Raw genomic sequence first — 109,856 nt, 5'->3', positions numbered from 1 at the left:
CAGCAAAGCTGGCGTCGTCCCAGCCTTCCAAGGCAAACAATCCACCTGCGGCTTGCTGGGCCGAGATGCCGGCCGCAGCGAAGACGGCCTTTGCCGCCTCGACGCCGCGCTCCTGCTCCTCAGGTGAAGCGCCTTTGATCTCTAAGCGAAGCTGCATGTTCGCCTCCTGTGGTTATCCTGTCGCCAGTGAACAAAATGAGAACGGTTGAGTCAAGAGCCTCTTGACCTGCGAGGAATATGTTCCTTTTCTAGAGGGATGGCACACGATCCGATCGACACGCTGGGCAAGGCGACGCGGCACAACATGCTTGTGAAGGCCGAATGCAGTTGCGGCAATGTCCGCTACTGCAGATCAGCCGATCTCATGATGGTCTACGGCGGCGGCGTCGATCCTCTGAAGCTGAAATTCGACTGCAACCGGTGCAAGCCATCGATCAAGATCACGCTGCTTGAGGTCCACCCCGAGCACCTTCCCAAGCGCCTGATGATTCACAAACCGATGAAGGTCGACGGCAAGATCCATTGGCACACCGAGCGGTTTAGGGGATAGCCTGGCCAGGTCGAAACCCTCAAAGCGTTGTCTCAGGCTGAAATCAAGCGCTTTCTGGTGGCAGCGGAAGCGCTGCACCTCAGCGTGTCTGAATGACCGTTTGCAGAACTAAGTCCGAACGCATGCTCTCCATGTTGTCGGCGATCTCAGCCAAAATCTTCCCTGCGTCCTCGTCCATTCCGAATCGCTCCTTTTTGCGTTACCCGAATTCATGCCGACAGAACCGGCATATGCGCGCGTCCGCCTTCACCATCTCTGCACAATCCGGGCATTGCTTTTCGATGATCGGCCCAAAGGTCTTTGAGGGTGGCCCTGCGTCGACCACTTGCACCCTCTGGTACTGAGCCGGTGGCCTTCCGTTCCCAAGAGCGATCATCAAGAGGCCGGCAAGTATTGGCGAAATGAGAAGCGATAGAAAGAACCAACCGGTGCCGTTGCGATCTCGTCTATTGGCCGCAATGCCGACGATCATCGACAGACCGAACCAAAATAGCAGAATCCCCATGGTGCGTACCCCAGCAGAAAAAGAACAATCGCGCAGACAACAGGGACACGCAAGCGGGCTCTTTCGAAGGGGAACGCCAGCCACTTACTTTATTAATGAGAGAAACGTCACGCCACCTATAGCAAGACAAACGATAGATCCGACCACGGCGCCGATTGAGCCCCAGCGAATTATTTCACCGAGGAGTTTCAGACGCTTTGACTCAGGTGTGTCGCGTATGAACGGCGCTTCCCATACAGAATCCTCTTCGGCGATCGACAGCGAGAAATAGATTTGGCTGAAATAGGCCAACCCAGGGGCAATCACAGTCAATAGCAGGCTTGCGAAAAGCCAGTAGAGAATCGAGTTAAATGTCGTCAAGTGTTCCGGTTGTTCGGCCAATCGGGTGTAATTAGCGCTGTAAAAGCCCAAAGCAGCGGCCACGCCACCAGCTGCCACAAGAGCTGGTGCCCTCATAGCACTGTTAGAAAAGGACAGAACCTGGGAGGTTGTATTTTCAAGAGCCGTGCGCCTAGCGTCGTGGGCCCGTTCAGCCGCACGGATTCGAAGATCGTAGCTTTTTTCAGTCTCAGGTGTTTCGGCCACTTTATTTCCTCAACCTCACGCCAGCTCCGCCACCATTTTCAGCTATGAACTCGACGCCGGCGGACTCGAGGGCGCGGCAGACAGCATCGACGTTGTTTGCCATTCCAACCGCCGGCCCGTCGCTGCCTTCCATGCGCTTGACGGTCGGAACCGACACCTTCGATTGCTCGGCTAACTGTGGTTGCGTCATGCCGACGAGAGTCCGCGCAGCAGCGATTTGTCGGCCTGTAGGCTTATCCATCCGGATCAACTTTATCTAAAAGTGTTGACGTTTGTATAACGGTGATCTATTCGTATCACCGCAATACGAAAACATCAACTGGAGCAAACACCATGCCGAACACCCATGTTCCGGCGGCCGGCGAAGCCATGCCCGCTGTCGAGGGAATGCACATCTTCACCGGACGGTTTTCCCGCCGCGCCATGCTCATCGGCGCGATTGCCTCCATTCCGGCTATGGCGGGCGCTTTAGCGGCTGAAGCGCCAGCGGACGATATGCCCGACGCTGAATTCGCCGCGCTCGACTGGAAGCCTTGGGAACATTACGAGGGCGAATTCGTGCCGCCGACCAATGACGAATGGATCGAGGCGATAAATCCCACGCTCGTCGCAATCCGCTTAGCGTGGGCTGTTATGTACAAAACCAAGCCCGAATTGATCACGATGCTCAACGAGATGGATAAGGAGCCGACCGGCGAAGGGGAAACGCTTGCCGCGATGATGGTGGGGCAGATCGAAGATGCGAGAATACGCATCGAAGCGCTCCACGACACACTTTGCGGTGCTTTCGCCCGTTGCGCCGTCGCTGTAAAATCCACAGGTGCAGCATGAACGCCCTCGGCACGTTGAAGCCCTACGGCATGCCAGCCGGTATGGACCCGCGCACGTGGCGCCAGGAAGTCGGCAAGCGCATCAACGAACTTCTAGACCAGTCTATGGCGCTGATCACCGCGCTCGACCTCATGGAAGCAGATTGCGACCTGGAAGACACCGCCGACGACGAACCATCGCTCGGCTGGACGGCGCGCGGCGGGCCCGGCGACACATGCGATCTGGAGCTAGACAACGCCGACGATGAGGACGGCCACGACGCCGAGCCATCGGAAGACGGCGAAACCGTCCAGTGGGCTCTCAATCCGCTGGTCTCGCAGGACTGCCCGGCGTTCCACGGGAATTAACCACTAACTGGTTGATGAGATCAGGCCCGGCGGCTTCGGCTTCCGGGCCTTTTTGTGCCCGGTGCCTGCTTACAATGATGCTTACACGAACGATTTCTGAGGCGCCCCCTTGCAGTAGGCCGGGCGGCTTCTGCGATGCGTCTTATATTAGCAAGAAACGATATATTAACGGCTGTGACGCACCCTTCCACATCACGGGGACGCGAAAACCACCTCCCTCATCGACGTTACAACGCGCGCCCTTGGAGCGTCGGAAAGCGCTCGACCAATGCGGAGCAAACGCATGAGTGTCGTCGGAGCAGCTCTCGAACAATTGCTGCGGTTGATTCATCGCCGAACTCTTAAAATAGCAGCGTTGCCGGAGGATGAAAGGGATTCACACTACGATCTCATCCGCCTGTCATGTTGCGCAGCCGCCGAGTACATTGGGCAAAGTCCCGACGAGGCAGCCATCACGGCAAACGATATGGTTCAGTTTGTTCGCGCACTGGTCGGAATCATTGAGGTGGGCGGCGGATCAGACCAAGAGCGAAGCGCCGATCGGCCGGCGCCGACGCGACATTTTGGTAGCCGGGAGAATAGCACTACTGGAATGTAGGATTGCGATGCAAAGCGGCAGGCCCCGGCGGCCGGTATTCTTCACATGCGTTCCGGATTATTCGGGAATTCGACCGGCGGCGGAAAAGGCAGAGCGGTCTGACCTGGCTCGGCAACTCAGGTGGCCGGGCTTTTCACAGCCTGTTCGGCCGCCTTGATACCTCGGTCAATTCTAGCCGTCAGAACGAAAAGGAAGTTCCCTAGTGCCTCAGCAAACTCAACAGCCTGCTTTGCTTCCTCAGGCGAAACGTGGGGTCTGGTGTCGTCGGCGTGCCTCGGGCGATTAGAGCCGAGCCTGACCGAATGCGCCCACTTAGCCATTCCCTCGGTTAGAAGGTTTTTCTTTAGGGCTTCGTCGATACGCGCATACAGACTGCCTTCGGTAAGCTCATGTTTTTTCAGCATGGCGTCCACAGCGCTACCGGCCATTACCGCTGCTGCATCTGGGGCACGAAGCGTCTCGAACGCTTGTTGAAGGAATGTCCTTGCGGGCTCTGGGATATCTGCGTGCGCAATTTTTGCATCGGGGAAGATAGCCGTGGCTTGCATTCGTCCATCTTTTTCATAGCGCATTCGCATCGAGATAATCCCTGAACAGGAATTGCAGCGATAGGCTGCCCAGCGCTCTTCTGCGACGCTCTTCCAGTGGTCCGACCAAGTTCGATTTACATCCGGGCTTGCGATGTCACAGTGAGGGCAGCGACCAAGGTCGAGGAGCTTGTCACCTGGAACTTTTCCCCCGGCCGTCGTCGCCACTGTTGAATACGCCAAAATCCCCCTCCTGTGTCGCGTCCATGTCGCGTGGACCTGCCGATAGTCGCAGGAAACCGTTGGAAATCAACGGTAGCCAGTTGCAACATGATGCGACATCCCAAGCAAGTAATGCGACCACTTGGACCGCATGCAAGTTGTTGAAATGGCGTCGAAAAGTAATGGTAGCGGGAGAGGGACTTGAACCCCCGACCCCAGGATTATGATTCCCGTGCTCTAACCAACTGAGCTACCCCGCCAGGGCGGCGAAAGGCCCGAAATCCGCCTCAAATCGAAAGGCATGTCGGGGGCGTTCGCCAAGGTCGCGCGGATATAAGGTTGGGAGGGTGAGCCTGTCAAGCTTCGAAGCAACCGGCTTGCCGGCTTATCGTCATTATCGAAAAGCTTTGCCGTGCGGACATTTGGTTGCCGCCGCCGGGGTTGAGTTCGAAGGGGCACGTCGCTATGTCTCGGCCACGAGTTTTTAGAGTTTGAAACAGATGAAGCCGCGCATAGCAGTCCTCGGTTGCGGATACTGGGGCAGCAACCACATCCGCACTCTCAAGGCGCTCGGCGCGCTGCACGCGGTCTCCGATACCAACCGGGCCCGCGCAGAAGGCTTCGCCAGCGAGCAGGACTGCCTGGCGATCGAGCCGGACCAGTTGTTCGTCCGTGACGATATCGACGCCATCGTCATGGCACTGCCGCCGCAATTCCATGCCGACCTTGCCGTGCGTGCCGTCGAGAGCGGCAAGGACGTGCTGGTGGAAAAGCCGATCGCGCTGACGGTGGCGGATGCCGAGCGTGCGGTGCAGGCGGCCAAGGACAATGGCCGCGTCTTCATGGTCGGCCATGTGTTGCGGTTCCATCCCGCCTTCGAGACGCTGAAAGGGCTGATCGACAAGGGCGAACTCGGCGAAGTCCGCTACATCCACTCGCACCGGCTCGGCCTCGGCAAGTTCCACACCGAGAACGACGCGCTGTGGGACCTGGCGCCGCACGATCTGTCGATGATCCTGGCGATCACCGGCACAGAGCCGATCGAGGTGCGCGGCGAGGGCGCGGCGCTCCTCGACAATCTCAGCGACTTCGCGCATCTGCACATGCGCTTTCCCAACGGCCTGCGCAGCCATCTCTTCACCTCGCGTCTCAATCCCTATCGCGAGCGGCGGCTGACCGTGGTCGGCACCAAGGCGATGGCGGTGTTCGACGATGTCGAGCCATGGGAACGCAAGCTAGCCGTCTACCGCCACGCGGTGTGGCAGGACAGCGGCCAATGGGCCTTCACCACCAATGAGCCGTCCTATGTGGCGGTTGCCCAGGGCATGCCGCTGACACGCGAGCTTGAGCATTTCATCCAGTGCATCGAGACGCGTGCCGAACCGCGCACCAGCGGCGAGGAAGCCATCAGGGTGCTGCGCATCCTGACCGCCGGCACGGTCACCCACACCAAGTCGAATTCCTGAAGCGCGGATTTATTCGGCGGGTATCTTATTCGGCAGGTATCTGGGCCGGCCTGGCGGCCAGCCGGGTCAGCATGGCCTCGGCCTCGGGGCCACGCTCCGAACGCTCGATGAAGCCGCCGCCGAACACGCGGGCCTCGTTGCCGTCATCGGAGTAGAGCACGCAGGCCTGGCCCGGCGCGATGCCGGACTCGCCGTCGACCAGTTCCACCCATGTGGCACCGGCACGATGATGCAGCACGGCCGAACGCGGCGGCCGCGTCGAGCGGACCTTGGCGAACAGTTCCAGGCCGCCAGCGGGGACGTCTGTGAGCGGTCCGTCGCCCAGCCAGTTCATATTGCGCAGATAGATCTTGTGCGTCTCCAGCGCCTCGCGCGGGCCAACCACGACGCGAGCGCGGTCGGCGTCGAGATGGACGACGTAAAGCGGCTCGCCGGAAGCGATGCCGATGCCGCGGCGCTGGCCGATCGTGTAGCGCAGGATGCCCTCATGGCGGCCGAGCACGCGGCCGTCGATGTGGACGATGTCGCCCGGATTGGCTGCGGTTGGCTTCAGCTTGGCGATGATGTCGGAATACTTGCCCTGCGGCACGAAGCATATGTCCTGGCTGTCCTGCTTGGCGGCAACCGCCAGCCCCATCTCCTCGGCGATGGCGCGAACCTGAGGCTTCGACAGGCCGCCGAGGGGAAAGCGCAGATAATCGATCTGCGCCTGCGTGGTGGCGAACAGGAAATAGCTCTGGTCGCGGTCGGCGTCGACCGGACGGTAGAGAGCGCGGTGGGCGCCATTGGCGCCGGAACGGATGTAGTGGCCGGTGGCCAGCGCGTCGGCGCCGAGCTCCTTGGCGGTGGCCAAGAGGTCGGCGAACTTCACCGTCTGATTGCAGGAAACGCACGGGATCGGCGTCTCGCCGGCGACGTAGCTCTCGGCGAAGGGATCGATGACCGCCTTGCGGAAGCGTTCCTCGTAGTCGAGCACATAATGCGGGATGCCGAGCGTCTCGGAGACACGGCGGGCATCGTCGATGTCCTGCCCGGCGCAGCATGAGCCGGCCCGGTGCGTCGCCGCGCCATGGTCGTAGAGCTGCAAGGTGACGCCGACGACGTCGTAGCCCTCGCGTTTCAGCAGGCCGGCTACGACCGAGGAATCGACACCGCCCGACATGGCGACGACGATGCGGGTGTTTTCGGGACGTCCGGGAAGATCGAGACTGTTCATGATGCTTTCGTTCTGCGCGGCGCCTCAATGCCAATGTCGAGAATATAGGTCAAGCTTTACCGGCGCGCCAGCGTGCAGGGCGATTCACCGGTCGCGGCCGATCTTCGGCAAGGGATGCATTTTCCCCGGCAAATCAGGGTGTGCGGGCAGATGTTTCAAATGCCGGCGAAAAGACTAACGCGGCGTTCATGATCCTTACCTAGTCATTAGGGTCTGCTTAGGCAATTTTTAAAGCTGTGGCGGTAACGTGGCGGGGATTGGGTCTTTGAGTTTTTTGTAGAGAGTACGATGACCGATCTGGTTAGACCGAGAGTCAAATATGTTATCGGGCCTGACGGCAGCCCTCTTACGATTGCCGATCTGCCGCCGACCAATACACGTCGCTGGGTTATCCGGCGTAAGGCGGAAGTGGTTGCGGCCGTGCGCGGCGGGCTTTTGAGCCTGGACGAGGCATGCCAACGCTACAAGCTCACCACCGAGGAATTCCTGTCCTGGCAGGCGTCGATCGACGAATATGGCCTTGCCGGGCTGCGCACGACGCGCATCCAGCAATACCGGCACTAACCATTGCGAATTTAGACGAAGGGCGCGGCTAACCCCCGCGCCCTTCGTGTTTTCCAAAACGCTTTTCGTTGGAAGCGAGCCTTCTGGCGCTCAGACGGTCAGTGCAACCTTGCCGATCGGCTTGGTGGCGAGGAAGGCGTGAGCCGCCCCCGCCTGGTCCAGCGGGAAGCTCTTCGCCACATGGACGGCGAGCTTGTTGGCATCGATCAACCGAGCCAGTTCCAGCAGGCCCTCCCTGTCGGGCACGACGGACATACGCTCGACCCGGGTATCGCGCGCATTGGCCTGCGCCCTGGTGTCGTCGCTGACATCGAGCAATGACACCAGCACGCCGCCACGCTTGAGCACCTTCAGCGAGCGTTGGGCGTGGTCGCCGCCCATTGGATCCAGCACCAGGTCGATGTCGCGAACCCGGTCTGTGAAATCGCCCTTGGTGTAGTCGATGACCTCGTCGGCGCCAAGTTTGCGGACGAAATCGAGCTTGGCCGGGCTGGCCGTGGCGACAACGTAGGCGCCGTGCGCCTTGGCGACCTGCACCGCCAGATGACCGACGCCGCCGGCTCCCGCATGCACCAATACGCGCTGATCCGGTTTCAGTCGGCCGTGGCGAACAAGCCCTTGCCAGGCGGTGAGGCCGGCCAGCGGCAAGGCGCCCGCCTCGAGGTGGCCCGCGCCCCTCGGCTTCAGTGCGATTTGATCGGCAGGTACGGCTGCCAGCTCGGCATAGGCCGCCGCCTGCTTGGGAAAGCGCGGCATGCCGAACACCTCGTCGCCGATCTTGAAGCCGGTGACGCCGGCGCCGAGTGCTTCGACAGTTCCCGAGATATCCCAACCCAGGATGAAGGGCGGCTCGCCGAGCAAGGGGTAGTAGCCGGCACGGACGGCGCCATCGACCGGATTGATGCCTGCGGCCTTGACACGGACCAGCACTTCGCCGGCCTCTGGCGTGGGGTCCGGCTGATCGGCGATGACAAGGACGTCGGGTCCGCCGACGGAATTCTGGATAACGGCATGCATTGAAATGTCTCCTGCTCGGTTGATGCCGCTATCATTTGGATAGTAACAGTCCCTTGTCCAGTATGTACCTTCCTGATATATACGCACCTCATGGATAGTGAAGATGATTGCGGTTTCGGCTATGATGCGTTCCGGCGAACGTGTCCTTCGCACACCGTGCTGGAGATGCTGGCCAGCAAGTGGGTCTATCTGGTGGTTTGCGCGCTGCGCAAAGGCCGGCTGCGCAATGGCGAGCTTGCCCGGAAACTTGAGGGCATCACGCCGAAGATGCTGACGCAGACGCTGCGCGTGCTCGAGCGCGACGGACTGGTACGGCGCGAGATCTTCCCGGTCATTCCGCCGCGCGTCGAATATGAATTGACCGAGCTCGGTCAGAACCTGGCGGGACTGCTTACCCAGATCAGGTCATGGGCGGAGCAGCATGCGCCGGATATCAAGGATGCCCGTGCAAGGGCAATTGCCGAGAATGAAGGGGATTGGGCCGCGTAGGGCGGGTTTTATTTTTCTTCGCGTATTCCCGCCGGGGCGGCAAGCCACGGCAATTGCGCCGGCCTGATGGCGAGCGCTGACGCCGCCAACGGCAGGGTTTTAGCCGATCATGGCGCTGCGGCCACCGACTTCGGTTTCGCGGATCTTCGTGTCGCGCGATTCCAGCATTTCCGCCTTGGAAAGCTCCGCTTCAGCTTCGCCGAGTAATGATTCGGCGGCGCTTCGCTGCTGGGCGAGGTCGCTTTGAGAATTCCTGAGGTTGTCGCGGCGCAGGCGAGCCGCCTTGGCGAAGGTCGGATAGGCGAAATGGTTGATGTCGGTGATGCCGGCCTTCTTTTCCTCGGCGGTGATCTGAAGCTCCAGCTCGACGGCCATGCGTTCGAACTCGGCGATCATCATGTCGAGCTGCAGCAGCTGCCGCCGCTTCTCATTCACCTGAAACTGTTTCAGCCGAACGAGGTTTTCACGTGACTTCATGATTCGGTACTCCCGGAAACGCACACCCGCACTTATCGTCCAAACCACCTGGAAACGCCCAGGCCGCACCCGTGTCCACCGGCTTTCCCCGAACTATAGGAAACAAAACCCTAAAGTTTTTTGCCGGCGGTAACCATTCGTTTACGGGCATTGTTAATCATACGGGTCAGGACTTAAGGCCGGGTAAAAATTCCGGCCACCGATGCGGAAGCGACGTCGATGAGTCCCTGGAGTCGCTTAGTCCAGGTTGTTAATGTGTTGCATTAGGAATTTGGTTCTGAGATTCGTTATTAGATTCAAGAGGGTGTAGAAAGAGGTTAAAAAATCTGGTACCGTCATGGACGGGAAATTAGGATTTGTTAACCATTCAATGGCAGCCTCTGCACAAGGCAACCACTGCTCCGGGTCCGGACGGGTCGTGAAATGGTCCGGCAGCAGAAAAGGGGAATGAAATGCGTGTTCTGCTGATAGAAGATGACAGTGCAACCGCACAAAGCATCGAACTGATGCTGAAATCGGAAAGTTTCAACGTCTACACGACCGATCTCGGTGAAGAGGGCGTCGATCTAGGCAAGCTCTACGACTACGATATCATTCTTCTCGATCTCAACCTGCCTGACATGTCGGGCTACGAGGTCTTGAGAACGCTTCGCCTTTCCAAGGTCAAAACACCTATTCTCATCCTCTCCGGCATGGCCGGCATCGAGGACAAGGTGCGCGGCCTCGGCTTCGGCGCGGACGACTACATGACCAAGCCGTTCCACAAAGATGAGCTGGTTGCCCGCATTCATGCCATCGTGCGGCGCTCCAAGGGCCACGCCCAGTCGGTCATCACCACCGGGGACCTGGTGGTCAACCTCGATGCTAAGACAGTCGAAGTCGGCGGCCAGCGCGTGCACCTGACCGGCAAGGAATACCAGATGCTGGAGTTGCTTTCGCTGCGCAAAGGCACCACGCTGACCAAGGAAATGTTCCTCAACCACCTCTATGGCGGCATGGATGAGCCCGAGCTGAAAATCATCGACGTCTTCATCTGCAAGCTTCGCAAAAAGCTCGACGCGGCATCGGGCGGCCAGAACTACATCGAAACGGTCTGGGGGCGCGGCTATGTGCTGCGCGAACCGGAAGACATTCGCGTCAGCGCCTGAGCGACGAATCGTTCGAATCTTTTCAATAAAAAACCCGGCTTCGGCCGGGTTTTTGCATGATGGGCTGGTAACGGTCTGTTTTTGGGCTTCCGGGCAGAAAACCGTCACGCACTTTTTCTGGAATTGCTCAAGGATGCCGAATCAGGTGCGCTCTTCAAGGTGCGAAAGCGCTCGAGCAGCTGCGGGCGGTTGAACGGCTTCAAGAGATAGCCCTGGGCGCCGGCCCGCTTGGCCCGCATGATCGAAGCAATATCGAGCTCGACCAGCGAAATCAGGATTTGCGGCCTTATCGGGCTCTCCATGGCGCGGACGCGACGGATGAGATCGACCGCCGGTACGTCGGGCAAGGCGCCATCGACGACGATGATGTCGGGCATGTCGGCGGCGCACATCTCCAGCGCGTCAAGTCCGCTGGCGGCCTCGATGACAATCATTTCGGAGCCGCCCAGGATGCGTTTTGCAACCTTCCTGATGACGCTTGAATCGTCGACGAACATGCAGCGTTTCATTTCCGGGTCCTCTTTGCCTTCTGGCAGTCCGGTAGCGTCGGGGCATCCAGGACGCACCATAGGCCAATCTGGTAAAGAAGCCGAAAAGGCGTTAGGTAAAATTTTTGCAAAGATGGGCAGCTGCCTGCTTTTATTCACGAATGCTTTGGTACTGCCTGGACGATCAGGCGCATCTCAAGTCGATGAGCTGGAATTGCAGATTTCAATGTAGAAATACTTCGCTTTACCGGCTGAGCAATCAGGCCGCCGAAAGCACGATTTCTTCCGGCGTCGCGTGGATCGATATCGTATGCCGTCTTCTGCTTGACAAAAACAGCGTGTAATAGGGCTGCACGGAATGCGCGTCGATCGGTTCCTCCGGCTTGTGGCCGGAATGCAGTTCGAGGAATTTCGGCGGCACACGCAGCATCGGGCCAGCCGCCGCAAGCGCGAAGCGCGGCTCGGTCTCGAGATTTTCCAGCGTCACCGAAAGCTTGCCGCCGCGCGGAATGGCGGCATTGGCGACGAGGATCAGGTTGAGCAGCAGCTTGACCTTGTTCTTGGGCAGCAACGCGCGGGGCCCGTTCCAGGTCAGTTCCGGCTTTTCGTTCTTGAGGAAGGCGATGGCGACCGCTTCGGCATCGCCGGTGTCGATCAACATGCCGGCCGAGCCGGCGGCACCGAAGGCGATGCGGGCGAACTGCAGGCGGGCCGATGCGTTGCGGGCGCTCTGACGGATCAGCTTCATGGCGTCCTCATCGGCGCCGCCTTCATCAAGCAATTCGAGCCCGTTGTTGATCGCGCCGACCGGCGAGATGATATCGTGGCAGACCCGGCTGCACAAAAGCGCTGCCAGATCGGGTGCGGAAAGGGTGAACAGATCGGCCATCGGCGAAAAATCCCTGCAAAATCTCACAACTCATGGCCGGGCGATCGATCGTCACCTGCCACACGAATCACGCACTCTCTCCTCGAGCTTTCTGAATACACAGCGCCCGTGCGTGCAGCAACAAATCCAGATTGTGGTTATGGCAAATGGCGTGTTCACGCAGGCCGCCGATCCCACTTGAGCGACCCCAAACAGCCTTCGAACCGCCATGTTCATGTGTGAGATTAATGGTTGAAAAAGGATTACGGCATAGTTTGCCCCTAACAGTTACCCTTAACGGCCGGCTAAAAGAGCCGTACGGGGTACGAGGCGTCGGCGAAGGTGCTCCCTGACGGAGATTGGAAGCATGTTTTCCCGATACTACGACCGGAGCTTTCTCCGTGTCTTCTCAATGGCGGTCACGCTCCTGGGCGTTCTCGTCTTCTCGACTTCAGCCCTGCGGGCCCAGGAATACACCGCTCAGGAGATTGTCGATTCCGGTCACAAATTTTTTGGCGCGACATCGGGCGGACTCGCCACGGTGATCGAGAAGATTTTTGCCTCCTACGGCCTGCCCAACGGCTATCTGCTCGGCGAAGAGGGCTCGGGCGCGCTGATCGGCGGCCTGACCTATGGCGAAGGCACGCTCTACACCAAGAATGCCGGCGATCACAAAGTGTTCTGGCAAGGTCCGTCGCTCGGCTGGGATTTTGGCGGCGAGGGTTCGCGGGTGATGATGCTGGTCTACAATCTCGACGATGTGGGCAGCCTCTACAACCGCTATGGCGGCGTCGCCGGTTCAGCCTATGTGGTGGCGGGCGTCGGCTTCAACGTGCTGAAGAACAACAATGTGCTCTTGGTGCCGATTCGCACCGGCGTCGGTGCCCGGCTCGGCGTCAATCTCGGCTATCTGAAGCTTACCGAGCGGGCCACGTGGAACCCGTTCTAAGCTGAAGTCCTTGGCTGTCGTTGCCCAAAACCGGGACCGCTTTTGGTTCGACATGCGTTAAACTCGTAGCGTTGCGGCAAACCCTTGCCGCAACGCTGGATTTCCGCCATGTCAACGTGGCACAGTCAAAGCGCTCTATGCGCTTTTGGTTTATCTTGTTGCATGTCGTTGTCCCAAAACCGGTTCCCACTTCGGCGACATGTATTGGTTTGATGCTTACCGGCCACAACGGGTAGTCACTTGGTCCAGTCGGTCCTATTCTTCGTTCTCGGCTTTCTCTGCGCTGGCTTTCTGGCGCTCATGGTGGCTCCGGCCATATGGCGTCGTGCGGTCGCGCTTACACGCAAACGCGTCGAATCCTCGATCCCCCTGACACAGACCGAGATCCAGGCGGACAAGGATCGCATCCGCGCCGAATACGCGATGACGACGCGCCGCCTGGAAATCAGCGTCAAGGCGTTGCGTGAAAAGGCGGCCGAACAACTGGTCGAGATCAATCGCGGTCGCGAGGCCATGAAGGGCCTGGCGGTCGAGCGGACGGACAAGAACCAGGCGCTGACCGAGCTGGGCGCGAAGAACGAAGCGCTGCGTCAACGAGAGGGCGAGTTGCAGCAGCTTTCGGAGCGTCTGAAGGAAACCGAACGCAAGCTGGAAAAGCGCGCACTTGAGCTGGAAAAGCTGGAGCGCATGTATGACGACGCCAGTTTTTCCTCGAGCAGCCGACAGATCGAGCTCGTGGCGCGAGAGTCTGAAATGCAGAAACTCGCCAGTGACATTGCGATGCTGCGCGGCCAGCGCAAGGAAGCCGACAGGCGCGGCCAGGAAATCGCGGCCGAAAGCAAGGCCGCGCGGGACGCCCTGAAAGCCGAGAAGAAAAAAACCGCCGAACTCGACAAGAAGGTCGAACGGCTGCTGGCCACACTTGCCGATCGCGAAGACAAACTCGACCGCCGCGAAAAGGAACTGGCACGCATGCGCGAAAGATCGAAATCCGAGGACAGCGCACCAGCCTTGCGGCTGGTCGGCAAGGGCGGCGATGTCGCCAGGAGCGATGATTTCGACAAGGCAATCGCCAAGCTCGACAGCGACCGTGAGCAGCTCGAGGCGAGGCTGACGGCGCTGGCGCGCGAGAACAGGCGGCTGAAGGCGGATCTCACCGCACTGGCAGCGTCCAAGGCCACGGACAGCAGCTCCGCCTTGCGCGAGCAGATGAACGAACTGGCGGCGGAGGTCGTCCATCTGACGGCCAAGCTCGAGGGGCCTGGTTCGCCGATCGCCAAGGCATTGGCGGTACCGTCGGACGCACGCTCCGGCAATGGTGACCGCAGTCTTGCCGACCGTGTGCGCGCGCTGCAGAAGGCTGACGCGACAAGCTGAAGTCAGGCTTCCTTAGAGCATTTCACCGTTTCACGGAAACGGCGAAATGCCCTAACGCTTTGCTTGGACGCAATTCTGGACGGAGAACCGCTTCACACTTTTCCTAGAATTGCTCTGGCCGAAAAATGATGCAGCGCGATGGCTGAAGCCGCGGCGACATTCAGGCTGTCGAAGCCTTCCGCCATGGTGATCCGCACATTGTGCAGGCTTGCGAGCAGCTTGCCCGGCAAGCCTTCGCCCTCGGTGCCGAGATAGAGCGCCAGGCGCTCGCTGCGCTGCGCATGGCGGATGTCGGTCTTCCCGCGTGGCGACAGCGCGAATTGTTCGAAGCCACGTCGGGCGAGCATCGTTGTGAAGCCGGCGGTGTCGGTGAACGATGCAAAAGGGATCTGAGCGCGGCGCCGACCGAAACGCGGATCGCCTTGCGATAGAGCGGATCGCAGCATGTCGCATCCAGCAGAACCGCGTCAGCGCCAAAGGCGGCGGCGTTGCGGAAGATCGAGCCCACATTGTCATGGTTGGCGATGCCGACGAGCACTACGACCAGCGCACGAGGCGGCAAGCCATCGAGCAAGGCTTCGGCCGGCAGCGGCTCTCCCTTGCGGCCCATGGCCAGGATGCCGCGATGCATGTGAAATCCGGCGATAGCGTCCATCACCGCGCTGGTGGCGACATAGACCGGGAGGTCGGTGGGCGCCTTGCTCAGGATGTTGTCGAGACCTGCCAGCCGGTTTTCCAGGACCAGGACCGATTCGGCGGCAAAGCGCCCGGTCGAGAGCAGCAGGTCGAGCACCACCTTGCCTTCGGCGACAAAGCGGCCTTGCCGGCCGGCGAGGTCACGCTCGCGAATGTCGAGATAGGCAGCGACGCGTGGATCTTGCGGGTCGTCGATGCGAATGGGATCCATGCATTCCTCGCGACCATCGCATCGGTCCTAAAATCCGGACCGCTTCCCGGCGCTCAGCTTGTTTGGAAAGCACGATGCGACAATTCGGGACAATCAGCCAGCTTGTGCGCCCCCGGATGGGCGCATGTCGCTCTGAATCCCCGGCGAGATCGGTGGCTATGTGGTCAGGTTCCAGCACGGCGCAAACGGTGCGCCATCTGGGACAGGTCATCCTTGCCGCTGCCGAAAATGCCATCCAGCATGACAAGCAATTCGCGCACGGCGTCGGATTTGCAGGAGTAGTAAATCATCTGCCGGTCGCGACGGGTGTCGACAAGGTCGAGCGCCCGCAACTTGGCCAGGTGCTGGGACAGGGCGGATTGGCTGAGCATCACCTTTTCGGCGATGGCTCCAACCGACATTTCACCTTCGGCGAGATAGCTCATGATCAACAGTCGCTTCTCATTGCCCATCAGCATGAGAAACTCTGCCGCCGATTCGGCGTTCACGATTAGCTTTGTCGAGACCATCGATCCCCCATGCTTCTTGTTCATCCCGACGCCATGGGGGCAATGGCGTCTGATTCCATAAATTCACTTATCGATCGGCGCTGGCGATTCAGCGTCACCAAAAGGTAGAGCATTTCACTTAAATCTCAAGTGTTGCTTTTGATCCAGCATAATTAAGTCTCAGTCCCGGTGTCGACAATGGCTCGACCGGCCTTGGCCATATCGACCAGAACGTGCCGCAATCCGCCTGCCGCCGCCAAAGGTTGTGGGTAAAAGGCCCGGCAAACATCGTCGCCCGACACCAGATCAATGCCATCGGCATCGAACCCGGCAACACGCCAGCCGTTTCCGGATACTTTCGCGAAATGCTGTGCGTAAACGGTGATCGCGTCGAGATGGTCGGCGTTCATGTGGTCGATGGCCGATTGTTCGCGCGCCGCGAGTTCCTCGACGATCGGTCCGCTGGTGAGCAGATCCGATTGATCGAGCTGATAGGCCTTGCCGAAGCCGCCGTTGAGGCTGGCGCGTTGCGGACCGAGGCGAAAGATCGAAAAGTCGCCGAGACCGGCGTAAAGTTTCGCCTTGGGATTGTGATTGAGATAGCGGCGCTGGGCGCGGGCGTGTTCGCCTGATCCGCGCTCAAGCCGTGCCGCCTGGCAGATCAATGTCAGGCGCGGGTGCGCCAGCGGGTCGCCCTTGCCCGGTTCGCCGAGCAACAGGGAACAGCGCGGATCGGCAAGCAGGGCGCCGGTGTGCGCCGAAAGCATCGACACCAGGATCAGCGGCGCGCCGTCGATGTCGGTGGCCACGCCAACTCTGCTGGCCAGCGGCGAGCCGGTTTGCGGTTCGACCACCGCCAGGGCGCCAAAGCGCGCGCTGCGCAGAAGCGCCTTCGCCAGCCGGATCGCTTCGTCGTCCGTCTCGCGGATCACCCCCTTCATCGGCTCGTCCAAGGCATCACCGCAGTAAGTTGATTTTTCTTCTCTAGTTATCGGTCAGCAAGCCGGATTTGACAAGGTCGTCAATCTCGGCTCTCGCAAAGCCGAAACGCGCCAGCATTGCCGACGGCAACAAATCCTTGGCGTCGGGCATTGTGGCCAGTGCCGGCTGCGAATTCGAGAAACGCGGCGCGGGGGCGGGGCGCTCAAATGCGCCTGTCGTCACAGAGGCGTTGCGTGCCCGATTGTGCGGGTGGTGCTTCGCCTCTCGCAGCGACAGAACGGGTGCGACGCAGGCATCGGTTTGCGCGAACAGCCGGTCCCAGTCGTCGCGTGGCTTCTGCCGGATCCGGTCGGCAATGGCGGTGCGCATCGGCGGCCACAGGGCCTTGTCGTACTGGCCGGATGCAAAGCGCTCGTCGAGCGGCAGCAGCCTGGCGAATTCGGCGAAGAATTTCGGCTCGAGGCAGCCGATGGCGATATGCCGCCCGTCCGACGTCTCATAGGTGTCGTAGAACGGGGCGCCGGAATCGAGCAGGTTCGCGCCGCGCTTGTCGTTCCACAAGCCGGCCGCCATCAAGGCGTGCAGGGGCACCGCCAGCATCGACGCACCGTCGACCATCGCGGCGTCGATGACTTCACCCTTGCCCGTGCGCGAACGTTGGAACAGGGCGGCCAGCACGCCAGCAATCAGCATCATGGCGCCACCGCCATAGTCGGCGACAAGGTTGAGCGGCGGGACGGGACGGCCCTCAGCATGGCCGATGGCGTGCAGCACGCCGCTATAAGCGAGATAGGTGATGTCGTGGCCGGCGCGGCCGGCGAGCGGGCCGTCTTGGCCGAAACCGGTCATACGGCCGTAGATCAGCGCCGGATTCCGCGCCAGCACCGCTTCCGGGCCGAGGCCGAGTCGCTCCATGACGCCCGGGCGAAAGCCTTCGAGCAGCATGTCCGCCTTTTCGGCAAGGCGCAGCAACAGATCGGTGCCTTCACGGCGCTTCAGGTCGAGGCGCAGGTGGGCGCGGCCATGGCGGTCGATGTTGTACTCATCCGGCAGCGACAGAAATTGGCTCGTCCCCGCCCGTTCGATGCGCAACACTTCGGCGCCCATCTCCGACAGCATCAGGCCGGCCAGCGGCACGGGGCCGAGCCCGGCCATCTCGATCACCTTCAGCCCGGCCAGCGGACCGGTTTTAGCGGCAGCGGACAGGCCGGCGCTCATGACCTTCTATTTCGGTGCCATGCGAATGGCGCCGTCGAGGCGAATGGTCTCGCCGTTCAGCATCTGGTTCTCGATGATGTGCAGGGCGAGAGCGGCATATTCGGACGGTTCGCCCAGGCGCGACGGGAAGGGCACGGCGGCGCCCAGCGAATCCTGCACCTCTTGCGGCATGCCGGCCATCATCGGTGTCTTGAAGATGCCGGGAGCGATGGTGCAGACGCGGATGCCGGAACGGGCAAGGTCGCGCGCCACCGGCAGTGTCATGCCGACGACGCCGCCCTTGGACGCGGCATAGGCGGCCTGGCCGATCTGGCCATCATAGGCGGCAACCGAAGCGGTGTTGACGATGACGCCGCGCTCGCCGCCCTGCAGCGGCTCAAGCTTCGACGCGCGCTCGGCGACGAGGCGGATCATGTTGAACGTGCCGATCAGATTGACCTCGATCACCTTGCGGTACTGATCGAGGGGATGGGGACCATCCTTGCCGATGGTCTTCACGCCGATGGCGATGCCGGCACAATTGACCAGGATCCGCGGCTCGCCAAGCTTGGCGGCGACGTCGGCGAGTGCAGTGGTCCCGCTGTCGGCGCTGCTGACGTCGCATTGGACGGCAATACCACCGATCTCGGCCGCGACCTTGGCCGCGCGATCAATATCGACATCGAAGATGGCGACGCGGGCGCCCTTGGCGGCCAGCGCGCGCGCCGTTGCCTCGCCAAGGCCGGAGCCGCCGCCGGTGACGATCGCGATCTGGCCGTTCGGGTTCATGGCGTCATCCTTTGATCTCAGGAACAGTGGGACCGATCAGGCGCCAGATCGAAGGGAAAGGTCAAGCCATCGCCGCGGTAGGATCGGCCACCCTGGCCTGATCGGCGTGGCAGACCTCGCCCAACAGCCTGGCTACCGCGCCCGGCGCGATCTCGTGCGACAGCAGCCGGTCGAGATCGACGGGGCGCGGCATCGAAATCTGGCCGCGCGGAATCCGCTTGAAACCGAGCGGCCCGTAATAGGGCTCGTCACCGACCAGCATGACGGCAGGTGCGCCGGCCCGGGCGGCGGCCTCCAGCGCGATTGCCACCAGCCGGCGGCCGATGCCGAGATTCTTGAAGGCCGGCCGCACCGCGAGCGGCCCGAGCATCAATGCGCGGCCGGCACCGGCGGCGATACGGGTCATGCGCACCGAGGCAACGACAAGTTCGCCGTCGACGGCGACGAAGGACAGCGAGCGTTCATGCCCTCCGGCTTCACGAATCTTGTAAGCAGCCAGCACAAAGCGGCCGGGCCCGAAGGCTTCGTCGTTGATGGCTTCGATCTCGGGGTCGTGCGCCGGGGCTTCCGGCAGGTATTTCACGTCGGCAAGGCTCATGGTCTTTGCGGTCCGGTACAAGGAGGAAAGGTTTGCTGCAAACGGCAGCATTCGCCAGTCAGCGCTTCATCAAGCGCGGGCGCCCTTTCGTCGTCGGTCAAACCGGATCAAAGCAAAGTCGAACATGCGGATTGTCCGCTAGCATCAATTTCCCGCCGCTGCAATCGGCCGTTTCTGTCCGTCATTTCTGCCAAGTGACGGTCTGTTCAGCACCTGACGTCTTCGACAGGGCAGCCTTGCGCCTACATCAATCAACAGAACGCTAGGAGATTTGCATGGGATTGCTGGTCGAAGGAAGATGGCAGGACCGCTGGTACGATACAGCGGACAATGGTGGCAGGTTCGTGCGGACGCAGTCGCAATGGCGCGACTGGATCACCGTCGATGGGGCGCCTGCCGAAGGCCGGACGCGCGGTTTCAAGGCCGAGCCCGGCCGCTATCATCTCTATGTCTCGCTTGCCTGTCCGTGGGCCCACCGGACGTTGATCTTTCGCGCGCTGAAGAAGCTGGAAGGCGTCATATCGGTGTCGGTGGTGCATCATTTCATGGGCGCTAACGGCTGGACGTTCGTGGCTGAGGACGGCGCCACGGGCGATACGCTCTACGGCCTCGACTTCCTGCACCAGATCTATGCCAAGGCCGATCCCGACTATTCGGGCAGGGTGACGGTGCCGGTGCTGTGGGACAAAAAGGAGCAGACCATCGTCTCCAATTAGTCTTCCGAAATCATCCGCATGCTGAATTCAGACTTCGACGAATGGGGCGACGCAAGCCTCGATTTCTATCCGAAGGCGTTGCGCGGCGAGATCGACCGCATCAATGCGCTGGTCTATCCCGCCATCAACAACGGCGTCTATCGCGCCGGCTTCGCTACCACGCAACGCGCCTATGAAGAGGCGTTCGGTGAATTGTTCGCAGCGCTGGATGCGCTGGAGGAGCGGCTGTCGAAGCAGCGCTATCTGGTCGGCAGCCGCATCACCGAGGCCGACTGGCGGCTGTTCACCACGCTGGTGCGCTTCGATCCGGTGTATGTCGGCCATTTCAAATGCAATCTGCGCCGTATCGCCGACTACCCGAACCTGTCCAACTATCTGCGCGATCTCTACCAGGTGCCTGATGTGGCCGGGACGGTGAACCTGCATCATATCAAGGCGCATTATTACGGCAGCCACCAGACGATCAATCCGACGCGGATCGTGCCTGTCGGGCCGGATCTGGATTATGCCGCACGGCATGACCGGGCGCGCTTCGAGAAAGCGGCAACCTGATCTACCAGTAGGGCGAGGGCTGCTCGCCGTCAAAAACCTCGGCGATCCGGCGCAGCGTCGCCGGCGTCGTGCCCACGGGCAAGCCGTCGAGCGGGAAGAAGCCGGCTTCGGCGATCTCGTGGTCCGGCAGCTTCGGCGCCGTCTGGCTGAAATGCTCGAGCAAATAAAAGCCGACATGGTCGCGGCGGCTGGAGCGGCGGTTGAAATGCATCGATTTGAGCACCGGCGGAGCGGTGAGAGCGATGTTGCCTTCCTCGGCCAGTTCACGGGCCAGTGCCTCGTTCATCGTCTCGCCGACTTCGACGCCGCCGCCGGGAAGCTGCCAGCCCGGTACATAGGTATGGCGAATAAGGAAGACGGACCTCGACGCCCTGTCGTGGATCAAGCCGCGCACGCCAAGCGTCATCGGCCTCCGCAGCACGAAATAGAGATGGAACAGCCTGGCCCTCAAACCTGGCCAGCCGGTCTGGCGGAAGGCATCTTCAGGGCTCGTCATTGATAGCGAAACCGTGGGTGGAAAGCCGCGCGCGGGTCGCCTATGAAGGTTGTATGTTCAGGCTCGCGCATATTTCCGATGTCCATCTGGGGCCGCTCCCCGATGTATCTTATCGCGATCTCGCCTCCAAGCGCGTGCTCGGCTATGTCAACTGGCAGCGCAACCGCCGCCGCCATATGCATGATGCGGTCATTGACACGATCGTCGCCGACATCAAGGCGAACACGCCTGACCACCTCGCCGTCACCGGCGACCTGGTCAATCTGGCGCTCGACGGCGAGATCGAGATGGCCAGGCACTGGCTGGAGACGCTGGGACCGCCGCATGATGTTTCAGTCGTTCCGGGCAATCACGACGCCTATGTGCCAGGCGCCTTCGACAAGGTCTGCCGGTCCTGGGCGGCGTGGATGAGCGGCGACGGCGTCAACACGCCGGTCGACCGCAACGCATTCCCCTACCTGCGTGTGCGCGGCAATGTCGCGCTGATCGGCGTCTCGACGGCACGCGCCACGGCACCCTTCATGGCCAATGGTTTCTTCATGGAAGGCCAGGCGGATAGGCTCGGCAAAATCCTCCAGAACACCGCCGGACAGGGATTGTTCCGTGCCATCATGATCCACCATCCGCCGGTGCGCGGCGCGGTCCCGCAGCACAAGCGGCTGTTCGGCATCGCCCGCTTCAACAAGATCATTCGCCGCCACGGCGCCGACCTTGTGCTGCACGGCCATTCGCATCTGCCGTCGCTGTTCTTCATCGGCGGTCGAGGCGTCAGGATCCCGGCGGTCGGTGTCGCTGCCGCCGGCCAGGCGCCGGGCGGCAAGCACCCGGCGGCGCAGTATAATCTGTTCGACATCGACGGTGAAAAGGGAAATTGGCGAATCCGGCTGACACGGCGCGGCCTGACCGGGCCGTCCATACCGCCATCCGATCTGCAGACGGTGGAGCTTGGCACCGAGGCCGCTATGGCCGCAAATTGACAACCATGGCCACGATGCGGTCCCAGAACAGGACGACCGACACCACAAGGCCGACCAGTGCGCCGGCAGCGACCAGGCCAAGCCCGGACAGAAGGGCCGACCAGCGTTTGCCACGCTCCGTCGCGTGCAGCGGCGGTTCGGCTTCTGGCACATACGCACGTTTCAGGCCGGCGACGGCGGGTTCGACGCCGCCTTCCAGCATCCTCTGACGCTCGACGATGCGCTCGGCGACATAGCGCGTCACGGAATCGGCAACCGGTTTCATCTCGGTGGATTCGGCAAGCACCACCCGGCCGATGCGGGTGTCCTTGAGGAAGCGATAGGTGCGGCGGTCGCGCCCCATGGCGACATGGCTGATGGCGTCGATCCACAGGCGCGGCTGCAAGCCGGACGAGACGACAAAGTCGAAATTGTCCATGTCGGCCGGAACATCGGCAAAAACCGGCGCCAGCTCGGCGGCAAGCAGATCGAGACGCATGCGATGCGCTTCGCGCATGTCGACGACGACGTCGTCGCGGTCGGCGAAGGCATTTTTGACGTCACGGATGGCATCGGACAGTTTCTTCGACTGGTCGATGGTCTTCTCGCCTGCTTCCTTCATCGGCGTCTGCCTCGTGGGTTTGGTTAACACCGGGTTAACACAGCCGCCGGCAAAATGCACTGGCGAGATCGACGGCATCGGGGTGCTCAGGAGGGTTGTCGTGCGCGAAAAAGGTCAGCTGGCTGCTGCTGCGAATTTCTGGCGATGCGGCCTGGCGCGGCGGTTGGTGTTGCGGCGAATGATCTCGGCAACGAGGTCGGGGGCTTCCTCCGGCAGCATATGGCCGGCCTCCAGCACGTGGTGCACGTGAAAATGCGCCGGCAGGTCATCCGCCTGGGTAAAGGGCAGCACCGCATCGTTGGTTCCCCATGCCACCATCACCGGCATGTTCAGCCCATCAAGGCGATCGTGCGGGATGACGCCTTGCCGATCGTCCACGGTCATGGCGGCTGCGATCTCGACGAGCTTTTCGAGTTGGCCGGATCGCTTGCGCATTTCCCAAAGGGTGTCCACGGTATGTTCGAGCGGCAGGGCTGAAGGTCCCGACATGACGGCGAGGCAGGAGCGGATCTCGGACCGATCCGCGGCTTCGGCATAGCGGCGCAACAGCGCTCCATTGATTTCGGGGCCAAGGCCCCCCGGCGCCAGAAGCGTCAGCGAGGCTATCTTTTCGGGCTCGGCCAGCGCCATCAGCGCCGCCACGACACCGCCCATCGAGTGGCCCACGAGATGAACGCGCTTCAGGCGACGCTCCGAGAGATCGGCCAGAACGGCCTTGGCCGCCACCCTGGCCGGACCGGCGGCAGGAAAATCGAGGGACATCCCATGCCCGGGCAGATCATAGGCCAGCGTATGCGTGGGAGGTGTCAGGGCGGAAATCACCTCGCGCCATACATCGTGGCAGCCGCCGAAACCATGCAGCAGGACGATGGCCTTCGAGCCAACACCCTCTTCGGCGGCAAAAAGTGATGCGGTCATGAAAGCTGATTTTTGTTATTGCAGTTTGTTATTGCAGAATGCGCGACACCAATCGTGGCTGAATTGCGCCTAGTCCAACGTGATGACCAGTAAAATTTTCGCGATTTGTACGGTTGTGTACAGAACTTGGCGACCAATCGGCATTCGGCGATCGGAGCGCAGGAAATCCATCGGGACGTGGCGCAGCCAGTGCGCGGACGTCGATGGTGTCAGCTTGGGCTGCCGAGCCCGGCAGCGCGGAGTGCCTGGACCAGACGGTCGGTCAGGTCGGCCGGATATTTCCGCTCGACGAAAGTCGCCCGCGGATCGGCAGCAAATTTGGGGAACTCGGTGGCCAGCTGTTTCAGCAGAGTGCTCACCAGATGGTCCTGTCCGGCAGCCTTGGCGCCGACCAGCCGTGCCGCCAGGTAGTGTGATTTCGTTGCCGTCGTTCTCAGTGCCATGCTGGCCGCGACTGCCTTGTTCATGTCGCCGAGCATGAGCTCACCGACGAACAGCCCATAATCCCACCATGTCGGGTGCCCGCTGAAGGTCTCCGCCGCATGATCGAGGATCGGCGTTCCCTCAGCATATCGTCCGGCGAAGATCAGCCCGTAGCCGTAAGCGGCGGCCATGCCGAGATCGTAGGGGTTGAGTTCATAGGCCTTGCGCATCCAGCGGATCGCTTCGTCCGTATTGCCCAGGCGCGAACTGACATAGCCGTAGGAGCGATGCGCATAAGGGCTGGTCGGACCCATCTGCACGCCGCGATGGGCAAACTCGACGGCTGTTTCAATCGTCGCATTGGGCGGATAGGCGTAATGATCGGACACCGCCTCGAGATGCAGGGAAGCAAGTTCCGAATAGACGAGCGACGACTTGGTTCCGCCATTGGCCAGCTTCTCGAGGCAACGATAGGCTGCCTCATGGGTCCTGGCGTTCTGGTCGAGATAATATTTGCCGTTGAGCAGCAGGCATTGCGTCAGACCGTTTGGTGTGCCGGTCTGCTCGATATAGTTGTAGATGGTGCCGGAGGCGGGGAGTGCCGAGCTCAGCATGTCGGCGATACGGTCTTCGACCGCGGCAGGTGCGCTGTCGGCGGGGGTGAGATTGCGCGATAGAAGCACCCGTCCAGACGCCATGCTTTGCAGTTCGATCGTGATATCGCCCGCGTCCGGTCCGGGCAGGACGTCGAATATGAAGCTCTCAGCGTCGTCGGCCGGACCGCTGGCGGCGTCGCGGCCGATGAAGTCGATCGTATCGAAGCCACTCAGGCCGGCGCGCAGCGATGCGGCGACACGGCTGGCGTCGGGGCCGTCAGCCTTGAGTCCGATATAAACTTGCGGCAGGGCGTCAGCCCTTGCCGACGATGTGATGCTTGCGGTTGCGCCAGCGGTCTCCGGCGCTGCCGAGATGTCGCCGCCTGCCAGCAAGGCAGTGCTGCCCTGGCGAAGGATCAGTACGCCCAGCATGGCGATGACCAAGGCGATCGCCATCCAGAAAAAGCGGAGATGGCGCGCCACCGAGGGGGCAGGCGAAGACGGTACGGAAGCCAGAGACGTCGCGTCCAGCATGCCCGTGCCGGCTTCGTTTGACCGATCGGCGGATGTGGCGCCGTCCAGCCTGAGTTCGGGAACAGCCTCGGCAATATCCGGCAGGCGGATCGCGTTCAATTCATAGGCAGGGACATAGCCGCCGCGCGGAATGGCGATGCGGACCGGCTCGGCAATTCCCTCATTGGCAAAATAATGTTGCAGAAGCTCGCGCAGCCTGCCTGCCTGCACCCGCACCACGGCATCGGTGGACGGATCGAAATCACCGTCCTTGCCGAAAACATCCATGGCAATGGAAAAGCCCTTGAGTCTGTCGGCTTCGCCGGCCTGTTCACGTTCGACAAGATAACGCAGCAGCTTGCGCGCGCGTTCGGATCGGCCGAACGTTTGGCTGGCAAGCAGTCGCTCCAGTGTCTCGCGCACTGCGGGGGCGGCAGGCGTGGCATGCTGCAAGTGTCGATCCTCTCGAAGTCGGCACAGGTTGAGGCGCGATCATATAGCTCCCGCCCCGCCACACAAGTATACACCCCATTATGCGATCACGTACCCACTGGATAATCCCGCGGTGGTTAATGGCCCGAAAGATCGGAACCGATCACGAGACTGAGCCGGTTCCGATCTTTGTTCCCGTCGGGCGTCAGCCGGCTTTTTTACCGACGATACGGTTGGCGGCGGACATCACCGCTTCCAGTGAGGCAGCGACGATGTTGGTGTTGATGCCGGCGCCGAACAACTTGCCCTGGGGATACTCCATCTCGACATAGGAAATGGCCGAGGCGTTCGAGCCGCGCTGCATCGAGTGCTCGGAATAGTCGAGCACCGACATCTCGACACCGACATGGCGCGACAGCGCATTGACGAAGCCATCGATCGGGCCGGTACCCGTGCCTGTAATCGTCACTTCCTTGCCGTTGTCGAGGATGACCGCCTCGACGACGCGCCGGCCCTTGATCTCGGTGCTGGGATAGGTGTGGTGATCGAGGAATTTCAGCCGCGCGCCGGGCTGGTCGACATAGGTCTCGAGAAAACGCTCGTAGATGCGCCTGGCCGGCACTTCCTTGCCCTCGGCATCGGTAATCGCCTGGATTTCCTGGCTGAACTCGATCTGCAGATTGCGCGGCAGGTTGAGGCCGTAATCGGCCTGCAGCACATAGGCGATGCCGCCCTTGCCGGACTGCGAATTGATGCGGATGATGGCTTCGTAGCTGCGTCCGACATCGGCCGGGTCGATCGGCAGATAGGGCACTTCCCACAGGCTCGTATTGGCCTTCTTCAGCGCCTTCATGCCCTTGTTGATGGCATCCTGGTGCGAACCGGAAAAGGCGGTGTAGACGAGTTCGCCGACATAGGGGTGGCGCTCGGGGATCTTCAATTGGTTCGAATATTCGTAGACGTCCTTCATCCGGTTGATGTCGGAGCAGTCGATCAACGGATCGACACCTTGCGTGTACATGTTCAGCGCCAGCGTGACGATGTCGACATTGCCGGTGCGCTCGCCATTGCCGAACAGCGTGCCTTCGACACGGTCGGCGCCGGCCATCAGGCCGAGTTCGGTGGTGGCGATGCCGGTGCCGCGGTCATTGTGCGGATGCAGCGAAACCAGCAGGTTCTCTCTGTTGTCGAGGTTACGGCACATCCACTCGATACGGTCGGCATATATGTTGGGGGTCGACATCTCGACCGTCGACGGCAGGTTGATGATCAGCTTGTTGTCCGCCGTCGGCCTGACGATCTCGGTGACGGCGTTGCAGATCTCCAGCGCCACTTCCAGCTCGGTGCCGGTAAAGCTTTCCGGCGAATACTCGAAACGAAAACCTCCGCCGGCCTTGGCCGCCATGTCGGTGATCATCTTGGCGGCGTCGGTGGCGATCCGCTTGATGCCGCCGACGTCCTTTTCGAAGACGACGCGGCGCTGCAATTCGCTGGTCGAATTGTAGAAATGGACGATCGGGTTGGTGGCGCCCTTCAGCGCCTCGAAGGTGCGGGTGATCAGCTCCGGCCGGCACTGCACCAGCACCTGCAGCGAGACATCGGCGGGTACGTTGCCTTCCTCGATGCACCAGCGGGCAAAGTCGAAATCGGTCTGCGATGCCGACGGGAAGCCGATCTCGATCTCCTTGAAGCCCATGTCGAGCAGCAGGCCGAACATGCGTGCCTTGCGTTCATGGCCCATCGGGTCGATCAGCGCCTGGTTGCCGTCGCGCAGGTCGACCGAGCACCAGATCGGCGCCTTGTCGATCACCTTCGACGGCCAGGTCCGGTCGGTGAGGCCGACGGTCGGATAGGGCTGATATTTGCGGGCCGCGTCGGGCATCCCTTTAGCCGAATCCGTGTCGGCTACCGCGGCATCGGAGCGGATTTCTTCTCGTGCGTTCATCGTCGTTTCTCCCGGCGGCTCATGGATCCACCTTCGGTGGATTGATGGCGAGCGGCGCCTTTACCAGAATTTCGTTCGCTTGATGTGATTGCCAAGGAGCATGCGCTTGCGCGGCGGTTCGACCGCCGGGCGCTCCTTCAGCGAACCCGGCGATCGCCGATAAGGCCGAGAAGAAGCAGGGTCGAAGCCAGCGCGCGCACGGTCTCGCCGGAAAAACCGGTCGGACGGGAAGCGTTGGTGGCGCGCGTGTTCATGGCGGTTCTCTTACAGGAGCGGCTTGTGAGAGGCAAGTGGGGCCGCATGGCGGGCCGGGATCTGCCGGATGTTGTCCCGAAGATGCGCGCTCTTCCCCAGGCGGGGCAAATGCGCCAGACTTGGGCATCGACGGGGTTTCGATGCCCTGTCGCGGGAGGGGGTCGTCCATGAATTTCGTGTTCTTCTCGCCGCATTTTCCCGCCAATGGTGCGGATTTCTGCGACCGTTTGAAGAAGGCCGGGGCCAGGGTTCTCGGTATCGGCGATGCGCCCTATGACGCGCTCGACGCCAAGCTGAAGGCAGCCCTTTCGGAGTATTACCGCGTTACCGACATGGAGGACTACGATCCGGTGCTCCGGGCGATGGGGCATTTCATCCACAAATGGGGCCGTATCGACCGTTTTGAATCGCTCAACGAACATTGGCTTGAGCTGGAAGCCAACATCCGCACCGACTTCAACGTCTACGGCACCAAGCTCGATTTCGTGAAGAACCTGAAGCGCAAGAGCCGCATGCGTGCCTTCTTCCGCAAGAGCGGCGTCGACACCATCGCGCAACGCAAATGCTCCGACCGTGCCGGGGCCATGACTTTCATCCGGCGCGTCGGCTATCCGGTGGTGGTCAAGCCCGACAGCGGTTCCGGCGCATCGAACACCTTCAAGATCTCCAACGCCAAGGAACTCGACCAGTTCTTCCGGGACAAGCCCGAGGACGTGACCTTCGTCATGGAGCAGTTCATCGAGGGGCTGGTGGTGACCTTCGACGGGCTGGTCAATCGCGACGGCGAGGTGGTGCTGGCGGCCAGCCATCGCTACGATCAGAGCGTCATGGAGGTGGTCAACAAGGATCGCCACATGAGCTACATCTGCTTTCCCAGGATCAACCCGGCGGTCGAGGAGGCCGGTCGAAAGATCCTGAAAGCATTCGACGTGCGCGAACGCTTCTTCCATATCGAGCTGTTCGAGACCAAGGACGACCGGGTCATCGCGCTGGAGGTCAACATGCGCCCGCCCGGCGCCTGGATGACCGATGCGATCAACTATACGTTCGACGTCGACGTCTATGCGGCATGGGCCGATATGGTGGTCAGGGATGCCGCCGGCGGCCCTTACGAGGGCAAATATTTCACCGCCTATGCCAGCCGCAAGCGGCGCCTCCACTATTTGCACAGCCATGAGGACGTGCTAGCCGCGCACCGCGACAAGATCGTCCACCATCAGGCCATCGAAGAGGTTTTCAGCCGCGCCATGGGAAATTACGCCTATCAGATGCGCTCGAAGGACGAAGCAGCGTTGCGCGAGGCAGTCGCCTATGTCCACGCGGAAAAGGCGTGAGACGATGGACATTTCCTATCACAAGAGTTTCTCGAGCCAGCTCGGCCGCGACATGGAATACAAGCGCTACGGCCATGCCGGCCGGCCGGTGGTGGTGTTCCCGACCTCGCAGGGCCGGTTCTACCAGTTCGAGGATTCCGGCGGGGTGGGCGCATTGGCCGAATTCATCGACACCGGCCGCATCCAACTGTTCACGGTCGACGGCGTCGATTCGGAATCCTTCTTCGACAAGCATGCCGACGCCGCCCACCGCATTGGCCGCCACGAGGCCTATTTCCGCTATGTGCGCGAGGAGGCGCTGCCAGAATTCCTGTCCACAGCCGAGCAGGCCAATGGCGGGCGCAAGCTGAAGCCGCTGTTCTCGGGCTGTTCGATGGGCGGCTACCATTCGTCGAACTTCGTCTTCCGTTTTCCCGAACTCGCCAGCGGCGTCATCGCGCTGTCGGGCGTCTATTCGGCGCGCGACTTCTTCGGCAAGGCGCTGGAAGGCGACATTTTCTACAACTCACCGCTCGACTATCTGCCCGGCATCGTCGATCCCAAACTGCTGGCCCGGCTGAAGACGCTCAGGCTGATCTTCTGCTGCGGGCAGGGCGCCTGGGAAGAGCGGATGCTGGTCGAGACGCGCAGTTTGGAACAGATCCTGCGCGACAAATCCATTCCCGCCTGGGTCGATTACTGGGGCGGCGATGTCAGCCACGACTGGCCGTGGTGGCACAAGCAACTGGTCTATTTCTTCGGCCGTTGGCTGGATGAGGATCTGATGCACAGGCTGGACTGATAGCGGGACCCGTCCGCTGACTGCTACCCTTCCTGGCATGCCGGCAGGGCGGCGGTTTCGCGCTCCAAAGCCGCTCCGCGACGCAGGCCAAGGAAGACGACGATGGCGGTCATGACGGTGATTGCCGCCAGCACGATCAGCAGCCTGTCGAACGCCGTCTCGTAGGCCTGGACCAGAACCGCAGCTCCGGCTTGCGGCAAATGTTGCGCCGTTGCGCCGAGATTGCCGGTCACCAGCAACTGGGCTGCCGCCGCTGCCTCCGTCGAAGATGCCGTTCCTTGTGCGGCGAGCTGCGCGGCGGTAAAGCCGGAAAGCGTCGCCATGACGATCGCCAGCGCCACACCCTCGCAGGCGACGCGGGTGGTGTTAAAGATGCCGACCGCCATGCCGGCGCGCTCTCTCGGCACGACACTGACGGCAAGCCCGTCCATCAATCCCCAGGGCAGAGCGATGCCGACGCCGATCAGCATCAGCGGCGCCACCAGCGCACTATCGACCGGTGGTGTCAGGCTCAGCCAGACAAGCCCGGCGGCAGCGACGAGCAGGCCGACGCCGCAGATCGTGGCCGGCGCGATCCAGCGCGCCAGCTGGCCGGCGAGCATCGGCAGGATCAGCAGCGGACCGGAGAGGCAGATCATCAATTGCCCGGCCTTGATCTCGTTCATCCCTTCGATGCCGATGAAACGGATCGGCAACAGGACGAGCAGGACGACGAAGGCGTAGGCGGGTGCCGCAGCCAGGAACTGGACGCCGACGAAGCGGGGATAAGCAAACAGCGTGAGGTCAAGCATCGGCCGTTGTGCTCGCCGCTCGACAAAGACGAAGGCGACAAAACAGATGACAGAAACGGCCAGAAGCATGATGACGAGGGGATCGGCCCAGCCGCTCTGCGGGGCCTGGAGCACGCCATAGGTCAGCGACGCCAGCGCGATCGTGAAGGTGCCGGCTCCCGCCCAGTCGAGGCCCGTCGCATCCGGGTCTCGCGATTCCCTGATGGTGCGCAGGCCGAGCATTGCGGCGGCAATCGCGAGTGCTGCAACCAGAAGAAAGATCGACCGCCAGCCGAATGCGGAGATGAGCAGGCCCGACGCGATCGGGCCGAAGGCGAGGCCGATGCCGAAACTGGTGCCGAGGAAGCTGAAGGCGCGCAGCCGCAATGGCCCTTCGAATTCCTGGGCGAGTGCCGAGGCCCCGCCAGCGAAGGCGGCCGCACTGCCGATCCCCTGCACGGCCCGGAAAGCGTCGAACCAGATGATGTCCGGCGCCAGCATCGCGCCCAGTGATGCCAGGACATAGAGGGAGAGACCGACGAGGAAGAGGCGCTTGCGGCCATGGTTGTCGGCCAGAGCGCCCGACGCCATCAGGGTGGCGCCGAAGGTCAGCATAAAGGCGTTGGTCACCCAGTTGAGCTCAATCGGATTGCCGCCGAGATCGGCCGCGATGCGCGACAGAGCGACGGCCGGACCGGTGAAGGTCAAGGGCATCGTCATCGCGGCAAGGCACACGGACAAGAGCACGAGCCATCTCTCGGCAGAGCCGGTTGTGGTCCTGGAAGTCATGGATTTCCCTATCTGAAACAGCACTCGCCGGTGGGCTGCGCGATTGCGGAGCCGGTCGTCATGACAAGATAGGTCGTCGGCATTTCAGGAAAAATAGTGTTATATCTCCTGGTATATCGGACTGAAACGCTCGAATGGAATGACACGATGGATCGTCTCAACGGGCTCCTGGCCTTCGCCCGCACCGCTGAACTCGGCAGTTTCATCGCCGCCGGCCGCGCGATCGGCATCTCGGCTTCCGCCGTCGGCAAGAGCGTCGCGCGGCTCGAACAGGAGCTCGGCGTGCGGCTCCTGCAGCGCAGCACGCGGCGCATCGGCCTGACGGAAGAGGGCAAGCTGTTCAACGAGCGGGTGCGGCGCATCCTCGACGACATCGGGGATGCCGAGGCGATGCTGTCGCGGACACGGGAAACACCGCGTGGGCGGCTGCGCATATCCACCCCGATCGTCACCTATCATCTGCTGCTGCCGGTGCTGTCGGAGTTCATGGCCCGCTATCCCGAGATCGAACTCGACATCGATTTCAACGATCGGATCGTCGACGTCATCGACGAGGGCATCGATGTCGCGATCCGCAGCGGCGAGCTGCCGGATTCGCGCCTTGTGTCGAGACCCGTTGCGCCCTTTCGCATGCTGCTGTGCGCGGCGCCTTCCTATCTGGACCGCCATGGCGCCCCCAGCGTGCCGGCGGATCTCCTCAGGCATTTCGGCATAAACTTCCGCTTCCTGAACAGCGGCAGGCTGCTGGAGTGGCCATTCATAACCGGAAGCGCCGAACCGCAGACCCGCTCGATGCTGACCTGCAACAACATGGAAGCCTTGAAGGGCGCCACGATCGCCGGGCTCGGTATCGCCTGCATGCCGGATTTCCTGGTGCGCGAGGCGCTGCTCGAAGACAGGCTGCGTACCGTCCTCGACGGTCATGTCGACGGCCGCGGCCAGTTCAGAATGCTGTGGCCCTCCAATCGCCATCTGTCGCCGAAGGTGCGCGTGTTCGTCGATTTCCTTCCCGAACGGCTTGCAGCGCGGTAGGCGCTCATCGCATAATATGAGTTTTATAATCAAGTTTATGTGGAAACGCCGGAGCGGGTGTGGCATGCCGCTGACGGCGGTGGCGCCGCGGCGCTTGCCCAGAACTGTTGTGAAGGACTTGAGCGATGGACCAACTGAGCGCGCAGACCCGTATCAGCGACGCAGCGATCAGGTCGGTGATGGACCGGCTTCGCGCCGAGCACAGCGAGTTCGAGATCGACACCGGCGTCGCCGACCAATGGGAGCTTCGCCTCTACTATGGTTCGTTGAGCGCTACGCTCGATGATGAAAGCGTACTGATCCGCGTCGCGGCGACCGACGAAACCTGCCTGTCCTACATGAAGATGACGGTTGCCGGCCATCTCGCCGAACATCTCGGCACGACCAGGGGCATTCATTGGCAAGGCGACGGCGTTGACGCCGGCACGCCGGTCTTCTTCCGCGAGATCACGGTGGTGTCGTCGACGCGGATCTCGGCGCATATGCAGCGCCTGCGCTTCGCCGGCAAGGATCTCGGCCGGTTTAGCCATGGCGGCCTGCACATGCGGCTGCTGCTGCCGCCGCGCAGCAGGCGGCCGGTCTGGCCGACGATGGGTGCCGACGGCCTGATTGTCTGGCCTTCGGGCGACGATGTCCTTGCCGTGCGGGTCTACACGATCCGGGCGCTGGATGCCGCAAGCGGCTGGCTCGATGTCGATTTCGTGCTGCACCCCGGCCAGGAGACGCCCGCCGCCACCTTCGCGCAAAACGCGCAGGCAGGAGACGTCATCGGCATGATCGGACCCGGCGGCGGCGACGCCCCGGTGGCGCAGACCCTGCTTTTGTTCGGCGACGACACAGCACTTCCCGCCATAGGCAGGATTTTGGAGCATCTGCCGCCGTCAACACGCGCCGAGGCGCTGATCGAGGTCGATGGGCCGGATGACCGAATGGCGCTGGCGCAAGGGGATAATATCGACATCACCTGGCTTTACCGGCGCGGCCTTGAGGCCGGCACCGCGGGCCTGTTGTCCTCCGCCTTGCTGGAGCGCAGTCATATGGCGCTTGCCGACGGCCTGTACGTCTGGGCCGGATGCGAATTCGGCGATTTCCGCGAGATACGCAAGATCGTGCGCCAGCAGTGGGGCCTGCCGCGCGACCGGCACCTGGTTACGGCCTACTGGCGCCGGGACGCGCAAGGCGAGAATGAGGGCGACGAGGAATAATCCGCTGCTTATGACTGTCTCCGGCGGCGGCTAGACACTTTGTTTTGAAGCAATTCCCTGGGGAAGCGCTATGCGCTTTTCCCGGGAAAACCGCGTCACACTTTTCCTGGAATTGCTTTGCCTATTGCCTGACGCTTCTCGCCACCAGCCGCGCGACGCTCGGGCCGACCAGCAGCACGATCAGGAAGCGTGCCGATTGCAGGGCCATGACGAAAGAGATGTCGACGTTCTGGGCGGCGGCGGCGATGATGGCGATGCTGTCCATGCCGCCGGGGCTGGTCGCCAGATAGGCGGTCAGCGGATCGATGCCCAGGAGATGGCTGATCATGAAGGCAAGGCCGCCGCAAAAGGCGATCAGCGCTACGATCGAGGCGATGATCTGCGGCAGAGCGCGCGTCGCATGGCGCAGGATCGCCCTTGTGAAGTTCAGGCCGATCGACCAGCCAACCATGGCGTAACTGACGGCCAGCAGCCATTGCGGCAATTGCATCTCCACGCCCAAGCCGAGATGCACGACAGTGCCGAAGATAAAGGTGCCGAGGAAGAAGGGCGAGGGCAGCCGGCACAGCTTTCCCGCCAGGCCGCCTACGACGGCGATGCCGATGGTGGCTGCGAAGGCTTGGGCATCGATCGGCGGAAACCAGATGATGGCGGGGATTTCGACGCCCGACGTGTCGACCCACATCTTGGCAACGAGTGCTGCCGTCATCGAGACGAAGATGACGCGCAGATATTGCATGAAAGCGACAAGGCGCTGGTCGGCGCCGAACGCGCCGGCCATCAGCACCATAGCGGTGGCCGCACCCGGCGACGAGCCCCAGACGGCGGTGGTGCCGGGCAGGATACGCCAGCGGCTGATCAGCCAGCCGAGCAGGCTGGAGGCCGTGACGGTGGCCACCACGACGCCGAGAAACAACGGCCATTCCTGGTAGAAGACCGGAAAGATATCGGCCGAGATCGACGCCGCGACGAGGCAGCCGACGATCGCCTGGGCGGCGGCGAACAGCAGGCGCGGCACGCGCACCGTGGCGCCATTGGTGCCAGCGACGATGGCCGCCAGCATCGGCCCGATCAGCAGTGCCGCCGGCAGGGCCGCGAATTCCAGCGCGCCGGCAAACAGCAGGGAGACGATCAGCAGGGCCAGCCATTGCCAGAGCTTGCGCATCCGAGCCATGCGTTCGATGGTGGGCTGGTCTGGTGGCTGCTCGGCCGAGGAATCCATGTTTCGGTCTTAGACTTGAAGCGGGACGATGCGAACCCCGCTACGCCGAAAAAGAGAGCTGTATGATGCGCGATTCGCGCAGTTTACCAAAGGTGTCAGAGCTTTCGGATAGGACCAGGATAACGGGCGACAAGATCGTCTATCGTCAGCAAGGTAATCCCCTCCACGGTTGCCTGGGCGACCAGGATTCGATCGAAGGGATCCTTGTGGATCGCCGGAAGTCCGTCGATGGCGAGGGCATGTTCGCTGGTGATCGGCAGGTCGTGATAGCCGTTGTCGAATAGGCCTCGCCGGAGCAAACGGGGGTCGACTTGGAAATCATCCCGTCCAAGTCCTCGTTTGATTGCGATCTCCCAAAGGCTGGCAGGACTGAACAGCAATTCGTTCTCTGGGTTCTCAATCTCGGCGAGAGCCGCAAGTGGTAGCCGATCCGGTTCGCCAGCCGCCCACAGCAGCAAATGGGTGTCGAGTAACAGTTTCAAGTGTTGACACCGAACAGTTGTTCAATCTCCTCGCCGCCCATGCGGTCGAAATCGTCGGGAACGGAAAACTGGCCGGCCATAAAACCGACCCTTCGCGCCTGCGACGAGGCCGGCTGATCAATAGGCACGACTTTGACCAATGGTTTGCCCGCCTTGGCGATGATGAACGACTCACCTTTGGCAGCTCGGTCAACGAGACGCGAAAGATTGGTCTTCGCATTGTGGATGTTCACGGTCTGCATCGCAGGTTGCCTCAAATGGACTTAGTCCTCTGAACTTAGTCCATTTTCAGAGCATTGCAAGTGGAGTGCAATGAACTGGCCTGTCGCTATTGTACCAAGGTGCGAACTTCCCCTCGGCATACGTGCGTAGAGATCATCCCGTCTTGCCGTCAACCAGCCCGAAGCCGCCGACGGGGTGGGTCTCGACCTGGAATTCAAAGCCGGCGATGAATGGCCGCGCCTTGGCGATCGCCGCCTGGACTTCCGGAAGCTGCAGCGAGGCCTTGTGGCTTTCGGCGTCGGTCCACACTTCGGTGACCCAGATCGCGTCGGCGTCGGCGGGGTCGCGGGCGATGATGTAGCTCAGGCAGCCCGGCAGGGCGCCGGTGCTGGCGCGCAGGAGGTCCATGACCGCGTCGCGCTGGCCGCGCGCCGCCCGCATCTTGCCGATCAGTCCGTACATTCGGTTGTCTCCCTTTGAGGTTTTCGACAAGAGCATGCAGATCGCCAGTATGCCGATAGCCGTTCAAGGCATCAACTGGCCGCCATTCACCTCGATCACCTGGCCGGTGATGTAGCCGCTGAGAAGATCGGAAGAGAGGAACAGATAGGCGCCGACGCAATCCTGCGCCGTGCCGGCGCGTCCCTGCGGAATGGTGGCGACCATGCCCTTCATCTGCTCGTCGGTCGAATAGCGCTCGTGGAACGGGGTGAGGATGGTGCCGGGCGCCACCGCGTTGACGCGAATGCCGAAGCCAATCAGCTCCTTGGCCATGCCGCGCGTCACATTGGAGACGAAGGCCTTGGCCGAGCCGTAAAGCCCGGCGCCGCCGCCGGCACCATTGCGGGCGGCGATCGAGGAGGTGTTGACGATGAAGCCGCCCTGTTTCTTCAGCCACGGGACCGCCTTGCGCGAAGCGGTCAGCACCGAACGGGCGTTGAGATCCATCACAGCGTCGTAATGCGCCTCGGTCTGCTTGGCATAGGGGATGCGGCCAAGCATGCCGCCGGCATTGTTGACCAGCCCGTCGAGGCGGCCGAAATATTGCGCGCTATCCTCGACGACGCGTTCGACATCGGCGGCAACGGAGAAATCGCCCTGAACGAGAAACACCTCGCCGCCCTTGTCGGCAATCGTCAGGCCGAGCTTCTCGGCGGCGTCCTGACTCGAATTGTAGTGCAGCGCCACCTTGCATTTCTGCGCTGCATAGGCCAGCGCGAGCGCTGCCCCGATGCCGGTCGACGCACCGGTAACCAGCACCGCCTTGCCGGCAAGATCGGGTATGCTGAGTGTGGTGGCTGGCACGTTTCTTCCTCCGGGATGTCTGCCTGCCCTTCGTAGGCCCTTGCCACCCCGGTGTTCAAGCCTTGGAGCAATTCAAGGAAAAGTGTGAAGCGGTTTCCGGGAAAAGCGAGCAGCGCTTTCACTTAGGGAATTTGCGTCAAACAAACCGCTCTACGGGCGCAGATAGGCGTAGCCCTGGCCTTGCAGTTCGGCGAGCTTGACGACGCCGCCCCTGTCGGCTGCATGGAACCCGGCAAGCAGGTCGGGGAGCGAAATATCCATGCCTTGCATGGTGTTGGCGCAAGCGTGGGGTTCCAGCCCCTGCCGCACCAGGCCGGCGAAGCGCCCGGAAATCGCGGCCGATATGCCTTTCGACTTGAAAGCCGCGAGCGCGGGACCATGCACGACCAGCACGATGTCGACCTTGCCGCCGGTACCCTCATAGTGGTTCTTGATGTTGCCGAGCACGAAATTGACCTTGTCGGTGTCGCTCAAGTGGTAGGCAACTTTTTGCCTTGTTGGCTCGGTGGCGGCTGCCTGTACTGCCCGCAGACCGAGAAGCGTTCCGGTTCCGGCAAGAACCGCGCGGAACATATCGCGCCGGCGCATGGCATCCTCCTCCACTTGGCGGCTGACCGCGAATTGCGTGTCTCCAACCGCAATACTAGCATAAATTGACGTTGCGTCCTGTCGATGCGGAGGAGAGGTCACATGGCGTTTGGGTTGGGGGAATGGAAGACAGTTGCCGGCGCCGGGTTTGGCGCCGTGCTGCTTGGCGCGCTTGCCGGATCGGCCTCCGCCGACGATGCGCTGAAGCTCACCGAACTCAGTCCGAACGGCGCTGATGTCTGTTTCAGCCGCGTCTATGATGCGGCGCATCTCAAGGCGCACCCGAAGCAGAAGGTGGCGCGGATCTTCTTCTTCTACGGCCATGATCCGGTCAGCCGGCCGAATGAGGAGCCGACCGTGAATTCCGACACATCCTACAATGCCTTCATCGCCACCACCGTGCGCGGCGCCAAGTCGCCTGAATGGGCCGGCGGCTGGTGCAATCATGCGTCCGAGGACGGCAAGACGGGCCCGATCCATTGCGGCATGGAATGCGACCGGACGCTTGCGTCGCTGAAGGTCGACGACAAGGGTCGGCTGTTCCTCTCGGATCTGCAGCCCGACATCTATCTCGATGCCGGATCGGAAGAGGAGCTTGGCGCAGCGGAATATGGCAGGCAGGCGCTCGGCTCGGAGGACGACAATTTCCGCCTCGACCCGATGCCGGCAGCGACCTGCAAGGCGGAATTCGCGCGCATCGACCCAGTCGATCCTGCGCTTGGACCGCCGCTGCGCGAGCGGCTGAAGCCGGACCAGGCGTTCTGCTATGGGCGCGACTACGACGCAGCGCATCTCGGCTCGCACCCCGATCAACTCACCCAGTCGATCCGGGTTTTCCGCGGCAAGGTAGAGCTGGCGTCCTTCGCCACGGGCGGTGACGCCGCCAACTGGCCAGACGGGGCCGAGATTGCCGTTACCGTCACCACACGGGAGAAATCGGCTGAGGTGACGCAGACCTATTCCTGCCAGGGCGAAGCCGACCAGTGGCGCTGTGCGGCCAGCTCGAAGATGAGCGATTTCTCCTGCGACATTGCGCAGAAGGAAATCTTCCTCAAACGCGGCGCCAACGGCACGATGATGCTAGCCAATCCCAACAGCGCACTCGCGATCGTCGATCTGTGTTCGAAGGCCGCCGACGGCAAGACCAAATCCGACGACAAGGTCTATCGCCTGCAGCCAATGCCGCAATCGGCCTGCATGCCTTGAGCTTGGACTTGTCTACGTCGCTATGAGGGGATATATCTTTGCTATATCTCATTTTGAGGATAGCATGATGGACAAGGCAAAAGTGTTCTGGTCGGGCCGGTCACAAGCTGTGCGTCTGCCCAAGGAGTTCCGTTTCGAAACAGATGAGGTTTCGATCCGCCGTCACGGGCAAGCCGTCATCCTGGAACCGCTTGCGCAGGATTGGGCGTGGCTCGACCAAGTGACCGGACCGCTTGATAATGATTTCGCCGAGGCAGCGCTGGAACATCAAGACGGGCAGGATCGACCTGCCTTGGATGACATTTTCAAGTGATCTACCTGCTCGACACCAATGCCGTCATCGCGGTCATCAAGGGCGACGCCGGGCTGTTGGCGCTGCTGAAACGGCACAGGCCGCAGGACTTTGCCCTATCTGTGATCGTCGCGCACAAACTGTACTATGGTGCTGAAAAGAGCCAGCGAAGGGCTGAAAATTTGGCGCGCATCGATGCTCTGCAGTTCCCGGTGCTCGAATTCGACCGAGAAGACGCAAGACATGCTGGGGAGATTCGGGCAACGCTTGCGACGTTGGGAACTCCGATCGGTCCCTACGATGCGTTGATCGGCGGGCAGGCGCGCGCTCGGAACCTTACGCTGATGACCGGTAATGTCGGGGAGTTCGAGCGGATCAAAGATCTCTCAATCGAGACCTGGTGAACCGCCTCAAGCGAACGGCACGGCCGTCGTGCCCTTGGGCAGCTTGGCCTCGTCGTCGGGCTCGACATGGATGGTGACGCGCACCGAGGGAATTTCGGCCTTCAGCGCGTCCTCGATGCGGTCGCAGATGACATGGCTGGCGCCGACCGACATGTCTGCGTCGACGACCAGATGAAACTCGATGAAGGTGGCGCGGCCGGCGATGCGCGTCTTGAGGTCGTGAACCTCGAGCGCGCCCTTGCAATTGGCCGATATGACGTCACGGATGCGCATGTGTTCCTGGGTGTCGACGGCGCGGTCCATCAGGCCGTTCATCGACGAACCTATGACATGCCAGCCCTGCCACAGGATGTTCAGCGCCACGAGGACGGCAAGCGCCGGGTCAAGGATCTGCCAGCCGGTCAGGATCGCTCCGACCAGGCCGCCGAAGACGCCGATCGAGGTGACCACGTCGGTCATGATGTGGTTGCCGTCGGCGACCAGCGCCGGTGATTTCTCAGCCCTGCCGGCGCGGATCAGCGTCCAGGCCCAGAAGGCGTTGATGATCGTGGCAACGCCGTTGACCGCAAGACCTTCCCAAGGCTGTTCCAAAGGTGACGGGGTCTGCCAGGAGCGCCAGACCTCGTTGAGGATCAATAGCGCGGCAAGCACGATCAGCACGCCTTCCAGCACGGCCGAGAAGTACTCGGCCTTGTGATGACCGAAAGGGTGGTCCTGGTCGGCCGGCTTGTGGCTGACCTGGATTGCCCAGAAGGCTGCGACCGAGGCGATGACGTTGACGATCGATTCCAGCGCGTCCGAGTAGAGCGCCACCGAGCCGGTGACGTACCAGGCCGCAGCCTTCAGCGCGAGCACGACAAAGGCGACAACGATCGACCAGAAGGCGAGGTTGGCGACCTTGCGCTTCGCGGCCGCTTTAGCCGCGATCGCCATCGTGTTCTCGGCTTCAGCCATGATCGTCAGGCGGCCTTTTCCTTGGCCTTGCGCGGCAGGTGGGCGACGATGTTCTCGATGATGCGCATGCCGGCATTATGGCCGAGCGTCATGATCGATTCCGGGTGGAACTGCACAGCGGCGATCGGCTCCTTGCGGTGCTCGAAGGCCATGATGATGCCGTCCTCGGTCTCGGCCGTGACGATGAAATCGTCGGGCAGCCGCACCGGATCGGCGAAGATCGAATGGTAGCGGCCGACGGTGACTTCCTTGGGCAGGCCCGAGAAGATGATGCCAGGCTTGGAGACGCGGATGCGCGACGGCTTGCCGTGCATCGGTATGTGCAGCTGCCGCAGTTCGCCGCCATAGGCCTCGGCCAGTGCCTGCAGGCCAAGGCAGACGCCAAAGATCGGCAGTTCGCGGGCGCGCGCCTTCTTGATGGTTGCGGCGCAATCGAAGTCCTTCGGTGTGCCGGGGCCGGGCGACAGCACGACGAGATCGGGTTTCAGCCGGTCGAAGACTTCCTCCGGCACCGGCGAGCGAACGGTCGAGACGTTGGCGCCGGTCTGGCGAAAATAATTGGCCAGCGTGTGGACGAAACTGTCCTCGTGGTCGACCAGCAGGATGTTGACGCTGTCGCCGACGCGCGCGGTGGTGCGCTCGGTGCTGGCGGAATTGCCTGTCTTGGCGTCGCGGATAGCGGAGAGCATGGCGGATGCCTTCAGTTCGGTTTCGGCTTCTTCTTCCTCGGGAATGCTGTCGAACAGCAATGTGGCGCCGGCGCGCACTTCGGCAATGCCGTCCTTGATACGGATGGTGCGCAGGGTGAGGCCGGTGTTCATGTCGCCGTTGAAATTGACCATGCCGATCGCACCGCCATACCAGGCGCGCGGGCTCTTCTCGTTCTGTTCGATGAAGCGCATTGCCCATAGTTTCGGCGCACCGGTAACGGTGACCGCCCAGGCATGCGACAGGAAGGCATCGAACGCATCCATGCCTTCGCGCAGCCTGCCTTCGATGTGATCGACAGTGTGGATCAGGCGCGAATACATCTCGATCTGGCGCCGGCCGATGACGCGTACCGAACCCGGCTCGCAGACCCGCGACTTGTCGTTGCGGTCGACGTCCGAGCACATGGTCAGCTCGGATTCGTCTTTCTTCGAGTTGAGCAGTTTCAGGATTTGCTCGGAGTCGGAAATGGCGTCGTCGCCGCGCTTGATGGTGCCCGAGATCGGGCAGGTCTCGACGCGGCGGCCGTTGACGCGCACGAACATTTCGGGCGAGGCGCCAATCAGATATTCGCCTTCGCCCAGATTGATGAAGAAAGAGTAGGGTGACGGATTGATGGCTTTCAGCTTGCGCGAAATCTCGGACGGCTGCGTCTCGCAGCGCTCGTAGAACATCTGGCCGGGCACGACCTCGAACAGGTCGCCGCGCTTGAACGAATCCATCGCCTTGCGCACCAGATTGGCGTATTCGCCCGGTTCATGGTCGCCGCGCGGCGGGATGCGGTCGGGGCTCTTGAACGGCTCGGCGATTTCGTCGCGCGGCAGCCCCTCGGTTGAAAACCCGTCGCCGGCATAGTCGTAGCGGTCGGTCCAGGCCTTGGCCGAATAGTGGTCGACGACCAGGATCTCGTCGGGCAGGAACAGCACCAGGTCGCGCTGGCTTGGCTTGCGCTCGAGCTTGTAGTCGACCGGGTCGAACTGGAAGGCAAGGTCGTAGCCGAAAGCGCCGTAGAGGCCGAGATTGGCGTCTTCCTCGGTCTTGAACAGAGCGGTGATGGCGCGCAGAACGGTAAACACCGAGGGGACGCGGCTGCGTTCTTCTTCGGTGAAGACACGACCAGGCTTGGCGACGTCGAGGCGGATGAGCTTTTTCGACGTCTCGGCGATGGTGACATCGGCCAGGCCGGCGAGCGCCTTGCCGATGACCGGCAACAACACCTCGCCACGGCCGTTCAGCGCCTCGACGCGCATGGCGCGGCCGCGCGCGGAGATAACCAGAGGCGGGTCGATGATGGCGGTGTCCCAGCGCGTGTAGCGGCCGGGATATTCATAGTTGGAGGAAAATACAGCGCCGCGGCGCGAATTCAGGCCGTCGACGTAAGCGTCGATCGCACCCGCATAGGGCCGGTCGTGGCGCTCGCGGGTGATGGTGATGCCACCCGCGGTCACGAAACTTTCCGCCCCGTTTTCCAGAACCTTCATCGTCATTGCCGTCTCCATCAGCTTCTTGGGGCAACGGACCCGGGAATGGCTTGGAAAAAACAAATGGCCGCCCGGACTTTCCGTTGCGGCCACCCTCTCTTTTCACGCGCACGTGTTCGAACAGGCCGCTGTCAGCAGGCCCACCACCAAATGGTCTTGGTCGAACGCATGTTCATGGCGAAATCCATAGCTGCGAAAAGAAGGATGCGCAACAGGTTTGAAAGTCTGTTCGTTGGCCGCCGCTTCTCAGGCTCATGGCACATCGCCAGAGCCCACAGTGCCGCTTAGACTGTTCATCCAACAGCAGGAAGACGGGAAAACAACCATGACCGAGCAGATCGAACGCGCGCGGACGTTTCATTCCCTCCACGTCAAGGGAAACCCGGTCGTTCTCTATAACGCCTGGGATCCGGGCTCGGCCAAGATCGTCGAAAAAGCGGGCGCCAAGGCGATCGCCACCGGAAGCTGGCCGGTCGCGGCCGCGTTCGGCTACGCCGATGGCGAGAAAATCCCGCTGGAGCTTGCGCTCGACAACATCGGGCGCATCGTCGGGTCGGTCGACCTGCCGGTCACCATGGATCTCGAGGGCGGTTACGGCGTCGATCCGGAAATCGTCGCGAGAACGGTAACGTTGGCGCTGCGGGCCGGCGCTGTTGGTTTCAACTTCGAAGACCAGATCGTCGGTGGCAGCGGCCTGCATGACATTTCTGTCCAGGTAAAGCGCATCGAAGCTGCTGCGGCGGCCGTCAAGGCTTCCGGCATACCGGCGTTCATCAACGCTCGAACCGACATCTTCCTCAAGGCGAAACCGGATGCGCACGATGACGTTCTGCTCGACCAGGCCATCGAGCGCGCACAGGCCTTCGAAAAAGCCGGCGCGCACGGCTTCTTTGCGCCGGGCCTTGGCGACGAGGGCCTGATCGAGACGCTCTGCAAGGCAATTGCGTTGCCGGTCAACATCATTGCGCTGGCGCATGTGCCGCCGCGCCAGCGGCTGGCGGAACTGGGTGTCGCCCGTATCAGCCACGGCCCGGTACCTTACCGGCAGATGGCGGAGTGGCTGGAGGGGAAGGCGCGACTGGCTATTTCGGGTTAAGTCAGTCCTCCAGCGTCCCCGACCGGGCGTCGGCGCTCTTCCTGTCGCCGACCAGTTTCAGAAGATCCTCGCCGGCGCGGATGATGCGGCGCGAGCGGCGGGTCAGGATGATGCCGTCCTGCGGCGCGAACACTTCGGTGCGGCCATCGGTTTCGCCCGGTGCATGGACGACGGTGGCGAGGCGCGCGCCCTTGGCGACGTGGTCGCCGGGTTTGACGTCGTAGAGCACGGCACCGGCCCGTGGCGCCGGCATCATGTCGATGTTTTCCAATGGCGCCACGAAGCCGGTGAAAGGACCCGGCGTGGGCAGGGCGCTGTCGGCGATCACGCCGCGCGCCACCAGCAGCCGGTAGAGGCCGTCGGCGTCGGCGGCGGCCAGGGCGCCATCGACATCGAGGATGCCGCGATATTCGACGGTGGTGGCGACGCGACGGTCGAGCCTGGCGATATCGGCGGGGACGTTCTGGTAGGGCATGATCGAGGCGCCCTCGAAGGTGCCGTCGGTGTCCTCGCTCCACAGCACGACCGCGTCGACGCCCATGGCGGCGGCGCAATCGGCCATGGCCGGCCACAGGCTGGTGTGGACGTAGAGATAGGCGAGGCCCTCGTCATCGCAGTGCAGGTCGAGCACGATGTCATGGCCGAGCGAGAGCTGCACCAGCCGCGTCTTCAGCCGCTGGTCGACGCTGCCAAGGGTGGTGTCGGGCAAGAGCGCTGTGTCGGGCGCGGCGAGCAGCGGAAAGCCGCGGTTGAAATTGGTGCGCGTGCCCAGATGGAAGCGGCCCTGATGCTCACCGAAATGATATTGCGCCCGGCCGATCGGGTTGGCCCAGGGCACGATGGTGAGGTTACCCTTGATGCGGCCTTCGGCCTCCGCCCTGGCAAGCATCGGCATCAGCGCGTCGATGGCGACGACGCCCGGCAACTCGCCGGCATGGAGTGCCGCCTGCAGATAGGCCGAAGGAGCAGCCTTGTCGGCTCCGGCGATGCGGAACAGCGGGAATTCGTAGGAAACCCCTTCGCTTTCGCCGGCGACGCGTTCGATCGATTTCTGCATGACTTCCTCCATCAAGAGCGAGAGACATGCGATTTGAAGGCGCCGATGTCGATTGGTCCAGCCTGCCGCGCTATGGGCGCAAGAGACTATTCAGCCGGAAGCGGGATGACCGGTGCGCGCCGGTCCAGCGCCTGCGACAGCACAGCGACGGTGACCGCCAAAAGGGCGAGTGCTGCGCCGACCAGCGGCAAATTGGCATAGGAAACACCGGCGGACAGGGCCACGCCGCCGATCCACGCGCCGCTGGCATTGCCGACATTGAAGGCGCCCTGGTTCAGCGTGGCGGCGAGGTTCGGTCCCTCGGAGGCGGCCTCGACGACCCGGATCTGCAGCGGCGGCACGACGACGAAGATGAGCAGGCCCCACAGGAAGACGATGCCGACGGCAATGCTGGCCATTGCGCCGAACTGCCTGAAGCCAACGAAAAGCAGCGCCATCAGCAGCAGGGTGCCGATCACTGTCGGCATCAGTTTCCAGTCGGCCAGTCTGCCGCCGATAATGTTGCCGATGGTCATGCCCGCGCCGAACAGCAGCAGAACCCACGTGACTGCCGAGGTCGACAAGCCCGATACCTCGGTGAGGTAGGGTTTGATGTAGGTGAAGACGGTGAACAGACTTGCAGAGGTCAGCGCCGCGATCAGCATGGCCAGCCAGACCTGCAGTTTGCCCAGCACACGCAGTTCGCCGCGCAGGCCGCCACCGCTTGGCTCGGCGACGTCGGACGGCACCAGCCAGGCGATGGCCGCGACCGAGATCAGGCCGATGCCGACCACGGCTATGAATGTGGAGCGCCAGCCGAACGCTTCGCCAAGCGCGGTGCCGGCGGGAACACCCAGAATGTTGGACAGCGTCAGCCCGGCGAACATCAGCGCGATGGCACTGGCGCGCTTGTTGCGCGGCACCAGGCTGGCGGCAACGACCGAGCCGATGCCGAAGAAGGCCCCATGGCCGAAAGCGGTGAAGACGCGCGCGGCCATCAGCGTCCAGTAGTTGGGCGAGATGGCGCAAAACAGATTGCCGACGACGAACAGCACGGCCAGCCCGACCAGCACCGGCTTGCGCGGCAAATGCGCAGTGGCCATGGCGACGATCGGGGCGCCGAAGACGACGCCCAGAGCATATCCTGTGACCAGCAGGCCCGCAGAAGGGATCGACACGCCGAGGTCGGCGGCAACTTCGGGGAGCAAGCCCATGATGACGAATTCGGTGGTGCCGATGCAGAAGGACGCAATGGCAAGCGCAAGGATCGGCAAGGGCATGGTGCGTCCAGACTGAATCGGTTCAATTCCAGACTGCGCGAAGGACGCCACCGTGCGCAAGCTGCATCGCTGCATTGCAGCGATGCAGAAAAGGAAGAGCTTTGAAATGGGTCGCCAACAGGCTGTCAGGCCAGCGACTTCAATTCCTGGGCAATGGTGGGCAGCAATTCCGAGACATTCGGGTGGATGTGGACGGCACGCGCCAGCGTGTCGACGGGCGCCTTGGCGTACATCAGGTCGAGCACGCAATGGATAGCCTCGTCGCCGCCGGGGCCGAGCACTGAGCAGCCGAGGATTTCCCTGGTGTCGGCATCGACCAGGATCTTCATGAAGCCCTGCGTCTCGCCCTTTTCGATAGCGCGGCCGACGCGGGTCATCGGCCGCTGGCCGACCAGTGCGCGCCGGCCGGATTTCTTCACCGCTGCCTCGGTCATGCCGCAGCGGCCAAGCGGTGGGTCGATGTAGAGCGCATAGGCCTCGATACGGTCGCTGATCCGCCGCGGGTCGTTGTCGAGCAGATTGGCGGCGACGATCTCATAGTCGTTGTAGGAGGTGTGGGTGAAGGCGCCCTTGCCGTTGCAGTCGCCCATCGCCCAGATGCCGGGCACGCTGGTGCGTAGCTGGTCGTCGACGGTGACAAAACCGCGCTTGTCGACCTCGACGCCGGCCTTGTCGAGGCCGAGATCGTCGGTGTTGGGTGCGCGCCCCAGAGCCAGCAGCACGTGCGAGCCGACAGCCGGCGGTTTGCCGGCCGAGAAGGTCACGGCAATGTCCTTGCCCTGCTTGGCGAAGCCGATGTCGTCGGCGCCCACATGAACCGCTATGCCTTCGTTTTCGAGGATCGACAGTATGGCGGCGGAGACATCCTCGTCCTCGCGGCCGGTCAGGCGCGGGCTCTTCTCGATGACCGTGACCTCCGCGCCGAAGCGGCGGAACATCTGCGCGAATTCGAGCGAGATGTAGCTGCCGCCGACGACGATGAGATGGCGCGGCAGCACGTCGAGATCCATCATCGACGAGTTGGTCAGATAGTCGATGTCGTGGATGCCGGGCAGATCAGGCACCGAGGCGCGGCCGCCGGTGTTGAGGAAGATCTTCTCGGCGGTCAAAAGGTCGTCGCCGACGCGCACCGTGTTGGCGGATTCGAAACGCGCATGGCCGCGATAGAGGGTGCAGCCCTTCATGCCGGCGATCCAGGTTTCCAGATTGCCGCGAGCGTCGTTGGTGACCTTGTCCTTGCGCGCCTTGATCACCTTGTAATCCACGCCGACAGGGCCTGAGAGCGTCACGCCATAGTCGGCGGCGCGGCGCGCAAGATGCGCGGCGTAGGCGCTGGCGACCATGGTCTTGGTCGGCATGCAGCCGGTGTTGACGCAGGTGCCGCCGACCAGCTTGCGCTCGATCAGCGCGACGCTCATGCCGGCGGCCGTCAGCCGGCCGGCCAGAGGGGAGCCAGCCTGTCCTGCGCCGATGATGATGGCGTCGAAGGCTTTTGCCGTCATGCCACCGCCGCCACGACCAGCAGGCCGCCGATGATCGCCACCGCGTCCTCGATGAAGGCGGCTGGCGGATCCTTGCCGAAGCTTGCTGCCAGCCGGCGCGTGCTTCGGCGCCGCCCAGCGTGCCGATGACAGCGCCGATGGCACCCGCGATCACGCCGCCGATGGTGGCGCCTCCGGTGGCGCCGATCACCGCGCCGGTGAAAGCGCCCATGATGATGCGAGCGCCGAACTGCTGCGGTACCTTGCGGCTCGGAGTCGATGGCAACTGGTCGGTGACCAGCTCGACAATGGCCAGGATGGTGAAGATGCCGACTGCCGCCCAGTGGCTCATGAAGCTCGCCCAGGTGCCGGCAACCGGCAGCCAGCCGAGATAAGCGCCCCAGGCGACGGCGGCCGGCGCCGTCATGGCGCGAAGACCGGCGATGACGCCGATCAGAAGTGCGAGAATGTAGAGCATGGTCGATCCCCCTCGATCCCCCCGGACCAGGACAGTCCGGCAAGAGCAGGCTAGCATAGGTCCGGCATTTGACCAGCGCATGACTCTGAAAATCGGAATGGTTTTGCGCCCGGCGTTGCAGGCGCTGGCACTTTCCCGTCCACTGCAATTGTGCTTTGGCAACGACATCGATTGGAGACATCGTCATGGTTGAAAGCGAGCGCTCAAAGATGGCGGCCGGCGAATGGTATACGTGTCTCGACGACGAACTTGAGACGCTGCGAGTGATGGCGCGCGACGCGGTGTTCGAGCACAATTTGCTGCCGCCGAGGCAGCGCGGAAATCTCGGGCCGGGCTTGAAAGCGTTGCTCGGCGGCGTGGGCGAGGGCGCCCGCATCGAGGCACCTTTCCATTGCGCCTACGGCTTCAACATCTTTCTCGGCGATGGTGTCTTTCTCAATGCCGGCTGCACCATCCTCGACACGGCGCCGGTGCGCATCAGCAAGGGAACGCTGCTCGGCCCCAATGTGCAGATCTACTGCGCCGAGCATCACAAGGAGGCCAGTGGGCGCCAAGCGGGACTGGAGATCGCCAGGCCGGTCGAGATCGGCGCCAATGCCTGGATCGGCGGCGGCGCGATCATCCTTAGCGGCGTCAGCATCGGTGAGGGCGCCATTGTCGGCGCCGGCGCGGTGGTGACGCGCGACGTGGCGGCGAACACCACGGTGGTCGGTAATCCGGCGCGGGCGATCAAACGAGACTGAACAGGTCAGGACGACAGGACGTACGTCATGCGCTCGTCCTGATCGGTCCTTCTGGAGAATTCGCGCCGGTATTGCGCCGGCGATGTCCTCAGCCTTGCGGCGAAATGCTGGCGCAGCGATGTGGCGCTGCCGAAGCCGGCTTCGAAGGCCACCATGTCCATGGATTTCTCCGTCGCTTCCAGCAAACGCTGCGCCAGTTCGATCCGCTGGCTGGTCAGCCAATCGCCAAAGCTGGCGCCGATCGATTTCTGAAAGCGACGGGTAAAGGTGCGGCGGGTCAGGCCGGCGGCCTCGGCGACGCTGTCCAGGCTATGCGTCTCTCCGAGCGCCGCGCGGACCGCGTCGAGCGCCTGGGTGAACCGGTCGGCGTCAGCAGCCCTCGCCACCGGATGCTCGATGAATTGCGCCTGCCCGCCTTGCCGATGCGGAGAAAGCACGATCTGGCGGGCGAGCCGCAGTGCCGCTTCCGCGCCATAGCGGGCGCGCACGATGTGGAGACAGCAGTCGAGGCCGGCAGCGACGCCGGCCGAGGTGACGACGTCACCATTGTCGACATAGAGCACCGCGGCATCGACAGCGATGTCGGGATGGAGTTTTTGCAGCCGCTCTGAATAGGCCCAGTGGGTCGCGGCACGTCGGCCCGAAAGCAGCCCGGCCGCGGCAATGGCGAAGGTTCCGAGGCAGAGGCCGACAATCAAGGCGCCGCGTTGGTGCGCCTGGCGCAGCGCCTCAATCAGCAGCGGCGACACCGGTTCGCCCAGATGATGCCAGCTCGGGATGATGACGATATCGGCGCCATCGAGCCCTTCGAGCCCATGCGGCGCGGCAATTGTCAACCCGGCTTCGGCGTGGATCGGCCCGGCCTTGACCGCGCAGATGCGGAAGTCGAAGCGCGGCAGGCCAAGTGCTGTCCTGTCCTCGCCGAAGACCAGGCACGGTACGGAAAGATGGAACGGGCTGATGCCGTCGAAGGCGAGGACGGCAATGATCGGGTCGGTCATGGGTGCTTCCAGCAAGTGAGTGTGGATTGTCCCAATTCTTTCGAATGATGTCAATCGGGACACTTTCGGCTGTCGAGAAGTCCGCCTATTTTCAGCCCATCGCATTCAAGCCGGAAAGGAAAAAACCATGTCTGACCCAGCCAACACCACGCCGCGCCGGGCGCTGATCGTCGTCGATGTGCAGAACGATTATGACGGCGGCAATCTCGCCATCCAGCATCCGCCATTCCGCGACAGCGTCGTCCATGTGGCACGCGCCATGGACGCGGCGGTATCGTCCGGCATCAAGGTTGTGGTCGTCAAGCAGATGGCGCCCGAGACATCGCCGATCTTCGCCAGGGGAAGCCATGGCGGTGAACTGCATCCCGAAATCGCCAGGCGCGAGCGCGACCATTATGTCGAAAAGAACCTGCCCTCCGCCTTCACCGGCACTGATCTGGAAGACTGGCTGCGCGCCAATGCCATCGATACGATCACTGTGGTCGGCTACATGACGCATAATTGCGACCTGTCGACCATCATCCACGCCGTGCATATGGGCTTTGCCGTCGAGTTCCTGTCCGATGCTACCGGCTCGGTGCCTTACGCCAACAGCGCCGGCTACGCCTCGGCCGAGGAGATCCACCGCGTGGTGACTGTTATCCTGCAGTCGCGCTTTGCTGCCGTGCTCAAGACCGCCGAATGGGTTGAGTGCCTGAAGACCGGCGCGCTGCCGGAGCGCGACACGATCTTCGGCTCCAACCAGCGGGCGCTGTCGCGCAGCGCTGCTTAGAGCTATCCGAAAACAGAAAGGGCGCCGCATCGCTGCGGCGCCCTTTCTGTTTTGAATTGAAGGATTTTAGAACAGACCTTCGATATGGCCCGCCTCGTTGAGGAAGATCTTTTCCGAGGACGGCGCCCTCGGCAGGCCGGGCATGGTCATGACCTCGCCGCAGATGATGACGACGAAGCCGGCACCGGCCGAAAGCCTGACCTCGCGCACCGGCACGGTATGACCGGTCGGCGCGCCGCGCAGGTTCGGGTCGGTCGAGAAGGAATACTGGGTCTTGGCCATGCAGACCGGCAGGTGGCCGTAGCCGGCGTCTTCCCAAGCCTTGAGCTGGTCGCGCACCGACTTGTCGGCAATCGCTTCCGAGCCGCGATAGATGCGCTGGACGATGGTGTTGATCTTCTCGAACAGCGGCATGGCATCGGGATAGAGCGGCGCGAACTGCGAGGCGCCGGATTCGGCCAGTGCCACCACCTTGTTGGCGAGATCCTCGATGCCGGCCGAACCATGCGCCCAGTGTTTGCACAGGATCGCTTCTTCGCCCATCGAGGCGACATAGTCCTTCATCGCCTGGATCTCGGCGTCGGTATCGGAATAGAAGTGGTTGATGGCAACCACCGCCGGCACGCCGAACTGCCGGATATTCTCGATGTGGCGGCCAAGGTTGGCGCAGCCCTTCTTCACCGCCTCGACGTTTTCCTTGCCGAGATCTTCCTTCTTGACGCCGCCATTCATCTTCATGGCGCGCACGGTGGCGACGATGACCGCCGCTGCCGGCTTCAGGCCCGCCTTGCGGCACTTGATGTCGAAGAACTTTTCAGCACCGAGGTCGGCGCCGAAGCCGGCTTCGGTGACGACGTAGTCGGCGAGCTTGAGCGCCGTCGTGGTGGCGACGACCGAGTTGCAGCCATGCGCGATGTTGGCGAACGGGCCGCCGTGCACGAAGGCCGGGTTGTTCTCCAGCGTCTGCACCAGGTTCGGCTGCATGGCGTCCTTCAGCAGCACAGCCATGGCGCCGTCGGCCTTGAGGTCGCGAGCATAGACCGGCGACTTGTCGCGGCGATAGGCGACGATGATGTCGCCGAGCCGCTTTTCCAGGTCCTTCAGGTCGGTCGACAGGCACAGGATGGCCATGACTTCCGAGGCGACGGTGATGTCGAAGCCGCCCTCGCGCGGGAAGCCGTTGGCGACGCCGCCGAGCGAGCAGATGATTTCGCGCAGCGCGCGGTCGTTCATGTCCATGACGCGGCGCCAGACGACGCGGCGGGTGTCGATGCCGAGCTCATTGCCCCAATAGATGTGGTTGTCGATCAGCGCCGAAAGCAGGTTGTGCGCCGTGGTGATGGCGTGAAAGTCGCCGGTGAAGTGGAGGTTCATGTCCTCCATCGGCACGACCTGCGCATAGCCGCCGCCGGCAGCACCGCCCTTGACGCCGAAGTTCGGGCCGAGCGAGGCCTCGCGGATGCAGACAATCGCCTTCTTGCCGATGCGGTTCAGGCCGTCGCCGAGGCCGACCGTGGTCGTGGTCTTGCCTTCGCCGGCCGGCGTCGGGTTGATGGCGGTGACGAGGATCAGCTTGCCGTCCTTGTTGCCCTTCACCGATTTGATGAATTCGGCTGATATCTTGGCCTTGTCGTGGCCGTAGGGCAGCAGGTGTTCGGTCGGGATGCCGATCTTCTGGCCGATCTCCTGGATCTGCTTTTTCCTGGCGCCGCGCGCGATCTCGATGTCTGACTTCACTTCGGCCATGACGGCTTTCCTCTGGATTGGACGGTGGAGGGGACGGGTTTGATCTTACTGGCAAGCAGGTTGGAACCGGGCGCGGGCATGTTCTAACCCTGTCGCTGCCGCGGCGTCAACTTGTATGCAACTATGTTTCCTCTAGAGAAAAATCCTCTGCGGACCGGCCGACCTGTCGTCGGTTCTTCCTGGCTCCGTTGCCGCGCCGTATAGAAGCCAGAGGACGCGTCGTTCCGCCGTCTCAAAACAGCCGCACAATGCACGGAATGCGACAGAGGCGACGGCGCAAATTCGCCATCGCCTGGTCCCTAATGGAACAGCGCTATTGCGTCAGAACGTTGCTGATTTCGACCATATTGGAGCGCACCCTGAGCACATAGAAGCCCATTGTCGTCAGATGCGTCGGCAACAGCCAGCCATCCTCACGGCCGTTGGCGATGATGAAAGGCTGGATCTTCAGCGCCGAAACGAACTGCGAGTCCATCGTGTCCCACAGGTTCTGCAGATGCTTTTCCTTGATGACGTCCTCGAAATCTGCCTGGGCGCCCTTCATCAGGCCGTAATAGCCGTAGAGCTGGCCATAGGCGAACCAGTAGCGGTCGTCGGCGCGGAAGTCGAACCAGCCATTGTTGTGGTTCTCGGCGCGCTCCTTGAGGATCGCCGAGGTCGAGCCGATGTCGGACGAGATGCGGTCGATATATTGCTTCAGATTGTCGGCGCGGGCGTCGAATGTCGCCTGGCAGGTGGCAAGGCGAGCGTTGAAGGAACGCAGCATGCGCACGGCATCGCGATAATAGCTCGGCGTCGGCGTCTTGGGGCCGAACGGGTTCAGGCCGAAATACCAGGTCTCTTCGTCGAACTGCAGGTTGCCGCGGGCATTCTGCAGATCACTGTCGATCTGCGAGGTGGTGCGGACGCGGCCGAGATTGTCGGCGAGCTCGGTCGCCGTGCGCCGCACCGCCTGATTGATGCCACGCTGGAAGGAGGCTTTGTTGTCCATCCACGGGGTGTTGTCCCAGTCGATGCCGAACAGACCGAGCTTGTAGAGGATCATCGAAGAGATCCAGGCATTCTGGTTGACGTTGAAGTCGGTCAGGTCGGCGGCGATCTGGGCAATGCCGGAGTTGCCGCAGGTCTTGGCGGTGTCGGTGCCGGCGCCGGCGGAGACCTGTTCGCCGGCGGAGACATTGCGCTTCTCGAACGTGTAGGTGTCGGGATAGTTCGGGTTGAAATTGTTCCACCACTGGGTGGCGTAGAAGAAGTTGGCATAGAGGCCGATCAGCACCAGCAGGGCGAGGCCGACCGCCGCCTTGAGGATCCAGCCGCGCTGCGTGTACCAGCGCCCGGCCCACAGGAACGGCCACAGGATCACGCCGATCAACAGGCCGATGCCGCGGCCAATCCACTGGAAAATGCGGGTGAAGAAATTCACGATCGGATCAAGCATGGCTGTGTCACCCCTCAGTCAGTCAGGCCGTAGAGGCGTGTGCGAAACGCCACCTTGTCCTTCAAATATGTGGTTTTGAGAACGTCCACAACATGCGATCGCCAGGCGTCGCTGAAGCCGTCATAGTCCTTGTAGAAGCCCTGCTTGTTGAAGATGTAGCGCGAGACGAAGTCCGACGGTACGAAATCCGAGATCAGCCGGTTGGTCAGCCAGGCGTCGGGATGGTCGGGCTTGGCGCGGATCACCAGGAAGCGCTGCTGCGGGAAGACATCCTCGATCTTGAGATGGCCGAGCTGGGCGATCTCGCGCTTGGCGGCGTTCAGGAAGGGAAAATTGCCGTCCCTGGTGATCAGGTCGGCATGGCTCTGGATCCAGGTCTGCAGCCAGACCTTGTCGACATTGGTCAAATTGCGGTTCGGCTCGGCGTCACGGATCAGCGCGCGCACCACCATCTCGGCGCGGTGCTCGAGATAGCCCGAGGCCTCGACCCATGAGGCGCGGGGCAACTCGATGCGGCCGGTGGTGGCGAGGAACTTGAACACCTTGTCGGCGTCGTTGATGGAGAGATAGCTGACCTGCCACGGCCGCGAACGGCGGAAGCCTGGCGCCGCAGGATCGCTGATCACCGTCGTCACATCCGGGTCGACGAAGACGTAAAGGCCACCGAAATGGCTGGTCCAGTAGGCGTTGTGGCGGAAGATCACCTGGTCCGGCACCAGCGCGTTCTCGCGGATGTCGCCGCAGATCTTGGCGAGCTCGACCATGCGGTTCAGCATGGCGCTGTCGCGCCAGGCGTCGGGCTCCTGCTTCAGCCGGTCGACGAGCTTGCCGAGTTCGGCGGCCTTGCCCAACACATCCTCGGCCGACAGCACCTTGAACTCGACCTGGCTGATCGACAGCAAATCCTCGATGTCGTTGACCTTGGGAACGGAATCCTCGATCTCGCCGTAGATGACGTCCTTGATGGTCAGCGCATCGATGGCGCGCTGGTTCTTGGACATGAACTCGAACATCAACTGCGAGGTGTTGGAGAAGGCGGTGTGCACCACCGGCAGGTCGATCTGCGACGGCGTCAGGATGATGAAGCGGCGGTTGACCTCGTTGGGATCAAGATAGTCATAATCATCGCATTCCTCGGCCACTTCGGGCGAGAAGCCGGTGCGGTCGATCTGGAAGGTCTTCAGTTTCGTCGGCTTCAAGCCGAACGCGGCCAGCGCCTTGTTGTAGCGCTGGATCAGATGCGGCTCGTCGACCGTCAGCAACCGGCCATAGATCAACTCGTTGTCGCGCAGAAGATCGGGTTTTTTGGCGGGGGTCATTGCCTACCTCTAGGCATTCCATAGCCCCTTCTTCTTCATCTCCTCCATCTCCCGCGCGGCCCGTTCGCGCAGGCGGGCGTCGCGCAGCAGTTTTTGCACGGCTGAGTCGTCGGACTTGTCGGAATAGCGGAACTCCGAGTCGGCGTAGCGGTTGATCTCCTGCATGACCATGTCCATCGAGAACGGCCCGCGCAGTTCCTCGATCATCGCTTTCTTCTCGTCATAACCCTTGTGCATGAAGACTTCCGGCTTCTCGAACCAGTCGTCGGGAAGCTCGATGTCCATGGCGCGCATCTTGATGGCGTCGGTGACGTTCTTGATGGCGCGGCCGGTGAAGCGGGGCTCGGCATCCTTGATCAGGTGCAGATAGGTGCCGATGTCAGCCATCGATTTCGGTGCGCCGTTCTCCTTCATGTAGCGTTCGTAGACCTTCATCAGCCCGTCTTCCTGCGGCTTCTCGTGCTCCTCATAGGCTTCGGTCACGGCGCGCTGGATTTCCTGCGCGGCGTAGAGATCGTGGTCGCCGAGGGGGATCTTGTGGTTTTTTCCCGCCAGCAGGACAAAAATATCGATGTAGTCGTCGCGGCTCTGCGGCCCGTCGACCAGCCAGCGGGCGCCGGCGCGCTGGCGCAGCGCGTCGTCGACATTTTCGGGGTAGTTGGAGAACATGCCGAACGAGCAGTTGCCGCGCACCACGGTGGCAGCGCCGGCGAAGGCATCCATCAAGACGCCTGTTATTTCCTGCTGGCCGGCCGAGGCGCGGTCGTCTGAGCGGCGCGCCGCCACCTGGTCGATGTCGTCGATGGTGCCGAAGCCGATGACGCGCGGGTTCAAGACATTGTTGATGAACTGGCGGCAGTTCTGGCCCGACTTGCCCTGATAGGACGAGATCTGGTCGACGCCGAAATTCTCGTAGGCGAAGGGATAGCCGGCGACCTGGCTATAGCCGTTGACGAGGCCGGCGATCATCTGGATCAGCGTCGTCTTGCCGGTGCCGGGCGCGCCGTCGCCGATGAAGGTGAACAGGAAGCCGCCGAGCTCGACGAACGGATTGAGTTCGCGCTCGAAGTCGTAGGCCATCAGCATCTTGGCGAGCTTGACCGACTGGTATTTGGCGATGTGGTTGCCGACGACCTCTTCCGGCTTCTTGAATGTCATCACCAGCGGTTTTGAGCGCTTGCCCGGCGCGACGTCGAAACCATCGAGGGTGAAATCGTCGGCATCGATACGGATATGGGCGTTCTCGAACGGGCCGATGCCGTCGAAGCGGCCCTTGCGGGCCAGAAGCCCGTCGATGGCGACACGGGCGAAGGCACGTGCCCTTGTCATCAAATCGGCATCGTCGGACGATCCCGAGATCGCCTTCTCGAGGCCGGCCAGGATCGACTTCACCGCATCCTGCGGCGTGTCGAACAGGAAGTCCGGCTCGGGGATGTCGTTGGGCGCTTCGCCGTCGCTGTCGATCAGCTGGAACAGATAAGAGGCGAGGCTGAAGGCCGAAATGTAAGCCGAGGCCGACAGAAGCTTCTTGAAGGTGGACGCCTCGTCGCCTTCGAGCGGCGCGCGGGTGTTCCTGGCCTGCAGGCTTTCGAGGTCGGAGCCTTCGGCGAAGACATCCGATATTGCGAGCGCGATCGCCGTGCCGCGCCGGGCGCGAAACAGGAGCGTATGCTGCGGGATGGTCAACAGCTGGTCGTCGGGATGAACGGCGCCGACTGTCTTGGCCAGCTCGACCTCGCGCGTACGGCGTACCGAACCGACCGAGACGGTCGAGACGAAGCGGCGGTTGGTGCCGGCAAGTGCGGTGCCGGAGGAGCTAGACGGATCCTCCAGCACGACAATGCGGGTGATGAAGCTCTGCGCGGTGGCGCGGTGCTTCTCGATGGCGGCTTCCGGAATTGTGGTCAGGCCGGTATCCATGAAGGGTGCTCCGTGGTGTGACGGTCAGACGTCTGAGATGACCTGTCCGTTGGACAGGATGTGAACCTTGTAGCCGGCAAAAATCTTCTGCGCCTCGCCGGCGGCGTAGAGCGCCTGGTAGGCCTCGTGCGGGATCAGCGCATGGTTTTCGTAGCTCGACACGCCCTGGCGCGCGGCTTCCAGATCGTCGGTGTTGATGAAGAATTCCTGCGTCGTCTTCTCGCTGGAGAACAGGCCCTTGCGGCCCGGTTTCTCGCTCTTGGAATAGACCTCCTGGATGGTCCAGGTCAAAAGCCAGGCATTTTCGGGCTTGCGCACCTTGGCCAGAACCTCGGTCACCGTCGAATTGTTGTCGGTAATGCCAGCCGAATAGAAGGGGCCGAGCACGACGCGGCGCAACTGCTTGGGGTGCAGCGGTTCGAAATCCTTGTCGAGGTTGACCGCGATGGTCGCCGGCGACAGCGTGTAGGCTGAATTCTTCTCGGTGAAATCGTCGAAACGATGGGCAAGCTCGGGATTGAGCAGGCCATCGACCGGCAGCGGAATGTCGATCGTCTCGTTCAGCTTGCCGTTTCTGTCGACAAGCTGGCGGATCATCGCGTCGGAGGAATCCTCCACCGTCACCATGTAGACCAGAGGCAGGTTGGCGCTGCCGTCGAACGTCGCCCAATGGACGAGATAATAGGGCCGCCCCGTCTTCGGGTTGACCGAGACCTTGGCCGTTTGCGCCAGGGTGAAGGGACCGAAGGTGTTCTCGCTTTTCACATCCTCGAGATAAAGGCGCTCGGCCATCGACTTCTGCAGCGCCTCGGGGAATTCCTTGTGGCGCAGGATGAAGTCGGCCATTTCCTCGCGCAACTCGTCGGCGAGCGGAATGTTGGCAAGCCGCGCGTCGGCCTGGCGGCGGTCGTTTTCCAGTTCGAGCAGGTTTTGGAACACCGGAAATCCGCTTTCGGCGCGCGAAATGCGGAACGTGTCCATGAAACCCAGCCGGTTGCGCCAGCAGGCAAACGACTTGTCGAGCCGGGCGATGTATTCGGCGACGATCTTGGCGACGATGCCGTGCCGGTAGAGCGGCGAGCGATCGTCGCGCATGAACACTTCAAGGCCGCTGAGCGCGGCCGTGATGGCGGAGAAATACCGTGCCGCCGCTTCGTTTTCGGTGGTCATGCCTGTGCGCTCGCGGGCAGTCCTGTCACCCCTAAGACTGCACGTAGTTTGCCGAATTGTGCTTCTTCAGCACCTCGTCGAAGCGGCGGGCGAAGGCATCGTCGGCCAGCTTCTTGCGGCGCTGGATGTCGGCGGTGGCGACCATGTTTTTCTCGTGCATCTCGAGCAGGTCGCCGATGTGCTTTTGCGAAGCAGCACCGATGCCGGCCATGGTTTCCTCGGCGGTGTTGTCGACCTGGCTGCCCAGCGTGTTGATCTTGTGGGCGACGTCCTGCTGGGCGGCGGTCTTCAGCGAATCTTCCAGCGCCTTGTAGAGCACGATGCGCTGCTCGGTATCGATGGTCAGCTTGTTGATCAGTGTCGATTGCGCGGCGATCTGGTTGTTGAGCGAATCGACGAAGGTCTGGAACATCGATGTGTAACGCTCGAGCGTCTGGCTCTCGGCCAGCAGCTCCTGCTCCTTGGCTTGCTTTTCGTTGTATTCCGTCGCCAGCTTGGAGCGTTCGCCTTCGAGCTGCGTGCGGTCCTTCTGGCTGGTCGAAGCGGCGATCTTGTTTTCGATGTCGAGCAGCATCGGGTTGAGCTCCTCGATGCGCTTCTGCACGGCTTCGAGGTTGGTCATGGTGGTCTTGCGGCGCTCGATCACCTGCGACAGGCTGGTTTCCGAGGTCTTGTAGCGTTGGTCGAGGACCTCTTTCTGCGCCTTCAATATGCCGACGATGGTGTCGGATTTGACCAGCAGTTCCTGCAGATTGCCGGCCAGCGACATGTTGCGTACGCGGTCGGTGCGCATGCGCTGCTTGCTCTGGCTGGAGAAGACGCCGATAAACTTTTCCCAGCCGGTGTAGTTCTTCATGCTCTCGAACTCCGCGCCGAAGACGTTGGTGGCGTCCTCCAGCCCGATGATCAGGTCGGCAATGTTGCCTTCCATCACCTTCTGCTGCTTCAGCACATCCTCGATGCGGGCGTTCTCGAGGTCGAAATTGGCGTCGCCGATCTTCTTGTCTGATGTGGCGAGCGTATCAAGCATGGTGCCGGACTGCTCGATCTTGGAGCGCATGTCCTGCACGACCTGCTTGGTCTTGGCAATTTCGGCGTCGAAATTCTGCAATGTCGCCATTGGGGCCTCCCGCTTCGGCATGACGTCGCTGGTCGCGAACAGCGGCGAATATATGTGGGGCATCGGGGGATTGAAAGACGTGAAGACAAGGGCGACGTGAAAACAAAAGAATCCATCAGGGTCTTGAAAGCCAGTGAAGGCGGGGGCCTGGCGTGATTAGCTTGCCGGCCAGCCATAGTTCAGCTGTCATTGAACTTTCATGCGGCAAGGCGATGGCGCACGGATGCCTTTGTATTTGGCAAACCACTGAAGCAATCGCGGCCGCGACATGCGACGCGAAAGCCGGCTTTACAGAGGCGGACGAACAGCGGATCAGGGCTTGGGATCGGCCTTCAGATAGGCGATGACATTGGCGATGTCGTCGTCTTTGGTCAGACCGGCAAACGCCATCTTGTTGCCGGGCACTTTCAGCTTGGGGGCCTTGAGATACTCGGCGAGATTGGCTTCATCCCAGACCAGGCCGGCGGCGCCGGCACTCTTCATCGCCTCGGAATAGTGGCCAAGAAAACTCCCGGCGCTGCCGGCGGTGCGGCCAACGACGCCCAACAGATGCGGACCGACCTTGTCGCGGTCGGTGGCTGCTTCATGGCATGCCATGCACCGGTTGAAGACTTTCTTGCCAAGGGCAGGATCACCGCCGGCATGGGCGGCAAGCAAGGTGGCAAGGAGAAGAATGCTGGCGGACGAAGCGGCTCGAAACATGGCTGACCCCGGAGAGCTCTGGCTGTCGGCCTTATAGGGCCGAGGCCTTAAGAAACGCTGCATCATGGCGGGATTGCGGAAGACGGGCCATGACAATGGTATTGCAAATCAGGCTTGCTGGGCCAGGTCGCGGCGCAGGAAATCACTCAGCCGCTCGACCGCAGGCGTCGTCGACAGCGGGTTGCGCAGGATGCCGATTTCGAGGTCCGGTAGCACGGGAAGCCCTTCATTGCCGCCGATGATGCGCAGCGACGGCGGCACGCTGCGCTGGGCGAGGCCAGCCACAGCGAGCCCGGCCTGGACGACCGCGATCAGGCCAAGCAGAGAGGCGCTGGAGTAGGTGCAGCGGTAGGAGCGATCCACATCGCCAAGCGCCTGCAGGACATTCATCCTGGCGGCGCAGCCTGGTTCAAACAAGGCAACCGGAAGCGGGTCGGTCTGCCAGGCGACATGGTTGGGTGAGGCGACCCAGACGAAGCGTTCCAGCCGGATCACCTCAAGCGGCTGCTCCGGCAAGCGGGTGACGATGGCGAGATCCAGCCGCCCCTCCGCCAGCGTCTTCACCAGCGCGGTCGACTGTTCGCAGATCAACTCCACCGTCACCAGGGGGTGCTCCGCCGCGAAGCGCGACAGCACGGGCGGCAGGAGGAAGGCGGCATAGTCGTCCGGCACGCCCAGACGGACACTGCCGGTCTCCTTCGGCCGGGTGACGCTCGCCCATGCTTCGTCCGACAGCTTCAGCAACCGGCGCGCATAGATCAGAAAATCCTCGCCGATAGCATTGGGAGTGACGGTTCTGGGGCCACGCACCAGAAGCTGGTTGCCGACCATCTCCTCCAGCCGCTGCATCTGCATGCTGACGGCTGACTGGCTGCGGCCGACCCGAGGTGCTGCATTGGAAAGGCTGCCGCTCTCGACGACGGCGACGAAGGTTTTCAGCAGGTTGAGATCGAGTGGCGCGGGCATGGTGCTATCAGCATATCGAATAGCCTATCCCAAATCTATTCGCTTGTTTGAGACCGCAGCCAGTGACCACATGCGTCGCACCAACTGGACGACCTTCATGACAGACGCCTCGACAGCCCGCTTTCCGGCCGCGAGCCTTGCTCTGGCAATGGTGATCGCCGGCACGGTCGGCGCCTTCGCCACGGAATCGGGGTTGCATCCCGTCGCCGTCGTCTTTTGGCGATGTGTGTTCGGCGCGCTGTTCCTTTTCGCATGGTGCCTGTTGCGCGGCTATCTGCCGGATCGGACGCTGTCGCCGTCCCGGCTTGCCCTCGCGGCACTTGCCGGCGTCTGCATGGTGCTGAGCTGGACAGCCTTCTTCGCCGGCTTCGCCATGACGTCGATCGCCACGACGACAATTATCTACCATATCCAGCCGTTCTTCGTGGTCCTGATCGGTGTCGTCTTCCTCAAGGAGCGCATCTCCCCCGACCAACTGCTGTGGATGCTCGGGGCGTTTCTCGGCGTCGTGCTGGCCAGCGGCTTCGTCTTCGCGCGCGGCCATGCCGATGCCAACTGGGCGCCGGGCATTGCGCTGACGCTGGGCGGCGCAATGCTCTATGCCGTTACAACGATCCTCGCCAAAGGCCTTGGCCAGCAGCGCGCCGAAATTACGGTACTCTGCCAGACGGTGGTGGGGGTCGTCATGCTCGCCCCGTTCGCTGACGTCGGCCAACATATTGCGCCTGCGTCATGGCGCTGGCTGCTCGGCATCGGCGTGCTGCACACCGGCATTGCCTATGTGCTGATGAATTCGGCCTTTCCGCGCCTGACGACACCGGTGATCGGCGTCATCACCTTCATCTATCCGGTCGTCGCCATCATCGTCGACTGGGCGATCTATGGGCATCCGCTCGGGCTGGCGCAGGCTGCCGGTATGGCACTGATCGCGCTGGCAACGCTTGGCGTACGGCTTGGTTGGCGCTTTCCGAGATGGCGTGTCTCGACCGTATGAGCCCGGAGCAATTCCCGGGAAAGCACATAGCACTTCCCCTGGGAATTGCTCCAAAAACCAAGAGACAGAGTCAGCCCTTGATAAAGCCGATGAAGTCGTCTGGCGCGGCGCGGCCCATCTCTTCTTCCCAATGGCGGCGGCAGAGCGAGACATAGACATCCTTGCCGATCGCCACCTGTTCGCCCTGTCTCGCCACCTTGCCGTCCGAGCCGAGACGCACGACCATCGTCGCCTTGCGGCCGCAGCGGCAGATGGTGCGCACTTCACGCAACTCGTCGGCGATGGCCAGCAGCGCGCGCGAGCCGGAAAACAGCTTGCCCTGGAAATCGGTGCGCAGGCCGTAGCACATGACCGGGATATTCAGCCGGTCGGCGATGCGGGCGAGCTGCCAGACCTGCTCTTCCTCGAGGAACTGCGCCTCGTCGACAAAGACGCAATGCACCGACGTATGCGCGTGGTGATCGGCGACGCGGGCGAACAGATCGTCGCCATCGCGGAACATCTCGGCTTCCGTCTCCAGGCCGATGCGCGACGAGATCAGGCCTGTATCGCCCTTGCGGTAGTGGCCGGCGACGAACAGCATCGTGCCCATGCCGCGCTCGCGATAATTGTAAGAGGCCTGCAAAAGCATCGTCGTCTTGCCGGCGTTCATCGTCGCATAGTGGAAGTAAAGCTTGGCCATGCGCTCTTTTAAGCCGACTTGGCCTGACACGGGGAGGGGCGGCCGGCCGCATTCCCCTGAAAAAGCCGGCCCGTCTTCGAAAAAACCGTCCGGCACGGCAAAAGCGCCTGATGTGTCGCTCATTGGCCAGTCTGCGCCGTTGATCGTGATTGTCTTAATGCTTGAAACCACACCAGAATGGTGTTTGGCTGACGAAACAAGGCGGGCAGAGAAACCGTAGCTAGGCTTCGCCAAAGAATCACAATGGGAGACTGTCTATGTCGCGTATGAACTCTTTCGTCGCCGGCCTCGGCCTGGCGGCTTTTTTGTCCACCAGCGCTGCCTACGCCGGTGATCCGGCAAGCTGCAAGGCGGTGCGCCTTTCCGATGTCGGCTGGACCGACATCCAGGCGACGACCGGCGTCGCCTCCGTGCTGCTGACCGCGCTCGGCTATGAGCCGCAAACGATCCAGCTTTCGGTGCCGGTGACCATGGCGTCGCTGAAGAACAAGGATCTCGACGTGTTCCTCGGCAACTGGATGCCGTCGATGACCAACGACATCAAGGACTATACCGCCGACGGTTCGGTCGAGACGATCAGCACCAACCTGACCGGCGCCGGCTACGGCATCGTCGTGCCGACCTATGTCGCTGACGCCGGCGTGAAATCGCTGACCGATATCGGCAAGTTCAAGGACAAGTTCAACGGCAAGATCTATGGCATCGAGGCGGGCAATGACGGCAACCGCATCATCCTCGACATGATCAAGAACCCGAAGGACAATCTCGAAGGCTTCGAGCTGGTCGAATCCTCGGAAGCCGGCATGCTGACGCAGGCCGAGCAGTCGATGAAGAACAATGAATGGATCGCCTTCCTCGGCTGGACGCCGCATCCGGTGATGGGCGCCATGAAGATCACCTATCTCGACGGCATGGGAGACAGCGGCTTCGGCGCCGCCACCGTCTATACCAATGTGCGCAAGGGCTACACCACCGAATGCCCGAACGCCGGCAAGTTCATCGCCAATCTGAAGTTCAATTTGGACATGGAAGGCGAGATGATGGATGCGATCCTGAAGGGCGGCGACGCCAACACGGTTGCGACCGATTGGCTGAAGAAGCACCCGGATGCGGTTACCCCGTGGATCGCCGGCGTGACCACCTTCGACGGCGGCGACGCCGCCGCCGCCATCAAGACCGCGCTCGGAAGCTGAGCCGACTGAATTCGGCAAAGCCGAACCAGTAAGGGCAGCCATCTTAGAAAAGGCTGCCCTTTTTCATATCCTGTGACAAGATGACGGCAGTCGAGGCCGAGGGCAGGGCGGTCTCCTGCATGAGAGGGGCGATATGGATCCGATTTCGAAATTCATGGTCGATCACAAGATTCCGATCGGCGCCTGGGGAAAGGCCTTCTTCGGTTTCCTCACCGACAATTTCGACACTGTGTTCAGGGCTTTTTCGAATGGCCTCAATTTCCTGCTGGACGGGCTGGTCGGCATCCTTTTGATGGTGCCGCCGGTGCTGCTGGCGCTGATCATCGCTGTCATCGCCTGGCTGCTGCAACGCTCGCGGCCGCTTGCCATCGGCGTCTTTCTCGGGCTGATCTTCATCATCAACCAGAACCTTTGGAAGCAGACAGTGCAGACGCTGGTGCTGGTCGTCGCGGCCGCTGCCATGGCGATGGCCATCGGCGTGCCGCTCGGCATCTGGGCGGCGCACAAGCCGAAGGTCTACCGCATCATGCTGCCGGTGCTCGATCTTATGCAGACGCTGCCGACCTTCGTCTACCTGATCCCGGTGCTGACGCTGTTCGGCCTCGGCAACGCGCCCGGCCTCATCGTCACCATCATCTTCGTCATCCCGACCGCGGTCCGGCTCACCCATCTGGGCGTCGTCTCGGTGCCGAAGTCGATCGTCGAGGCCGGTGAGGCTTTCGGCGCCACCAAGAGCCAGTTGCTGTGGAAGGTGGAACTGCCGTCGGCGCTGCCCACGATCATGGCTGGGTTGACACAATCGATCATGCTGTCGCTGTCGATGGTGGTGTTTGCCGCACTGATCGGCGCCGGCGGTCTCGGCACCGAGATCAACCGCGCGCTCGGCTCGCGCCGCATCGACCTCGGGCTTGAGGCGGGCCTTGCCATCGTCGTGCTGGCCATCGTGCTCGACCGGATGACCCGCATCGCCGTTGGAGGCAAGAAATGACCGTCGCCGTCGATTTCAGGAACGTCGATATCGTCTTCGGCGCCGACCAGGCCGGATCGCTGAAGATGATCGACGCCGGCGCCAGCCGCGCCGATATCCTCGAAAAGACCGGCAATGTACTGGGCTGCGCCGGCGCCAGCCTGACCGTGAACGAGGGCGAGATCTCCGTGCTGATGGGCCTCTCCGGTTCGGGCAAGTCGACATTGCTGCGGGCGGTCAACCGGCTCAACGTGGTGTCGCGCGGCCAGGTTCTGGTGAAGGATGGCGACAAGACCGTCGACGTCGTCACCTGCGACGAGGCGACCTTGCGGCGCCTGCGTCAGAAACAGGTGGCGATGGTGTTCCAGCAGTTCGGCCTTTTGCCCTGGCGCACCGTGGAGGAGAATGTCGGTCTCGGCCTCGAACTCGCCGGCGTACCGGAAGCCGAGCGCAAGGAGCGCGTGCAACGCCAACTCAAGCTGGTCAATCTCGATCAGTGGTCGAAGAAATACGCGCATGAACTGTCGGGCGGCATGCAGCAGCGCGTCGGCCTGGCACGAGCCTTCGCCACCGAGGCGCCGATCCTGCTGATGGACGAGCCGTTCTCGGCGCTCGACCCGCTGATCCGCACCAAGCTGCAGGACGAATTGCTGCAGCTGCAGGCCGAATTGAAGAAGACCATCATCTTCGTCAGCCACGACCTCGAGGAGGCGCTGAAGATCGGCTCCCACATCACCATCATGGAGGGTGGGCGCATCGTGCAAACCGGTGCGCCGGAGGACATCGTGCTGCGGCCCGCCAACGACTATGTCCGCGACTTCATCGCCAATGTGAACCCGCTGTCGGTGCTGACCGCCTGGAACGTGATGCGCGACCGCCGCGATCTGGAGCATGGCGACAATGGCTGGGTGTGGCTCGACCGCCGCAAGACGACGCGCTTCAAGATCGACGAGCACGGGCTCGTGGCGGCAGCCGAACGCGACGGCAAGCCGGCGATCTGGATGTCCTGTGCCGACGTCGAGGGCCAGTCCGAGGAAGCGGCGCAAGTGTTCTGGGCTAACCCGGGCACCTCGCTGAAAACCGTCATGCTGGCCATGCACCGTTCGCAGACCGCTCCCGTAGCGCTGTTCGACGACCAGTCGCGCTTCGTCGGCGCCATCGGCATCCGTGATGTGCTGAGCGCGGTGCTGAGAAGGTAGTATCTTCGAAATCAATATCGACGAGGCGGCGACCAATCGCGCCTCTTTTTTAAGCCGCCAACGGCAGGCGCAGTTGCGTCAGCAGGCCGCCGCCGGGGTTGTTGGACAGGCGGATCTCGCCACCTGCGGCGCGCGCGATGTTGCGGGCAATGGTCAGGCCGAGGCCCAGACCACCGGTCTGGCGGTTGCGCGATTGCTCGAGGCGCACGAACGAGCCGAACACGGCGTCGATCTGTGCCTGCGGTATCCCAGGCCCTTCGTCGCGGATGGTGAGCAGGATCATGTCTTCCGACCGGCGCAGCGAAAGATGCGCCTTCTTGCCGTAGGTGACCGCGTTCTGCACCAGATTGGTGACGCAGCGCTTGAGCGCGACCGGCCGCGCCATGCAGATCAGCCCGCGCGAACGGGTCTCGTCGTCGAACGACACGTCGTCATAGCCGTCGGCGATCGATTCCACGAGCGACCAGAAATCGATGCGTTCGTTCTTTTCCTCGGTCACTTCGAAGGTGGCGAAGTCGATCACCGAGCTGGCGATGCTCTCGACATCGGCGAGGTCGTGCGCCAGCGCCTCGCGGACCGCCGATTTGCGCAACAGCTCCAGGCGCAGGCGCATCCTGGTCATCGGCGTGCGCAGATCATGCGCCAGTGCCGCCGCCAGGTGTTCGCGGTCCTCGACATATTCGCGCAACCTTGCCTGCATGGCATTGATCGCCTTGGCGGCGGCACGCACCTCGCGGCTGCCGCTCTCGGCGATCGGCGGGCTCTTCAGATCCTTGCCGATGCGGTTCACGGCGGTCTCCATCATCCGGTAGGGCGCCGTCAGACGGCGCAGCGACCAGATCGACATGATCACCACCAGGCCTGCGATCAGCGAATAGAGCGGCAGGCTGTCGAAGCTCAGGATCGGGCCGACGGGCGTGATCGGTTCGGTGAAGTTCAGCCATTGGCCGTCGGCGAAGCGCAGCGAGGCCGTCAGCTTGTCGCTCTGGGCGAAGTCGGCGGCCAATACCAGAAGGTCGCGCTCGACCTGGCCGATGTCGGGCCCCGGCGCCGTGCCGTCCGCGTCATCGGCCTCGCGCGTTGCCGGATCGCGGCGCACGCGTGCATCGGTGATGCCGAATTTCGACAGCCGGCCGACGAGGATGTCTTCGAGTTCGGCCAGTTCGTCGTCGCCGGCGATCGACGAAGTGACCGCCGGCGTGTCCGAAACGGTGAGCGCGTAAGTGGAGTTGAACAGGCCGGTCGCCGTCGCCTTGCGCTCGTCCGGACTGGCGTCATGCATGAGCTGCACCAGCGAGAAGGCACGGTCGTTGAGCCGGTAGAGGTCGACGACGTCGTTGGCGGCGGCGCGATCGCGCGACACGATGTAGAGGGTCGCGACCTGGCTGATCAGCAGGCCGGCAATGACGATCAGCAGCACCCAGACAGGCAAGGTCTGCGGCAGGAAACGTCTCATTCGGAGGTCGTCTCGGGCAGAAACTGGTAGCCGCCGCTGCGTACGGTCAGGATCAGCTTGGGCGTCTTCGGGTCGTCTTCCATCTTGCGCCGCAACCGGCTGACCAGGATGTCGATGCTGCGGTCGAAGGAATAGTCGCTGTCGCCGCCGGACAGTTCGATGAGCTGGTCGCGGGTCAGCACGCGCTGCGCGCTCTTGACGAAGGTCTGCAGCAGGTTGAATTCGGCCATGGTCAGCTCGACCCTGACATCGTCGGGTGCGATCAGCCGGCGCCGAGCACAGTCCATCGTCCAGCCGGCGAAGCGGTAGATCTGCTTGGTGGTGGCGCGCTTCGGCTCGGCGGCGCCATTGCGCCTGAGCACGGCGCGGATACGCGCCAAAAGCTCGCGCGGGTCGAAGGGTTTGGGCACATAGTCGTCGGCGCCCATTTCCAGGCCGACGACGCGGTCGGTCGTCTCGGTGACGGCGGTCAGCATAATGATCGGCGTCGAATACTGGGCACGCAGGTCGCGGCACAGCTCCAGCCCGCTCTTGCCGGGCAGCATCACGTCGAGGACGATGAGGTCCACCTGGACGCGCCGCAGGATGGTCTCCATCTCGATGCCGTCGGCGGCAACCGAAGTGTGCAGGCCCCGCTTCTGGAAGAATTCCTGCAGCAGGTCGCGGATACCCTTGTCGTCGTCGACGATCAGTATGTGTGCGTCGGATTTCACAGCAGCCCTGTCATTGTTGATTGCCAAGCCCTTCTGTCGCAACCCACACGATAGAATTCAGGCCATATGTTGGCCAGTGGCTACGATGGGTTCACACCGGCTTTCTCAGACACAATCCAGAAACAAAATTCTACAGTTCAGAAAAACTCCTGAAAAATTTCAAAGGCATAACTGATCTCGTGGCGGTCAGGTCATCGGCTGCGACGCTAGTCTCCGGGTTTTACGGATAAACCGATGCCAAGGTTGTCGATCAGTTTGTTGGGTGCGTTGCTGGGCTTCTGCCTGGTCACTGCCGCTGTCGGACAATCGGACGCAAAGGCGACGCCCACGACCCGGAGCGAACGGTGCGCCAATCTCAGCCACCAATTTGATGAAGCCCTCGAAACCCATGCCACGGCAACGCAGGTCACCGCGGCAAAGGCACTTCAGAGAAAGGGCAACCGGTACTGCGCCGCCAAGAAACAGGCGCAGGGCATCCGGATGCTCGCCAATGCTTTGAAGCTGCTTGGAGTGACGCCGAACGACCCGGTTCAGTAACACTCCGAAACTTGACCCGCATAAAAGGAAACGAAGCCATGAAAAAGTCCATCCTCTCCGCCACCGGTCTCGCCGTCGCTCTCGCCTTCGCGATGCCGGCTCTCGGCAACGCCGCCGCCACCACGACCGCTGCTCCGGCTGCTTCGACGACCACCGCTCCGGCGACTGCCGCTCCGGCCAAGGCTGCTCCGAAGAAGGTCGTCAAGAAGACCGTCAAGAAGCACAAGAAGGCTGCCGAGAAGGCCGTCAAGAAGGACGCCCCGAAGACGTAATAAGGTCCGGTACAAAATGCCGGCCTGTTGACCAAGGTCGCTCCAGCTGGTTTCGGCTGGAGCGGCCTTCTTCCCGTCCAAACCGCTGAAGCCATGACATTGGCGATGAAGCGGGCCGATGTTCAAGAGATCTTTGGCGAAGTCTGGCACCGGCAGCTTCCGCCTCGACTGACACTTAACCCGTTTGCAACGCCGGCCGTGTAGGACAATCCGCATGAAGAAGCGGCTTTCGTCCATTTTGCGCTCGATGGTGGTCGGCGGCCTGGTTGCCACCGGCGTCGCCAGGGTGCTGATCCTGTTCACCGCCAGCCCGGTGCCCGATCCGGCCAGCGGACGCACCGAGCCTTCGCTATTCGCGCCGGCGATTTCCACCAACTGGGACTACATTACGCCGGCACAGACCTGGCTGCTGGTCGTGCTGACCGGCGCGACGTTGATCTGCGTCGCCGCGTGGCCGATCGCGACCTGGCTGGAACGCCGGGCGGATGCCGGTGGAAACCGCCGCATGTTCGGCCGCTAGGGCCGTTGAACGGCAACCGACACTTTCCCACATGATTGTGAATGGCCGCGCCCCGCCGGACATCGGCTTTGCGCGCCAGTCAAAATGGACGGCCGCTGTCGCTGATGCCAGAATGGCGGTCACGTGCTCATGCAAAATTGTCGGTTCCAATGCCTGAAATCACCACAAAACCGCGTACCCAGGTCGAGCCGCAGGTCGAACGGCCGAAGCTCTACAAGGTCATCCTCATCAACGACGATTTCACGCCGCGCGAATTCGTGGTGACGGTGCTGAAGGGCGAGTTCAAACTCAGCGAAGACCAGGCGCATCGGGTGATGATCACCGCGCATCGTCGCGGCGTCTGCGTCGTCGCCGTGTTCACCAAGGATGTCGCCGAGACCAAGGCGACTCGCGCTACCGATGCCGGCAAGGCCAAGGGCTATCCGCTGATGTTCACGACGGAGCCGGAGGAGTAGCCCTACCGTCCCTCACGGTACCACATCGAACCCATTGCCAAAAGCAGCAGGCCGAGACCGAGGAAGCCCCCGAACAGCGGCACGCGCGAGACGGCCTTGAGCACGCTGTCGTCCGTTGTGCGCAGTCCGATCCAGTCGTTGCCGGACGCGGCACCAGCCGAGCGCACCGGCACGATGGAGGGCAGCATCACGTCGCTGCCAAGGGCTGTGGATGACGCCAGCCGGCGCACGCTGCCGCCGGTGGCTTCCGCCGGCGCCTTCAGCCGGTTTTCCGTGGAAATGACGTCGGCGAATTCCGGTGCGTTGACCGGCCCGACATGGGCAAGCGCGGTGAGGTCGCCATTGGCGACCTGGTAGAGGCCGATCTCGCTGGTCTCGACGCTGCCGAGGAAGATCCCGGGCTCAGATTTCTCGAGCTTGACGGTCAGTGTCTTGCCGGACGGGGTGATGATCTGCGCGGGGCCGGGATCGTCGGCCATCGTCTGGCGGCGGATTTCCAGCACCATGCCGCGGCCGTCGGCGGTCAGCCGCTCCTCCTCGAGCTCGGGCTCCTTCATCAGCCAGTGCGCGATGCGCCGGTAGAGCTGGACATGCGGGCCGCCGCCCTCGAAGCCGCGCGCCCATAGCCAACCCTGATCGGACAGCAGCATGCCGACGCGGCCTTCGCCCTTGCGGTCGAGCAACAGCAGCGGCCGGTTGTCGGCGCCCTTCATCACCACTTCGCCTTCCGGGTTCTGCACGCCTATGGTGCGGAACCAGCGGCTCCAATGCGGCGGCTCGGTGGCAGAGCCATCGAGACCACGTGTCACCGGGTGGCGCTGGCCGAGTTCGGTGAGGCGCGGATAGAAGGCCTTGTCGACAACTTCGCCGGTCGGCATTGCCGGCAGGGCCGCCATCAGCGGCGTGCGCGCGATCGAGCTTTCGCCGGCATATTCGGGGCCGGCCGCGATCAGCAGCGCGCCGCCCTTTTCGACATATTCGGAGATGTAGTCGTAATAGAGGATCGGCAGCACGTCGCGGTGCTGGTAGCGGTCGAAGATGATGAGATCGAAATCCTTGATCTTCTCGACGAACAGTTCGCGGGTCGGGAAGGCGATAAGCGACAATTCGTTGATCGGCGTGCCGTCCTGCTTTTCCGGCGGCCGCAGGATGGTGAAATGGACGAGATCGACCGAGGCGTCGGATTTCAGCAGGTTGCGCCAGGTACGCTCGCCGGCATGCGGCTCGCCGGAGACGAGCAGCACACGCAGGTTCTCGCGAATACCGTCGATCAGTGCGATGGCGCGGTTGTTGGTGTCGGTCAGCTCGCCCGGCTCACGGTCGATGGCGAGCTCGACGATGTTGCGGCCGGCGCCCGGAATGGTCACCTGCAGCGGCATGGCCTGGCCAACGGTGGCGTGCTCGACCGCAACCTGTTCGCCATTGACCGAGACGCGCACATCGACCGGGCCGGTTTCGTTTTCGGTCGAGATAACGCGGTAGGTCATGTCGAGCGGCTTGCCGACAAGGCCGAAGCGCGGCGCGTTCTCGAAGCGGATGCGGCGGTCCTTTTCGTGGTCGTTGCCGGTGATCAGGGCATGCAGGGGGGCGTTGAAATCGGGCGCGCCCGGGGGGGCGTCATGGACCTCGCCATCGGTGATCATGATGGCGCCGCCGATGCGTGACGGCGGTACGTCGCGGAAGGCGCCTTCAAGCGCGCCGAACAGCCGTGTCTCGGTACGTTCTTCGGCGGCCTCGGATTTGCCGGCCTCGACGACGCGCACGTCGAACTGCTTGAAGCGGCCAAGCCGCTGCTGCAGCCCGGCCAGCGCCTCGTCGGTCTGCTTGGTGCGGTCGCCGATGTCCTGGCTCTGGCTGCGGTCGACGACGAGGGCGACAACGCTTTTCAGCGGCTCGCGCTCCTCGTTGAGGAACACCGGGTTGAACAGGGCGGCGGCGATCGCCAGAAGGGCGATGAAGCGGAAGACCGAGCCGCGCTGGCGAAACCACAGGCCGACAAGCGCCAGCAGCGCCAGCGGTACCAGCGCCAAGGCCAGCAGGGGCCAGGAGATCAGCGGTTCGAAGGAGATCGACCAGTTCATTCCTTACCCTCCCATCTGGAAGGGTCGATCCGCGGAGGTGCAATAAAAGACATCATCTTACTGCCCCAGCCGTTCGAGCAGTATGGGCACGTGCACCTGGTCGGATTTGTAGTTGCCGGTCAGCATGTACATCATGATGTTGACGCCGGCGCGCAACGCGTAGACGCGCTGCATCGGGTCCGCCGGTACGGTCGGCAGCAGCGGATCGCCATTCTCGTCGACCGCCCAGGCGCCGGCAAAATCATTGGCGGTGATCATGATCGGCGAGACGCCGTCGCCGGTGCGCACCGGCCGGTTCTCGGCATTGCTGGCGTCGAGCGATGCCTCGACCCACAGTGGGCTGCCGGCGAAGCGGCCGGGGAATTCGGGCAGGATGAAGAAGGATTTGGTCAGCACGTGGTCGGAGGGCACCGGTTCCAGCGGCGGCACGTTGAGGTTGCCGAGGATGTCGCGCAGCCGCTCCGTGGCCGGACTGGTCGAATCGGCGCCGATGCCGTTGGCGAACTGGTCGCGGGTGTCGAACAGCACCGTGCCGCCCTGCTGCATATAGGCGTCGATGCGGGCGATGGCGGCCTGGCTCGGCATCGGGGCGGCCGGATCGATCGGCCAGTAGATCAAGGGATAGAACGACAGCTCGTCTTTCGAAATGTCGACACCGGCCGGCGCGCCCGGTTCCAGTGCAGTCTTTTCGACCAGGAAGCGGGTCAGGCCCTCGAGCCCGGCGCGGCTGATCGAATCGTCGCCCGGCACGCCGGTCAGCACATAGGCGATGCGGGTCTTCGAAATCGCCTCGATGGCAACCTCGTCGCCCGGCTTGGCGTCGTCGGCGCGGGCAAGGTCTGCGTGACCGAACAAGGCACCGAGCGCAATCAAGACCGCGGCGGTGGTTGCCACGGCACCGGCGCGGCGCGGCCGGCGTGAAAATAGGCCGCCCATCCAGAACACCGCCAGCGTATCAAGCAGCATCAGCACCAGGGCGGCCGCGACCAGCGCGCCCTTCAAATTGCGCGATTCGTCAAAGGCATACTGGATCGAGGTGACGGGAACAGTGATTTGCGGGCGCGCCAGCGGGGCCAGCGTGCTGTCGGCTTCAAGCAAATTATGGGCAAATACACCCGTCTCGGAACCATAGAGACCGGGCGGGTTTTCAAAAGTCACCGGCAGCGCGCCGGCGCCCGGTACAAGCGGTCGTGCATCCGGCGTCGGCGGCACCAGCGAGCCGTCGGCTGCAATCATGCGATAGGGCGCCAGCGACGCCGCGGCGGCTTCGGCATTGGCGATGGCCGCGCCCTGGTTGCGCGACAGCTGCACGATGCGGCGCAGCATCTCGACGAAGCTGCCTGAGATCGGCAGGTTCGACCAGGTTGCCTCAGGGGTGACGTGGAACAGCACCAGCGTGCCCTTGCCTTTCTTCAGTCCGGTGACCAGCGGCGTGCCGTCGGCAAGGGCCGCCCAGGTGCGCTCGACGATATCGGGCGTCGGCTCGGCGAGCACCTGCCTGCTGACGGTGACCTCGGTCGGCGGCGCCAGATCGGCGAACGGGCCGGCCTTGGGGAATTCGGTGACAGGCTGCGGCGACGTCCATGACAGCGCGCCGCCGAGCGAACGCTCGCCGGTGCGCAGGCGGACCGGCAGCAGATCGTCGTCATCGCCCGCAGTAGCCAGCCGCGAACCGGCGAAACGCACCAGCGTGCCGCCCTTGTCGACCCAATCGACAAGTCTCTGCCGGACCTGTCCGGGAATGGTGCCGATATCGGCCATGACGATCATCGCGGGCTTCTGGTCGAGGATCTGCGGGATGGCGTCGGCAAGATCGGCGCTGGAGGGTTCGACCAGATCGGCGAAGGGCTGCAGCGCTCGCCTGATGTAGTAGAGCGGCGACAAAAGCGGCTGCGCCTGGTCGGCCTCGGCCTGCGACAGCAGCCCGACGCGGCGGCGCTTGGAGCTTTCGTCGAGGACGCGCACCGCACCGGCCTGCCGCTCGCCGTCGAGCGCGATCGAAGCGAAGTCGTTGCGCAACTCGAACGGCACCGCCATGGTGCCGGTGGCGGTGGTTTCGCCAGGCGAAAAGGTCAGCGTCGCATCGGCAATGCGGCGGCCCTTGTCATCGAAGGCGCCGGCGGTGACCTGAGCCGGCGCAGGGTCGCCCGGCGCGCGGATGGCGGTCAGTGCAAAGCCGTCGACCTGGTTGTCGGCGGCGGTCAGGCCGGTCAGCGACAGCCTGTCGGCGGTTGCCCAGACGACACGCGAGGCATTTTTCGACAAAAGCGTGTTGAAGGCGGCTTCATCGCCCTTCGCCGCCAGGCCGTCGGCAAGTACGGCGACACTGGCCCCGGGCATGGTCTCCAGCACGCCGGCGACGCGGGCATAGACGGCGGGCCGGTCGGTCGGGATCGGCCGCGGCTTGGCGGCGCGCAGCCGGTCAAGGGCGGTGGCGGCATCGAACGGGCCGATCTCGGCATTGGCCTTTTCGGCGGTGAAGGCGATGACGACCGGTACGCCGTTGGAGCCGGCGTCGTTGATCAGCCGCTCGGCGGTGGCGACGCGTTTGCCCCAGTCGGCGGCACTTGCCCAGTCATTGTCGATGACGAGCGCAAGCGCGGCTCCCTCGGCCGGCAGCTTTTCACGCGGATTGAAGACCGGGTCGGCCAATGCGGCGACGATGAGCGCCGCCATCAAGAGCCTGAGCAGCGTCAGCCACCACGGGCTCTGCTGCGGCGTCTCCTCGCGCTTCAGCACGCGGGCCAGGATCTTCAGCGGCGGGAAGATTTCGGTCTGCGGCCTGGGCGGCGTCAGCCTGAGCAGCCACCAGATCACCGGCAGTGCCAGGAGGCCCCACAGCACCATGGGGGCGCCAAAGGAAAGCGGCAGCCAACTCATGCGACAGCCCTTCCGGCACGACCGCCAAAGGCGGTCTGCCCTGGTCGATCGCCACCAGCGATCGTGCCTGCACGACCGCCAGCGGTCGGCCTGACCGAGGGGCCATCAGCGGTCATCGCCATGTGCAGCCGCACCAGCGCGTCGGAGGCGAGCCGGTCGGTGTGGTTGACGGTAAAGCTCCAGCCAAGCCGTTTGCACCAGGCCGCCAGTTCGTGGCGCCGGGCGGTGTAGAGCAGGCGATACTCATCCCCCAGCATTTCGGCGCGGCCGGCGGTCAGCTTGTCGCCGGTCTCGGGATCGGTGAATTCGGTTCGGCCGGCATAGGGGAAGGTCTCCTCGGCCGGGTCGGCGACCTCGATCAGGTGGGCACGCACGCCGTGGCGGGCCAGCACGTCGAGCCAGGCCATCGTCTCCTCGACGCGATCGAGAAAGTCGCTGACGATGACGATGTCGCAGAAGCGCCTGATGTCGGACAGGTCGGGTTTTGCCGGCAGCTCGCCGGCATGCATCAACTGGGCGGCAATGCGTTCGGCGCCGTTGCGGGCGGTGAACGGGTCGGTGAGGCCCGGCCAGGCGATGCGCTCACCGCTGCGCGACAACAGCTCGGCCATGGCCAGCGCCAGCACCAAAGCGCGCGATTGCTTGGAAACGCTGGCGCCGGTCGATTTGTAGAGCATCGACGGCGAGGGGTCGGCCCACAGCCAGACGGTATGGGCGGCTTCCCATTCGCGGTCGCGCACATAGATGTGGTCGTCGCGGGCCGAGCGGCGCCAGTCGATGCGCGAGGAATCGCCCTCGACATAGGGCCTGAACTGCCAGAAATTCTCGCCGATGCCGCGCTTGCGGCGGCCATGCCAGCCGGCGATCACGGTGTTGACGATGCGCCGCGCCTCGACCAGCAGGTCTGGCACAAGCGAGGCCCGCAACCGGCCACGAGCGAGCGCGTCACGCGTCGCTGCCGGAGCCTGGACCTCGCCGATGCGCGGCATCAAATCCCTTTCACGAGTTTCGCCACCACGTCACGCACGCTGGTGCCTTCGGCGCGGGCGGCGAAGGTCAGCGCCATGCGATGCTGCAGCACCGGCTCGGCCAGCGCACGCACGTCGTCGACCGAGGGCGCCAGCCGTCCGTCGTAAAGCGCGCGCGCCCTTGTGCACAGCATCAGCGCCTGGCTGGCGCGCGGGCCGGGACCCCAGGCGACGTTCTTGTCGGTCTCGGCGTTGCCTTGGCCCGGACGCGCCGAGCGCACCAGCGTCAGGATCGCCTCGACGACGCTTTCAGGCACCGGCATGCGGCGGATCAGCGTCTGGATCTCCTTCAGCCGCACCGGCTGCAGCACGTTTTGCGCTTTCGCGTCCTCGATTCCGGTGGTTTCCAGAAGGATGCGGCGCTCTGCCTCGATCTCGGGATACAGGATATCGACCTGCATCAGGAAGCGGTCAAGCTGAGCCTCGGGCAACGGATAGGTGCCTTCCTGCTCCAGCGGGTTTTGGGTTGCCAGCACGTGGAAGGGCGCCGGCAGGTCATGGCGGGCGCCGGCAATGGTGACGTGGTATTCCTGCATGGCCTGCAGCAGCGCCGACTGGGTACGCGGCGACGCGCGGTTGATCTCGTCGGCCATCAGCAGCTGGGCGAAGATCGGCCCGGAGATGAAGCGGAAGGAGCGTTTGCCGGTCTCGTCCTGCTCCATCACTTCGGAGCCGAGGATATCGGACGGCATCAGGTCCGGCGTGAACTGGATGCGACGCGAATCGAGGCCGAGCGCGATGCCAAGTGTTTCGACCAGCTTGGTCTTGGCGAGGCCCGGCACGCCGACCAAAAGCGCATGGCCACCGGCCAGCAGCGCCACCAGCGTACGCTCGACGACGCTTTCCTGTCCGAAGATGACCCGGCCGACCCCGTCGCGGATCCGGGAGATGTCGGCAAGCGCCTTTTCGGCCTCGGCGATCATGTCCTTTTCGCTGATCGGGCTTTCCTTGACCATCACGCTCATGCCGCATCGATCCTTGTGGTTGGAATACCATGGCTGGAACAACGGCTGCACCATACCATAGGTTGCCGCGATTCGGCCTCGCGTGGCGCCTATGTCGAAACTTAAATCACAGACTCAGGCTGACAAGCGGAACAACAGTGACTATTTCGTGACCATGACGGGACCCTTGGGACATCGTGAAGAAAGCCTGACTGATGCCACCGAGGCGCGCGGTCTCGAGGCGCTGATCTCGCGCGCGGCCCGCGCCGGCAAGGGCGCAGCACCCGTTGAGCGCTGGAATCCGGACTTCTGCGGCGATCTCGACATGGAGATCCAGGCCGACGGCACCTGGTTCTATCTGGGCACGCCGATCGGCCGCATGCCGCTGGTGCAGCTTTTCTCCTCGGTGCTGCGCAAGGACGCCGATGGCAGGACCTATCTGGTGACACCAGTGGAAAAGGTCGGCATCCGCGTCGCCGATGCGCCGTTCATCGCCGTCGAAATGGACGTTTCGGGTAACGGCGAAGCGCAGATCATCACCTTCCGCACCAATGTCGGCGATGTCGTAGAGGCCGGGCCGGAACGGCCGTTGCGGTTTGTCGATGAGAACGAGACCGGCGGATTGAAACCCTATGTGCTGGTGCGTGGCCGTCTGGAGGCGCTGGTGGCGCGGCCGGTGATGTATGAACTGGTCGGGCATGGCGAGGAGGTCGAGATCGGCGGCGAGACGATGTTCGCGGTGCGCTCCAAGGGCGCGGTGTTCCCGATCATGCCGGCGGACCAGTTGAAGCGGCTGAGTGCGTGATGGACCAGGTGACGCCGGGGCCGTTTTCATCCGCGGATTTTCGCGCGCGCTTTGCCGTGCAGCCCGATGCGCATGCAGGCGACGACGACTATGGCGACCATCGCTTCAACCCCGGCCATCCGCGCCTCGACCAGGGCAAGGCGCTGCGCGATGCCGCGGTGCTGATCCCGGTGGTCGATCATGAGGGTGATGCGACGGTTCTCCTGACCAAACGGGCCGAAAAGCTGCGCAGCCATTCGGGGCAGGTGGCATTTCCGGGCGGCACCATCGATCCGACGGATCCGAGCCCCGAGGCGGCGGCGCTGCGCGAGACCTTCGAGGAGATCGGGCTTGGCCAAGACCGCATCGAGATCATCGGCCGCATGCCCGACTATGTGGCCGGCAGCGGCTACCGTATCGCTCCGGTGCTGGGCATCGTGCGGCCCGGTTTCCAGCTGACGCTCAACTCCGACGAGGTCGATGCCGCTTTCGAAGTGCCGCTGCGCTTCCTGATGGACCCGGCCAACCACAAGCGCGACAGCCGTATGTGGAACGATCTCGAATGGTTCTTCTACGACATGCCTTACGGCGACCGGCGCATCTGGGGCGTCACCGCCGGCATCATTCGTACCCTCTATGAAAGGCTCTATGCGTGAGTGTCTCGATCGCGGGCAGGGCTGATTGGCTCACCGACAAGCATCTGCAGCGCCTGCTGTTCGCACTGGCCGAAGGCGGTGAAGAGGCGCGAGTCGCCGGCGGCGCGGTGCGCAACACTCTGATGGGCCAGCCGGTCGCCGACATAGACATCGCCACCACCTGCCTGCCGGAGGAAACCCTCCGCCGCGCCGAAGCGGAAGGCTTCAAGGCGGTGCCAACCGGCATCGAACATGGGACAATCACCGTGGTTGCCGACGGAAAACCTTATGAAATCACCACGTTGCGCGCTGATATCGAGACGGACGGGCGGCGCGCGAAAGTATTGTTCGGGCGCGACTGGAAGCTCGATGCCGAGCGGCGCGACTTCACCATCAACGCGCTCTATGCCGGGGCCGATGGCAAGGTGGTCGACCTGGTCGGCGGCATTGCCGACATCGAGGCGCGCCGGCTGCGATTCATCGGCGACCCGGAAGCGCGTATTCGCGAAGACTACCTGCGCATCCTGCGCTTCTTCCGCTTCTTCGCCTGGTACGGCGACGGACGGCCGGACGCCGAAGGGCTGAAAGCCTGCGCCCGGCTTAAGGAAGGGCTGGCCCAGCTTTCGTCCGAGCGTACCTGGTCGGAACTGAAGAAACTTTTGTCGGCGCCCGATCCGTCACGGGCACTGCTCTGGATGCGGCAGGCAGGTGTCTTGACCGCAGCGCTGCCGGAAAGCGAGAAATGGGGCATCGATGCCATCCATGGGTTGGCCAAGGCCGGGAAGGATCTGGTCTGGGCACCCGACCCGCTGCTCAGACTGGAAGCGATCGTGCCGCCCGATGCCGCTCGCATGATGACGCTGGCCGAGCGGCTCAAACTCTCGACCGCTGAAGCGGATCGCCTGCGCCACTGGGCGCTTGCCACCGCCGTCGAGCCGAAGACGACCGAGGGCGAACTGGCGAAAAGGCTCTATCGCGGTGACCGGCAAGGGTTTGTCGACCGGTTGCGGCTGTCGCTTGCGGCAGCAAGGGTGCGCGCCGTCGAGGACAATGAGGCGCTGCTCGAAGCCGGTGGCTTTTCGCGCCTGCTTGCCTTCGCCACCAAATGGGAAAAGCCGTTGTTTCCGCTGAAAGGTGCCGATCTGACGGCGCTCGGCGCAACTCCAGGCCCGAAACTCGGCGAAATCCTCAGGAATCTCGAAGCGGAATGGGTCGAAGCCGGGTTTACCCCTGATCGCGACGCGCTCCTCAAGCGCGCCGCCGAAGCCTTGAAGGCCGGGTAGATCAGGCCGCGTCGCGGGTCTTTTCGATTCGCGAGCGGATCGCCTCGATCATCGTCTCGCGGATGACCGTCTCGCCATGCGTCTCGCGCATGTGCTCGACGGCACGGCGCATGACCTCGGCCTCCTCGTCGGCACGCGTGTGCCAGTCACAGCCGGGCACGAGCGACCCGCAGTGAAATTCCTTCATGAGATTTCTCCTTTCCTCCGTGGAGCCCGAGGCTCCGGCACTTTTTTGGCTGACGGTCCAAATCCAGATCGGATCCTGGGGCCGCGAGCGGGAGAAGCATAACACAGATGGGGTGGCATTGGTTGCAGTCAACGGCGAAAAGGCGGAGCAGGCGCTGCTCCGCCCTCTTACGCTACCTCCAAAACAGGACCGGATATCGTTTCATCCTGCTCTGGCGGGCAAGCATCATTTTGCGACCTTGACGGCCTCGGCGACCTTGTTCTTGCCCTTCATATCCCATGAGACGCGGACCTTTTCACCGACCGTCAGGCCAGGATCCTTGAAGGTCTTGGGAAGCGTAAAAGACGATCCATCATCGAGGACCAGGCTCGTGGTCGTCGTGTCAAAGGTCTTGATCGTCCCGGTGGTGTGCTTGACGGCGGCGAATGCCGCTGAACCGGAAGCGAGAAGGGCAGCGGCGGCAGCCGAAACAATGATCTTGCGCATTGCGAAGTACTCCTGGAAAGGCGGGTATCCTTTTGACGAAGATGTCCCGCATCGTCCTGGGCCGTCCGGTCGCGTCGGGTCGCGGCTCGCTTTGTCTTGACGCAATTCCGGTCGGAACGCCGTTTCGCACTTTCCTGGAATTGCGCGCAGGCGAGCCGCCGGCGCTTCCCGACCCAGCGCCACAAATAGACCAGTCTTTTCAACAGCCTATTAGACGAAAAAGAAATTTTTCGCCGCACCGTGTGCCACATTCCATGCCCATTTCGAGCGAATGGGACATCAATGCGGCTCACGCCCCGCTCACCATTTTGTTACGGCCAGCGGACCTCGGGCGGCAGGCTGGAGAGAATGGACGCGACATTGCCGCCGGTCTTCAGTCCGAAGATGGTGCCGCGATCGTGAAGCAGATTGAATTCGACATAGCGGCCGCGGCGGATGAGCTGTTCATCACGGTCGCCATCGGTCCAGTTCTCGTTGAAGTTGGCGCGCACCAGGTGGCCGTAGACGACGAGAAAAGAGCGTCCGACATCCTGGACGAAGTTGAAATCGGCATTCCAGCCGCCCTTGTCCTCACCCGAATGCAGCCAGTCGAAGAAGATGCCGCCGGTGCCGCGCGGCTCGTTGCGGTGCGACAGATAGAAGTACTCGTCGCACCAGGCCTTGAATTTCGGGTAATCGGCCACCGCGACATTCTTCTCGCAAGCGAATTGCATGGCGCGGTGGAAGGCGATGGTATCAGGGTCGTCCTGGGTGCGGCGGCGATCGAGCACCGGTGTCAGATCGGCGCCGCCGCCGAACCATTGGCTGGATGTGACCACCATGCGCGTGTTCATGTGTACGGCCGGAACGTTGGGATTCCACGGGTGCGCGATCAGCGAAATGCCGGATGCCCAGAAGCGCGGGTCTTCCTCGGCGCCGGGCATCTGCTTCCTGAACTCGGGCGAGAACTCGCCATGGACGGTCGAAGTGTGGACGCCGACCTTTTCGAAGACGCGGCCGTGCATCATCGACATGGTGCCGCCGCCGCCGCGGCCCTCGTCGCGTTCCCATGGGGTCTTTTCGAAGCGGCCGGGCGACCACGAGGCCAGCGGCCCGCCAAGGTCCTGCTCGATCTGCTCGAACGTGGCGCAGATGCGTTCGCGCAGCGCCTCGAACCAGAGGCGCGCTTTCATCTTCTTCTGTTCGATGTCGGCGGGCAGCCCTGCCGGTATTTCAGGTCGTTCCAAGTGCCGTCTCCGGTTGCGGGGCGGTGAGTCGACAAAAGACTCGTCTTTTCCGGGCGCGATCCCTAATCTCTTAGGGGACAGGGTCAAGTGTCATTACGGTGCAAGGAGTTGTTTCGTGCGCACCCCGGCAAGACCGCCGCTGGATGGCCTGAAGAAGAGGCTCGACCAAAGCCGTGCCGAGCGCGTGCGCATGCCGCGCGACGGTTTTCTGCGCGAGACCTTCGTGCTGCCGCGCTCCGATGCGCGGCTCAAGGCCAAGGAATGGTTCGAGCGCTTTCCCAAGCAGGCCTACTGGACCGAGATCGAAAGCTGGTTCGAGCGGCCGGGCGACCTGATCGAGTTCACCATCAGGCGGTTGCCGGTAGCTGATTGAAGCGCAGCTTGCTCAGCCGGCCACCAGCCGCCTGGCGCCTGTGCCTTCCCTCGCCAGCCGGTCGCCCTTGTTGCGCAGCGGGCATTTGTCGATCGACATGCAGCCGCAGCCGATGCAGTCGGTCAGCCCGTCGCGCAGTTTCTTCAATTGGGCGATCTTGTGATCGAGCCCGTCGCGCCAGGCGGTCGACAAAAGGTTCCAGTCATCGCGCGTCGGCGTGCGGCCCTCCGGCAGCGATGCCAGGGCTTCGCCGATCTCGGCCAGCGAGATACCGACCTCCTGCGCCACCTTGATGATCGCCACCCGCCGCAGCACGTCGCGGCCGTAGCGGCGCTGGTTGCCCGCCGTGCGGTAGCTGCGGATCAGGCCGCGGGCCTCGTAGAAATGCAGCGCCGACACCGCTACACCGCTGCGCATGGCGACCTGGCCGACCGTCAATTCCGTTACCGGTGCCATTCCTGACTTTCCGCTCCGTTTTTCTTCTTGACCTCAAGTTAAGTTGAGCTTGTAGCGAAGAAAGATCGTTTGGGCAAATGCAGGAGAAGGCGATGTGCGCCTGGGTAAGAACAAGTGGGGAAGCCCCTGTCGTCGTCGACGACAGACGTGGTGTTGTCGACGGGTTGCGGATCCTATCCGAGTTGCCGGATGGCTTCGCCCGCCACCATGGCGACGGACAGCGCGACATTGATGCTGCGCGCCGCTCCCTGCATGGGGATGGTCAGCCGCGCATCCGCCGCCTGATGGACAGGATCCGGAACGCCTGCGGATTCGCGGCCGAACAGAAGAATGTCGCCTTCGGCGAAGGTGAAGCTGGTGTAAGCGGTCGTGGCTTTGGTCGACAGCAGCACCAGCCGGCGCGTGCCAGTTTTGCGCCAGTCCTCGAAGGCGTGCCAGTCGACATGCCGGGTCAGAGCAGCCATTTCGAGGTAATCCATGCCAGCTCGCTTGAGCGCTTTGTCGGAGAGCGGAAAGCCGGTCGGTTCGATGATGTCGACGCCGAGCCCAAGGCAAGCAGCGAAGCGCAGGATTGTCCCGGTGTTGCCGGCGATATCCGGCTGGTAGAGCGCGATGCGGAGACGACAGTTCATTTCCGCATCCTTCTAATAAGTGGCAGATCGGCCACAGCGGCTTCGCGGTTTTGGAAATTGCTGGACCTGCGGGTGGCCATTTTCTGCGAAGTCGGGTATACGGCCAGCATTGTCAACCCGAACCGATGGAGGGGAAATTCATGATGACCATGCACATCCAGCGCCCCTCTCGTGGGCTTGCCTGCCTGCCGGCGGTTTCGGTACGACGATTCTCCTGACTCTCTAAGACTTGATCGCACCGATTCCCGCCGAAACGATTTTTCGGCTCTCGAAGGAATCCTGCGATGTTTTTCAAAAAGTCAAAAGGGCTGAACGCCCCACCTGAACCTGTCCGGACCGATGTCTATCGTGTCCAGACCGACGCAATGCGTGTCCCCGGCCGGATGCCGGCGGACGAAATTGCTTCGCCTTTTTATCTCGATTTTCACACGGAGGACGGACCGATGTTCGATCCCTACAGAATACCCGGCTCAAGGAGCCTGCATATCCACCGACTGCCGACCTGGGCGCTGCTGATCGGCGACACCTATTCGTCGGCGGTTCACGCCGAGGTTCGCCGCCGGCCGCATCGCGGCATGCTGCCGGATGTCGATTTCTCTCGCGCGGTGCCCGACCACAGCCGGCCGTCGCTGGTGCGCCGGATCATCCGGCTGGTCCGGCCGGGCGCGAAAAACCGGGCTGGCGGCACCGTGTCGTCAGGATCGTCTGGCGCAGCTGTCGGCGAAAAGCCCGCGAGCCCCTATATTGCGCGAAGTAGGGCCGACGGTCCGGGTGATTCCGGACCGTCGGCCCTTGATGCCATGGGTACCGGGGACTTCGTACGCTCACGTGCCGCGTAAGCGGCAAACACATTTCACAGGCATGACCTATGTTGTTGTTTAGCTGGTTTGAAAAAAGGCTCGATCCGTTCCCCGCGGCGGAACCGGTCGAGCCGCCGAGGACGCTGGTTGCCTTCTGCGTGCATTATACGCGCGGCGCGTGGCCCTATATCCTTTTCGACGCGGTGCTGGTGACGGCCATCGCGATCGCGGAAGTGTGGATGTTCGGCTTCCTCGGCCGCATCGTCGACTGGCTGTCGGGGCAGAATCGCGAAACCTTCCTGCAGACGGAAGCCTGGAAGCTCGCCGGCATGGCCTTCATCGTGCTGTTCGCGCTGCCGGGCACGGTATGGCTGCATTCGCTGCTCAACCAGCAGACGCTGATGGGCAATTATCCCATGCGCATCCGCTGGCAGGTGCACCGCTATCTGCTCAAGCAGTCGATGAGTTTCTACCAGGACGAGTTCGCCGGCCGCATCGCGACCAAGCTGATGCAGACGGCTCTCGCCGTGCGCGAATGCGTCATCAAGGTGATCGACGTCCTGAACTACGTTATCGTCTATTTCCTCGGCATGCTGCTCATTGTCGGCTCGGCCGACTGGCGGCTGGCCGCGCCGCTCGGCGTCTGGCTGGTCGGCTATATCCTTTTGCTGCGGTTTTTTATTCCCCGGCTGGGCAAGGTCGGCGAGGAACAGGCCAATGCGCGCTCGATCATGACGGGCCGGGTCGTCGACAGCTACTCAAACATCCAGACGGTCAAGCTGTTCAGCCATGCACGCCGGGAAGCGTCATTCGCCAAAGACGGCATGTCCGGCTTTCTCGAAACGGTCTACCGGTCGATGCGGCTGGTGACAGTGCTTTTCGGCTCGCTCTACATACTGAACGCGCTGCTCTTGTTCTCAGTGACCGCGATGGCGCTGTGGCTGTGGCTGGGGCAAGCCGTGACGATCGGCGCGGTCGCCGTGGTCATCGGCCTTGTGCTCAGGTTGTGGGGCATGTCGCAATGGATCATGTGGGAAATGTCGGGCCTGTTCGAGAACATCGGCACGGTGCAGGACGGTATCGCCTCGATCTCGCTGCCGCGCCTTGTCGAGGACAGGCCGGACGCGAAGGAGATCAGCGTTTCCAGGGGTGAGATCCGGTTCGAGGACATCCGCTTCCACTACGGCAAGCAGAAGGGTGTGATCGAAGGCCTGTCGCTGGCGGTGAAGCCGGGCGAGAAGGTCGGCATCGTCGGCCGTTCCGGCGCCGGCAAGTCGACGCTGGTCAACCTGTTGCTGCGCTTCTACGACCTCGAAGCCGGGCAGATATTGATCGACGGCCAGGAGATCGCCGGCGTGAAGCAGGATTCGCTGCGTGCGCAGATCGGCATGGTCACGCAGGATACCTCGCTGCTGCATCGTTCGGTGCGCGAGAACATCCTTTATGGCCGGCCCGATGCCACCGACGAGATGCTTGTCGAGGCGGCGCGGCGCGCCGAGGCGCTGGATTTCATCGGCGGGCTTTCGGATGCCAGCGGCCGCAAGGGCTTCGATGCCCATGTCGGTGACCGCGGCGTCAAATTGTCCGGTGGCCAGCGGCAACGCGTCGCCATTGCTCGCGTTATGTTGAAGGACGCACCTATACTTATCCTTGATGAAGCGACCTCGGCGCTTGATTCCGAAGCCGAGGCGGCGATCCAGGAGAATCTCTACAAGCTCATGCAAGGCAAAACCGTCATCGCCATAGCGCACCGGCTGTCGACCATCGCGGCGATGGACAGGCTGGTGGTGATGGACAAGGGTCGTGTCATCGAGGAAGGTTCGCACGAGGAACTCGTCGCCAAGGGCGGGCTCTACGCGCAGCTCTGGCAGCGCCAGTCGGGTGGGTTCCTGCTTGAGGACGGTCCCGCCGACGCCGCCAACGACGCACTTGCAAAGGGGCAAGCCGCAGAATGATGGCCGCCGCATGATGACAGCCGTCTATCGCTGGTTCGAGAACTGGGTCTATCCGTTCAGGGAGCCAGCGAATCTTCGGCCACCGACCAGCGTCGGCGGCTTTCTCTGGCACTATGTCGGCCAGGCGAAGTTCGCCTTCTTCGCCATGCTGGTCATCGGCGGCATCGCGCCGCTGGTCGAGGCCGGCCTGTTCTACTTCGTCGGGCGGCTGGTCGATATTCTCGACCAGCTTCCCGCCGAGCGCAGCTGGCACGCGCTGTGGGCCGCCGCCGGCCCTGAACTGGTTTTCATGGCCGTGGTGGTGCTGGTCATCCGCACCGTCGTCGTCGGCCTTTCGGCGCTGGTCGACGAACAGACGATCACGCCCGGTTTCTACAATCTGGTGCGCTGGCAGGCGCACCGGCATGTCTCGCGCCAGTCCTACGCCTTCTTCCAGAACGATTTCGCCGGCCGCATCGCGACAAAGGTCTGGCAGGCGGGGCAAGCCACCGGCGACCTGATGGAAAGCTTCATCGAGGTCGTCTGGTTCATGATCGTCTACACGGTGACGACGCTGGCGCTGGTCGCAGGCCTCGATCTCAGGCTGGCGGTGCTGGTGGTGATCTGGATTTTCGCTTTCGCTTGGCTGGCCAAGCTCTATTTGCCGGCAATCCGCAAGCATGCCGAGGAAACAGCCGAGGCCGGCTCGATGATCACCGGCCGCATTGTCGATTCCTATTCCAACGTGCAGACGCTGAAATTGTTCTCGGCCGACGGCGACGACCGCTACATCAGGAACGGTTTCGACATCTACCTCGACGCATTGCGCCCGTTCACCCGCCGGCTGACCGGCGTGCGCATGGCGCTGACGACGCTGTCGGGCATCATGATCACGGCGATCGGCTGCTTTGCCGTCTATCTCTGGGTAGAGGGCTCGATCACCGTCGGCGCTGTCGCCTTCACCCTGTCGCTGGTGCTGCGGCTCAACATGCTGCTTGGCCGGCTGATGATGCAGCTCAACAGCATCTTGCGAAACCTCGGCGTGCTGGAGAACTCCAAGGCGCTGATTTCGCAGCCGCTCGGCCTCACCGATGCGCCCGACGCCAAGGAACTCGTGGTGGCAGGCGGGCGTATCGAGGTGAAGAACGTCGAGTTCCATTACGGCAAAGGTTTCGGCGTGCTGAACGGCATCGACCTTGTCGTCAAGCCGGGCGAGAAGGTCGGGCTGGTCGGACCGTCTGGCGCCGGCAAGACGACCCTCGCCAATCTGATCCTGCGGCTCTACGATCTGGAGAGCGGGTCGATCACCATCGATGGCCAGGATGTCGCCAAAGTCACGCAAAATTCGCTGCGCGCCAACATCGGCGTCGTCAGCCAGGATACGGCGCTGTTCCACCGTTCGCTGCGCGACAACATCAAGCTCGGCATGCCTGACGCGACCGACGCCGAGGTGATCGCGGCGGCGAAAAAGGCCGAGGCGCACGAATTCATCCTGGCCTTGCGCGACAACAGGGACCGCGCCGGCTACGAGGCCTTTGTCGGCGAGCGCGGCGTCAAACTGTCGGGCGGCCAGCGCCAGCGCGTGGCGATCGCCCGCGTCTTCCTCAAGGATGCGCCGATCCTGATTCTCGACGAGGCGACCTCGGCACTCGATTCCGACATCGAGGCGGCGATCCAGGAGAATCTGACGCGGCTGATGGAAAACAAGACGGTCATCGCCATCGCCCACCGGCTGTCGACGATCGCGGCACTCGACCGACTGGTGGTGCTCGATGGCGGCCACATCGTCGAACAGGGCACGCATGACGAGTTGGTAGCACGCGACGGGCTCTATGCGCGGCTGTGGAAGCGGCAGTCCGGCGGTTTTCTCTATCACGAGGACAGCGTGCTCGAAGAGACACGCCCTGCGGAGTAGCTCCATGGGTGGATCAACAGGCGCCATCTCAGAGGTCGGCTACGTGCTCAAGCGGCTCCGGCCGACCATGCCGGCCTTCGACACGCTGAAGGAAGAGAGCCGGCTGGAAGGCTACTGGATGCTGGTGCGCCTGGCGGATGGCTGGGCAAGTGGCCGCAACAAGTTCCTGAAACGGGGCGAGGCGCTATACGGAGCCTGGCATGGAAAGGAACTCGCCGGCGTGTGCGGGTTGAACATCGATCCCTATTTCGAAGGCAGGGACCAGGGCCGGGTCCGGCACCTGTTCGTCAGTGCGCGCCGCCGTCGCGCCGGCCTTGGCCAGATGCTGGTCGAAACCGTTATCGACAGGGCACGTCACCATTTCGCCGCGCTTAACACCCGCGCGCCGCAAGAGGCTTTTGGTTTTTACGAACGGCGTGGATTTACACGCGTGGAAGGCGAAGAGTTCGTCACACACCGCATGGTTTTCGGGAAAGGAGGCTGAAATGTCCTTGCGTCCGCCATCTCATCTTGCCGGCGGCTCGGCCGCTGAAACCGCCTTCGACGCGCTCGGCCATGAAATATTGGCGGAAAAGGCGGCAGCACTCGGTCGCGCCGGCCAGCGGGCAGAGGAAACGCTGGCCAGGCTGCGCGACAATGCCGACGAGCAACTGCGCCCCCGACTGCTCAAGGATGCCGCCGAGGCGGTGCATGGCTATTTCATCCAGCGCGAGCTGTGCGGCTTGCGCAAGCACGATGCCGTCATTCGTGAATACAACATCCCGAAAGCGGTGCTGGCCAGGCTCGGCGCGAAATAGAGATCACTCAAGCCATTCGGTGACGAAGCTGCCATTCTCGTGGATGTCGGTCGTTTCCAGCGGGCCCGGGCCGAGATTGGTGAATTTGTGCGGCGTATTGGGCGGCACGATCAGGATCTGACCGGCGGATGCCTCGATCTCCTGGTCGCCGACGGTGAACAGGCCGGTGCCCTGGCGGATGATGAATATCTCCGCGTAGGGATGCGCGTGCAGCCGTGGACCGCCGCCGACATCAGGCAGGTGGTTGAAGATCAGGCAGGAGTTGGAGCCGTAGGCGCCACATTGCAACTCGCCCTTCCAATGGTCGGAGCGAACGGCCCAGGTGTCGCGGTCTATGACGTGTGCCATGATGGCAAGGATAGACCCGGCCGGCGCCTTGTGTCGAGGCGAACAAGGGCATCGGATTTGCGGTTGTTTCCCGGTTGTTTAGCGATGTTTGGCGGCCATCCGGCGTCGCGTCGACCGGTGGCGGATTTTGTCCCCGCGACAATCTGCCCTTGTGCCTTCACCCGTCTGGACAAAAACGGGCTTCACGCATAAACCGAAGTCCAAATGCCGGAGGAATTCGCAAGCCTGTTCGCCATGCGCTGTCGGGTTGGCGTAATTGAGCGGGGAACAAGGCTCAGCCACCGGCACGGAAGAGGCGAAAGGATCAGGCACCCGTGAGCGCAACCGACACCCAGGATCCCAACCGTCGTGATTTTCTCTACGTCGCCACCGGCATGGCCGCAGTGGTCGGCGCGGGTGCTTTCGCGTGGCCGTTCATCGACCAGATGCGCCCTGACGCCTCGACGCTGGCGCTCGCCTCCGTCGAAGTCGATGTCGCCTCGCTGACGCCTGGCATGTCGCTGATCGTCAAATGGCGCGGCAAGCCGGTCGTGGTCCGCAACCGCACCGAACAGGAAATGAAGGACGGCGAGGCGGTCAAGCTGGCCGATCTCAAGGATCCGATCGCGCGCAACGCCAATCTGCCGGCCGACGCACCGGCGACCGACGCCAATCGCACCACACCCGGCAAGGAAGCCTGGATGGTGATGGTTCAGGTCTGCACGCATCTCGGCTGCATTCCGCTTGGCCAGGAAGGCGATTTCGGCGGCTGGTTCTGCCCGTGCCACGGTTCGCAATACGATACGGCCGGCCGCATCCGCAAAGGCCCGGCGCCTGAGAACATGGCGGTTCCGGGATTCAAGTTCATTTCCGATACCAAGATCCTTATCGGTTGAGGCAGGGGATATTTCGATGAGCGAGGGACACTCCACCTATACGCCCAAAACCGGTCTCGGACGCTGGTTCGACGCCCGCATGCCGCTGCCGCGGCTGGTCTATGACAGCTTCGTTGCCTATCCGGTGCCGCGCAACCTCAACTATGCATGGACCTTTGGCGGCATCCTTTCGATCATGCTGGTGGCGCAGATCCTGACCGGCATCGTGCTGGCCATGCATTACACGGCCGACACCAATCTGGCCTTCGGCTCGGTCGAGAAGATCATGCGCGACGTGAATTCGGGCTGGCTGCTGCGCTACATGCATTCGAACGGCGCCTCGTTCTTCTTCGTCGCCGTCTACATCCACATCTTCCGTGGCCTCTATTACGGCTCCTACAAGGCGCCGCGCGAGCTGCTGTGGATCCTTGGCTGCATCATCTATCTCCTGATGATGGCGACCGGCTTCATGGGCTACGTGCTGCCATGGGGCCAGATGAGCTTCTGGGGCGCCACCGTCATCACCGGCTTCTTCAGCGCCATTCCGCTGGTCGGCGACTGGATCCAACAGCTGCTGCTCGGCGGCTTTGCCGTCGACAACCCGACGCTCAACCGTTTCTTTGCGCTGCACTATCTGTTGCCGTTCATGATTGCCGGCGTCGTCGTTTTGCACATCTGGGCGCTGCACGTCGTCGGCCAGTCGAACCCGACCGGCATCGAGGTCAAGTCGAAGACCGACACCGTCGCCTTCACCCCCTACGCGACCATCAAGGACGCGTTCGGCATGATCGTGTTCCTGTTCTTCTTCGCCTATTTCGTCTTCTACCTGCCGAACTATCTCGGCCATCCCGACAACTACATCGTCGCCAACCCGCTGAAGACGCCGGCCCACATCGTGCCCGAATGGTACTTCCTGCCGTTCTACGCGATCCTGCGCGCCATCACCTTCAATGTCGGGCCGATCAACTCCAAGCTCGGCGGCGTGCTATGCATGTTCGGCGCCATCGTCATGTTGTTCCTGGTGCCGTGGCTCGACACTTCGAAGGTGCGCTCGGCGGTTTACCGGCCTTGGTACAAGCTGTTCTTCTGGCTGTTCGTGGCCGATGCCATCCTGCTTGGCTGGCTGGGCTCGCAGCCGGCCGAAGGCAGCTATGTGTTCATGGCGCAGATGGCGACATTGTTCTACTTCGCCTTCTTCCTGATCGCGCTGCCGGTGCTCGGACTGATCGAGACGCCGCGACGGCTGCCGAACTCGATCACCGAGGCGGTGCTCGAGAAGAACAAGGGCGGCAGCGGACATCCGGCGGGCGCTACGGCGGCTCCGGAAACCAAAGGCTGAGCGGGTAGAGAATCTAAGGGGATTTGGCATGAAAAAGATTCTCACCTCGCTGGCGCTGATCGGCCTTGTGGCCGTCGCCGCTGGGGCCGCGGGCACTCGGGCGATCGCCGCCGAAGAGGCACACAATGTGGCCAATCCGACGCATTTCCCGATCGACGAGCCGAAGGAAATGGACTGGAGTTTCACCGGCCCATTCGGCACTTACGACAAAGCGCAGCTGCAGCGCGGCCTCAAGGTCTACAAGGAAGTCTGCTCGGCCTGCCATTCGATGAATCTGGTGGCGTTCCGCACGTTGTCGGACCTCGGCTATTCCGATGCGCAGATCAAGACGCTGTCGGCCGAGTACACGATCCACGACGGCCCCAACGATGCCGGCGACATGTTCGACCGTCCCGGCAAGCCGTCCGACCACTTCCCGCCGCCCTTTGCCAATGAGGAAGCCGCCGCTGCCTCCAATGGCGGTGCTGCTCCGCCCGACATGTCACTGCTGGCCAAGGCACGCGGTGTCGAACGCGGCTTTCCGCAGTTCGTCTTCGATATCTTCACCCAGTACGATGCGGGCGGCCCCGACTATATCCACTCGCTGCTGACCGGCTACGACCAGACGCCGCCGGCCGGCATGGTGATCCCGGAAGGCACCCACTACAATCCGTACTTCATGTCCGGCGTGTCGCTGAAAATGCCCAAGCCGCTCTCCGACGGCCAGGTGACCTACGATGACGGCGCGCCGCAGACCGTCGACCAGTATTCCCGCGATGTCTCCGCCTTCCTGGCGTGGGCGGCCGAGCCGCATATGGAAGACCGCAAGAAGACCGGTTTTCGCGTTCTGGTGTTCCTGCTTTTGTTCGGCGCGCTGGTCTATCTCACCAAGCGCAAGGTGTGGGAAGGCGTGGCGCATTGAGCCACACAATCAAGTGATCGAAAAGGGCGCCGAGAGGCGCCCTTTTGCATTTCCGGAGGCTGGTCATGTCACATGGCCGTCACCGCATCCGGCGATCCTGCGCTGCTCTCATCAAAGGATCGCATTCATGAAAAGATACGCATCGCTCGCGGCAGGCCTGTTGCTGCTCATCGTCGGCTCGGCCGCGCAAGCGGAAGACGCCCAGCCCTTCGTCACCAACAAGGACGTCGACCTGACGATGATCCTGCCGCCGCCGCCGGCAAATGATTCGGCGCAGACCAAGGCCGAACTCGGCGAGGTGCTGACGTTGCAGGTCACGCGCACCCCGGAGATGGTCGCCAGCGCGGTGGCCGATGCCGAGGAGAATGTCTGGCGCTTTGCCAACGTCATGGGGCCGAAATTCAACAAGGAAACGCTGCCGAAATTCAGCGCCTTCTTCGATCGCGTCGTGGCCACCGAAGGCGCCGTCGTCGATCCGGCCAAGGATGTCTGGAAGCGCCCGCGCCCGCACCAGCTCAGCGACCTCGTCAAGCCGGTGGTCAAATTGTCGAGTTCCGGTTCCTGGCCGTCCGGCCATGCCACCGTCGGCACCATGATAGGCATCATCCTGTCCGACATGGTCCCAGAAAAGCGCGCCGAGATCATGGCGCGTGCGGCCGAATATGCCCACAACCGCGAGGTCGGCGGCATCCATTATGCGTCCGACGTCGAGATGGGCAAGATTTCCGGCAGCGTCATTGCCGCGGTCCTGCTCAACCGGGACGACTTCAAGGCTGAATATGAAGTGGCCAGGGCCGAGCTTCGTTCCGATCTCGGCATGTAACCTCGTCAGCCTGATTTAGGCGGGAAGGGGCGCTTAAGGCGCTCCTTTTTGTTTACGCTCGTGCTCAAGCGAAAGTTCGGCAATTAGTCCGTTGGCATGGCGGCACCAGGTTGATATTCGACGCATCGAATGGTGGCGAGGAACCTGTCCCGCCATGGCCTTGGAATTCGATGATGCGGCTCAGCGACTGTCACAACTTTTCCGATTTCCGGCGGATGGCACAACAGCGGCTGCCGGGGCCGATCTTCAATTACATCGACGGCGCGGCCGACGATGAGGTCACCTATCGCCGCAACACCGAAAGCTTCGAGACCTGCGACCTGGTTCCCAACGTGCTGCGCGGGGTGAGCGAGGTCGACATGTCGGTGACGGTCATGGGCCAGAAGCTGGCGATGCCGTTCTATTGCTCGCCGACCGCCTTGCAGCGCCTGTTCCACCATCAGGGCGAGCGCGCGGTCGCCAAGGCCGCCGCCAAATACGGCACCATGTTCGGCGTCTCCTCGCTTGGCACCGTCAGCCTCGAGGAGGCGCGCAGCATCAGCAGCAGTCCGCAGGTCTACCAGTTCTATTTCCACCGGGATCGCGGTCTTAATCGGGCGATGATGCAGCGGGCAAAGGCGGTCGGCGTCGAGGTGATGATGCTGACCGTCGACAGCATCACCGGAGGAAACCGCGAGCGCGACAAACGCACCGGCTTTGCCATTCCCTTCAAGCTCAACCTGGCCGGAATGGCGCAGTTCGCGCTCAAGCCGGCCTGGGCGATCAACTATTTTACGCATGAGGGGTTCAAGCTGCCGCAACTCGACGAGCATGTCGACATGGGCGGCGGCACGATGTCGATCAGCCGCTACTTCACCGAGATGCTCGACCCGTCGATGACGTGGGACGACGTCGCCGAGATGGTCAAGCTTTGGGCGGGTCCGTTCTGCCTCAAGGGCGTCATGTCGTTGGAGGATGCAAGACGCGCCGTCGACATCGGCTGCAGCGGCATCGTACTGTCGAACCATGGCGGCCGGCAGCTGGATGGCTCGCGGGCGGCGTTCGACCAGCTTGCCGAGATCGTCGATGCCGTTGGCGACAGGATCGACGTCATCATGGATGGCGGCGTGCAGCGCGGCACCCATGTGCTGAAGGCGCTGTCGCTCGGTGCCAAGGCCGTCGGTGTCGGCCGCTATTATCTGTTTCCGCTCGCGGCGGCCGGCCAGCCCGGCGTCGAACGGGCGCTTGAGCAGATGCGGGTCGAGATCGAACGCGGCATGAAGCTGATGGGCTGCAGTTCGATCGAACAATTGTCGCGCAACAACCTCCGTTTCAGGTAATCTCGACCCATGAAATCCTCTCTCGAAGACACGCTGCTTGCCGCGATCCGCACCATTCCGGACTATCCCAAGCCCGGCATCCTGTTTCGCGACATCACCACGCTGCTCGGCAATGCGCGCGCCTTTCGCCGCGCCATCGACGAACTGGTGCATCCCTATGCCGGCCAGAAGATCGACAAGATCGCCGGCATCGAGGCGCGCGGCTTCATCCTTGGCGGCGCCGTCGCCCATCAGCTCTCGGCCGGTTTCGTGCCGATCCGCAAGAAAGGCAAGCTGCCCTACGAGACGGTGCGCGTCGCCTACAGCCTGGAATACGGGCTGGACGAGATGGAGATGCACAAGGACGGCGTCGCTCCGGGCGAGAAGGTGATCCTGGTCGACGATCTGATCGCCACCGGCGGCACCGCGGAAGCGGCGGTCAAGCTGCTGCGCCAGATCGGTGCCGACATCCTCGCCGCCTGCTTCGTCATCGACCTGCCGGACCTCGGCGGCCGCGCCAAGCTAGAGGCGCTCGGCGTGCCGGTGCGGACGCTGATTGGGTTCGAAGGGCATTGAGGTTCGCTCGGCCACCTTCTCCCCTTGTGGGAGAAGGTGGCCGAGCGAAGCTCGGTCGGATGAGGGGTGTTCCAGGGAACGCCAACGCCTCATTCCGTCCAGCACCCCCTCAACCGTCTCGGCGCTGAGCGCCGATCCACCTTCTCCCACAAGGGGAGAAGGAAGAGGCGCCACTACTCTGTCTTCACCAGCACGGCGCTTTCGAACTCGAGGACCTTGTCGCCGGTCGAGTCGAAAGCTTCCGAACGCAGCGCCAGCAGCCGCCAGCCAGGGCGTGAGGCGATCGGGCGGTGGGACAGTGCGGTGCGGGTGAAGGTGATGGTTTGCCCGGCATAGACCGGCTTCAGCCATTTCAGGTTCTTGAAGCCGGGCGAGGGGCCGAATTCCGGCACCGGGCCGGGGCCGCTCCACGCAGCGATCTCGGCGTCCATACGGTTTTCCAGATTGAGTTTCATCCAGGTCGCGGCCGTGTGCCAGCCGGATGCGCAGAGGCCGCCGAGCACGCTTTTCTTCGCGGCTTCCTCGTCGATGTGGAAGATCTGCGGGTCGTATTTGCGGGCGAAGGCCTTGATCGCCTCGGGCTCGAATGTGTGCGAGCCGAGCGTGACGGTGGTGCCGATACGGAAGAACTCATCCAGTGTCATGCTTGGCTCCCCGCGGCATCGCGCGTGAGGAACATGACGGAGTTCTCGAGCTCGAAGACGCTTTCGCCACGCTGGTTGAACAACTCGCTGCGCATGGTGACGAAGCCGAGTTGCGGCTTCGATTTCGACAGGCGCCTGGCAACAACCACCAGGGTGCCGGTCAGTTGGTCGCCGGCCAGGACCGGCTTCTTCCACTTGACCTGATCGACGCCGGGCGCGCCCTGGCAGGTCGAGTCCAGCAGGAACGCATCGCACAGCATCCGCATGAACATGGCGCAGGTGTGCCAGCCCGACGCCGCCAGCCCGCCAAGGATGCTGGCCTTGCCGGCTTCCTCGTCGAGATGCATCGGCTGCGGGTCGAATTCTCCGGCGAATTCGACGATCTCGGCGGCACTCACGAGCTTCGAGCCGAGGTCGATCGACGCGCCCTCGATGAAGTCCTCATAGGCCCATGTTTTTATCTCTGCAGTCATGGTCTGGAATCCGGCTTGTCGACCCACGATCCCCAGGATCGGGGTTTCCGGATGCAGGCCGGCGTTCATTTGGTCAAGCGATTTCTACTGCGCCAGCCTGTGGCAGCCGATCGACAGGGCCACTCAGAGCCAGCCGCGGCGGCGGAAATACCAGAAGGGCAGGATCGCCGACAGCACCATCATGGCGATGGCGAAGGGATAGCCAAGCTCCCATTTCAACTCGGGGATGACGTCGAAATTCATGCCGTAGATCGAGGCGACCAAAGTCGGCGGCAGGAAGATAACGGCGGCGACCGAGAAGATCTTGATGATGGCGTTCTGCTCGATCGAGATCATGCCAAGCGTGGCGTCGAGCAGGAAGGAGATCTTCTGCGACAGGAAGGTGGCGTGGTCGGCGAGCGACAGCACATCGCGCGACAGCGTCTTGATGCGCGCCTTGGTGTCCTTGCTCATCTTGGTGCGGGTCGAGGCATGGGCGAAAAAGCCTGCCAGGCGCTGCAGAGAGATCAGGCTGTCGCGGATCGAGGAGGCAATGTCCTCCTTGCGGCCGATGGCTTTCAACAACTCCTGGAAGTCGCGATTGCGCTTGGAAACCTTGGTCGATCGCGCTTCGAAAATATCGCGCGAGATCGCCTCGATGTCGCGGCCGGCGCGTTCCAGAATATCGGCGAGACGGTCGACGATCGCCTCCAGCAAGCCGATCAGGATGGTGTCACTGCTGGTGCAGCCGGTCGCCACCTTCTCGGCGCGCTGCGGAAAGGTCTTGAAGGCCTTTGGTTCGTGGTAACGCACGGTGATCAGCCTGGTGCCGGCGAGCACGAAGGTGACCGGCGACATCAAGGGATCGTCGATCTCGGTCTGGGCGGGCAAGGTGGCGGTCATGAAGTAGGCGCCGTCCTCGACATAGAGGCGGCTCGAAATCTCGATCTCCTCCATCTCCTCGCGCGTCGGAATGGCAACGCCGAGCCAGCTCTCGATCGTCGCTTCCTCTTCCTTTGTCGGGTTGAGCAGGTCGGCCCAGACGACGTTGTCGCCGTCTTGCAAGAGATCATCGACAGCGCGCAGGCGATCATTGTCCACGACGAAGGCCTTGATCATCGCCTGATATCCCTTGCTGGGGCCAAAGGGTGCGTTCGGATTGACGCGTCGTGTTGGATTGCACGAGACGGACACTTTCGCCGAAAGCGCCGACCGCGTACCCCAGCCGATTAGACCCGTGATGTGACAAGGTCAAGGCAGGCCATGCCGCCCGCAAAACAGGTCGACGGCAGGTGCTGTCAACGATGCAGAGAGATAGCGGACGGCACATTGCCGCCCGCTATCTTAGGGATACGTCTACCGGGACTTTGGCAGGATTTGATGCAGCACGATGGCCCAGACCGCACCGAAGGCGATTGATGAGCCGAGGATGTACTGCACGAGGTCAGGGAGCGTCTTGACGAAATCCGGCGGCGCCAGCGTGGCAAACAGCGCCATCAGGATCGGCAGACCGATGACCAGCATGTTCCGCTCGGTCAGGGGTGTACCGCGCACGACGCGGAAACCGTTCATGGCGATGACGACGCAGAGAACGCCGAAAACGCCGCCGATGACCGGCCCCGGTATCGAGGCGATGACCGCCGAAAGCTTGCCGATCAGGCCGAACAGGACCAGGAAGATGCCGGCCGCGGCAAAGGCGGCGCGGCTGGCAATACCGGTGATGGCAATGATGCCGGCATTGGACGAATAGCCTGTCACCGGCGTGCTGCACAGCAGCGCGCTGACCAGGCAGCCGAGGCCTTCCCCGGTGGCGCCCCGGTCGAGCTGCTCGTCCGACAGCGGCTTGTCGATGACGGCGCCAACGGCGAACCAGGTGCCGGTGGTTTCGGCAAGAACGACGATATAGACTATCAGCATCGTCAGTGTCGCAGACAGCGAGAACGTCACGTCGAGATTGAGGAAGGCGATTCGCGGCATGGAAAACCATGTCGCGTCCGCAACGCCCGCCATGTTCAACTGGCCCATGAAGGCGGCGGCCACGCTGCCTGCCACCAGGGCGATGATCACGGACAGCAGGCGCAGCCAGGCGCCCTTCGCGCCAAGTGCCATGCCGGTCAGCGTGCAGCCGACGAGGAAGGCAGCGGCGATAAAAGCGAGGACGATGTTGCCGCCGACCGTGGCGGTGCCGTGGACCGCGAACACGCTCTCCTTGAGCGCCACCGGCATCAAGGCGACGCCGACGACGATGATGATCGCACCGCCGACGATGGGCGGTACGAAGCGGTTGACGAGGCGATGGAAGATCCTTGTCGGCGACCCGAGCAGCATGACCAATATGGCACCCGGAATGAGCGCTCCGACCACGGCGGAAAGGCCGCCGATGCCGCCGCCCGCTCCGAAGGCGATGGCCAGCACCGCGCCGATGGGGACGAAGGATGGACCCTGCACGACCGGCAGTCGCATCAACAGCTGCGACTGGATCAGTGTGGCGATGCCTGCGGCGACGAATGCGGACTGGATAAAGGCGCCGGCATCGCCGACGCTGAAGGCGAGCACCGATGCGATGATAAACGGCACGATATAGACGTCCATCGCCAGTACGTGCTGGAGGCCGAGCAGCGCTGCCTTGCCCCATGGCAGCGGATCGTCCGGTTGGGCAATCAATGTGATCTCTGGTGCAACGCGTTCCATGTACCGTTCCCCTTCTGGCCCTCTGGAAATCTTCGCTCGATCATGGGATCAGTCGGTGCCGAAGGACAGCGGCGACAACATTTGCCAACTGTTTTTTTGTAGGCCAAGCAGATTGTTAGCCGAACCGGAACCGCACATGACGACAGAGCCCTTCACGCTGCTCGGCACCGCCTTCCATACGCCCCAACGCGGCAGGCTGGAGGTGCTGAAGGACCATCTGTTCAGCGTCGATGGGCAGGGGTGTATCGCGGAGATTCTGGCGCCTGGTCATCTGGAGTACCAAGCGAGGCAGAACGCTGCACGCCAGTCTGGCACGCTGGTTGAGCTTGCCGATGGACAGTTTCTGCTGCCTGGCCTGATCGACCTGCACATCCATGCGCCGCAATGGCCGCAGATGGGCAAGGCGCTGGATGTGCCGCTCGAAGTCTGGCTGCAGAAATACACCTTTCCGCTCGAAGCGCGCTACGCCGACGTCGACTATGCCCGCGAGGTCTATGCCGATCTGGTCGACAATCTGCTGGCCAACGGCACCACCACGGCGCTCTATTTCGCCACGGTCCATGTCGACGCGAGTCTGGTGCTTGCCGAGACCTGTCTTGAGAAGGGGCAGCGCGCGCTTGTCGGCAAGGTGGTGATGGACGATCCAGAGCAGTGCCCGCCCTTCTACCGCGACGCCGATGCGGCAAGCGCGGTGTCGGACACCAGACGGTTCATCGAGGCGGTCAAGGCGCTGGATCCGCGCGACAGGCCGCTCGTCCAGCCAGCGATCACACCGCGCTTCATCCCAAGCTGCACGGATGCGGCGCTGCAAGGACTGGGCGAACTGGCAACCGAATTCGGCTGCCACGTGCAGACGCATTGCTCGGAAAGCGACTGGGCAAAGCAGTTCGTCGAGACGCGCTTCGGCCGCACCGATGCGGCAAGCCTTGATGGTTTCGGCCTGCTCACCCGGCATACGATCCTGGCGCATTCGAATTTCATCGATGAGCAGGATATGGACCTCATAGAGGAGAGGGGCGCGGGTGTTGCCCACTGCCCGCTGTCCAATTTCTATTTCGCCAATGCCGCATTTCCGCTGCGCGCGGCACTTGACCGGCACATGCATGTCGGGCTCGGAACCGACATTTCCGGAGGCTACAGCCCGTCACTGTTCGACGGCTGCCGACATGCATTGTCAGCGTCGAGGACGCTGCAAAGCGGTGTGCATGCCGGCCTGCCGCCGGAGCAACGCGGTGCGCCCGGCGAACCCATCACGCACCAGGAGGCGTTCTGGCTGGCGACAGCCGGCGGTGCGGAAGCCCTTGATCTGCCGACGGGCAATTTTCGCGTCGGCTATGAGTTTGACGCGCTGCTGATCGACACGAGCGCCAGGGCCTCGAACATCCACATCGGCATGGCCGACGATACGCTTGAGGAGATATTCCAGAAGATCGTGCTCAACGCAGCGCGGGCCAACATCGCCACGGTCTGGGTGAGTGGCCGCAGGGTGGTCAGCCAATAGCCGATTTCTCGGCCGCCCGAAAAGAATCGCTGGTCACGCCGCCACGGCGGCGTGACCTTCGTCACATCACGTGTTGAACTTGAACAGCAGGATGTCGCCGTCCTGGACGACATATTCCTTGCCTTCGTCGCGCGCCTTACCGGCTTCCTTGGCCGCCACTTCGCCGCCCAGCGTGACGAAGTCGTTGTAGGCGATGGTCTGGGCGCGGATGAAGCCGCGCTCGAAATCGGTGTGGATGACACCGGCGGCCTGGGGGGCCTTGTCGCCCTTATGGATGGTCCAGGCACGCGTCTCCTTCGGCCCGACGGTAAAATAGGTGATGAGGTGCAACAGCTCGTAGCCGGCGCGGATCACCTTGTTCAGACCGGGCTCGTCGAGGCCGAGCGAGGACAGGAATTCCATCTCTTCCTCATCCGAGAGCTGGGCGACTTCGGCCTCGATCGCGGCCGAGATGACGACGGTGCTGGCGCCTTGCGCCGCGGCCATCTTTTCCACGGCCTTGGTGTGCTCGTTGCCGGTGGCGGCATCGGCCTCGGCGACATTGCAGACATAGAGCACGGGATGCGAGGTCAGAAGGTTCAAGCCCTGCAGGATGCGCAGGTCTTCGGCGGCAATGCCCTTGAGCAGGACGCGGGTCGGCTTGCCGGCTTGCAGCAGTTTGAGTGCGGCCTCCATCATCGGCAGCACTGACGTCGCTTCCTTGTCCTTGCTGCCGGCGCGCTTGCGGAATTGCACGATGCGGCGCTCGAGGCTGTCGAGGTCGGCGAGCATCAGCTCGGTTTCGACCGTCTCGGCGTCGGCAACAGGGTCGATGCGGCCCTCGACATGGGTGATGTCGTCATCCTCGAAGCAGCGCAGCACATGCACGATGGCGTCGACCTCGCGGATGTTGGCGAGGAACTGGTTGCCCAGCCCTTCGCCCTTCGAGGCGCCGCGCACCAGGCCGGCAATGTCGACGAAGGAGATGCGGGTCGGAATGATCTCCTTCGACTTGCCGATCGCCGCGATCTTCTGCAGGCGCGGATCGGGCACCGCCACCTCGCCGGTGTTCGGTTCGATGGTGCAGAACGGATAGTTGGCGGCCTGCGCCGCGGCCGTTCTGGTCAACGCGTTGAAAAGCGTCGACTTGCCGACGTTGGGCAAGCCAACGATGCCGCATTTGAAACCCATTTTTGTCCGGTCCTATCGGGAAAATAGAAATTTGATCAGGGCTATGGGCGATAGGGGTGATCAACGTCAAGCCCTGTGGCGCCGATCCCGCTCAGTCCTTGCCGCCGAAGAGTTTCTTCAGCATGGCGGCCATCGGGCCGGATTCCGGCAGCTTGGCTGGCACCTGCTGCGGCCGTGCCTGGCGGATGTGGCTCTGCTGCTTTGAGCCCTGCTGCTTCTGCGCCGGCTTTTCCGGTTCCGAGCCGGCCTTGCCCTGGACGGCGAGGCTGGCCTTGTTCATGAAGCCGGACTCGTCGCCCTTGGCGATCATGGCGGCGTTGTCGGCGATCGCGTCGAGCAGCGGTTCGAGCCATTCGCGGTCGGCCTTGTCGAAATCGCCGAGCACATGGTGCTGGACCATTTCCTTGACGCCGGGATGGCCGACGCCGATGCGTACGCGGCGATAGGCATTGCCGACATGGCCGTCGATCGAGCGGATGCCGTTGTGGCCGCCGGCGCCGCCGCCGGTCTTGATGCGCAGCTTGCCTTCGGCAAGGTCGATCTCGTCATAGAAGACGGTGAGTGCGGAAAGCTCGAGCTTGTAGAAGCGCAGCGCTTCACCGACCGACTGGCCGGACAGGTTCATGAAGGTCTGCGGCTTGATCAAGACGATCTTTTCGCCGCCGAGCGTGCCTTCTGAAATCAGGCCCTGGAACTTCTTCGACCAAGGCGAAAAGGAATGGCGGCGGGCGATTGCGTCCGCCGCCATGAAACCGACATTGTGCCGATTGCCGGCGTATTTCGCGCCCGGATTGCCGAGGCCTGCAAACAGCAGCATCGCCTGCTCCGGGCGGGAAAGAGTTACTTCTCTTCGGCGGCAGGAGCCGCTTCGGGTGCAGCCGCTTCAGCCGTCTCTTCCGTCTCCGGCTTCATCGCCGACGAACCGGCAATGGTCGCGATGGTGAAGTCGCGGTCGGAGATCACAGGCTTCACACCGGCCGGCAGCTTGACCGCCGAGATGTGGATCGAGTCGCCAATGTTGGCGCCGGTGAGATCGACGGTGATGAATTCCGGGATCGCATTGGCCGGGCAGTGGAACTCGACTTCGTGACGCACGATGTTGAGCACGCCGCCGCGCTTGATGCCGGGCGACTTGTCCTCGTTGATGAAGTGGACAGGCACGTCGACATTGACCTGGGTGTCCTTGCCGATGCGCAGGAAGTCGACATGGACAGGGAAATCCTTGACCGGGTCGAGCTGGAAGTCCTTCGGCAGGACCTGGATCTTCTTGCCGTCGACATCGATCGTGGCGATCGTGGTCAGGAACCCGCCGCCATGGATCTTGTAGTAGATGTCCTTGTAGGTGAGCGCGATAGCCAGGGGAGGCTGCTTGTCACCATAGATTACTGCAGGCACTTTACCGTTGCGGCGAACTGCACGGGCGGACCCCTTACCGACCTGTTCGCGTGCTTCGGCCTTGAGCTCGTAAGTGTCGTGGCTCATGGCATTTCCTTTCGGTTTGTTCTGGAGCGCTCACGGTTGGCAGAGTGCCTGGACCGTAAACGTCGAAAGCCGACATACTCACGCATGATCTGGTCCGAAAACCGGAATCCACTTTTCGGGATCATGCGGGAAGGCGGCCTTCCGCCGCGTTGCCTCCAAGGGTGTCTACGCGGGTGGCGGCTCTATAGCGGAAGGCGGCGGGAGGTGCAAGCCAAAGGCATGTCCGCCGGCGCGCAGCGCAGGCGGGCGCTATCCGCGCTTTTCGATGACGGCATAGAGCACGTTGCGGTTCTCACCGAAGAACACTTGCGCCTCGACGGTGTTGCGGTCGACGCTGGCATTGACGATGTTCCACATGTCGACCTCCGACCGCAGCAGCAACACCCAGTCCATGAACGTCTCCCGGTACCCGGCGTCAGGCGTGCCCTCGGCGTAGTTCGCAAACAGGAAGGTGCCGTTCGGCTTCAACATCTGCAGGCAGGTCTTCGTGAGTTTCACGGCGACGTTGTGGGCGAGGTAGTCGTAAAGGCCGGAGGCGTAGATGAAGTCGAATTTGCCGAGCTTGTGGCCCCGCGTGAGCACGGTTCGCACGGAGCCGTCGATGGCTTCGACCGCGGTGCCCTGGAAGTCGCGCGAGATCAGCCCAACGCTTTGGGGATCCTGGTCGAGGGCAACCCAGCGCTTGAGACGGCCCTCCGCCAAGGCGGCCGAACGATTGGCTTCCCGCAAATGGCCGGCCGCGATCGCCAGCACCTCGGTTTCTGGTCCATTCTTGGTTGCGATCTCATCGACGTATCGGGTCAAGAGATCGCGCCGCTCCCGTGCGGCGACGCATGACGGTACGTTCTGGGTATGGCTGTACAGGGCCTTGCCGATCTTCGAGGCGTTGGCCACGCTCTCTGCCACATGCGGGTCGCAATAGATGTAATCAAGCAACTGCGCGTCGCCGGAATAGCCCCTGGGCTTGGTGAAGGACCAGTGCGTCAGCGGATCCTCGAGAAAATACTTCAGGATCGGATGGCTCTGCGCGACCGGTATCAATGCATGCCAGACGTCGGGATGAACTTTGGAATGCAGGCCATTCAGGTAGGACAGCAAGCGACCGACGATCTCGGCCGGGTTCTTGTCCTGTTCGACCTGCTGCTGTGTCGCGTGGAGAATGAGGGCCAGCTCCGCGCGAGCGGTTTCGAACGCTTCGCCATGATGCTCGAGCTTTCCCCGAGGCAGCGTGCCGGCGAGCATCTCAGCAGTAATCAAGCTTTTGCCATCAAGAACGGTCTGCACGCCATCACTCCATAGTTAACAGTCGGTTAACTTATTGCGTAGAATGCTCCCTTTGCCAATGTCGTGCCGACGGCATTTTATCGTTATGATTAATTTCCCGCAAACCATGTTCCTCTTTAGACGGCTTTGGGCCCGAATTCCGGGTTCGAGTTAACGGAAACTTGTCTTGCGCGATTGCATTTGTTTGCCCGGCGTCGCAATCGCCGTCGCGTCCAAGGAGCCGGCCCGCGTGGGGGCAGAAGCTGGAAATGAGTTCGGAAAACAAAATCCCTTTCAAACGGGGTCTATTGTGATGAACGAACACCTGTCCTCCGTATTGGTCGATGCGGTTGATGCGGAACCGTACGAGCCGCGCTACGAACTCGGGGCCGACGAGCTTCGCACCCTTTACCGCACCGAAGCGCAGGCGACGCGAAGAGGAGAAGCCAGGCCAGGGCTTTGGATCGCGGTTGCGATCTATCTCCTGTTTTCGGCAACCGATCTGCTGCTGATCCCGGATGTGGCCGCTTATACGATCACGGCGCGCTTCGCGGTCGGCTTGAGCGCGCTTTTGATCCTGGAAGCACAGCTTCGCCGAGGCATCGGGACGGAATGGCTCGACGTGACTTGCGCCGGAGCCATCATCTTCGGCTATGTTGGTTGGTTGTGCCCAGCGGTTCTTGGCGCGGACAAGGAAAGCGTCTCCTATTATATGGTCTTCGGGACCATATTCATGATGAGCGCCAATCTTTTTTTCACCTTCAATTTCAAGCTTTCTATTGTAACCTCAGCGATAATTTTATGCATACTTTATGTCGTGAATTACTTCGTTCCTTCAACTCTCACATACAAGATGGTGTTTGGCGCTTTCTATATTTCTTGTTTCACGTTCACGTCCTATGTGAACTGGAAACTGAATGAAGAACGCTACAACGTCTTCCTGAACGCCCTGGAAGCCAAGCTCCAGCACCATGAGGCGACCGAACGCGGCAAGGCCCTGCTGAGATTGTCGCGAACCGATCCGCTGACGGGTCTGGAAAACCGGCGCGCGATCGACGAGAAGCTGCGGGACTACTGGAGTGATTGGCAAAAGGTCGGCACCAGCTTTGGGGCGATCCTCATCGACGTGGATTTTTTCAAGAAATTCAACGACTGCTACGGCCATCAGGAAGGCGACCGCTGCCTGATCCATGTCGCCAATGCGCTTAGCGAGATGATCAAACAGTACAATGGCTCCATAGGCCGCTACGGCGGCGAAGAGTTCATCGTCCTGGCGCGCATGGAGACAAAAGAGCAGATCCTGAATATCGCGGAAGCCATTTGCAGCACGGTGGAGAACCTGGCGCTTACCCACGAGCTGCGGCGTGACGGCGTCTCGATCGTAACGGTAAGCGTTGGCGCCGCATTCACCAGGACACAGACCGGGGCCAAGCTGGAGAAGATCATCCACGAGGCCGATCGCGCTCTCTATCTGGCAAAAGCCGGCGGCCGAAACTGTGCCCGGTTGTTCGATCCAACCGATCCGCAAAGCAGCGACGAGAGTGAGAACATTGCGGCGTTGCTGAAGATCGCGATCGGCCAGAATCTCGTTTCACTCGTTTACCAGCCCATCCAGGATGTCAAATCGGACCGGGTTGAAGCGGTAGAGGCTCTGATGCGCCTCAAGATGCTGGACGGCACATCGGTTCCGCCAAGCCTGTTCATTCCCGTCGCCGAACGAACCGGCGCGATCCTGGAACTCGGGCGCTGGGCGATAAGGACGGTGTGCGCCGAGCTCCTGGCGGACGACCACGTCCGTGTGGTCAGTGTCAACGTCTCCCCGATCCAGCTCAAGACACCGGGCTTCGCAACGTCCGTCGCGACCATTCTGGGCGAGACCGGCGTCGCCGGCAGCAGGCTGGCCTTCGAGATCACCGAAGGGCTGGAGATGGAGATGCATTCGGACATCCTGCGCTGCATCAGCGACCTGAAGCTGCTCGGGATCAAGATATGGCTTGATGACTTCGGGACCGGCTTTGCGGGCCTTTCGTGGCTTCGGCTGATCGATTTCGATACGGTGAAGATCGACCGCTCGTTTCTGCACGACTGCAGCTCCCCGAGCGGCAAGGCGATGCTGCAGGACATCATCACCCTGGTCCGAAATCGGGGCCACAAGATCCTGGTCGAAGGGGTGGAAACCGACGAGCAGATGACCTTGATGCGCGAATTCGGCATAGACAAGATCCAGGGCTTCCATGTCGGCCGCCCCGCTCCCGCCGTTAGTTTCCAGGCGAAGCGGGCCATGCGCAAACGGTCATTCGCCGTGCTTAAGTCCGCATGATTGCAGCCTCTTTCCGACGTTTGGCCTAGCCGCCGTCAAAAGCCGCGCTGATTGCAATCGACCCACGACAGGGCCAAGCTGCTACGCAGGGCTACCGGTCGCCGGTCAACGCGGCGCGCAGCGCCTGGATCTGCCGGTTCAAGGCATCGAGCTCGGCCAGCTTCATGCCCGAGCGCTCGATCAAGGTTTCGTTCAGGCAGTTGCATTGCACCAGCAGCCCGCGCCCGGCTGATGTCAGATCGACCTGCACCTGGCGTTCGTCGGTCTGGCTGCGCTGGCGTGTCACCAGCCCGGCCTGCTCCATTCGCTTCACCAGCGGAGTGACGGTGCTCGATTCCAGAGCGAGCCTGTGGGCGATGGTGCCGACCGACATGCCGTCAGCCTCTCCAAGTGCGTTCAGCACCAGGTACTGCGGATAGGTGATGCCCATCTCGTCCAGCATCGGCTTGTAGGTGCGGTTGATGGCCATGCTGGTGGCATAGAGCGTGAAACAGAGCTGATTGTCCAACGGGAGAGGCACGGCGCATTCCTTTTACCAATATGGGCATCAATTCGATACCACGAAAAATGATATCGCGATACATATTTTTGTGGACAAGGGTTTTGAGCTGCGTTAGCTATATCGCTATCGCGATATTGTTTATCGCGGAAATAACCAGAAGGAGATTGAGATGACCTCGCAAACCAAGCCCAGCTCCGGCAGCGGTACGATCACCACCAAGAACGGAACGCAGATTTACTACAAGGACTGGGGGACCGGGCAGCCTGTCGTCTTTCATCACGGCTGGCCGTTGAGCAGCGACGATTGGGATGCCCAGATGCTGTTCTTCCTGTCACAGGGCTACCGTGTCATTGCCCATGATCGCCGTGGACACGGCCGCTCGACCCAGACCGATACCGGCAACGAGATGGATACCTATGCCGCCGACGTCGCGGAACTCGCAGCCCATCTGGACCTCAAGAACGCCATCCATGTCGGCCACTCGACCGGCGGCGGCGAAGTGGCGCGCTATGTCGCCCAATATGGCGCCGGCGGCCGTGTCGCCAAGGCGGTGCTGATCGGCGCGGTGCCGCCGATCATGCTCAAGACCGCAGCCAATCCCGAAGGCTTGCCGATCGAGGTTTTCGATGGCTTCCGCTCCGCCCAGGCGGCAAACCGCGCCCAGTTCTTCCGCGACGTTCCATCAGGCCCATTCTACGGCTTCAATCGTCCGGGTGCAGAGGTGTCGCAAGGCGTCATCGACAATTGGTGGCGCCAAGGCATGATGGGCGGCACCAAGGCGCATTATGATTGCATCAAGGCCTTCTCGGAAACCGACTTCACCGAGGATCTGAAGGCGATCGACGTGCCGGTGCTGGTCATGCACGGCGACGACGATCAGATCGTTCCGATCGCCGATTCGGCGCTGCTGACGATCAAGCTGCTCAAGAAGGGCGAGCTCAAGGTCTACAAGGGCTTCCCGCACGGCATGGCCACGACCCATGCAGACATCATCAACGCCGACCTGCTGGCCTTCTTCAAGGCTTAAGGCCTTTTCCGAATGGCCCACAAAAATGCACCCGTCATCCGGCGGGTGCATTTTTGTGACAGCGGCAGACCCGCCTGATCTAGGCGGCCGCCTGCGCCTTGCGCGCTTCCTTCATATTCGGCAGGAACACGGTGAGCAGTCCAAGGAACGGCAAATACGAGCAGATCTGGAAGACGAAATCGATGCCCTTCATGTCGGCGACGACGCCGAGCACGGCCGCCGCAATGCCGCCCATGCCGAAGGCGAAGCCGAAGAAGATGCCGGCGATCATGCCGACGCGGCCCGGCACGAGCTCCTGTGCAAAGACGACGATGTTGGAGAAGGCCGAGGACAGGATCAGGCCGATCAGCACCGTCAGCACCATCGTCCATTCCAGATTGGCGTACGGCAGGGCGAGCGTGAAGGGCAGCACGCCGACGATGGAGAACCAGATCATCGCCTTCTGCCCATAGCGGTCGCCGAACGGGCCGCCGAGCAGGATGCCCAGCGCCGAGGCACCGAGGAACAGGAACAGCATGACTTGGCTCATCTGCACCGAAACGCCGAACTTATGCATGGAATAGAAGGTGTAGTAGCTGGCGAGGCTGGCGATGTAGGCATTCTTGCTCAGCACCAGCAGTGTCAGCACGATCAATGCATTCATCACCTTGCGGCGCGGGAAGGGCGAAACGAAGCTCGCCGCCTTGCGAGTGCCCTGCGCGGCACGCAGCCGGCTGTACCAGCCGCCGACCTGCCACAAGACGATGATGCCGATCAGCGAGCCGACGGCGAACCAGGAAATGCTGGTCTGGCCGAACGGCACGACGATGAAGGCCGCCAGCAGCGGCCCCATGGACTGGCCGAAATTGCCGCCCACCTGGAACAGCGACTGCGCCAGGCCGAAGCGGCCGCCGGAGGCGAAGCGGGCGATGCGCGAGGATTCCGGATGGAAGATCGCCGAGCCGATGCCGATCAGCGAGGCGCCCATCAGCAGCAGCGAATAGTGCCCGGCATAGGCGAGCACGATCAGGCCGATCAGTGACGACGCCATGCCGTAGGGCAGCGAATAGGGCATCGGCCGCTTGTCGGTGATCATGCCGATTACTGGCTGCAGCAGCGATGCCGTCACCTGGAAGGTGAAGGTCAACAAGCCGATCTGCCAGAAATCGAGGCCATAATTCTCTTTCAGGAGCGGGTAGATGGCCGACAGCAGCGACTGCATGATGTCGTTGATGCAGTGGCAGAAGCTCACCGCCAGGATGACGGTGAAGGCCGTCGCCTGGGCTGAGGCGTGACTGACGCTCGCCGGTGGGGCGACGCTGGCGGCTGTCGTATCGGTCAAGGTAGGCTCCGTGGTCTTTTTGGCGGGCGCACCCGCAGGCAGTTGACGGACGCTCCTGCGGCCGCCTTGTCGGACGCTCCTGTGGAGCGTCTGGGGACGGTGCGTTATAAGCCGCTTGCGACACGACTTCTTTCGTGGTTTGGTCCAATAGTTTCGCAAGTGGGCCATATCGGATGCCGCACGGCAAAGAAGTCTTTCACGCTGGCAATGCCAATCTCGGCCAGTTGCACGAGAGCCGCTGGCAGTGGCTTGAGCAAGTGGCCGGGCCGGCGGTGGCATTGCCGACCGAATATCCGGACGGCTACCGCGTGCCACAGCACCGCCACAGCCGCAGCCAGCTCTTGCATGCGCTTGTCGGCGTGGTGCTGGTGACGACGCGCTACGGGCGCTGGATGGTGCCGCCCGACCACGCGATGTGGATTCCAGCCGGCACCGAGCATGCCGTCGAGATGCTGGGCGATGTCTCGATGCGTTCGGTCTATGTCATGCCACAGGCGATCCCCGGGCTGCCCGAAGGCTTGCGCGTCGTCGGCGTCACCGACCTGATGCACAGCCTGATCGTGGAATCGGAAAAGCTGCCGCAAGGCGGCGTTCTGGAAGGACGCGGTGGGCTGATCATGAACCTTTTGCTGCACGAAATCCCGACCTTGCCGGAACGGCCTCTCGGGCTGCCATTCCCGTCCGATCCAAGGCTGTCGGCGCTGTGCCGGCGCTTCGTCGCAGCACCATCGCCGCACGCGACGATCGACGAGTGGGCCGATGCAGCCGGCATGAGCCGGCGTTCGTTCACGCGCGCCTTCCAGCGCCAGACCGGCCTGTCGCTGTCGACATGGCGCCAGCAGGCCTGCCTGTTCGCGGCGCTGCCCAGGCTGGCGGACGGCGAGCCGATCACCAGGGTGGCGCTTGATCTCGGCTATGACAGCGTGCCGGCCTTCATCACCATGTTCAAGCGCATGCTGGGAACCTCCCCGCGCGGCTATATGCGCGGCGCACGCGAGAGCGTCGAGGTCGCTCGTCGCCTGATCGGCCCGGTTCGGTTGGAAAGCTCTGCGCCGTAACGGCAGGTGCTGTTCTAGAGCATTTCACCGTTTCACGGAAACGGCGATCTGCTCTAACTCTTTGTTTTAACGCAATTCCAGACGGAAAACCGGGTAGTGTGCTGAGAGTTCTGCAAATTTCGCTGAGAGAGGGCGGTCATGGCAGGCTGGTGATGTTCAACGTCACCTGATTCCCGCGAAGGAACGCCACCATGACCAAGACAGAAGGTAAGACCGCCAGCGCTGCCGTCAAAGACATTCTGCTT

At 62.5% G+C, this 109,856-nt stretch carries 112 protein-coding genes, 1 tRNA gene and 3 pseudogenes (1 of these 116 running past the window's edge); 50 read left to right on the top strand and 66 right to left on the bottom strand.

What is annotated here, in order from left to right; translation table 11 throughout:
• Positions 1-157, bottom strand: the 5' portion of a protein-coding gene (locus EOA16_RS10265) for a hypothetical protein (protein ID WP_127257603.1). It extends 143 nt beyond the left edge of the window; only the first 157 of its 300 coding nucleotides appear in the window; its start codon is at positions 155-157; its stop codon lies off the left edge, out of view.
• 99 nt (positions 158-256) lie between these two features.
• Between EOA16_RS10265 and EOA16_RS10260 the strand changes: the two genes are divergently transcribed.
• The gene (locus tag EOA16_RS10260) at positions 257-550 is read left to right on the top strand and encodes a hypothetical protein (RefSeq protein WP_127257601.1); all 294 of its coding nucleotides are present in this window, start codon (positions 257-259) and stop codon (positions 548-550) included.
• A 589-nt stretch (positions 551-1,139) separates the two neighbouring features.
• Here the strand turns inward: EOA16_RS10260 and EOA16_RS10250 are convergent.
• Positions 1,140-1,640: a hypothetical protein gene (locus EOA16_RS10250; RefSeq protein WP_127257599.1), complete on the bottom strand. Its 501-nt coding sequence runs from the start codon at positions 1,638-1,640 to the stop codon at positions 1,140-1,142.
• 1 nt (position 1,641) lies between these two features.
• Complete coding sequence (locus EOA16_RS33100) at positions 1,642-1,890, bottom strand: helix-turn-helix transcriptional regulator (RefSeq protein ID WP_127257597.1); 249 nt, start codon at positions 1,888-1,890, stop codon at positions 1,642-1,644.
• A gap of 83 nt (positions 1,891-1,973) precedes the next feature.
• Here EOA16_RS33100 and EOA16_RS10240 point away from each other — a divergent pair, with 83 nt between their 5' ends.
• From EOA16_RS10240 to EOA16_RS10230, 3 genes are all read left to right on the top strand, one after another.
• Positions 1,974-2,471 carry a hypothetical protein gene (locus EOA16_RS10240; RefSeq protein ID WP_127257595.1) on the top strand — a complete coding sequence of 166 codons (498 nt, stop codon included), beginning with the start codon at positions 1,974-1,976 and terminating at the stop codon, positions 2,469-2,471.
• Entirely contained in the window at positions 2,468-2,818 is a 351-nt protein-coding gene (locus tag EOA16_RS10235; protein ID WP_127257593.1) for a hypothetical protein, read from the top strand. Before EOA16_RS10240 ends, EOA16_RS10235 begins: the two co-directional genes overlap by 4 nt.
• 283 nt (positions 2,819-3,101) lie before the next feature.
• Positions 3,102-3,416, top strand: coding sequence for a hypothetical protein (locus EOA16_RS10230; RefSeq protein WP_127257592.1), 315 nt, complete (start codon positions 3,102-3,104; stop codon positions 3,414-3,416).
• A gap of 116 nt (positions 3,417-3,532) precedes the next feature.
• Here EOA16_RS10230 and EOA16_RS10225 read toward each other — a convergent pair whose 3' ends face one another.
• Positions 3,533-3,994, bottom strand: coding sequence for a DUF4145 domain-containing protein (locus tag EOA16_RS10225; RefSeq protein ID WP_164754201.1), 462 nt, complete (start codon positions 3,992-3,994; stop codon positions 3,533-3,535).
• 354 nt (positions 3,995-4,348) lie between these two features.
• Positions 4,349-4,425 (bottom strand) — tRNA-Met (locus EOA16_RS10220).
• 240 nt (positions 4,426-4,665) lie between these two features.
• Between EOA16_RS10220 and EOA16_RS10215 the strand changes: the two genes are divergently transcribed.
• A complete protein-coding gene (locus EOA16_RS10215) occupies positions 4,666-5,631 on the top strand; it encodes a Gfo/Idh/MocA family oxidoreductase (RefSeq protein ID WP_024504501.1) in 966 nt (321 codons plus the stop codon).
• A gap of 25 nt (positions 5,632-5,656) precedes the next feature.
• Here EOA16_RS10215 and mnmA read toward each other — a convergent pair whose 3' ends face one another.
• Positions 5,657-6,847: a tRNA 2-thiouridine(34) synthase MnmA gene (gene mnmA / locus EOA16_RS10210; protein ID WP_127257588.1), complete on the bottom strand. Its 1,191-nt coding sequence runs from the start codon at positions 6,845-6,847 to the stop codon at positions 5,657-5,659.
• 288 nt (positions 6,848-7,135) lie between these two features.
• Here mnmA and EOA16_RS10205 point away from each other — a divergent pair, with 288 nt between their 5' ends.
• A complete protein-coding gene (locus EOA16_RS10205) occupies positions 7,136-7,411 on the top strand; it encodes a DUF1153 domain-containing protein (RefSeq protein ID WP_013529904.1) in 276 nt (91 codons plus the stop codon).
• Positions 7,412-7,501: 90 nt separating this feature from the next.
• On the opposite strand, the gene EOA16_RS10200 is transcribed toward EOA16_RS10205, so the two are convergent.
• Positions 7,502-8,428, bottom strand: coding sequence for an NADP-dependent oxidoreductase (locus EOA16_RS10200; RefSeq protein WP_127257586.1), 927 nt, complete (start codon positions 8,426-8,428; stop codon positions 7,502-7,504).
• 90 nt (positions 8,429-8,518) lie between these two features.
• Between EOA16_RS10200 and EOA16_RS10195 the strand changes: the two genes are divergently transcribed.
• On the top strand, positions 8,519-8,917 hold the full coding sequence (locus EOA16_RS10195) for a helix-turn-helix domain-containing protein (RefSeq protein ID WP_127257584.1): 399 nt from the start codon (positions 8,519-8,521) through the stop codon (positions 8,915-8,917).
• A gap of 99 nt (positions 8,918-9,016) precedes the next feature.
• Here the strand turns inward: EOA16_RS10195 and EOA16_RS10190 are convergent, their stop codons facing one another.
• The gene (locus EOA16_RS10190) at positions 9,017-9,394 is read right to left on the bottom strand and encodes a flagellar export protein FliJ (protein WP_127257582.1); all 378 of its coding nucleotides are present in this window, start codon (positions 9,392-9,394) and stop codon (positions 9,017-9,019) included.
• A gap of 452 nt (positions 9,395-9,846) precedes the next feature.
• Here EOA16_RS10190 and ctrA point away from each other — a divergent pair, with 452 nt between their 5' ends.
• A complete protein-coding gene (ctrA, locus tag EOA16_RS10185) occupies positions 9,847-10,542 on the top strand; it encodes a cell cycle two-component system response regulator CtrA (RefSeq protein ID WP_006203583.1) in 696 nt (231 codons plus the stop codon).
• A gap of 104 nt (positions 10,543-10,646) precedes the next feature.
• Here the strand turns inward: ctrA and EOA16_RS10180 are convergent, their stop codons facing one another.
• On the bottom strand, positions 10,647-11,051 hold the full coding sequence (locus tag EOA16_RS10180) for a response regulator (RefSeq protein WP_024504503.1): 405 nt from the start codon (positions 11,049-11,051) through the stop codon (positions 10,647-10,649).
• Between EOA16_RS10180 and EOA16_RS32585 the strand changes: the two genes are divergently transcribed.
• Positions 10,993-11,262 carry a hypothetical protein gene (locus EOA16_RS32585; RefSeq protein WP_164754196.1) on the top strand — a complete coding sequence of 90 codons (270 nt, stop codon included), beginning with the start codon at positions 10,993-10,995 and terminating at the stop codon, positions 11,260-11,262. The two genes, EOA16_RS10180 and EOA16_RS32585, sit on opposite strands and share 59 nt — an antisense overlap.
• A gap of 27 nt (positions 11,263-11,289) precedes the next feature.
• On the opposite strand, the gene EOA16_RS10175 is transcribed toward EOA16_RS32585, so the two are convergent.
• Entirely contained in the window at positions 11,290-11,919 is a 630-nt protein-coding gene (locus EOA16_RS10175; RefSeq protein ID WP_127257581.1) for a histidine phosphotransferase family protein, read from the bottom strand.
• A gap of 391 nt (positions 11,920-12,310) precedes the next feature.
• Here EOA16_RS10175 and EOA16_RS10170 point away from each other — a divergent pair, with 391 nt between their 5' ends.
• Complete coding sequence (locus EOA16_RS10170; RefSeq protein WP_224621527.1) at positions 12,311-12,847, top strand: EipA family protein; 537 nt, start codon at positions 12,311-12,313, stop codon at positions 12,845-12,847.
• Between the two features lie 240 nt (positions 12,848-13,087).
• Positions 13,088-14,224, top strand: coding sequence for a hypothetical protein (locus EOA16_RS10165; RefSeq protein ID WP_127257579.1), 1,137 nt, complete (start codon positions 13,088-13,090; stop codon positions 14,222-14,224).
• Positions 14,225-14,316: 92 nt separating this feature from the next.
• Here the strand turns inward: EOA16_RS10165 and EOA16_RS10160 are convergent.
• From EOA16_RS10160 to EOA16_RS10135, 6 genes and pseudogenes are all read right to left on the bottom strand, one after another.
• Positions 14,317-15,131: pseudogene (locus EOA16_RS10160) on the bottom strand (RNA methyltransferase).
• A gap of 164 nt (positions 15,132-15,295) precedes the next feature.
• Positions 15,296-15,640, bottom strand: a complete 345-nt coding sequence (locus EOA16_RS10155) for a metalloregulator ArsR/SmtB family transcription factor (RefSeq protein WP_013529913.1) — start codon at positions 15,638-15,640, stop codon at positions 15,296-15,298.
• Positions 15,641-15,792: 152 nt separating this feature from the next.
• Positions 15,793-16,560: a HugZ family protein gene (locus EOA16_RS10150; RefSeq protein ID WP_164754200.1), complete on the bottom strand. Its 768-nt coding sequence runs from the start codon at positions 16,558-16,560 to the stop codon at positions 15,793-15,795.
• A 43-nt stretch (positions 16,561-16,603) separates the two neighbouring features.
• Positions 16,604-17,779, bottom strand: a complete 1,176-nt coding sequence (locus EOA16_RS10145) for a CaiB/BaiF CoA-transferase family protein (RefSeq protein WP_127257575.1) — start codon at positions 17,777-17,779, stop codon at positions 16,604-16,606.
• A 6-nt stretch (positions 17,780-17,785) separates the two neighbouring features.
• Positions 17,786-18,547 (bottom strand): 3-hydroxyacyl-CoA dehydrogenase, encoded by a 762-nt coding sequence (locus EOA16_RS10140; protein ID WP_127257573.1) that lies wholly within the window; start codon positions 18,545-18,547, stop codon positions 17,786-17,788.
• 61 nt (positions 18,548-18,608) lie between these two features.
• Positions 18,609-19,145, bottom strand: coding sequence for an N-acetyltransferase (locus EOA16_RS10135; protein WP_127257571.1), 537 nt, complete (start codon positions 19,143-19,145; stop codon positions 18,609-18,611).
• Positions 19,146-19,420: 275 nt separating this feature from the next.
• Here EOA16_RS10135 and EOA16_RS10130 point away from each other — a divergent pair.
• Positions 19,421-20,413 (top strand): annotated as a pseudogene (locus EOA16_RS10130) (glutathione S-transferase family protein).
• 1 nt (position 20,414) lies between these two features.
• On the opposite strand, the gene EOA16_RS10125 reads toward EOA16_RS10130, so the two are convergent.
• On the bottom strand, positions 20,415-20,909 hold the full coding sequence (locus EOA16_RS10125) for an NUDIX domain-containing protein (RefSeq protein WP_127257570.1): 495 nt from the start codon (positions 20,907-20,909) through the stop codon (positions 20,415-20,417).
• A gap of 53 nt (positions 20,910-20,962) precedes the next feature.
• Here EOA16_RS10125 and EOA16_RS10120 point away from each other — a divergent pair, with 53 nt between their 5' ends.
• Positions 20,963-21,886 (top strand): metallophosphoesterase, encoded by a 924-nt coding sequence (locus EOA16_RS10120; RefSeq protein ID WP_127257568.1) that lies wholly within the window; start codon positions 20,963-20,965, stop codon positions 21,884-21,886.
• Here EOA16_RS10120 and EOA16_RS10115 read toward each other — a convergent pair.
• The 4 genes from EOA16_RS10115 to leuA all read right to left on the bottom strand — a co-directional run bounded on the left by EOA16_RS10115 (position 21,870) and on the right by leuA (position 27,314).
• The gene (locus EOA16_RS10115; RefSeq protein ID WP_027039459.1) at positions 21,870-22,487 is read right to left on the bottom strand and encodes a hypothetical protein; all 618 of its coding nucleotides are present in this window, start codon (positions 22,485-22,487) and stop codon (positions 21,870-21,872) included. The two genes, EOA16_RS10120 and EOA16_RS10115, sit on opposite strands and share 17 nt — an antisense overlap.
• Before the next feature lie 114 nt (positions 22,488-22,601).
• Positions 22,602-23,405: an alpha/beta fold hydrolase gene (locus EOA16_RS10110; RefSeq protein WP_127257567.1), complete on the bottom strand. Its 804-nt coding sequence runs from the start codon at positions 23,403-23,405 to the stop codon at positions 22,602-22,604.
• A gap of 209 nt (positions 23,406-23,614) precedes the next feature.
• Positions 23,615-25,390: a hypothetical protein gene (locus tag EOA16_RS10105; protein ID WP_127257565.1), complete on the bottom strand. Its 1,776-nt coding sequence runs from the start codon at positions 25,388-25,390 to the stop codon at positions 23,615-23,617.
• 184 nt (positions 25,391-25,574) lie between these two features.
• Entirely contained in the window at positions 25,575-27,314 is a 1,740-nt protein-coding gene (gene leuA / locus EOA16_RS10100) for a 2-isopropylmalate synthase (protein WP_127257564.1), read from the bottom strand.
• Between the two features lie 422 nt (positions 27,315-27,736).
• On the opposite strand from leuA, the gene EOA16_RS10090 reads away from it, so the two are divergent.
• Together EOA16_RS10090 and EOA16_RS10085 are read left to right on the top strand one after the other, a co-directional pair.
• Positions 27,737-28,903 (top strand): ATP-grasp domain-containing protein, encoded by a 1,167-nt coding sequence (locus tag EOA16_RS10090; RefSeq protein ID WP_127257562.1) that lies wholly within the window; start codon positions 27,737-27,739, stop codon positions 28,901-28,903.
• A gap of 4 nt (positions 28,904-28,907) precedes the next feature.
• Positions 28,908-29,684, top strand: coding sequence for an esterase family protein (locus tag EOA16_RS10085; RefSeq protein WP_127257561.1), 777 nt, complete (start codon positions 28,908-28,910; stop codon positions 29,682-29,684).
• Positions 29,685-29,707: 23 nt separating this feature from the next.
• Here EOA16_RS10085 and EOA16_RS10080 read toward each other — a convergent pair whose 3' ends face one another.
• On the bottom strand, positions 29,708-31,243 hold the full coding sequence (locus EOA16_RS10080) for an MFS transporter (protein ID WP_127257559.1): 1,536 nt from the start codon (positions 31,241-31,243) through the stop codon (positions 29,708-29,710).
• Between the two features lie 147 nt (positions 31,244-31,390).
• Between EOA16_RS10080 and EOA16_RS10075 the strand changes: the two genes are divergently transcribed.
• Both EOA16_RS10075 and EOA16_RS10070 read left to right on the top strand, forming a co-directional pair.
• The gene (locus EOA16_RS10075; RefSeq protein WP_127257557.1) at positions 31,391-32,275 is read left to right on the top strand and encodes a LysR family transcriptional regulator; all 885 of its coding nucleotides are present in this window, start codon (positions 31,391-31,393) and stop codon (positions 32,273-32,275) included.
• A gap of 125 nt (positions 32,276-32,400) precedes the next feature.
• Entirely contained in the window at positions 32,401-33,480 is a 1,080-nt protein-coding gene (locus EOA16_RS10070; protein WP_127257556.1) for a siderophore-interacting protein, read from the top strand.
• Positions 33,481-33,601: 121 nt separating this feature from the next.
• Here EOA16_RS10070 and EOA16_RS10065 read toward each other — a convergent pair whose 3' ends face one another.
• From EOA16_RS10065 to EOA16_RS10040, 6 genes are all read right to left on the bottom strand, one after another.
• The gene (locus tag EOA16_RS10065; protein WP_127257554.1) at positions 33,602-34,702 is read right to left on the bottom strand and encodes an AbrB family transcriptional regulator; all 1,101 of its coding nucleotides are present in this window, start codon (positions 34,700-34,702) and stop codon (positions 33,602-33,604) included.
• Between the two features lie 95 nt (positions 34,703-34,797).
• The gene (locus tag EOA16_RS10060) at positions 34,798-35,184 is read right to left on the bottom strand and encodes a type II toxin-antitoxin system VapC family toxin (protein WP_127257553.1); all 387 of its coding nucleotides are present in this window, start codon (positions 35,182-35,184) and stop codon (positions 34,798-34,800) included.
• The gene (locus tag EOA16_RS10055; protein WP_127257551.1) at positions 35,181-35,426 is read right to left on the bottom strand and encodes a type II toxin-antitoxin system prevent-host-death family antitoxin; all 246 of its coding nucleotides are present in this window, start codon (positions 35,424-35,426) and stop codon (positions 35,181-35,183) included. The genes EOA16_RS10060 and EOA16_RS10055 overlap by 4 nt, the downstream gene beginning before the upstream one ends.
• A 133-nt stretch (positions 35,427-35,559) precedes the next feature.
• Positions 35,560-35,868 carry a putative quinol monooxygenase gene (locus EOA16_RS10050; RefSeq protein WP_127257550.1) on the bottom strand — a complete coding sequence of 103 codons (309 nt, stop codon included), beginning with the start codon at positions 35,866-35,868 and terminating at the stop codon, positions 35,560-35,562.
• Positions 35,869-35,931: 63 nt separating this feature from the next.
• A complete protein-coding gene (locus EOA16_RS10045) occupies positions 35,932-36,711 on the bottom strand; it encodes an SDR family oxidoreductase (RefSeq protein ID WP_127257549.1) in 780 nt (259 codons plus the stop codon).
• 150 nt (positions 36,712-36,861) lie between these two features.
• Positions 36,862-37,299: a DsrE family protein gene (locus EOA16_RS10040; protein WP_127257548.1), complete on the bottom strand. Its 438-nt coding sequence runs from the start codon at positions 37,297-37,299 to the stop codon at positions 36,862-36,864.
• A 102-nt stretch (positions 37,300-37,401) separates the two neighbouring features.
• On the opposite strand from EOA16_RS10040, the gene EOA16_RS10035 reads away from it, so the two are divergent.
• The 3 genes from EOA16_RS10035 (at position 37,402) to EOA16_RS10025 (ending at position 39,201) form a co-directional block, all read left to right on the top strand.
• Positions 37,402-38,505, top strand: coding sequence for a hypothetical protein (locus EOA16_RS10035; protein WP_127257547.1), 1,104 nt, complete (start codon positions 37,402-37,404; stop codon positions 38,503-38,505).
• A gap of 67 nt (positions 38,506-38,572) precedes the next feature.
• Positions 38,573-38,818: a type II toxin-antitoxin system VapB family antitoxin gene (vapB, locus tag EOA16_RS10030; protein ID WP_127257546.1), complete on the top strand. Its 246-nt coding sequence runs from the start codon at positions 38,573-38,575 to the stop codon at positions 38,816-38,818.
• Entirely contained in the window at positions 38,815-39,201 is a 387-nt protein-coding gene (locus EOA16_RS10025) for a type II toxin-antitoxin system VapC family toxin (protein WP_127257545.1), read from the top strand. The genes vapB and EOA16_RS10025 overlap by 4 nt, the downstream gene beginning before the upstream one ends.
• Positions 39,202-39,207: 6 nt before the next feature.
• Here EOA16_RS10025 and EOA16_RS10020 read toward each other — a convergent pair whose 3' ends face one another.
• Both EOA16_RS10020 and EOA16_RS10015 read right to left on the bottom strand, forming a co-directional pair.
• Positions 39,208-40,155, bottom strand: a complete 948-nt coding sequence (locus EOA16_RS10020; RefSeq protein WP_127257544.1) for a cation diffusion facilitator family transporter — start codon at positions 40,153-40,155, stop codon at positions 39,208-39,210.
• 5 nt (positions 40,156-40,160) lie between these two features.
• On the bottom strand, positions 40,161-42,350 hold the full coding sequence (locus EOA16_RS10015; protein WP_127257543.1) for an anthranilate synthase: 2,190 nt from the start codon (positions 42,348-42,350) through the stop codon (positions 40,161-40,163).
• Positions 42,351-42,669: 319 nt separating this feature from the next.
• Between EOA16_RS10015 and EOA16_RS10010 the strand changes: the two genes are divergently transcribed.
• Positions 42,670-43,440: an isocitrate lyase/phosphoenolpyruvate mutase family protein gene (locus tag EOA16_RS10010; protein ID WP_127257542.1), complete on the top strand. Its 771-nt coding sequence runs from the start codon at positions 42,670-42,672 to the stop codon at positions 43,438-43,440.
• 1 nt (position 43,441) lies between these two features.
• On the opposite strand, the gene EOA16_RS10005 is transcribed toward EOA16_RS10010, so the two are convergent.
• From EOA16_RS10005 to EOA16_RS09990, 4 genes and pseudogenes are all read right to left on the bottom strand, one after another.
• On the bottom strand, positions 43,442-44,497 hold the full coding sequence (locus EOA16_RS10005) for a succinylglutamate desuccinylase/aspartoacylase family protein (protein ID WP_127257541.1): 1,056 nt from the start codon (positions 44,495-44,497) through the stop codon (positions 43,442-43,444).
• A gap of 86 nt (positions 44,498-44,583) precedes the next feature.
• Complete coding sequence (locus tag EOA16_RS10000; RefSeq protein WP_127257540.1) at positions 44,584-45,756, bottom strand: MFS transporter; 1,173 nt, start codon at positions 45,754-45,756, stop codon at positions 44,584-44,586.
• A 125-nt stretch (positions 45,757-45,881) separates the two neighbouring features.
• Entirely contained in the window at positions 45,882-47,258 is a 1,377-nt protein-coding gene (locus tag EOA16_RS09995) for an FAD-containing oxidoreductase (RefSeq protein WP_127257538.1), read from the bottom strand.
• A pseudogene (locus tag EOA16_RS09990) lies at positions 47,255-47,715 on the bottom strand (DUF4126 domain-containing protein). The gene EOA16_RS09995 and the pseudogene EOA16_RS09990 overlap by 4 nt, the downstream one beginning before the upstream one ends.
• 185 nt (positions 47,716-47,900) lie before the next feature.
• On the opposite strand from EOA16_RS09990, the gene EOA16_RS09985 reads away from it, so the two are divergent.
• Positions 47,901-48,458 carry a sugar O-acetyltransferase gene (locus EOA16_RS09985; RefSeq protein ID WP_127257536.1) on the top strand — a complete coding sequence of 186 codons (558 nt, stop codon included), beginning with the start codon at positions 47,901-47,903 and terminating at the stop codon, positions 48,456-48,458.
• A 5-nt stretch (positions 48,459-48,463) separates the two neighbouring features.
• On the opposite strand, the gene EOA16_RS09980 is transcribed toward EOA16_RS09985, so the two are convergent.
• Positions 48,464-49,459 (bottom strand): helix-turn-helix domain-containing protein, encoded by a 996-nt coding sequence (locus EOA16_RS09980; RefSeq protein ID WP_127257534.1) that lies wholly within the window; start codon positions 49,457-49,459, stop codon positions 48,464-48,466.
• A 127-nt stretch (positions 49,460-49,586) separates the two neighbouring features.
• Between EOA16_RS09980 and EOA16_RS09975 the strand changes: the two genes are divergently transcribed.
• Positions 49,587-50,231, top strand: coding sequence for a cysteine hydrolase family protein (locus tag EOA16_RS09975; protein WP_127257532.1), 645 nt, complete (start codon positions 49,587-49,589; stop codon positions 50,229-50,231).
• A gap of 66 nt (positions 50,232-50,297) precedes the next feature.
• On the opposite strand, the gene EOA16_RS09970 is transcribed toward EOA16_RS09975, so the two are convergent.
• From EOA16_RS09970 to EOA16_RS09935, 8 genes are all read right to left on the bottom strand, one after another.
• Positions 50,298-51,977, bottom strand: coding sequence for a formate--tetrahydrofolate ligase (locus tag EOA16_RS09970; protein ID WP_127257531.1), 1,680 nt, complete (start codon positions 51,975-51,977; stop codon positions 50,298-50,300).
• A gap of 313 nt (positions 51,978-52,290) precedes the next feature.
• Positions 52,291-53,415 carry a DUF2333 family protein gene (locus EOA16_RS09965; RefSeq protein ID WP_013529949.1) on the bottom strand — a complete coding sequence of 375 codons (1,125 nt, stop codon included), beginning with the start codon at positions 53,413-53,415 and terminating at the stop codon, positions 52,291-52,293.
• Between the two features lie 14 nt (positions 53,416-53,429).
• Positions 53,430-54,734: a DUF6638 family protein gene (locus EOA16_RS09960; RefSeq protein ID WP_127257529.1), complete on the bottom strand. Its 1,305-nt coding sequence runs from the start codon at positions 54,732-54,734 to the stop codon at positions 53,430-53,432.
• A gap of 9 nt (positions 54,735-54,743) precedes the next feature.
• Positions 54,744-56,654 carry an ATP-binding protein gene (locus tag EOA16_RS09955; RefSeq protein ID WP_127257527.1) on the bottom strand — a complete coding sequence of 637 codons (1,911 nt, stop codon included), beginning with the start codon at positions 56,652-56,654 and terminating at the stop codon, positions 54,744-54,746.
• A gap of 24 nt (positions 56,655-56,678) precedes the next feature.
• Entirely contained in the window at positions 56,679-57,824 is a 1,146-nt protein-coding gene (locus tag EOA16_RS09950; protein ID WP_127257525.1) for a hypothetical protein, read from the bottom strand.
• Between the two features lie 31 nt (positions 57,825-57,855).
• Positions 57,856-58,944 (bottom strand): hypothetical protein, encoded by a 1,089-nt coding sequence (locus tag EOA16_RS09945; RefSeq protein ID WP_127257523.1) that lies wholly within the window; start codon positions 58,942-58,944, stop codon positions 57,856-57,858.
• Positions 58,945-59,256: 312 nt separating this feature from the next.
• Complete coding sequence (locus tag EOA16_RS09940) at positions 59,257-59,646, bottom strand: cytochrome c family protein (protein WP_127257522.1); 390 nt, start codon at positions 59,644-59,646, stop codon at positions 59,257-59,259.
• 108 nt (positions 59,647-59,754) lie between these two features.
• Positions 59,755-60,612 carry a LysR substrate-binding domain-containing protein gene (locus EOA16_RS09935; RefSeq protein WP_127257520.1) on the bottom strand — a complete coding sequence of 286 codons (858 nt, stop codon included), beginning with the start codon at positions 60,610-60,612 and terminating at the stop codon, positions 59,755-59,757.
• Between the two features lie 97 nt (positions 60,613-60,709).
• On the opposite strand from EOA16_RS09935, the gene EOA16_RS09930 reads away from it, so the two are divergent.
• Positions 60,710-61,606, top strand: a complete 897-nt coding sequence (locus EOA16_RS09930; protein ID WP_127257518.1) for a DMT family transporter — start codon at positions 60,710-60,712, stop codon at positions 61,604-61,606.
• A gap of 70 nt (positions 61,607-61,676) precedes the next feature.
• Here the strand turns inward: EOA16_RS09930 and EOA16_RS09925 are convergent, their stop codons facing one another.
• A complete protein-coding gene (locus EOA16_RS09925; protein WP_127257516.1) occupies positions 61,677-62,288 on the bottom strand; it encodes a thymidine kinase in 612 nt (203 codons plus the stop codon).
• 257 nt (positions 62,289-62,545) lie between these two features.
• Here EOA16_RS09925 and EOA16_RS09920 point away from each other — a divergent pair, with 257 nt between their 5' ends.
• From EOA16_RS09920 to choV, 3 genes are all read left to right on the top strand, one after another.
• On the top strand, positions 62,546-63,481 hold the full coding sequence (locus EOA16_RS09920) for a choline ABC transporter substrate-binding protein (RefSeq protein ID WP_127257514.1): 936 nt from the start codon (positions 62,546-62,548) through the stop codon (positions 63,479-63,481).
• Between the two features lie 133 nt (positions 63,482-63,614).
• Positions 63,615-64,469 (top strand): choline ABC transporter permease subunit, encoded by an 855-nt coding sequence (gene choW, locus EOA16_RS09915; RefSeq protein ID WP_127257512.1) that lies wholly within the window; start codon positions 63,615-63,617, stop codon positions 64,467-64,469.
• On the top strand, positions 64,466-65,647 hold the full coding sequence (gene choV / locus EOA16_RS09910) for a choline ABC transporter ATP-binding protein (RefSeq protein ID WP_127257510.1): 1,182 nt from the start codon (positions 64,466-64,468) through the stop codon (positions 65,645-65,647). The genes choW and choV overlap by 4 nt, the downstream gene beginning before the upstream one ends.
• Positions 65,648-65,696: 49 nt before the next feature.
• Here the strand turns inward: choV and EOA16_RS09905 are convergent, their stop codons facing one another.
• Both EOA16_RS09905 and EOA16_RS09900 read right to left on the bottom strand, forming a co-directional pair.
• Entirely contained in the window at positions 65,697-67,103 is a 1,407-nt protein-coding gene (locus EOA16_RS09905) for an ATP-binding protein (protein ID WP_127257508.1), read from the bottom strand.
• The gene (locus EOA16_RS09900) at positions 67,100-67,816 is read right to left on the bottom strand and encodes a response regulator transcription factor (RefSeq protein ID WP_013529960.1); all 717 of its coding nucleotides are present in this window, start codon (positions 67,814-67,816) and stop codon (positions 67,100-67,102) included. The genes EOA16_RS09905 and EOA16_RS09900 overlap by 4 nt, the downstream gene beginning before the upstream one ends.
• A gap of 234 nt (positions 67,817-68,050) precedes the next feature.
• Between EOA16_RS09900 and EOA16_RS09895 the strand changes: the two genes are divergently transcribed.
• The 4 genes from EOA16_RS09895 (at position 68,051) to clpS (ending at position 69,600) form a co-directional block, all read left to right on the top strand.
• Positions 68,051-68,353, top strand: a complete 303-nt coding sequence (locus tag EOA16_RS09895; RefSeq protein ID WP_127257506.1) for a hypothetical protein — start codon at positions 68,051-68,053, stop codon at positions 68,351-68,353.
• Positions 68,354-68,391: 38 nt separating this feature from the next.
• A complete protein-coding gene (locus tag EOA16_RS09890) occupies positions 68,392-68,625 on the top strand; it encodes a hypothetical protein (protein ID WP_013529962.1) in 234 nt (77 codons plus the stop codon).
• 214 nt (positions 68,626-68,839) lie between these two features.
• Entirely contained in the window at positions 68,840-69,145 is a 306-nt protein-coding gene (locus EOA16_RS09885; RefSeq protein ID WP_127257504.1) for a hypothetical protein, read from the top strand.
• 149 nt (positions 69,146-69,294) lie between these two features.
• Positions 69,295-69,600: an ATP-dependent Clp protease adapter ClpS gene (gene clpS, locus EOA16_RS09880; protein WP_127257502.1), complete on the top strand. Its 306-nt coding sequence runs from the start codon at positions 69,295-69,297 to the stop codon at positions 69,598-69,600.
• Between the two features lie 2 nt (positions 69,601-69,602).
• On the opposite strand, the gene EOA16_RS09875 is transcribed toward clpS, so the two are convergent.
• The 4 genes from EOA16_RS09875 to EOA16_RS09860 are packed head-to-tail and all read right to left on the bottom strand — an operon-like array spanning position 69,603 to position 76,554.
• Complete coding sequence (locus tag EOA16_RS09875) at positions 69,603-71,681, bottom strand: hypothetical protein (protein WP_127257500.1); 2,079 nt, start codon at positions 71,679-71,681, stop codon at positions 69,603-69,605.
• A gap of 57 nt (positions 71,682-71,738) precedes the next feature.
• Positions 71,739-74,561: a DUF4159 domain-containing protein gene (locus tag EOA16_RS09870; RefSeq protein ID WP_127257498.1), complete on the bottom strand. Its 2,823-nt coding sequence runs from the start codon at positions 74,559-74,561 to the stop codon at positions 71,739-71,741.
• Complete coding sequence (locus EOA16_RS09865) at positions 74,558-75,550, bottom strand: DUF58 domain-containing protein (protein ID WP_127257496.1); 993 nt, start codon at positions 75,548-75,550, stop codon at positions 74,558-74,560. The genes EOA16_RS09870 and EOA16_RS09865 overlap by 4 nt, the downstream gene beginning before the upstream one ends.
• On the bottom strand, positions 75,550-76,554 hold the full coding sequence (locus EOA16_RS09860; protein ID WP_127257494.1) for a MoxR family ATPase: 1,005 nt from the start codon (positions 76,552-76,554) through the stop codon (positions 75,550-75,552). Before EOA16_RS09860 ends, EOA16_RS09865 begins: the two co-directional genes overlap by 1 nt.
• A gap of 154 nt (positions 76,555-76,708) precedes the next feature.
• Here EOA16_RS09860 and EOA16_RS09855 point away from each other — a divergent pair, with 154 nt between their 5' ends.
• From EOA16_RS09855 to EOA16_RS09845, 3 genes are read left to right on the top strand one after another with little or no spacing between them, the layout of a single operon-like run.
• Positions 76,709-77,338: a DUF1285 domain-containing protein gene (locus tag EOA16_RS09855; protein ID WP_127257493.1), complete on the top strand. Its 630-nt coding sequence runs from the start codon at positions 76,709-76,711 to the stop codon at positions 77,336-77,338.
• On the top strand, positions 77,338-77,973 hold the full coding sequence (locus EOA16_RS09850) for a CoA pyrophosphatase (protein ID WP_127257491.1): 636 nt from the start codon (positions 77,338-77,340) through the stop codon (positions 77,971-77,973). The genes EOA16_RS09855 and EOA16_RS09850 overlap by 1 nt, the downstream gene beginning before the upstream one ends.
• The gene (locus tag EOA16_RS09845; RefSeq protein ID WP_127257489.1) at positions 77,970-79,235 is read left to right on the top strand and encodes a CCA tRNA nucleotidyltransferase; all 1,266 of its coding nucleotides are present in this window, start codon (positions 77,970-77,972) and stop codon (positions 79,233-79,235) included. Before EOA16_RS09850 ends, EOA16_RS09845 begins: the two co-directional genes overlap by 4 nt.
• Position 79,236: 1 nt before the next feature.
• Here EOA16_RS09845 and EOA16_RS09840 read toward each other — a convergent pair whose 3' ends face one another.
• The 3 genes from EOA16_RS09840 to hemF form a co-directional block, all read right to left on the bottom strand.
• Positions 79,237-79,422 (bottom strand): DUF1059 domain-containing protein, encoded by a 186-nt coding sequence (locus EOA16_RS09840; protein ID WP_013529972.1) that lies wholly within the window; start codon positions 79,420-79,422, stop codon positions 79,237-79,239.
• A gap of 225 nt (positions 79,423-79,647) precedes the next feature.
• Positions 79,648-79,908: a DUF1344 domain-containing protein gene (locus EOA16_RS09835; protein WP_127257487.1), complete on the bottom strand. Its 261-nt coding sequence runs from the start codon at positions 79,906-79,908 to the stop codon at positions 79,648-79,650.
• 311 nt (positions 79,909-80,219) lie between these two features.
• Positions 80,220-81,134, bottom strand: coding sequence for an oxygen-dependent coproporphyrinogen oxidase (hemF, locus tag EOA16_RS09830; RefSeq protein WP_127257485.1), 915 nt, complete (start codon positions 81,132-81,134; stop codon positions 80,220-80,222).
• Positions 81,135-81,249: 115 nt separating this feature from the next.
• Between hemF and EOA16_RS09825 the strand changes: the two genes are divergently transcribed.
• Entirely contained in the window at positions 81,250-81,507 is a 258-nt protein-coding gene (locus tag EOA16_RS09825) for a hypothetical protein (protein ID WP_127257484.1), read from the top strand.
• A gap of 12 nt (positions 81,508-81,519) precedes the next feature.
• Here EOA16_RS09825 and soxR read toward each other — a convergent pair whose 3' ends face one another.
• The gene (gene soxR / locus EOA16_RS09820; protein WP_127257482.1) at positions 81,520-81,963 is read right to left on the bottom strand and encodes a redox-sensitive transcriptional activator SoxR; all 444 of its coding nucleotides are present in this window, start codon (positions 81,961-81,963) and stop codon (positions 81,520-81,522) included.
• Positions 81,964-82,136: 173 nt separating this feature from the next.
• Positions 82,137-82,595: a tRNA (cytidine(34)-2'-O)-methyltransferase gene (locus tag EOA16_RS09815; RefSeq protein ID WP_127257480.1), complete on the bottom strand. Its 459-nt coding sequence runs from the start codon at positions 82,593-82,595 to the stop codon at positions 82,137-82,139.
• Positions 82,596-82,879: 284 nt separating this feature from the next.
• On the opposite strand from EOA16_RS09815, the gene EOA16_RS09810 reads away from it, so the two are divergent.
• Genes EOA16_RS09810 through EOA16_RS09790 form a run of 5 tightly spaced genes read left to right on the top strand, consistent with a single transcriptional unit; the run spans position 82,880 to position 88,041 of the window.
• A complete protein-coding gene (locus tag EOA16_RS09810) occupies positions 82,880-83,434 on the top strand; it encodes a hypothetical protein (RefSeq protein ID WP_164754199.1) in 555 nt (184 codons plus the stop codon).
• A 29-nt stretch (positions 83,435-83,463) separates the two neighbouring features.
• A complete protein-coding gene (locus tag EOA16_RS09805; protein ID WP_127257478.1) occupies positions 83,464-85,350 on the top strand; it encodes an ABC transporter ATP-binding protein in 1,887 nt (628 codons plus the stop codon).
• 10 nt (positions 85,351-85,360) lie between these two features.
• A complete protein-coding gene (locus EOA16_RS09800) occupies positions 85,361-87,244 on the top strand; it encodes an ABC transporter ATP-binding protein (protein WP_127257476.1) in 1,884 nt (627 codons plus the stop codon).
• A 4-nt stretch (positions 87,245-87,248) separates the two neighbouring features.
• Positions 87,249-87,728: a GNAT family N-acetyltransferase gene (locus EOA16_RS09795; RefSeq protein ID WP_127257474.1), complete on the top strand. Its 480-nt coding sequence runs from the start codon at positions 87,249-87,251 to the stop codon at positions 87,726-87,728.
• A 1-nt stretch (position 87,729) separates the two neighbouring features.
• Positions 87,730-88,041 (top strand): DUF6665 family protein, encoded by a 312-nt coding sequence (locus EOA16_RS09790; RefSeq protein ID WP_127257472.1) that lies wholly within the window; start codon positions 87,730-87,732, stop codon positions 88,039-88,041.
• A gap of 3 nt (positions 88,042-88,044) precedes the next feature.
• Here EOA16_RS09790 and EOA16_RS09785 read toward each other — a convergent pair whose 3' ends face one another.
• Complete coding sequence (locus EOA16_RS09785; protein ID WP_127257470.1) at positions 88,045-88,389, bottom strand: cupin domain-containing protein; 345 nt, start codon at positions 88,387-88,389, stop codon at positions 88,045-88,047.
• 314 nt (positions 88,390-88,703) lie between these two features.
• Here EOA16_RS09785 and petA point away from each other — a divergent pair, with 314 nt between their 5' ends.
• From petA to EOA16_RS09755, 6 genes are all read left to right on the top strand, one after another.
• Entirely contained in the window at positions 88,704-89,264 is a 561-nt protein-coding gene (gene petA, locus EOA16_RS09780) for a ubiquinol-cytochrome c reductase iron-sulfur subunit (RefSeq protein ID WP_127257468.1), read from the top strand.
• A gap of 16 nt (positions 89,265-89,280) precedes the next feature.
• The gene (locus EOA16_RS09775) at positions 89,281-90,582 is read left to right on the top strand and encodes a cytochrome b N-terminal domain-containing protein (RefSeq protein WP_013529985.1); all 1,302 of its coding nucleotides are present in this window, start codon (positions 89,281-89,283) and stop codon (positions 90,580-90,582) included.
• Positions 90,583-90,610: 28 nt separating this feature from the next.
• Positions 90,611-91,483 (top strand): cytochrome c1, encoded by an 873-nt coding sequence (locus tag EOA16_RS09770; RefSeq protein WP_023809837.1) that lies wholly within the window; start codon positions 90,611-90,613, stop codon positions 91,481-91,483.
• 127 nt (positions 91,484-91,610) lie between these two features.
• Positions 91,611-92,306, top strand: a complete 696-nt coding sequence (locus EOA16_RS09765) for a phosphatase PAP2 family protein (RefSeq protein WP_127257466.1) — start codon at positions 91,611-91,613, stop codon at positions 92,304-92,306.
• A 173-nt stretch (positions 92,307-92,479) separates the two neighbouring features.
• Positions 92,480-93,625, top strand: coding sequence for an alpha-hydroxy acid oxidase (locus tag EOA16_RS09760; RefSeq protein WP_164754198.1), 1,146 nt, complete (start codon positions 92,480-92,482; stop codon positions 93,623-93,625).
• 9 nt (positions 93,626-93,634) lie between these two features.
• Positions 93,635-94,180, top strand: a complete 546-nt coding sequence (locus EOA16_RS09755; protein WP_013529989.1) for an adenine phosphoribosyltransferase — start codon at positions 93,635-93,637, stop codon at positions 94,178-94,180.
• A gap of 173 nt (positions 94,181-94,353) precedes the next feature.
• Here the strand turns inward: EOA16_RS09755 and EOA16_RS09750 are convergent, their stop codons facing one another.
• The 4 genes from EOA16_RS09750 to EOA16_RS09735 form a co-directional block, all read right to left on the bottom strand.
• Positions 94,354-94,824 carry a MaoC family dehydratase gene (locus EOA16_RS09750; protein ID WP_127257462.1) on the bottom strand — a complete coding sequence of 157 codons (471 nt, stop codon included), beginning with the start codon at positions 94,822-94,824 and terminating at the stop codon, positions 94,354-94,356.
• Entirely contained in the window at positions 94,821-95,297 is a 477-nt protein-coding gene (locus EOA16_RS09745) for a MaoC family dehydratase (protein WP_127257460.1), read from the bottom strand. Before EOA16_RS09745 ends, EOA16_RS09750 begins: the two co-directional genes overlap by 4 nt.
• Positions 95,298-95,420: 123 nt before the next feature.
• Positions 95,421-96,395 carry a magnesium/cobalt transporter CorA gene (gene corA / locus EOA16_RS09740; RefSeq protein ID WP_127257458.1) on the bottom strand — a complete coding sequence of 325 codons (975 nt, stop codon included), beginning with the start codon at positions 96,393-96,395 and terminating at the stop codon, positions 95,421-95,423.
• Between the two features lie 237 nt (positions 96,396-96,632).
• On the bottom strand, positions 96,633-97,967 hold the full coding sequence (locus EOA16_RS09735) for a solute carrier family 23 protein (RefSeq protein WP_127257457.1): 1,335 nt from the start codon (positions 97,965-97,967) through the stop codon (positions 96,633-96,635).
• A 136-nt stretch (positions 97,968-98,103) separates the two neighbouring features.
• Here EOA16_RS09735 and guaD point away from each other — a divergent pair, with 136 nt between their 5' ends.
• Entirely contained in the window at positions 98,104-99,468 is a 1,365-nt protein-coding gene (gene guaD / locus EOA16_RS09730; RefSeq protein ID WP_127257455.1) for a guanine deaminase, read from the top strand.
• 66 nt (positions 99,469-99,534) lie between these two features.
• On the opposite strand, the gene ychF is transcribed toward guaD, so the two are convergent.
• From ychF to EOA16_RS09710, 4 genes are all read right to left on the bottom strand, one after another.
• Positions 99,535-100,638, bottom strand: a complete 1,104-nt coding sequence (gene ychF, locus EOA16_RS09725) for a redox-regulated ATPase YchF (RefSeq protein WP_127257454.1) — start codon at positions 100,636-100,638, stop codon at positions 99,535-99,537.
• Between the two features lie 91 nt (positions 100,639-100,729).
• A complete protein-coding gene (pth, locus tag EOA16_RS09720; RefSeq protein WP_127257452.1) occupies positions 100,730-101,455 on the bottom strand; it encodes an aminoacyl-tRNA hydrolase in 726 nt (241 codons plus the stop codon).
• A gap of 23 nt (positions 101,456-101,478) precedes the next feature.
• The gene (locus EOA16_RS09715) at positions 101,479-102,120 is read right to left on the bottom strand and encodes a 50S ribosomal protein L25/general stress protein Ctc (protein WP_023809827.1); all 642 of its coding nucleotides are present in this window, start codon (positions 102,118-102,120) and stop codon (positions 101,479-101,481) included.
• Between the two features lie 249 nt (positions 102,121-102,369).
• Complete coding sequence (locus tag EOA16_RS09710; RefSeq protein WP_127257450.1) at positions 102,370-103,404, bottom strand: class I SAM-dependent methyltransferase; 1,035 nt, start codon at positions 103,402-103,404, stop codon at positions 102,370-102,372.
• A gap of 292 nt (positions 103,405-103,696) precedes the next feature.
• Between EOA16_RS09710 and EOA16_RS09705 the strand changes: the two genes are divergently transcribed.
• Positions 103,697-105,703, top strand: coding sequence for an EAL domain-containing protein (locus tag EOA16_RS09705; protein WP_127257646.1), 2,007 nt, complete (start codon positions 103,697-103,699; stop codon positions 105,701-105,703).
• A 91-nt stretch (positions 105,704-105,794) separates the two neighbouring features.
• On the opposite strand, the gene EOA16_RS09700 is transcribed toward EOA16_RS09705, so the two are convergent.
• A complete protein-coding gene (locus tag EOA16_RS09700) occupies positions 105,795-106,223 on the bottom strand; it encodes a MarR family transcriptional regulator (protein ID WP_127257449.1) in 429 nt (142 codons plus the stop codon).
• 151 nt (positions 106,224-106,374) lie between these two features.
• Here EOA16_RS09700 and EOA16_RS09695 point away from each other — a divergent pair, with 151 nt between their 5' ends.
• Positions 106,375-107,232: an alpha/beta hydrolase gene (locus tag EOA16_RS09695; RefSeq protein WP_127257447.1), complete on the top strand. Its 858-nt coding sequence runs from the start codon at positions 106,375-106,377 to the stop codon at positions 107,230-107,232.
• A gap of 79 nt (positions 107,233-107,311) precedes the next feature.
• Here EOA16_RS09695 and EOA16_RS09690 read toward each other — a convergent pair whose 3' ends face one another.
• On the bottom strand, positions 107,312-108,553 hold the full coding sequence (locus tag EOA16_RS09690) for an MFS transporter (protein WP_164754197.1): 1,242 nt from the start codon (positions 108,551-108,553) through the stop codon (positions 107,312-107,314).
• 173 nt (positions 108,554-108,726) lie between these two features.
• Between EOA16_RS09690 and EOA16_RS09685 the strand changes: the two genes are divergently transcribed.
• On the top strand, positions 108,727-109,611 hold the full coding sequence (locus EOA16_RS09685) for a helix-turn-helix transcriptional regulator (protein ID WP_127257446.1): 885 nt from the start codon (positions 108,727-108,729) through the stop codon (positions 109,609-109,611).
• Positions 109,612-109,856: the final 245 nt, after the last annotated feature.

This window comes from Mesorhizobium sp. M7A.F.Ca.US.008.03.1.1, assembly GCF_003997495.1.
Taxonomy (GTDB): domain Bacteria; phylum Pseudomonadota; class Alphaproteobacteria; order Rhizobiales; family Rhizobiaceae; genus Mesorhizobium.
This window is presented reverse-complemented; position numbering and strand designations above follow the sequence as displayed.

Excerpts from the sequence above, each read along its gene's own strand:
- EOA16_RS10260 (WP_127257601.1), top strand. The coding sequence starts at position 257 with ATGGCACACGATCCGATCGACACGCTGGGCAAGGCGACGCGGCACAAC.
- EOA16_RS10240 (WP_127257595.1), top strand. The coding sequence starts at position 1,974 with ATGCCGAACACCCATGTTCCGGCGGCCGGCGAAGCCATGCCCGCTGTC.
- EOA16_RS10235 (WP_127257593.1), top strand. The coding sequence starts at position 2,468 with ATGAACGCCCTCGGCACGTTGAAGCCCTACGGCATGCCAGCCGGTATG.
- EOA16_RS10230 (WP_127257592.1), top strand. The coding sequence starts at position 3,102 with ATGAGTGTCGTCGGAGCAGCTCTCGAACAATTGCTGCGGTTGATTCAT.
- EOA16_RS10225 (WP_164754201.1), bottom strand. The coding sequence starts at position 3,994 with ATGCGAATGCGCTATGAAAAAGATGGACGAATGCAAGCCACGGCTATC.
- EOA16_RS10215 (WP_024504501.1), top strand. The coding sequence starts at position 4,666 with ATGAAGCCGCGCATAGCAGTCCTCGGTTGCGGATACTGGGGCAGCAAC.
- mnmA (WP_127257588.1), bottom strand. The coding sequence starts at position 6,847 with ATGAACAGTCTCGATCTTCCCGGACGTCCCGAAAACACCCGCATCGTC.
- EOA16_RS10205 (WP_013529904.1), top strand. The coding sequence starts at position 7,136 with ATGACCGATCTGGTTAGACCGAGAGTCAAATATGTTATCGGGCCTGAC.
- EOA16_RS10200 (WP_127257586.1), bottom strand. The coding sequence starts at position 8,428 with ATGCATGCCGTTATCCAGAATTCCGTCGGCGGACCCGACGTCCTTGTC.
- EOA16_RS10195 (WP_127257584.1), top strand. The coding sequence starts at position 8,519 with ATGGATAGTGAAGATGATTGCGGTTTCGGCTATGATGCGTTCCGGCGA.
- EOA16_RS10190 (WP_127257582.1), bottom strand. The coding sequence starts at position 9,394 with ATGAAGTCACGTGAAAACCTCGTTCGGCTGAAACAGTTTCAGGTGAAT.
- ctrA (WP_006203583.1), top strand. The coding sequence starts at position 9,847 with ATGCGTGTTCTGCTGATAGAAGATGACAGTGCAACCGCACAAAGCATC.
- EOA16_RS32585 (WP_164754196.1), top strand. The coding sequence starts at position 10,993 with ATGCGTTTTGCAACCTTCCTGATGACGCTTGAATCGTCGACGAACATG.
- EOA16_RS10180 (WP_024504503.1), bottom strand. The coding sequence starts at position 11,051 with ATGAAACGCTGCATGTTCGTCGACGATTCAAGCGTCATCAGGAAGGTT.
- EOA16_RS10175 (WP_127257581.1), bottom strand. The coding sequence starts at position 11,919 with ATGGCCGATCTGTTCACCCTTTCCGCACCCGATCTGGCAGCGCTTTTG.
- EOA16_RS10170 (WP_224621527.1), top strand. The coding sequence starts at position 12,311 with ATGGCGGTCACGCTCCTGGGCGTTCTCGTCTTCTCGACTTCAGCCCTG.
- EOA16_RS10155 (WP_013529913.1), bottom strand. The coding sequence starts at position 15,640 with ATGGTCTCGACAAAGCTAATCGTGAACGCCGAATCGGCGGCAGAGTTT.
- EOA16_RS10150 (WP_164754200.1), bottom strand. The coding sequence starts at position 16,560 with ATGAAGGGGGTGATCCGCGAGACGGACGACGAAGCGATCCGGCTGGCG.
- EOA16_RS10145 (WP_127257575.1), bottom strand. The coding sequence starts at position 17,779 with ATGAGCGCCGGCCTGTCCGCTGCCGCTAAAACCGGTCCGCTGGCCGGG.
- EOA16_RS10140 (WP_127257573.1), bottom strand. The coding sequence starts at position 18,547 with ATGAACCCGAACGGCCAGATCGCGATCGTCACCGGCGGCGGCTCCGGC.
- EOA16_RS10135 (WP_127257571.1), bottom strand. The coding sequence starts at position 19,145 with ATGAGCCTTGCCGACGTGAAATACCTGCCGGAAGCCCCGGCGCACGAC.
- EOA16_RS10125 (WP_127257570.1), bottom strand. The coding sequence starts at position 20,909 with ATGACGAGCCCTGAAGATGCCTTCCGCCAGACCGGCTGGCCAGGTTTG.
- EOA16_RS10120 (WP_127257568.1), top strand. The coding sequence starts at position 20,963 with ATGTTCAGGCTCGCGCATATTTCCGATGTCCATCTGGGGCCGCTCCCC.
- EOA16_RS10115 (WP_027039459.1), bottom strand. The coding sequence starts at position 22,487 with ATGAAGGAAGCAGGCGAGAAGACCATCGACCAGTCGAAGAAACTGTCC.
- EOA16_RS10110 (WP_127257567.1), bottom strand. The coding sequence starts at position 23,405 with ATGACCGCATCACTTTTTGCCGCCGAAGAGGGTGTTGGCTCGAAGGCC.
- leuA (WP_127257564.1), bottom strand. The coding sequence starts at position 27,314 with ATGAACGCACGAGAAGAAATCCGCTCCGATGCCGCGGTAGCCGACACG.
- EOA16_RS10090 (WP_127257562.1), top strand. The coding sequence starts at position 27,737 with ATGAATTTCGTGTTCTTCTCGCCGCATTTTCCCGCCAATGGTGCGGAT.
- EOA16_RS10085 (WP_127257561.1), top strand. The coding sequence starts at position 28,908 with ATGGACATTTCCTATCACAAGAGTTTCTCGAGCCAGCTCGGCCGCGAC.
- EOA16_RS10080 (WP_127257559.1), bottom strand. The coding sequence starts at position 31,243 with ATGACTTCCAGGACCACAACCGGCTCTGCCGAGAGATGGCTCGTGCTC.
- EOA16_RS10075 (WP_127257557.1), top strand. The coding sequence starts at position 31,391 with ATGGATCGTCTCAACGGGCTCCTGGCCTTCGCCCGCACCGCTGAACTC.
- EOA16_RS10070 (WP_127257556.1), top strand. The coding sequence starts at position 32,401 with ATGGACCAACTGAGCGCGCAGACCCGTATCAGCGACGCAGCGATCAGG.
- EOA16_RS10065 (WP_127257554.1), bottom strand. The coding sequence starts at position 34,702 with ATGGATTCCTCGGCCGAGCAGCCACCAGACCAGCCCACCATCGAACGC.
- EOA16_RS10055 (WP_127257551.1), bottom strand. The coding sequence starts at position 35,426 with ATGCAGACCGTGAACATCCACAATGCGAAGACCAATCTTTCGCGTCTC.
- EOA16_RS10050 (WP_127257550.1), bottom strand. The coding sequence starts at position 35,868 with ATGTACGGACTGATCGGCAAGATGCGGGCGGCGCGCGGCCAGCGCGAC.
- EOA16_RS10040 (WP_127257548.1), bottom strand. The coding sequence starts at position 37,299 with ATGCGCCGGCGCGATATGTTCCGCGCGGTTCTTGCCGGAACCGGAACG.
- EOA16_RS10035 (WP_127257547.1), top strand. The coding sequence starts at position 37,402 with ATGGCGTTTGGGTTGGGGGAATGGAAGACAGTTGCCGGCGCCGGGTTT.
- vapB (WP_127257546.1), top strand. The coding sequence starts at position 38,573 with ATGGACAAGGCAAAAGTGTTCTGGTCGGGCCGGTCACAAGCTGTGCGT.
- EOA16_RS10020 (WP_127257544.1), bottom strand. The coding sequence starts at position 40,155 with ATGGCTGAAGCCGAGAACACGATGGCGATCGCGGCTAAAGCGGCCGCG.
- EOA16_RS10015 (WP_127257543.1), bottom strand. The coding sequence starts at position 42,350 with ATGACGATGAAGGTTCTGGAAAACGGGGCGGAAAGTTTCGTGACCGCG.
- EOA16_RS10010 (WP_127257542.1), top strand. The coding sequence starts at position 42,670 with ATGACCGAGCAGATCGAACGCGCGCGGACGTTTCATTCCCTCCACGTC.
- EOA16_RS10005 (WP_127257541.1), bottom strand. The coding sequence starts at position 44,497 with ATGCAGAAATCGATCGAACGCGTCGCCGGCGAAAGCGAAGGGGTTTCC.
- EOA16_RS10000 (WP_127257540.1), bottom strand. The coding sequence starts at position 45,756 with ATGCCCTTGCCGATCCTTGCGCTTGCCATTGCGTCCTTCTGCATCGGC.
- EOA16_RS09995 (WP_127257538.1), bottom strand. The coding sequence starts at position 47,258 with ATGACGGCAAAAGCCTTCGACGCCATCATCATCGGCGCAGGACAGGCT.
- EOA16_RS09985 (WP_127257536.1), top strand. The coding sequence starts at position 47,901 with ATGGTTGAAAGCGAGCGCTCAAAGATGGCGGCCGGCGAATGGTATACG.
- EOA16_RS09980 (WP_127257534.1), bottom strand. The coding sequence starts at position 49,459 with ATGACCGACCCGATCATTGCCGTCCTCGCCTTCGACGGCATCAGCCCG.
- EOA16_RS09975 (WP_127257532.1), top strand. The coding sequence starts at position 49,587 with ATGTCTGACCCAGCCAACACCACGCCGCGCCGGGCGCTGATCGTCGTC.
- EOA16_RS09970 (WP_127257531.1), bottom strand. The coding sequence starts at position 51,977 with ATGGCCGAAGTGAAGTCAGACATCGAGATCGCGCGCGGCGCCAGGAAA.
- EOA16_RS09965 (WP_013529949.1), bottom strand. The coding sequence starts at position 53,415 with ATGCTTGATCCGATCGTGAATTTCTTCACCCGCATTTTCCAGTGGATT.
- EOA16_RS09960 (WP_127257529.1), bottom strand. The coding sequence starts at position 54,734 with ATGACCCCCGCCAAAAAACCCGATCTTCTGCGCGACAACGAGTTGATC.
- EOA16_RS09955 (WP_127257527.1), bottom strand. The coding sequence starts at position 56,654 with ATGGATACCGGCCTGACCACAATTCCGGAAGCCGCCATCGAGAAGCAC.
- EOA16_RS09950 (WP_127257525.1), bottom strand. The coding sequence starts at position 57,824 with ATGACCACCGAAAACGAAGCGGCGGCACGGTATTTCTCCGCCATCACG.
- EOA16_RS09945 (WP_127257523.1), bottom strand. The coding sequence starts at position 58,944 with ATGGCGACATTGCAGAATTTCGACGCCGAAATTGCCAAGACCAAGCAG.
- EOA16_RS09940 (WP_127257522.1), bottom strand. The coding sequence starts at position 59,646 with ATGTTTCGAGCCGCTTCGTCCGCCAGCATTCTTCTCCTTGCCACCTTG.
- EOA16_RS09935 (WP_127257520.1), bottom strand. The coding sequence starts at position 60,612 with ATGCCCGCGCCACTCGATCTCAACCTGCTGAAAACCTTCGTCGCCGTC.
- EOA16_RS09930 (WP_127257518.1), top strand. The coding sequence starts at position 60,710 with ATGACAGACGCCTCGACAGCCCGCTTTCCGGCCGCGAGCCTTGCTCTG.
- EOA16_RS09925 (WP_127257516.1), bottom strand. The coding sequence starts at position 62,288 with ATGGCCAAGCTTTACTTCCACTATGCGACGATGAACGCCGGCAAGACG.
- EOA16_RS09920 (WP_127257514.1), top strand. The coding sequence starts at position 62,546 with ATGTCGCGTATGAACTCTTTCGTCGCCGGCCTCGGCCTGGCGGCTTTT.
- choW (WP_127257512.1), top strand. The coding sequence starts at position 63,615 with ATGGATCCGATTTCGAAATTCATGGTCGATCACAAGATTCCGATCGGC.
- choV (WP_127257510.1), top strand. The coding sequence starts at position 64,466 with ATGACCGTCGCCGTCGATTTCAGGAACGTCGATATCGTCTTCGGCGCC.
- EOA16_RS09905 (WP_127257508.1), bottom strand. The coding sequence starts at position 67,103 with ATGAGACGTTTCCTGCCGCAGACCTTGCCTGTCTGGGTGCTGCTGATC.
- EOA16_RS09895 (WP_127257506.1), top strand. The coding sequence starts at position 68,051 with ATGCCAAGGTTGTCGATCAGTTTGTTGGGTGCGTTGCTGGGCTTCTGC.
- EOA16_RS09890 (WP_013529962.1), top strand. The coding sequence starts at position 68,392 with ATGAAAAAGTCCATCCTCTCCGCCACCGGTCTCGCCGTCGCTCTCGCC.
- EOA16_RS09885 (WP_127257504.1), top strand. The coding sequence starts at position 68,840 with ATGAAGAAGCGGCTTTCGTCCATTTTGCGCTCGATGGTGGTCGGCGGC.
- clpS (WP_127257502.1), top strand. The coding sequence starts at position 69,295 with ATGCCTGAAATCACCACAAAACCGCGTACCCAGGTCGAGCCGCAGGTC.
- EOA16_RS09875 (WP_127257500.1), bottom strand. The coding sequence starts at position 71,681 with ATGAACTGGTCGATCTCCTTCGAACCGCTGATCTCCTGGCCCCTGCTG.
- EOA16_RS09870 (WP_127257498.1), bottom strand. The coding sequence starts at position 74,561 with ATGAGTTGGCTGCCGCTTTCCTTTGGCGCCCCCATGGTGCTGTGGGGC.
- EOA16_RS09865 (WP_127257496.1), bottom strand. The coding sequence starts at position 75,550 with ATGCCGCGCATCGGCGAGGTCCAGGCTCCGGCAGCGACGCGTGACGCG.
- EOA16_RS09860 (WP_127257494.1), bottom strand. The coding sequence starts at position 76,554 with ATGAGCGTGATGGTCAAGGAAAGCCCGATCAGCGAAAAGGACATGATC.
- EOA16_RS09855 (WP_127257493.1), top strand. The coding sequence starts at position 76,709 with ATGACGGGACCCTTGGGACATCGTGAAGAAAGCCTGACTGATGCCACC.
- EOA16_RS09850 (WP_127257491.1), top strand. The coding sequence starts at position 77,338 with ATGGACCAGGTGACGCCGGGGCCGTTTTCATCCGCGGATTTTCGCGCG.
- EOA16_RS09840 (WP_013529972.1), bottom strand. The coding sequence starts at position 79,422 with ATGAAGGAATTTCACTGCGGGTCGCTCGTGCCCGGCTGTGACTGGCAC.
- EOA16_RS09835 (WP_127257487.1), bottom strand. The coding sequence starts at position 79,908 with ATGCGCAAGATCATTGTTTCGGCTGCCGCCGCTGCCCTTCTCGCTTCC.
- soxR (WP_127257482.1), bottom strand. The coding sequence starts at position 81,963 with ATGGCACCGGTAACGGAATTGACGGTCGGCCAGGTCGCCATGCGCAGC.
- EOA16_RS09815 (WP_127257480.1), bottom strand. The coding sequence starts at position 82,595 with ATGAACTGTCGTCTCCGCATCGCGCTCTACCAGCCGGATATCGCCGGC.
- EOA16_RS09810 (WP_164754199.1), top strand. The coding sequence starts at position 82,880 with ATGTTTTTCAAAAAGTCAAAAGGGCTGAACGCCCCACCTGAACCTGTC.
- EOA16_RS09805 (WP_127257478.1), top strand. The coding sequence starts at position 83,464 with ATGTTGTTGTTTAGCTGGTTTGAAAAAAGGCTCGATCCGTTCCCCGCG.
- EOA16_RS09800 (WP_127257476.1), top strand. The coding sequence starts at position 85,361 with ATGATGACAGCCGTCTATCGCTGGTTCGAGAACTGGGTCTATCCGTTC.
- EOA16_RS09795 (WP_127257474.1), top strand. The coding sequence starts at position 87,249 with ATGGGTGGATCAACAGGCGCCATCTCAGAGGTCGGCTACGTGCTCAAG.
- EOA16_RS09790 (WP_127257472.1), top strand. The coding sequence starts at position 87,730 with ATGTCCTTGCGTCCGCCATCTCATCTTGCCGGCGGCTCGGCCGCTGAA.
- EOA16_RS09785 (WP_127257470.1), bottom strand. The coding sequence starts at position 88,389 with ATGGCACACGTCATAGACCGCGACACCTGGGCCGTTCGCTCCGACCAT.
- EOA16_RS09775 (WP_013529985.1), top strand. The coding sequence starts at position 89,281 with ATGAGCGAGGGACACTCCACCTATACGCCCAAAACCGGTCTCGGACGC.
- EOA16_RS09770 (WP_023809837.1), top strand. The coding sequence starts at position 90,611 with ATGAAAAAGATTCTCACCTCGCTGGCGCTGATCGGCCTTGTGGCCGTC.
- EOA16_RS09765 (WP_127257466.1), top strand. The coding sequence starts at position 91,611 with ATGAAAAGATACGCATCGCTCGCGGCAGGCCTGTTGCTGCTCATCGTC.
- EOA16_RS09760 (WP_164754198.1), top strand. The coding sequence starts at position 92,480 with ATGCGGCTCAGCGACTGTCACAACTTTTCCGATTTCCGGCGGATGGCA.
- EOA16_RS09755 (WP_013529989.1), top strand. The coding sequence starts at position 93,635 with ATGAAATCCTCTCTCGAAGACACGCTGCTTGCCGCGATCCGCACCATT.
- EOA16_RS09750 (WP_127257462.1), bottom strand. The coding sequence starts at position 94,824 with ATGACACTGGATGAGTTCTTCCGTATCGGCACCACCGTCACGCTCGGC.
- EOA16_RS09745 (WP_127257460.1), bottom strand. The coding sequence starts at position 95,297 with ATGACTGCAGAGATAAAAACATGGGCCTATGAGGACTTCATCGAGGGC.
- corA (WP_127257458.1), bottom strand. The coding sequence starts at position 96,395 with ATGATCAAGGCCTTCGTCGTGGACAATGATCGCCTGCGCGCTGTCGAT.
- EOA16_RS09735 (WP_127257457.1), bottom strand. The coding sequence starts at position 97,967 with ATGGAACGCGTTGCACCAGAGATCACATTGATTGCCCAACCGGACGAT.
- guaD (WP_127257455.1), top strand. The coding sequence starts at position 98,104 with ATGACGACAGAGCCCTTCACGCTGCTCGGCACCGCCTTCCATACGCCC.
- ychF (WP_127257454.1), bottom strand. The coding sequence starts at position 100,638 with ATGGGTTTCAAATGCGGCATCGTTGGCTTGCCCAACGTCGGCAAGTCG.
- pth (WP_127257452.1), bottom strand. The coding sequence starts at position 101,455 with ATGCTGCTGTTTGCAGGCCTCGGCAATCCGGGCGCGAAATACGCCGGC.
- EOA16_RS09715 (WP_023809827.1), bottom strand. The coding sequence starts at position 102,120 with ATGAGCCACGACACTTACGAGCTCAAGGCCGAAGCACGCGAACAGGTC.
- EOA16_RS09705 (WP_127257646.1), top strand. The coding sequence starts at position 103,697 with ATGAACGAACACCTGTCCTCCGTATTGGTCGATGCGGTTGATGCGGAA.
- EOA16_RS09695 (WP_127257447.1), top strand. The coding sequence starts at position 106,375 with ATGACCTCGCAAACCAAGCCCAGCTCCGGCAGCGGTACGATCACCACC.
- EOA16_RS09685 (WP_127257446.1), top strand. The coding sequence starts at position 108,727 with ATGCCGCACGGCAAAGAAGTCTTTCACGCTGGCAATGCCAATCTCGGC.